Below are 106704 nucleotides of genomic sequence, written 5' to 3' on the forward strand. Positions count from 1 at the left end.
CGGGAGAGTAGGACACCACCGAGCACACACCTCAACTGGCCCGGAACCGCCACCAGCGGCTCCGGGCCAGTTACTCATGTTCTCGCACCAACAAGACGCTCAACACCACCCCCACCACACCCCACACTCCCGTATCTGAAACCGAGAGATACCCGGACCGGACTGACAGCGGGATACGAAACGGTGCACCATTGTCTCTGTGACTCATAGCGACCTCCCTGCCACTCCATCGGACAACGGCCACGAACCGAGTCTTGATGCCGATCGGCTCATGCAACAGTCTGACGTCGTGCTGCACCTGGGACGGCTCATGCTCGCCGCCGGTGCCGGCTCCTACCGCATCAAGTCCTCCATGGCCAGAGCCGCTTCGGCTGTTGGGCTCGACCGCCACGAGGCGACCGTGACGATGACCGAGATCGTCACCTCCTCCTACGTCGGCAACCGTTTCCGTACCGAGGCCTGCGAAGTGCGTCGGGTCGGCGTCAACGTTGGTCGCTTAGAAGCGCTGCGCCGCATCGTCCACGACCTGCGAGCCCACGAAACCGTCGAGCACCTCGAGGCCAAGCTTCAACAGGTCGAGAAGATGCATGCGCGCTACAACGCCTTCACCAACGCGGCAGCCTCGGGCGTGGCCTGTGCCGGATTCTGCTTCCTCAACAAGGGTGGTTGGGTGGAGTGCTTGACGGTCCTCGTCGCGGCATTCCTCGGACAGTTCGTTCGCCGGCAGATGCTGGAGCGCCACTATCAGCATTTCTTCACCTGGCTCGTCTGCGGAGTTGCGGCCTCCGGCACCTACATGGGCATCGTGACAGTCCTGAACGCCACTGGCGCGGTGGCGGGAAACCACCAGGGCGGCATCATCTCGGCGATCCTCTTCCTCATTCCTGGTTTCCCCATGGTCACCGCCATGCTCGACCTGTTCCGACAGGACTTCTCCTCGGCCCTCTCACGCAGTGCCTACGTGCTCATGGTCATGGCTGCGGCCGGCGTCGCTGTGTGGACCGTGACCTTCATCTTCCGCTGGGATGTTGCTGCGGCCAGCGGCAGCACGCTCGACGGTCCTCTCCTCTACGTTCTGCGTTGTTTCTGCTCCTTCATCGCCGCCTACGGATTCGCCATGCTGTTCAACGCAGGCGTGAAGGCCAGCATGCTGGCTGCAGTGGTCGGGGCTCTGGCTAATACCGGCAGACTGCTTCTCATTGACGTCTTCCACGTGCCATGGCAGCTCGCAGTGGGCCTGGCCGCGGTCACGATCGGTCTGCTCGCCCAGCTCTTCGTCTCCCGCGCCTCCCTGTCCCGGGTGGCTCTTTCTGTTCCCGCCGTCGTCATCATGATCCCCGGGGTCCCCTTCTACCGGGCCATCTCCGCGCTCAACACGCTCTCCGTGGACAAGCTCGGCGTCGACGTCGGCGAAGCCGCCACGAACCTGGCTGAAGTCTTCTTCGTCATCACCGCCATCGGTGTGGGGCTGGCCCTGGCGCGCATCATCACCGACCACAACTGGCGTCACGACGTCGCCACCTCCGGGCGTATCACGCTGCCCCGCACACACGTTGAGGCGGTGGAGCAGCCTCTGGAGGACTGACTCTCGGCCCGTACTCGCCTGAGACGGACGATGGTGGCCCGCCGCTGACCTACAGCGACGGGCCACCATCGATGATGCGAGACCGGCGAGCCTGCGGTGCGCGGGTCACAGCCCGCCGAGGACCTGCGCAATGAAGATCTTGACGATCATTGCCACGGGGTAGACCATCGCGTACCCCAGCGCCACCCGCGGGTCGGCGCCGGTGCGCTCGTTGGCGAAGGCCAGAATCGCGGGCTGGGTCTGTGCGCCACCGATGAGGCCGGACAGGCGAGTGCCACCCATCTTGACGATCCAGCGCATGGAGGCGTAGATCCCCAGTCCGACGATGGTGGTGACGATGAAACCGGTGACGAAGATCCTCCACCAGTCACCACCGGTGAAGGCATGCGCGATCTCCCCACCGGCCTTGGTGCCCGCCTGGGCCAGGAAGACCAGGAGCCCGAACTCCGAGAGCACCGCCGTGGCGGTGAAGGGCATGGCGGTCACGAACTTCCCGATGCGGCCGATGCGCCCGAAGATGAGGCCGATCAGGAGCGTTCCGGCAGCCGATCCGATGGAGAAGGTCGCTCCGGTGGGCGTGAGGAACTTCCACTCACCGATGAAGATGCCCAGTGCCATCCCCAGGCCCAGTGCCACCGGGTTGATGGAGGACAGCCCCCGCGAGGAGTCGCCGAAGTACGTGGAGATCTCCTTCATGCGTCCGGTCGGGCCGACGACGCGCACCCGGTCTCCCTGCTGAAGCACCAGATCCGGGGTGCCCACCATGTCGACGTCGCCGCGGCGTACCCGCGAGATCGTCGCCCCGAAACGGCTGTCGATATCCAGCTCACTGATGGTACGGCCGGCCAGCTTCGGGTCCGAGACCGTGATCCTGCGGAAGTCGAGGTACTTGCGGTCCTCGATGAGTGAGTGCGAGGAGCCGTGGCCCACCGCCTTGATCGCCTGGTTGACGGCGTCCTGGGTGCCGACGACGGTGATGAGGTCGTCCTTGTACAGCCGGTCGTCATTCTTAGGCCGGGTGATCGGACCCTTCTCACCCCGGCGCAGACGAGAGAAGCGCAGCTGTCCCGAGATGGTCTCGACGATGTTGCCCAGGAGCGGGCCGTCCTCGCGCTCCACCCGGATAGTGCGGTTGATGAGAGGGGAGGGAGTGTCCTTGTCGCTGCGCCGGTAGCGCAGCGCCAGCAGACAGAAGAACAGCATGCCGATGACACCGTAGAGGTAGGTGACGGCATAGGCCACGGTGGCGTCACCCGGTCCCGCCTTGTCTCCAGCCATGGCGGCGGCGTTGCCGGCAGCGGCCAGGGCGGGTGTGTTCGTGACGGCACCGGCGAAGGCCCCCGCGATCATCGCCGCCTTGAGCCCGAGGAGACGTCCCACGCCCACGGCGGCCAGGGTCGCCACACCCAGAATGCCCAGGAGGAGGGCCAGCGGCCCGCCGGCGGTTCGGATGACGTGGAAGAAGTTCGGCCCGGACTGGATCCCGATGGCGAAGGTGAAGATCGCCAGCCCCAGGGTTCCCAGCTCCTTGGGAACCTCAATGGGGGTGGCGGCTGCCGCCCCCCAGGCCGCCAGCGCAATGCCGCAGAACAGCACCGCCGCTGCTCCGAGGCTGACTCCCTTGATCTTGACGTGCCCGAGCAGCATCCCGGTGCCGACCAGGACGAACAGGACGAGCACCACGTTCCCGGCCAGGTGGTGGAGGATGTTGGCGTGAGCCACCTTCCAGATCAGCAGGGCGGTACTGCCGATCAGGAGGGCCGCTGCCGGGACGCGTATGCTCCCGCGCCTGGCGCGCCAGAGCAGCATTCCGGAGCCAACCATGAGCAGGACGATGACAACCGGGTTGTCCAACAGGTAGTCCAGGACCGTAGCCACGTCGCTAGTTCCGCCTTCCGAATCGCTGCTGAAAGTGACGCAGCGGATGTTTTGTCAGGAGTAACAGCAGCATTGTGTCATCTCCGCAGGCGCTGATGACCTACCAAGGTCCGTGATTCACCGGGAGAGCGGATCGCGCCTCGCACGTGGGGATCCTCCATGCCGCCGACATGCCACCGGGTCCGTGATTCCACGATGTGAGATTGCCGCCGTCTCATTATGACTCTGTGCGGAGACTGATCTAACGTTCATTACCCGGCAGGTCGCCGGACAGTAGGCACGGAGAAGGAGAGCGAGCGATGACACGCGAAGACGCTCCCGCACGTCAGGACCAGCAGGTCATGACAGGCGCCCAGGCTCTGGTGCGCGCGCTGGAGGAGCTAGGCGTCACAGACATCTTCGGGATGCCGGGCGGTGCCATCCTGCCCTTCTATGACCCTCTGCTCGCCTCGACGAAGATCCGCCACGTCTTGGTGCGCCACGAGCAGGGCGCCGGTCATGCCGCCGAGGGGTACGCCATGGTCACTGGTCGCCCCGGGGTGTGCGTTGCCACCTCCGGCCCCGGAGCCACCAACCTCATCACACCCATCGGTGACGCCCACATGGACTCCGTGCCCATGCTGGCCATCACCGGGCAGGTCGGGAGCCGCGGAATCGGGACGGACGCCTTCCAGGAGGCCGACATCGTCGGGGCCACGATGCCCTTCGTCAAGCACTCCTTCCTCATCACCCGTGCCGAGGACATCGTCCCGTGCGTGGCTGAGGCCTTCCACATCGCCTCCACCGGACGCCCCGGTCCGGTCCTCATCGACATCTCCAAGGATGCCCAGGAGGGGCTCACCGAGTTCGTGTGGCCCCCGGCCCGTGACCTGCCCGGCTACCGCCTGCCGGGCAAGCCCAACCAGCGGCGCCTGGCTCAGGCCGCCGAGGTGATCTCCGCTGCCGAGCGACCCGTCCTCTATCTGGGCGGTGGCCTGAACCGGGCGCAGGTTCCCACTGAGGACCTCACCGAGCTCATCGAGCTCATCGGAGCGCCCTTCGTCACCACTCTGACCGCCCTGGACGTCATGCCCAGTGAGCACCCGCTCAACCTGGGGATGCCCGGAATGCACGGTACGGTGGCCGCCGTCGGGGCGCTGCAGCGGGCCGACGTCGTCGTCTGTCTGGGAGCCCGCTTCGATGACCGGGTCACCGGCAAGCCGGACACCTTCGCCACCAAGGCCTCGGTGATCCACGTCGATGTCGACCCCGCCGAGATCTCCAAGATCCGCACCGCCGACGTCCCGATCGTCGGGGACCTGGCCGACGTCGTTCCCGCGCTGAGCGCTGAGTTCCGCGACCACGTCGCCGCTGAGGGGCGGGTGGATATCGCCCCGTGGCGCCGTGAGATCGAGCGCATCCAGGCCACCTACCCCACGGGCTGGACCGACACCGACGACGGACTGCTTCAGCCCCAGGAGGTCATCACCCATCTTGATCGGGCGGCCTCCGAGGACACCATCTGGGTCACAGGCGTGGGACAGCACCAGATGTGGGCGGCGCACTACCTCACCTTCCGCCGTCCGCACACCTGGCTCAACTCGGCCGGCGCCGGCACCATGGGATACGGCCTGCCCGCCGCCATGGGTGCCAAGGAGGCCTGCCCCGACCGGCCAGTGTGGCTCATCGACGGGGACGGATGCTTCCAGATGACCAACCAGGAGCTGGCCACCTGCACCCTCAACAACATCCCCATCAAGGTCGCCATCATCAACAACTCCTCGCTGGGGATGGTGCGGCAGTGGCAGACGCTGTTCTACGGGCAGCGCTACTCCAACACCGACCTGCACACCGGGGCCGGAACGAAGCGGATTCCCGACTTCGTCAAGATGGCCGAGGCCTACGGGGCCGTCGGGCTGCGGTGTGAGCGCCTGGAGGACCTGGACGACGTCATCGCCCAGGCCAATGCCATCAACGACCGCCCCGTCGTCGTCGACTTCATCGTCTCCGCGGACGCCCAGGTGTGGCCCATGGTCGCGGCCGGGGTGTCCAACGACGAGATCCAGCACGCCCGCGGCATGAGCCCGGTGTGGGAAGAGGAGTGAGCGCCGTGAGCGAGAAGCACACGCTGTCCGTCCTGGTGGAGAACAAGCCCGGCGTCCTGACCCGGGTCTCGGCGCTGTTCACGCGCCGGGGCTTCAACATCCACTCCCTGGCGGTGGGGCCCACCGAGCACGAGGACATCTCGCGCATCACGGTGATCGCCGACGCCGAGGGACTGGCCATGGAGCAGGTCACCAAGCAGCTCAACAAGCTGGTCAACGTCCTCAAGATCGTCGAGCTCGACCCCGACACCTCGGTCGAGCGCGAGCTCTACCTCATCAAGGTGCATGCCGATGACGCCAATCGCACGGCGGTGCTCCAGGTCGTCGACCTGTTCCGGGCCCACGTCGTGGACGTCGCCCCCACGTCGGTGGTCATTGAGACCATCGGCTCAGAATCCAAGGTCAAGGCTCTACTGACGGCTCTCCAGCCGTACGGTGTCAAAGAGATTGTCCAGTCCGGTGCCGTGGCGATCACGCGCGGCCCACGATCCATCACCGATCAACTCAAGGAGAAGTGAGAAGCAATCATGGCAGCTGAGAAGTTCTACGACGACGACGCCGACCTGTCCGTCATCCAGTCCAAGAAGGTCGCCGTCATCGGCTACGGTTCCCAGGGGCACGCTCACGCTCTGAACCTGCGCGACTCCGGCGTGGAGGTCGTTGTCGGCCTGCGCGAGGGCTCGGCCTCTGTGGCTAAGGCTGAGGAGGCGGGCCTGCCCGTCAAGCCGATCGCCGAGGCCGTGGCCTGGGCCGACGTCGTCACCGTCCTGGCCCCCGACCAGGTGCAGGCCACCCTCTACCGCGAGGAGATCGAGCCGAACATCAAGGCCGGCTCCGCCCTGCTGTTCTCCCACGGCTTCAACATCCACTTCGGCTACATCAAGCCGTCGGCGGACATTGACGTCGTCATGGTGGCCCCCAAGGGGCCCGGCCACACCGTGCGCCGCGAGTTCGAGTCCGGCCGAGGCGTGCCCGTGCTCGTCTGCGTGGAGCAGGACGCCTCCGGCACCGCCTGGGATCTCGTCCTGTCCTACGCCAAGGCCATCGGCGGTACCCGCGCCGGCGCCATCAAGACCACCTTCCGCGAGGAGACCGAGACCGACCTCTTCGGTGAGCAGTCGGTCCTGTGCGGCGGCGTCTCCAAGCTCATCCAGTACGGCTTCGAGACCCTGGTCGAGGCCGGTTACCAGCCCGAGATGGCCTACTTCGAGGTCTGCCACGAGATGAAGCTCATCGTGGACCTCATCAACGAGGGCGGTATCTCCAAGCAGCGCTGGTCCTGCTCCGACACCGCTGAGTACGGCGACTACGTCTCCGGCCCGCGCGTCATCACCCCTGAGGTCAAAGAGCACATGAAGGAGGTCCTGTCCGATATCCAGGACGGCACCTTCGCCAAGCGCTTCATGGACGACCAGGCCGCCGGCGCTCCGGAGTTCAAGAAGCTCCGGGCCGAGGGTGAGGCGCACCCCATCGAGGCCACCGGCCGCGAGGTGCGTTCCATGTTCGCCTGGCGCGCCGACGTCGACAAGGACTACACCGAGGGCTCCGTGGCCCGCTGAGGACTTGTGATCCGTTGACAACGGGCGGTGCCCCGATGACCTGACGTCATCGGGGCACCGCCCATGTCGTGCGACGGCACTACTGGGGTGAGGCGAGCCGGCGTCGCTGGAGGCGAACGGTGAGAGCCACCAGGGCCATGACCGCGCCCATGAGGCCCACGAGCAGGGCGGCGCCGCGTCCCGGGCCGATGCCGACAACGGCTCCCACGCTGGTGGACAGTGACCGTCCTGGCTCCAGCAGGGGCTGGAGCACATGGTCCACCAGGACTCCGGAGCACAGGTAGGCCACCAGGTAACCCATCTGGGTGACCAGGCTGATCGTGCCCCAGGTGCGTGCCTGCCGAGTGTTGTCGACCTGCGTGCGCACCAGGACCTCCGCACCCGCCTGGGACAGGGGCAGACAGGCGAAGGTGAGGAAGCCGCAGGCGGCCACCCACCAGGCGCCCGGCCCCAGCGGGACCAGCGCCATGGCGGCGCCGGTTCCGGCCAGCCCTGCGGCAAGCAGCGTCGTGGGCTGAGCGCTCTTCCAAGCCGTGACCAGGGCTGCGCCCACGAGCATGCCGGTGGCGGCCACCGTCTCGACCACCCCCATCTCGGCGGTGCTCACGGTGGGCAGGAGAATCGGCTTGATAAGAACCTGGATGACTCCGATGGCGAGGGTCGCCAGCGTCATGAGGACCACGAGGGCGCGCAGACCGGGGGAGGCGGTGATGGTCCTCCAGCCCGCCATGACGTCGCGGTCGTCACCGGGCTGGGACGCTGCGCGTTGCGAGGCACCTGCTGCCAGAGCCTGGCGCACTGTCATGGTGCACGCCACGGTGACCAGGCAGGTGCTGGCGTCCAGCAGCACGAGACCCCGGGGGCCGACAAGAGGCATGAGGAACCCCGCTGCGGCCGGCGCCAGCAGGTACTTGGCAGCAGAGGCGAGCTGGAGCAGACCGGAGGAGCGCACGTAGTCCTCCTCGGTCACCAGGTCGGTGACGCTGGCCCGCAGCGCCGGCTCGGTCAGGGCCGCCAGGCAGGAGGAGGTGACGGCTCCTGCGCAGATCCAGCCCAAGGAGGGCCGGGGCGAGGACAGGGCCGTCAGGATGACGCCCAGCCCGAGAATCGAGCCGGCGTCACCGATCATCATCATCAGGCGGCGGTCGTAGCGGTCTGCGAGGACCCCGGCCAGGGGTGCCAGAAGAACAATGGGGGCGAAGGCGCTCATCTGGACGGCTGCCACTGAGGATGCCGTCCCGTAGGTGCGCAGAATGACGACGGCCAGGCCGAAGGCGCTCAGGCCCGTTCCCAGCGAGTTGATGAAGGAACCCAGGACCAGCAGTCCGACGTGCTTCATGGCTCCGCCTTCGTCAGGAAGCCGAGGCTGCCGGGCGCGGCACCCAGGAGGGTCTCACTGGCCCAGATGAGGGTCTCTCGGCGGCGGGCGAGCTCAGCGGGGCTGGGCTTCATGATGTCCTGGTCCAGGAGGATGCCCGAGGCGCTCAGCAGCAGTTCGATGACGTCATGGGGACGCTCGGTGGTGAAGGCCCCCTCGGCCACCCCCTGGGTGATGACCTCGGCCAGGACCGGGGTGAGGTGCTCGATCATTGCCGTGATGGACAGCAGGTGGAACTCCGCGTTGCCCGGCGCGTGGAACTGGTCGACGAGCTCGGTCTCGGTGTCCACCAGCCTCATCGCGCTCATGATCGCTGCGAGCTTGTCGGCCGCCGGGGCCGATGAGGCGGCGATCTCGCGGGCCTGCTGCTCGACCTGGTGGACGATGCGCAGGACCAGGGCCTTGAGGATCTGCTCCTTGCTGGGGAAGTGGTAGTAGAGCGTCCCCTTGGCGATGCCCACGATCCTCAGGATGTCCTCCATGGTCGTGGGTTGAAAGCCCTTGGTGGTGAACAGGGTGTGGGCGGCGTCGAGAATCTCCTCGCGACGTTGCGCGGTGGGGCGGTGGATGCGCGGCATGGCTCCTCCTTGGTGTGTCGGAAACAGACTAACCGACCGGCGGTCGAGACGCGAGTGTGCACTTCCGTCATGCGGACTCTTTGTCTCGCATCCTGATCCTGCCCTAAGGTGGCCCCATGACGCAGACCATCAAGCTGGCAGTAATCCCGGGTGACGGCATCGGTAAGGAGGTCGTCCCCGAAGGGCTCAAGGTCCTCGAGCGAGCGCTGGAGGGAACCGGGATCACGGTCCGTCCCACCACCTTCGACCTGGGGGCCGAGCGCTGGCACCGCACCGGCCAGACCCTCACCGACGAGGATCTCGAGGCCATCAAGACCCATGACGCCATTCTGCTGGGAGCTGTCGGCGATCCCTCCGTCCCCTCCGGTGTGCTCGAGCGCGGTCTGCTCCTGCGTCTGCGCTTCGCCCTGGACCACTACGTCAACCTGCGTCCCTCGGTGTACTACCCGGGCGTGCCGACGCCGTTGGCCGATCCCGGCGACATCGACTTCGTCGTGGTGCGCGAGGGCACCGAGGGCCTCTACTGCGGTAACGGCGGCGTCGTGCGCCAGGGCACGGCGCACGAGATCGCCACCGAGGTCAGCGTCAACACGGCCTACGGGGTGGAGCGCCTGGTCCGCTACGCCTTCGCCAAGGCCCAGGCCAGGGCGGCCAAGCACCTCACCCTCGTCCACAAGCACAACGTGCTCGTCCACGCCGGCGACCTGTGGCGGCGCACCGTGGAGGCCGTCGGCACCGAGTACCCCGAGGTCACCGTCGACTACTGCCACGTGGACGCCGCCACCATCTACATGGTGACTGACCCCGGCCGCTTCGACGTCATCGTCACCGACAACCTCTTCGGCGACATCCTCACCGACGAGGCCGGCGCCGTGACCGGCGGCATCGGCCTGTCGGCCTCGGGCAACATCAATCCCGAGAGGGCCTTCCCCTCCATGTTCGAGCCCGTCCACGGCTCGGCCCCGGACATCGCCGGTCAGGGCAAGGCGGACCCGACCGCCACGATCAGTGCGGTGGCCCTCATGCTCGACCACCTCGGGCTGCCCGAGGTCGCGGCGAAGGTCGAGGCCGGAGTCACTGCGGACATGGCCACTCGGCGCGGCGGCGCCCAGCGCTCCACCAGCCAGATCGGTGACGCCATCGCCGAGGCGGTGACGGCCGGGGCGGATACGTCATCGCTTTGAGACCCTACGGCCCTCTTCGTGTCCGCAGCGTGATCGCAGTACGCGAGCGGGCCGTTACATTCCGAGTATGTCGCTACTCGGTCCCCCACGTCGGACAGCCGTTTGCCTCCTGCTCGCCGGCCTCACCGGCCTGTGCGGCTGCGACGTCCTGACCGACGCCCCACTGACCGACTCCGAGATGTCCGCCTTCCTGGCTGAGGCGGACTCGCACGCCACCCGATCGCGGGGACGGGCCTTCCAAGCGACCGCGGTGGCGGCAGCGGATCAACGCTCCGCCATTACGGATGCCCTGTCGCTCTCCCGGGTCCGGAGCGATGCCGCCGCGGAGGCCGCGACGCTGGCCATCAGGGTCGGAGCTGTGGCTAGCGACCTGAGTCAGGCCGAGTCCACCGGCCTTGAGGCCGCGAGGTCGGTGCTCGACCAGGCGATGCAGGGCGAGGACGTCGAGGCGATCACGACGGCGCTCACGAACCTCCGTCACGCCGTGGCTGCGGCCGAGTCCGTGGTCTCGGCCCGGCGCTCCTCAACCGGGCAGGACCAGGTGGCTGCGCCCGGGGAGGAGAGCCCGCCAGGAGGTCCTGGCAGGGGAGGGGACGGCGAGTCCGTAGGGGCGGACCGGCCGGGGGAGGGGGAGCCCGAGTCCTCCGCTCAGGTCGGCGCCCCGTCCGATAGCGAGCCATCGGGCCCCCAGGACTCCGCCGAACCGGCCCAGGGGCCGCCTTCTTGAGAGGAGCAGTCTCAGGGGCCGTGATGAGACGGGGTCATCCGGTGGCGGAGGCGGCCGGCGTCTCAGACCCGGGTGCCGCCTTCGTGGGCCAGCGGGACTGACCCGACAGGCCGTCCACGGCGACGCCGCGAAGGACGGCGTCCCACGCCGCCTCGTCGAAGACCCCCTGCTGACAGACCTGGGTCACTGAGACGGCTGCGCCGTCGGCCGACCACACCCGCACGAAGGCCCTCCCCGCGACCCGGGAACCACGGAGGCTGGCGCTGAAGGTGGTGGCGATACCGGCATAGGGTGCGGAGCGGTTCATCGCCGTGAGCTCCTCTCGGCCGGTTTGCCGGTAGTCCGGGTAGGTCCCCGCCAAGGAGGCGGACCAGTGCTCGGACAGGGCGCGGTCATCGCCGCCGGAGACGAGCAGCGCCGCTGCGCTGGTCACCTCGGCGCTCACCTGGCATCCGGAGGAGGTCGAGGCGTAGGAGCGCGACCAGGATGCCTCCGGGGTTGACGCCGTCGCGGGCCCGGTAGGGGTGGTGCTCCCGTGCGGGGCGCTCGTGGCGGTCGGGGACGCGGTGGAGGCGGTGTAGCCGGGAAGGTCCGGGAAGCTGACCGTGAGCGCGGCTGCCGCCGTGGCTTGGGCGGTCGGCAGCGCGGTGGGCATCACCATCCGGGACGGAGCCGTCGAGGACTGCGAAGCCGTAGAAGGGGAGGCGGGCCCCGACACCGACCCGGCGAGCTGATCCAGGTCCACCTGTGCGCATCCGCTCACCCCGGTCAGGAGGACTGTGCCGGCCACCGCCGCCCGGGCGAACCGGGCTCGTGCACCCATTCGGCGAGTACTGACCGAGGGACGACGAACGGAAGTCATGGCCGGAACCTAGCTCTGAGCCCGCCCGCCTGCCAGCATATGGGAAGGTCGTGTCCGAGTTGTGGCCTCGGCGGTAGGGTGGACCTATGCCCGAGACAGACGCCACCTCAACCGACTTCGCATCCACCTCCTTGGCCCGCGCCGCCGAGGTCCCCGTCCCGCAGGCCGATGCGCTCGCCGGCCGATTCCCCCTGACCGCCAACCCCTCACCCCTCGCCGAGGACGAACGGGCAGCGGTCCTGAGGAATCTCCACTTCGGTAACGCCTTCACCGACCACATGGCTCACGCCCGCTGGAGGCAGGGCGAGGGGTGGGGCGACTACGGCGTCATTCCCTACGGCAGCCTCAGCCTGTCCCCGGCCGCCGCTGTGCTCCACTACGGCCAGGAGGTCTTCGAGGGCATCAAGGCCTACCGGCACGAGGACGGATCGGTGTGGACCTTCCGCCCCCGCTACAACGCGGCGCGCCTCAACGCCTCCGCCCGGCGCATGGCTCTGCCCGAGCTGGCGGAGGAGGACTTCGTGGCCTCCCTGGTGGATCTGGTGCGCGCCGACGCCGCCTGGGTGCCCTCAGGTGAGGGCGAGTCCCTCTACCTGCGCCCCTTCGCCTTCGCCTCCGAGGCCTTCCTGGGAGTGCGCCCCGCCGCTGTGGTGGACTACTACGTCATCGCCTCTCCCGCCGGCTCCTACTTCCCTCACGGCTTGGAGCCCGTCTCCATCTGGGTGACCACCGAGTACCACCGCGCCGGACGCGGAGGGACCGGGGCGGCCAAGACCGGAGGCAACTACGCCTCCTCCCTGCTTCCTCAGCAGGAGGCCTACGCGCAGGGCTGCGACCAGGTCTGCTTCCTCGACGACGTCTCGCAGAAGAACATCGAGGAGCTCGGCGGCATGAACCTCATGGTCGTCGACGCCGACGGGACCGTGCGCACACCGCGCCTGACCGGGACGATCCTCGAGGGCTGCACCCGCAGCGCCATCATCCGCCTACTGCGCGACTCCGGGCGGAATGTCGTGGAGGAGACCATCAGCCTTCAGGGACTGCTCGCAGACATCGAGTCGGGCCGGGTCAGTGAGGTCTTCGCCTGTGGAACCGCCGCCGTCGTCGTGCCTCTGGGGCATCTCAAGGGCGAGGGCTTCGACGCCCGCATCGAGGGCAGCGAGGTCACCCGGCAGATTCACGACCGGCTCACCGCCATTCAGACCGGCCGCGCCGAGGATCCCTACGGGTGGATGTATCAGCTCGTGCCTCCTCGTTCATAAAACCACCGACGATATTCCTTCTGAACGTCCAGAAAGATATTGTTTATGTGACATGAAATGGTGACAGTGAGATTGCGGCGATCTCAGTTGCATCTCATTTCATGAGCATTTTGCCCGGAATTCCTAAAACAAGGGGATTCCGGGCAAAACGCTCGAGAAATATGTGGTGCCATTGGTCCATGACTCAGTCCCTCCTACCAGAACCCGAAAGCAGTCCGATCGAAAAGGGCGATGCTGAAGCCGCCTCGTCAGGGGCCGACACGACCTCGGCGCGCAGTGCAGGCAGCGCCCTGCGCCGTCCCGGACGAGGATGGAGGATCGCCCTTCTCAGTGTCCTGGCGATCTTCCTGGTTCTGACCCTGGCCACAGGAGGCCTGGCCCTGTGGGTGCGACACTCCATCGCCTCCGGCATCGAGTTCATCGCCGATCCCTTCGTGGGCATTCCCGCACGGGCCCCGCAGCAGAAGGTGGCCGCGGGCGAGGAACCGGCTGTCAACATCCTGGTCCTGGGGACCGACTCGCGCACCTCCGCCTCCGACCCCTCCCAGTGGAAGGAGGGGGCCCAGCGCACGGACGCGATCATGATCGTTCAGGTCAGCGGAGACCGGAAGACGGTCTCAGTCATGTCGATCCCCCGTGACTCATGGGTGGAGATCCCCGGTCACGGTCAGGGGAAGATCAACGCCGCCTACTCCTACGGGGGGCCCTCGCTGACGATCCACACCGTGGAGAACCTCACCGGCATCCACATCGACCACTTCGCGGTGGCGAACTTCGAGTCCTTCGTCGCCCTGACCGACGAGATCGGTGGAGTGCGAGTCAACCTCAAGACGCCTCAGACACTCGCCGGCAAGGAACTCGGCGCAGGGGCCCAGGTACTCGACGGGCAGCAGGCCCTGGCCTACACCCGCGAGCGCTCCTCCCTGCCCAACGGGGACTTCGACCGCGTCAAGCGCCAGCAGACCTGGATGCGCTCCATCGTGAGCAGGGTCCTGACCAACGGCACCCTGAGCAGTCCCACGGCGCTGTACTCCTTCCTCAAGACCGCCTCGCGGACAGTCGCCGTGGACGAGTCCTTCACGCTCAACCAGATGCAGTCCCTGGCCCTGGAGACGCGCCACCTCCACAGCAACGACATCAGGTTCATGACCGTGCCGACCGCCGGTACGGGAACCGCCACGGACGGGCAGTCCATCGTCACGCTCGACGCCGACGCGGACACCCCCTTGTTCAAGGCCTTCGCCGAGGACCGGGTGAGCGCCTACCTCACCGAGCACCCCGACGCCGTCGAGCTGCTCCCCGCCACGGTGAACTAGAGGTACGGACACGTGGCTCACGGAGCAGCGTCCCCGGGGAGCTCCCCGGGGACGCGAACGAATGCATGGAGACTCATGACTGACACTACTGACGTAGCCGACGTCGCGGTCATCGGGCTGGGGTACATCGGCCTGCCCACGGCAGCGGTCCTGGCCCGCGCCGGGCTCGACGTCGTCGGGGTGGACCGGATCCGGGAACGTGTCGAGGCCGTCAACCGCGGAGAGCTTCCCTTCCTCGAGGAGGGGCTGGCCACCGTGCTGGCCGAACAGGTCGAGGCCGGCCGCCTGCGCGCCCAGATGGAGACGCCCTCGGCACGGACCTACATCATCGCGGTGCCGACCCCGTCGACGGGCTCGGACCACGCGGCCGATCTGTCCCTGGTGGAGGCCGCCACCAGGCAGATCGCCCCTCGTCTCACAGGGGGAGAGCTCATCGTCCTGGAGTCGACCTGCCCGCCCGGCACCACTCGCGCCCTGGCTGAGGCGATCGGCTCGATGCGCCCGGACCTGTCCACGGACGGCAGCGGCGCACAGCCCCAGGTGCATCTGTCCTACTGCCCCGAACGCGTGCTGCCCGGGCGCATCATGACGGAGATGGTGACCAACTCCCGGGTCATCGGCGGCCTGACCCCCGAGGCCTCGCACCTGGCCAGAGACCTGTACGCCACCTTCTGCGCCGGCGAGCTGGTCCTGACCGACGCCACCACCGCCGAGATGACCAAGCTGACGGAGAACTCCTTCCGTGACCTCAACATCGCCTTCGCCAACGAGCTGGCCCTTGTCTGTGAGCGGGTCGGGGTGGATGTCTGGGAGCTCGTCGATCTGGCCAACCGCCATCCGCGGGTGAGCATTCTGCAGCCGGGCCCCGGCGTGGGCGGCCACTGCATCGCCGTGGACCCCTGGTTCCTGGTGTCCAGCGCTCCGGAGGAGACCCGGCTCATCCGCACGGCCCGCCAGGTCAATGACTCCCGGCCGGCCCACTACGTCGGGCGCATCCTTGAGGCGATGGAGCCCTTCTCCTCGCCGATCGTGGCGGTACTCGGCCTGACCTTCAAGGCCGATGTCGATGACCTGCGCCAGTCGCCGGCGCTTGCGATCACTGAGCAGGTGGCCGCCGCTGCGCCCCATGCCCAGGTCCTGGTGGCCGAGCCGCACGCCAAGGAGCTCCCGGCGTCTTTGGCGCGGTGGGACAACGTGCGGCTGACCGGGTGGCGGCAGGCCGTCGAACAGGCTGATGTCGTGGCGGTGCTGGTTGGCCACCAGGAGTTCGCCGACCTTGATCCGCACCTGCTCGAGGGGCGCAGCGTCATCGACGCCACGGGGTTCTGGCGCGCCCGAGAGCCCCAGCTGACGGGTAGAAGGACATGGGCGGCAGGCGTCTGAGACGTCTCATCGGTGCGGCTGTGCGCGGCGTGCACCGGCCCCGACTCAGCGTCATCGTCCGAGCAGCGGGGGCCGGTCCTCACCTGGAAGGGGCCATCCGCTCCGTACTCAACCAGACCTTCAGAGACCTGGAGGTCCTGGTCGTCGTCGGTCCGGGGGCCGATGCGCTGAGCTCCGGTGAGCAGGTGGCCACCGGCCTGTCCGCCAGGGACCGGCGCGTCCGGGTCGTGTCCTGCGACCGGGACGATAGCCGGGGCGCCGGCCCGGATGGCTGGCTGGATGCCGCCCTGAAACGAGCCAGGGGAGGCCTAGTCACCGTTGTTGACGGTGGGGACGGACTTGTCGGCGGTGCCTGCCAGTCGATGATTGAGTGCCTGGAGCGGTCGGGCTCCGATGTCGTCGTCGCGCGCTCGCGGTCCTTGACACCGGTAACCGGGGCCGGGCCGGGGGCGGGACCTCCCCGCGCGCCTCGTCTCGCGCAGCCGCTGGCTCGGGTGCCGGAGGTGGTTGAGGAGCTGGTGGCCAGCGCGGTCATGGCGCGCCGAAGGCTGTGGGCACCGCCGAGACGGCCTCGAGTACTCCGCGCCCCCGCCGTGTCACTGCCCGCCAGGGCCCTCGTGGTGCTTCTGGCCGCGACCCGGATGGACGTCCTGGATGAGGAGGTCTACACCTGGCGCGCAGGCTCTGCGGCCGGTGGCCTCAGTGCGGACACGGATCCCGTCGGCCTCCTGGCGGAGGTGGACGCTTTGGCGCAGCTGGCCGCCGACGCCCCGGAGGCCGTGCGTCGGCGCCTGGTCGCCGGACGCCTGAGTCGGGACCTGGTTCGTCTGGCCGAGGCCGCTCACCGGGAGGGGCCCGACTTCTCCAGCAGGCTGCGCCGCATTGCGAGAAGGGCGCTCGCCGACGCCGACGACCTCGTGTGGGAGGCGGTCGGGCTGCTCGACCGACTCGTGCTGTGGCTCCTCATCCAGGACGAGCCGGCCGGCGCCGTGGAGCTCGAGGAGCTGATCGGCAGACGCTGCGAGGACCTGGGCCACCTTCCCCTGACCATCGAGGCGGGCACCGTGCGCCCCGAGCCTGCTCTCCTGGAAGGGGCCCCGGTGCCCCGCCGACTCACCGAGATCCGGGACGCCGACTTAAGACTGCACGTCGGTGTCGACGCGGTGCGCTGGCTGGGCCCCAGGACCCTGGAGGTACGCGGATGCGCCTGGGTCTGGGGGCTCGACCCAGGCCTGATCGACCGCCCGACCGTCGAGGTGGTCGATGAGACCGGACGAGTTCGAGGCCGCGCCCAGGCTGATCGCTGTGAGGCGCCCCGAGCCGACCTGGAGGCCGGCGACCCGTGCCGCTCCTACCTCGCCTCGGGGATCGTGGTGCGTCTGCAGGTCGAAGCGGGCCGCCCCTCCTGGTTCCGGGTGGTGACCCGCGTTGCCGGGCGAGAGGTGCGGGCATGGATGCCACAACCGGCCGGCTCCAGCAGGAGGTGCCCGGCGCCGCCGGAGACCGGGCAACATCTGGAGGCGCGCGGTCAGCGGGGGCTGCTCCAGGTCGCCCCGGCGCCGAGCGGGATCCGGGGGAGCGAGGCGCGGCCCGGCGGGGAGATCGACGTCGTGCTCCTCTGCGCGCGTCTGGACACTGACGCAACGCTGGAGCTGAGCGGAACGGTGGTGCCGGCCCCGGATGGGCTGGATATCGTCCTGGGCGGCAGGGCCGCCGAGGCTCGGGCGATGACGGTGCCGGCCGTCCTGGCCCCTGGTGGCGGCTGGTCGGCGCACATCGATTTGGCTGATCCCGACGTCGAGCTGGCGACCTACCCGCTGAGCTGGAGCACCGTATCGCAGGACGAGCCCGGCAACAGGATCAAGGGAGCCTGCCTGGCCGGAGAGGGGATCGACGGTCCGGCCACCGAGGTTCCCATTGCCGCGGCGCCCACTAGCTGCGCGGCGGCACCCGATAGCGACGTCACCGGGGCGGATGCCGGGCGCCCGGCGCGCCGCGCGCGGATCCTCACCCGCACGGACGGCTCCGTGGCCGTCGCTGTCATCCCTCCGCTGACTCCTGGCGAGCGCTCACGACGGGGCCACCGGCTCCTCATCGAGCGCGAGGCGGGCCCCCTGAGACCGGGAGTGTTCCTGGAGTCCTTCGGTGGACGCAGCGCGGGAGACAACCCGGCCGCCATCTGCGAGGACCTGGCGGCCCACGGCGTGGGAGCGCCCCTGTGGTGGTCGGTTGTTGACGGGACGGTTCGCGTGCCGGCGGGCGCGCGCCCCGTCGTCGTCGGATCCCCGCAGTGGGTGGAGGCGCTGCGCACCTCATGTGTCATCGTCACCAACGACCACCTCCCCTCCTGGTTCTCCAAGCGTGAGGGCCAGCACCTGCTCCAGACCTGGCACGGCACTCCGATCAAGAAGTTGTTGCTCGACGCGCCGAGAGCCGTCACCCTGAGATACCGGCGACTCATGGACCGTCAGGTCCCCCAGTGGGACCTGCTGCTGGCCCAGAGCCCGCAGGCCGGTCGGCGCCTTCAACAGGCACTGGGATACCGCGGGCCGGTTCGGGTGGGGGAGTACCCCCGCAACGTGAGGCTGCTCGGAGGCGCTGAAGTACGGCGACGGGTGCGCCACGAGCTCGGTATCGCTCCGGGACAGCCCGTCATTCTCTACGCCCCGACCTGGCGCGAGAGCCTGCGGCCCTCGACGGGTGCAGCCGGCTGCGCCGCCGCGCACGGGCCGGGACCTGTGGGGGCGCTGGACGGGCCGCGTCTGGCTGAGCTCCTCGATGCGGTGGTCCTCATGCGCAGCCACCACATGAACCGGGCCGGATGTGTCCCAGGGATGATCGATGTCAGTGGGTACCCGAGTGTCGAGGAGCTCATGCTGGCGGCCGACATCCTGGTCTCGGACTACTCGAGCATCTTCTTCGACTTCGCTCTGACCGGGAAACCGGCAGTGGTCTACGCACCCGACCTGGCCTCCTACCGAGATGTCGAAAGAGGCCTGTACGGTGACTGGCCCCTGGGCTCGGGGCTGCCGGTCGCTGCCGACCACGATGAGCTCGCATCCCACCTGCAGCGGCTCCTCGGCGACATCGACGTCGCTGAGGGGCGCTACTCCCCACTGGAGGTGGAACCCGCGCCGATCCTGGACAACCTCACGTGGATCCGGGGATGGATCGCTCGTTTCCTGAGCTGATAAGCGACCGGAAGGGCGGATGAACATCGCCTCTCAAAAGAACTGGAAAGAAAAATTGTGACGAGAGTGTGAGAGTGAGGGAAAGGTGAGGCGGAACTCTCTGTGATATTCGACGGCGAACGTCGGGTATTTCGGCGGAATATCGGTATCGCATCGATTCTATGACATCTTCGATTTTGGTTCTCGGGGTGGGGAATACTCACGGTGGTTTGTCTGGAGTGTTGTTGAGGACGAACCTCGAACGTCCAAACAGGAAGTGACCCCATGAAGCGCGTGATTACCTATGGCACATATGACCTGCTCCACTATGGTCATATTGCGTTGCTGAAGCGTGCGCGAGCACTGGGGGACTTCCTGATGGTGGCGCTGTCCAGTGACGAGTTCAATGCCGGAAAGGGCAAGCAGTCCTACTTCTCCTACGAGGAGCGCAAGGTGATGCTCGAAGCCATCCGGTATGTCGATCTCGTGGTGCCCGAGCTGACCTGGGGGCAGAAGACCGAGGACATCGCCAAATACGGTATTGATGTCTTCGTCATGGGGGACGACTGGAACGGCGAGTTCGACGACCAGCTCAAGGGGCTGTGTGAGGTCGTCTACCTCCCGCGGACTCCCGAGGTATCAACGACTCGGATCAAGAGTGATATGCGCCTGGGCTGAGTGGTGCGCTGAGCGGCGGCTCGCTGTGCGGGCTGTATCGAGGGGTGGGCGGAGGCCTGGATCGAGGCTCGCTGCATGCTGCGTCAACAGGCGCAGGATTAAATACGCGTAATGTTCATACTGAAATTAGGGCGACCATCATGAGTAAGGATGCTGTTCTCAGAAAAATGGGGCGGGCCGTTTCCGGCCGCCTGCAGCTGCCGGCCACCACCCGGCTGGTGCGCTATGCCGCCGCTAGGGAGTACGAGGACGGTAACCTGGCTGAGGCCAAGCGCCTGTATGAAAAGCTCTCTGAGAGCGGCCACGACACGGCCAGCCGGCTGCGGTTGGGAGTCATCGCTGAGCGTCAGGAACGGTTCGAGGCGGCCTTGAGGACCTACACCGAGGTGGCCGACCGCGACCCCTCCTGCGGAGAGGCCTTCTACCGTGCTGGCTGCCTCCTCAAGCGTCAGGACGATCCGGAGGGGGCCTCCGTCTTCTTCTCGCGGGCCCTCTCCTCGGGGGTGCGGGACCGGCGCTACTCGGAGAATCTGCTCGCCTGCCTGCCCGCGAGCACCCCGCAGTGGCAGCGCCTGGAGGTTCTGCTCTCCGGACTGCCGGAGCACGAGAACGACGCCGCCTGGCTGCGCAAGCTCCTTCAGGCTCAGCTTCACCTGGGGCTCAACGGGCCGGCCAGGTGCACCCTGGACGCCCTGGCCGACATTGATGAGCTCAGCGCGCAGGAGCTCTTCGAGCAGGGGGTCATCGCCCACCGTGAGGGTGATCGGGCCTCCGCCGCCGCCAGCTTCGCCGCCGCCTGCAAGGCCGCCGGAGGAAAGGCCTGCAGCAAGGGACCGGCCCAGTTCGCGTGCTCCCGGGGAGACTGGAGGCTGGCGGCCGAGCTCTTCGAGATCTACCCGGGCGAGGGGATGACGAGGGTGGAGCGGGCCTACGAGCTGGCCTACTGCCTGGACCGTCTGCGCGAGCACGAGCGGGCACAAGGACAGTACGCCCTGGCCGCCTCACTGGACACCGGCAACGGGAACACTCTTTACAAGCTGGGACTCGCCTCGGAACGTGTCGGCGACCTCGCCACCGCGGAGCGCTCGTACCAGGAGGCCTTGCGGACGCTCAAGAAGCCCGCACGCAGCTGGTGGAACTATCGCCGTGGGGTCTGCCTGGCGAGGCTGGGACGCCACGACGAGGCGCTGGCCTCCTTCTGGGCCTACCTGGGGCCGGCCCCGCGCGGGCTGGCATCGGTGTCCAAGCAGCTGGCCAGCACGGGCTTCCTCGACCTGGTTCGCGCGAAGAGCACACCTCCGCCTCGGCAGCGGCCGGAGGATCTGGTCGAGTCCACCATCGGCGATGTCATGCTCGGCCTTCACGAGGCTCTCAGCTCCCACAACTCTACGGACGATCCCGGTGCCGGTAAGGCGATCCCGTCCGCCGCAGCGGGTCAGGCCGCTCAGTCCATCCGGCATGTCCTCCCGCTGGTTCTCAAGGGGGACCGGAATCACCGCCTGGTCCTGGCCCAGCTGGCCCAGGACGCCGGGCAGGTGGAGCTCGCCTGCGAGATCCTCGAGCAGGCCGAGGAGTTCGGCTGCAAGGACGGGCTGGACCCACGGGCCTATGGGCGCACCGCGACAGCCGCCCGCAACATCCGCTACGCCGAGGCCCTGGAGGTCCTTCCCGTCAGCCCCCACCTGGTGCTGTGGGAGTCCAACCACGGCGCCTCGATCGGCTGCCATCCCCTGGCCATCTTCCGCTGGATGGTGGACCGGCCGGAGTACTCCCACCTGTTGCACGTGTGGGCCGTCAATGACCTGGGCGCCATCCCCGCGGATCTGCTGGGGCGTCGCAACGTCGTCTTCGTCCCCCTGCACAGCACCGAGTACATGCAGTACCTCGCCACCGCCGGGTACCTCGTCAACAACGTCTCCTTCGCTCCCTACTTCGTGCGCCGCCGCGAGCAGCGCTACCTCAACACCTGGCACGGCACCCCCTTCAAGACCCTGGGGCGGTCCATGCGGGGAGGTCTGCTCGACTACGAGAACCTGCAGCGCAACTTCCAGCTGAGCACCACGCTCATGGCGCCCAATGAGCTCACCCGATGGGCGCTGGTGGAGGACCATGATCTGCTCGACGTCTACCGGGGCCGCACCATCGTCGCCGGCTCCCCCCGACTGGACACCTCGCTGACGATGAGCGCCCAGGAGCGCACGGCGCTGCGAGGTCGCCTGGGACTTGCTGAGGACGATGAGCGCCGTCTGGTCCTGTTCGCCCCCACCTGGCGCGGCGGGGTCAGCAAGCGAGAGCTGGACCGCGAGGCCCTGGTCGCCGACCTGACCGCCATGGCCTCCCGTGACGACGTGCTCGTGGTCTACCGCGCCCACCGTCTGTCCGAGAAGCTGCTGGCCGGCGTCGATCTGCCGGTGAGCGTCGTCCCCAAGGACATCGACACCAATGAGCTGCTGGCCGCCGTCGACGTCCTGGTGACCGACTACTCCTCGATCCTCTTCGACTTCCTGCCCCAGAAGCGCCCCATCGTGCTCTACATGCACGACGTCGAGGAGTACCGGGCCGAGCGGGGCCTGTACCTTGATCCTGGGGAGGTCCCCGGGCTGGCCTGTTATGACCGCGCTGAGCTGGCCTCAGCCATCGGGCGTGCCCTGGCCGGAGAGGGGGTCGCGCCCCAGAAGGCCCTCGACCGGTACTGCCCCTACGAGGACGGACAGGCCTCGTCACGCCTGGCCCGAGCCTTCTTCGACGACGACCTCGACTACGGACGGCAGGCGATCATCAGGGACCACGCCCTCGAGCCCGCGTCTGGCGACGGTTCCCGTAGACGCCGCACCCTCCTGTTTCACGCCTCCATGATCCCCAACGGGATCGCCTCCGCCCTCCTGGCTCTCCTGGAGGCGCTCGATCCGGACCTCTACTCGGTCAACCTCATTGTCGAGCCCTCCGTCCTGCGCAACAACGAGGACCGTCAGGAGATCTTCCGACGCCTGCCCCGCCACGTCCATGTCATCTGCAAGCCCGGGGCCGCTCCCTGGCGGATCCACGAACGGGCCTGCGTCAACGACTTCGCCCGGCACCCCGAGGCCTTCACCTCGCAGAGCTTCTGGGACTGCTACTGGGCCTACTACGAGCGCGAGACGCGCCGCATCCTGGGCGACTTCGTGCCCGACGCCGCCATCGAGTACGACGGCTACGCCGAGACCTGGGTCTCGCTCATCGCGGCCTGGGGTCGCCGCGGATCGCGCACCTCCTGCTACCAGCACAACCAGATGGACAACGAGTACCGGGACAAGTACCCGGGCCTCAAGCGCGTCTTCACCCTCTACAGCGCTGTCGACGCCGTCGTCGCCGTCAGCCCGGGACTGGCCCGCCACAACCGCAGCGGGCTGGCCGGCCTGGGTGTCGACCTCACCCAGCACCAGCTCTCGGCCCGCAACCTCCTGAACGTCGAGCGGGTCCGCCGCGGGGCGCAGGCACCCGCCCCGGAGGCCTTCACCACGCTGAAGAACGAGCACGACATCGTCCTTGCCACCATGGGGCGGATGTCGATGGAGAAGAACCAGGCGGCTCTCATCGAGGCGCTCGCCCTTCTGCGTAAGCAGGACGGCACCGAGGGCGGCGGCGCTCAGGGACTGAACGTCGGCCTGGCGATCGTCGGCTCCGGGGTGCTCGAGGCGACGCTGCGGGCCAGGATCGACTCCCTGGGCCTGTCCGGGCACGTCGTGCTGCTGGGGCAGATGGACAATCCGTTCCCGGTCCTGGGCGGAGCCGACCTGTTCGTCCTGCCCTCCCTGCACGAGGGACAGCCGGTCACCCTGCTGGAGGCGATGACGCTGGGAACCGGGGTCGTGGCCTCCGACCTTCCGGGCAACCGGGAGCTGATCGACCTCGGATACGGGGTTCTGAGCGGCACCTCGCCCCAGGACATCGCCCAGGCGATCCGCTCGGCACTGGCTGATCCCCGCCTCGCCCACGGAGACTTCGACGTCACCGAGCACAACGCGCGCTCACTGCGGGACACCCTGGAGGCAGTGCTCGGCCCCGAGGCACTCCACCAGCAGCCCCAGGGGAAGACGGCTTCCAAGAGGCGGCGGCGCAAGCGGGCGGCCTCGCGAGGGAAGCCCGCATGACGGGCCCCCATGGGTCACAGCCCACAGCGGCTCGCCAGGGTGCGGTCTGCGCCCCGATGCCGGCTGGCAAGCCCTCGGCGGAGCTGGGGGAGATCCTCCAGCAGGTCCTCCAAGGGCTGTCCCGCGGGGAGGAGTCCGGAGCAGCGCCCCGTGTCGCCGTGCTCCTGGACCGCCCTCAGCCCCACCTGAGTAACTGGCTCGGGGCGGCGCTGGGAGCGCGCGAGCTGATCGTCTGCTCAATGCGGGACGAGCAGGACGAGCAGGACGGGTGCCCGGAGGCGGAACCAGTGGAGTACTCCGGTCTCATCGGTCTGGCCCGAGTGGTTGGCTTCACGAACCAGGTCGACCTGCACCAGGCCCTGGCCACTCACGGCCGGTTCGACGTCCTCGTGGACGCACTCACCCACAGCCCGGGCATGCGCGCCACGTCCGCCCAGCTGTTCATCGGTATTGTCCGCGACGGCGGGTACTACGTCGCCATCGATGGTGCGGCGCTGGGCGAGAGCCTCAACACCGCTGGGCTCATCACCCGGGCCTCGCGCAGCCTCGCCGGTCTGCACGGAGCCGCGGGGGATCTGAGTGGGGACGAACGGTCCTACGGTGAGCAGGTGGCCGCACTGACCGTCCTCGACGGCGGTGTCGTGCTGCGTAAACGAGGAGACGGATTCGTCAAGCTCCGATACGCCGAGACCCCGCCGATCCTGTCCGCCCGCTACGGCGAGTCCTGGGGGCGGTCACTGGAGACCCTCCCCGCCCGGGTCACCCCGCTGGAGGTCATTGGCGTCACCAACAACCCGGGATTGTGCGCCAAGAGGTTTCCGCGCGAGAACCGCATCCCCGAGACCTCCGTCCTGGAGTACCGGGACGTGTGCGTCGCCCCCCGTCAGGTGCTTGTCAAGGATCATCTCCTGCTGCCCAACACCTTCCGCCTGGCCACGACCAAGCGGCTGGTCAACACGGCGCTGAAGGAACTCAACCACTACTACGCCGCGCCCACGGTCGATACGCAGTCGGCTCCCAGACGTGAAGGAACCTTCTTCTACCTGGACATCGAGTACAACCGGCACTTCGGCCACTTCATGACCGAGGTCGTTCCCAGGCTCTACGCCTGGGAGCTGGCGCGGGCGACGCACCCCGACATCCGGATCCTCACCAACAGCAGGGCCGACCGCGGCCGTCCCCCTGCCTACCAGCGCATCCTCCTGGAGGCCTACGGCATCGGCGACGACCTGGTCGAGGTCATCACCTCCCCGGTGAAGGTCGACACCCTCGTGTGCGCCATGCCCCTCATGCAGAACGGGCGATTCGCCGACCCGGCTCTGGCCTCAACCTGCCACCGGCTGCGTGACGGCCTGCTGGAGCGATCAACCCCCAACGACAAGCCCCAGCGCAGGCTCTTCATCTCCCGCAAACCCGACATGTGGCGCGAGTGCCTCAACGGCAGTCAGGTCGAGGAGTGCTTCGCCCGCAGGGGCTTCACCATCATCCGGCCCGAGGGCCATTCCATTGTGGAGCAGGCCCGCATGTTCTACGAGGCCGACGTCGTGGCCGGGTACATCGGCTCGGCCCTGTACAACATCATGTTCGCGCGCCGCCCGATCGACGTCATCGGTTTCATCAACCAGTCCTACCTGGCCACCAATGAGTACCTCATCTGCTCGGTCCTCGGCCACCGCCTGCACCTGTTCTACGGTGATGAGATCACCGATGGCAGGGGAAAGGACTGCGAGGGCCGGGACCTGGGAGTCACCAACCGGGACTACGTCTTCAACATCGAGCGCGATGGCGACCAGCTCGACGAGCTGCTCGACTCCCTGGAGGAGACATGGGGGGAGTCATGAGCTCGTCGGAGACCCGCACCTCGCCTCGGACGGCCCCCGAGCTGCGGCGAGCCCTGTGGCACCTGCGTCACTCAGGGCTGTCGGGGCTGCGTGAGCATCTGCGCCGTCGTCGGGCCACCGCCTGGGCCCGCCCCCGCCGGTGGGCCTCCAAGAGACGGGGCCGGACGCTCCTGCCGGACTGGCCGCTGCCCACACCCCAGGAGACCGGGCCCCGTCACGACGTGACCGTCGGGGTGATCGCCGACGAGTTCACGGCGCTCGCCCTGGGCTACGAGTGGCGCTCGGTGCCCCTGACCCCCACCGGTTGGCGCGAGCAGGTCGAGCAGACCCCCATCGACCTGCTCTTCGTGGAGTCCGCCTGGCACGGCAACGACGACGCCTGGCGCTTCCAGGTCATCGGCTCTCAGGGACCCTCGGGCCACCTGAGGGACATGGTTACCGTGCTGCGGGACCGAGGAGTGCCGACGGTCTTCTGGAACAAGGAGGATCCCGCCCACTACGACGAGGCCATCGAGACCGCACGCCTCTTCGACTGGGTCTTCACCACCGATGAGGCGATGGTGGAGCACTACCGGCGCGACCTGGGACATGACCGCATCGGGATCCTGCCCTTCGCCGCCCAGCCCGCGATCCACAACCCGATCCGCCTGCTGGACGAGGCGGGGCGTCCCGCGCCCCTGAGGGATGTCGCCTTCGCCGGCACCTATTTCGCTCACAAGTACCCCGAGCGGCGCGAGCAGATGGAGATCGTCCTGGGCGGCGCCCACGACGTCGCGGCACGCCTGCCCCACGGGCTGGACATCTTCTCCCGGTACCTCGGCGGCGACGACACCTACCAGTTCCCGGCTCCCTGGGACTCGCACGTGCGCGGCAGTCTCACCTACACCCAGATGCTCAGCGCCTACCGCGCCTACGCCGTCTTCCTCAACGTCAGCTCCGTGGTGGACAGCCCCTCCATGCTTCCGCGCCGCGTCATTGAGGTCCTGGCCTGCGGCACTCCCGTGGTGAGCACCCCGACGCTGGCCACCGACCGCCTGCTGCCCTCAGGCGCCCTGGCCAAGGTCACCGACCGCGCCCAGGCCGGTCACACCGTGCGAGCGCTCGTGACGAACCCGGCCCTCGGGGAGTACATGACGCATCTGGCGCAACGGGAGATCTGGAGCCGGCACACCTACAGCCACCGCGTGGAGACCGTGCTGCGAGCCGTCGGCATGGGGGAGCGGGCCACGCGCCGCCCCACCATCGCACCGCTGGTGTCCACCATCCGGCCCGAGCAGATCGACCACGTCCTTGAGACCCTGGCCGGTCAGCAGCGGGTGACGATGGCCCCGGTCATCCTCACCCATGGCTTCACCGCCCCGGCCCGCAGCAGGGCCCGGGCCCGCGAGCTGGGCCTGGAGATCGACTGGGTCGGCGCCGAGACCAGCACTCCCTTGGGGGGCTGCTACAACCTCATGCTCTCGCGGGTCGAGGCCGACTACATCGCCAAGATGGACGACGACGACCTCTACGGCGATCACTACCTCTTCGAGTCCCTCGCGGCGGCCGACTACGCCCGTGCCGAGGTCGTGGGCAAGCACGCCCACTACCTGCACCTGACGGGCCCGGACCTGACGGTGCTGCGCTTCGCCGACTGGGAGCACCGCTATACGACTTTCGTCTCCGGGCCGACCCTGGTGGCTCGGGCGGACCTGGCGCGCGAGGTGACTTTTCCCGAGACGACCACTGGTGAGGACACCGGTTTCCTCAATGACTGCGCACGTGCTGGGGCCCGTATCTATTCGGCCTCCCGATTCGGGTTCGTCCAACGGAGAGGGACGACTTTCGGACACACCTGGGACATCTCCAACGCGGAGGTGCTGGCTACGTCCACCATTAGTCATTGGGGACCGCCCCACGAAATGGAGATGCCCACCTCATGAATGCCCGCAGCACCGAGACCTTGCACGTCATCATCATCGGTTCCGCAGATGGGCAGGACACACTCGGCTCTCTTGACCAGGACTCGCCCGAAGGCGGGATCGTCCCCATTGGCTGCCCCGATCCGGCGGGGCTGGGCCAGGTCCTGCGCCCTCTGGCCGCAGGGACCCGGGTCCTGCTCCTCCATGCGGGAGACCGCCTTGAGCCGGGCTATCTCACCTCAGTGGCCCAGCACGGCACCGGCGAGGCGGTCGTCCTCACCCCGACCGTGACCATCCGCCCCGACGGCACCCGTGACGAGCGGTTGCAGTGGCGCTTCAAGCACGGCAACCGCACCGCTGACCTGACCGTCGAGCCCCACATCTTCCCCGACACCGTCAGCGGAGCGGTGCTCACCATCCCCCGCCACGGCCTGCAGGACTGGGACGGACCGGGGGCCCTCCACGGCGGGGACGACGCCGCCGGCGCGCAGACCGCGACCGATGACGAGCACACCGCCCTGAGCGGGCTCATTGCCCACATCATGGCCACCGGCAACCGGGTGGGGCTGCATGACGGCCCGGCCGTCATCCGCCACGCCCCCCAGCCCCCCGGCCCCTGGGGCAGGATCGACCACTACCGCCACCTGCTGGGCACGGTGCTGCCGGCGTGGCTGCAGGCCGGCAGCCCCCCACCGGCCTGGGTCCACCAGCTCATCATCCACCGCCTCATCCAGGTCACCGACGCCGACCGCGGACTGCGCTACCCCTCGGTGGGGCTCACGGCCGCCGAGCGCGCCGAGGTGGCCCAGCTTCTGCGTGCCGTCACCCGGCGCGTCCCCGCCCCCCAGATCGAGGCGTACTGCTCCACGCTGCTGGCCGTGGGCCGTCGCACTGCACTGGTCGCCATGGCCGCCGGCCCCATGCCCGCCCCGATCCTGCCCTCGGCGCGCAGGTTCCGCAGCGACCAGAAGGCCACCTACTTCTACGCCGGCGACATGCCCCAGGAGCAGTGGAAGGTCGATGGCACCTGGGCCCGGCCGACCAGCGCCAAGACGGTCGACCACCGCTACTTCGACGACGTGGTGCTCCACGAGCGCATCGTCTGGCTGCCCAAGGGGCGGATCACCGCCGTCATCGACGGCCAGGAGCTCCCGGTCGCCCCCTACCGGGGCAATCCCAGACCGCCTGAGACGCCTCCAGGGCGAGGCCGCCCGGGAGCGGCCTCATCCGGGCTGCGCCGGCGCCTGGCCCGGCTCCTGAGTCCCACCGCCACGCAGGAGACCCAGACGCCCGACGGCACGTCCCCTGCCCCGGAGGCCTCCTCCGCGGCGTCCTCCACGACTTCCGTGGCCTCCTCCTCAGCGCTCACGCCGTACACCGCCTCATCCCCCTCCGACTGGCCCCGCACCTGGCTCTACATGGACCGCCACGACAGCGCCGGTGACAACGCCGAGCCGCTGTACCGCTACGCCCGCACCCACGCACCCAGCGTTCGGCACATCTTCGTCATCGAGCGCAGCAGCCCGGACTGGGAGCGCCTCGCACAGGACGGCTTCGTCCTGCTGGACCCGACCGGCCCCGGATTCGACGCCGCCTGGAGCGGCGCCGAGACCATCCTCCTGTCCGATATCGGCGATCCGCTCATCGCGGGCCGCCTCACCGGCACGGGCGTCGGCCCCGACCAGCGCCTCGTCTTCCTCCAGCACGGCGTGACCATGCGCGACATGTGGCGCTGGTTCAACGGCGCCCGCATGGACGTCGTCGTGTGCGCCACCGCCGCCGAGCAGGCCGGGCTGACGGCCGACCACACCTCCTACACCCTCACCGACCGAGAGGTCTGGCGTACCGGCTTCCCCCGCCACGACCACCTCCACAGCCTGCTGGGACGCGAGCGCGACAGCATCCTGCTGGCCCCCACCTGGGACCCCGAGGTCTCACGCGCCCTGGAGTGCGACCCCGACGCCGTCGGACTCCTCAGCGCGCTCTACCGGCCCTGGCTCGAGCTGGCCGCGGGCCTGACCCAGGCCGGTCACCGCACCGTCCTGTTCGCCCACCCCAAGCTGGTGCTGCACGCACCCGAGTGGTTCAGGGCCCTGGGCGTGCCCGCGGTCACCGGTCGCGACCTGCCCGAGACCCTGGTCCGCTCCTGGGCGGTGGTCTCGGACCGCTCATCCGTCCTCGACGAGGGCATGATCGCCGGCTGCGTCGGCATCGTCTGGGATCCTCGAGGGCGGCCGGACACGGACCGCTACCGCGCCCGTCACGAGGCCATCGGAGCTATCGGCGCCGACACCAGCGCGCAGGTGCATCAGGCGGTGGGGGACGTCGTCGCCGGCCGAGTCACCGCCCCTGAGGACCTCCTCCTGCTCGACGCCGGAGCCTGCGCCCGCCTGACCGCGCTGCTCCGACGCGACATGATCTGATGCGGGCCCCGCCGGCGGGGACCCCGCGGATGCGCCGCCGCCCGCCCCTGGTCAGCCTCGTCATCCCCGTCTACGGGGTGGCCCCTTACCTGGCCCGCTTCCTGAGCTCGCTCGACGCCCAGGACCACCCGCACGACCGTCTCCAGGTCGTGCTCGTCCTGGACGGGGCCTGCGACGACTCACCGCGGGCCTGCCGGAGCTGGGCGCGGCGAACCGACCTCGACGTTGAGATCATCGAGACGGACAACGGCGGACAGGGACGCGCCCGAAACCTCGGGATGGGGCGGGCCCGAGGACAGTGGATCGGCTTCCCCGATCCCGACGACTGGCTCGCCCCCGACTTCCTCACCCGGCTCCTGGCCGCCAGACGCCGCGGCGACGTCCTCCTGGCCGGCCGTACCCTCATCCATCAGGACGGCGCTGAGATGCCCCACCCCCTCGACTTCCGCTTCCAGAGCGGGACCGTCCGGGCCGACGCCGTCCGGCAGCCGCAGGCCATCCAGCTCTCCGTCCACGAGTGCCTCATCCGGGCCGACCTGGCGCTCGCGGCCCGGTTCCCGGAGGACCGTGAGGCCCCCACCTTCGAGGACGCCCTCTACCTGGGGCGTATCCGCAGCCGCTGGGGCCGGATCGCCTACGTGCCCGAGGCCGTCTACCACTATGACAAGCGGGTCGCAGGCGACTCCGCGGTTCAGACCGCCTGGTCGCGGCCGGGCCGCTACATCGCTCAGATGCGCACGCGCTACCACGCCCTTCTCGATGCCGCCGGTGGGGCGCCCTGGGCTCAGCAGACGATCCTGTACGACCTGGGCTGGTACTTCGGGGTCGTCGACGCCGGCCGGATGCCCACTGATCCGCCCGGACTGGGGCAGATGCACGCGGCCGAGATGCGTGGGCTGGCGCAGCGCCTCGACTCCGAGCAGATCCTCCGCAGCCCCTGGGGCAACCTCGGTGCCCGGGACCGGGCCCGCCTCCTGCTGTGGAAAGGCCGACCCGAGGCGGCGGTGGTGCGTGACGGCGAGGTCATCGAGCTGTGCACCGTCGAACCTGCCGGCCGGCAGGCGGAGCCCCTGGGCTACGCCGGCACCGACGTCGGCTGGGTCCTCACCGGAGCCGAGGCGGCGCAGCGCTACTCCGGTGCAGACGTCCCCCGCATCCCCCTGTGGTCCCGCCGGCCACGGCTGGTTGAACCGCGCCCGGCCAGGACGGTGCGCCTTCGCAGGCTGCTGCGGCGTCGTCGCTGAAGTGCGTCGATCCCCACCGGCCCGACGCCGCCCTGCCTCACGGGGTGGGGCTCACAGCGCCGGGGCGAGGCTGCGCGGTGCCAGGGCGATCTCCAGCTCGTCGGCGACCCAGGAGTACAGGGAGGCGGCGTAGTGGAAGGGGGCGGCCCCCCAGCGGTGCGCGTCGTCGGCCACCACGAGCTCGTCGGGCACCTGCAGAATCCGCAGGTCGGTCTCCTGGTAGACGAGCTCGATGTAGCGGGTCATGACCCAGTTGGCCTCCATGGCCGTCTGCCCCCAGCTCGGGACGGTGGACATCCCCGATGTGGTCCGCGTCGCCCAGGGAACGTTGATGAGGATCGTCCGCCTCGCCAGGTCGAGCCGCTCCAGGAGGGCGTGGAAACGCAGCAGGGCGGGCCGCCACAGGTGCAGGTGCTCGGCCGTCCCCAGCTCGAGGAACCTGGCGGGAAGCCCCTCGTAGAGGCCGGCCGTCAGCGCCTCGGTCGAACGCGTCAGGAAGGTCCCGGGGGAGGTCTCCAGGACGCCGAGGCGCTCATCGGTCAGGTCCCACAGCAGGAGGTCGGTGTAGGAGGCGACGGCCGTGAGCTGCGCCTCCAGGTTGCCCACCATGTCGGACAGGAAGGACCGACGGGCGAAGGACGACCTGAGCAGGGACAGATCGACGTCGCCGACGTCGGCCGGGCACCCCGCACTGATGAGGGACTGGCGGGCGATGTAACGCTCCCCGCTCCAGCCCCGCCGCTCCATCTCACCGGCCACGTCCCTGGCCACGCAAGAGCCGTAGACCGTGATTCGTCCTGCTGTCATCGTGCTTTCCTCACTGCGCATGGTCATACTCCTCGAGCGTGTCGGTAGGGCAGGGTGCGGCTCTCCGAGCGTTGGATCCGCACCCCCGCCGGTTTCCACTTCTCCCGGCACTCGGCCAGGATCGTGGCGGCCTTGTCCGGCTTGTTCTTGGCGATGTTCCAGGACCACCACCGGTAGTCGTGGGCGATCTGGGGGCCCGGGCCGTCACCGATGAGCTCGCCATCCATGAGCCACAGCGCCCGGGTACACATCTCCTCGATGACCTGTGCGGCATGGTTGACGATGAACACCGTCCCGGCGGCGCGCCGCAGCTCGGTCATCTTGATCTCGCTGCGCTCCTTGAACGCGGCGTCACCGGTGGACAGGGCTTCGTCGATGAGGAGGATGTCCGGGTTCGCCGCGGCGGCGATCGCGAACCGTAGACGTGAGGCCATTCCCGAGGAATAGGTCTTCATCGGGCGGTAGATGGCCTTCCCGATCCCGGCCAGCTCGATGACCTCCGGGATGATCGCCTCGATCTGCTGGGGAGTCAGTCCCATGGCCAGGCAGCCCAGGCGCACATTGCGCTCGCCGGACAGGTCCGGGACGAGGGCTGCGTTGACGCCCAGGAGTACCGGGGTGGAACGGGCGCTCACCGTTCCCGAGGTCGGCGTCTCCAAGCCGCCCATGACGCGCAGCAGCGTGGACTTCCCCGCCCCGTTGCGCCCCAGGATCCCGATCGACTCCCCGGCGCGAGCCACGAAGGAGATGTTCTTGAGGGCCTCGACCCTCACTTTCGGCCTGTGCCCAGTCATCCCCATGACGATCTTCTGCGCCACGGAGGCGGCGCGCAGATCCTCGGCGTCCGTGGAGGGCGCCCGGTAGCTCACCCCGATCTCGTCGACGACGACGGTGGCGGTGCCGATGCCGGCCTCGTGACCCTCGGCCGCGGTCATGACAGCGGCCGACGAGTCGCCGTCCGATGTCATCGTGACGATGGGGGAGGGAGATGTCACCTCTCCCGGCCCGTCCGCCTGGAGGGCCGCTGAATCCTTCCCTGCTCCGGTCTCAGCGCTCGACACCGTAGGCCTCCTCCTTCTCCCAGAAGAACACGAAGGACACGGCGGTCAGCCCCAGCGACCAGGCACTGAGGATGAGCCACATGCGCGGCTGCGGAACACGCTGGTACAGGATCACGTCCCGGTACATCGTGATGATGAGGTAACCGGGATTGAGGTCCATGGCCCGCAGCATCACCGGGTGATTGATGAACCGTTCGTAGGAGAAGAAGACTCCCGAGGCGTAGAACCAGAACTGAGTCAGGAAGGGCCAGATGTTGCGCATGTCCGGGATCGTCGTCGTGATACGGGAGGCCGCCAGCGTCAGTCCCAGGCTCAGGAGCACCTGAAGCGCCAGGACCGGGACGATGAGGACCCAGTGCCAGCTCGGCCAGGCGTGAGGGGGGAGGACCACCACGAGGACGAGGAGCGCGATCATCGGCGGGATCAGGTCGATCGCGCTGCGAATCGTGTACGACGCGGGCAGGGCGGCCCGAGGGAAGGAGAAGCCTCGAATGAGGTTCCTGCCGGTGACGATCACCTGGCTGCCACCGGTGACCGCCCGCTGCAGCGGCGGGAAGAACGTGACGCCGATGATGAGGTAGCCGATGAAGTTGTCAATGCCGCGGCTCGTCTGCAGAAGCAGCCCGAAGACCAGGAAGTAGACGATCGCGTCGAGCATCGGCTTGGCGATGAGCCAGGCGTTGCCCAGGAAGGTGCCCCGTTGAGAGCCCAGGGCCTTGGCCCGGGCGTCGGCCCAGATGAAGTGCCGTCGCTGCCAGAGCTGGCGTATGTAGGCCACCAGCGGCGGGCGCCGGCCCACCGGGTAGAGCTCGCTGAGCTCGACGACGCTGACACTGACCTCCGAGCTGCCGCCCCAGAACGGCTGCCCATCGGACCACGGGGCCCAGGACGCCCTGCTCATACCAGCTCCTTGTAGATCTCGGCCTGACGGACTGCGTTGCCGCTCCAGGTGGGCAGCGGCTGATGCGTTGAGGACGTTGAGGGCAGGGGATCTCCAGACGCCATACCGGTCAGCACTCGGCTGAGCGCCTCCACGTCCCCGGCCGGGAAGGACCGATTCGTCGCTGCGGCGGTGAGCTCGCTGAGCGCGGGAAGGTCGGAGACCACCACCGGCCGTCCCAGCGCCATCGCCGTCATCGGCTTGAGCGGTGTCACCAGCCGGCATACCGGCGTATCCAGCCTCGGCACGCAGAAGACGTCCAGGGCCTGGTACCAGTCCAGGGCCGTGGCGCGCTCCACCCGTCCGGGAAGGACGCACACCGAGGCCTCCAGCCCCAGCTCTCCGGCCAGGGCCACCAGCCCGGGTCGGCTGACCCCGTCACCCACGACGGCGCACCGCACGTCGACCCCCCGAGCGCGGCAGAGCGCCACGGCCCGCAGGAGCACGTCGAAGCCCTCGTAGCCCACCAGGGAGGAGACGCTACCCACCCACAGGCCGTCGCGGGGCAGGCCCAGCCGTTGGCGGGCATTCGCTGGCGAGTACCTGGTGGCTTCCAGGACCTCCTGTTCCACGGCGTTGGGGACGACCGTGATCCGGCCGGGCTCGACACCCCGGGCCGCGAGGTCCTCGGCCTGGACCCGAGAGAGGACGACGACGGCATCGGCCCGCCGGGCCATCTCGGCCTCCTTGGCCCGCAGCAGCGCGAAGCGCTCGGAGCTCAGTGCCTCGGCCTGCTGACTCACCGGCCTGGAGGCCACCCAGGTGCACTCCAGTACCCCTCGCATCTCGTAGACCCAGGGCAGGCCGTAGGAGCGCGCCACCGCCTGGGTGACCAGGGCGTTGACGTAGTTGGTGGTCGTGTGCAGCACGTGGGGGTGGAATGCCTCCACCTCCCGCGCCAGCAGACGGCTCATCTGAGCCAACCGGGCTATCGGGGCGGCCTGGGTCCGCGCGGGCAGAAGCCGCCGGTAGGTGACTGCGTCGACGACGTCGGTGGCCTGAGCGGCGGGCCTGCCGATGATGACGGGGTAGCCGATGCGGGTCACCGCCCGCACGTCGATGCCGGCGTCGCACTGTGCCTGAAGGAGTGCGTGCGAGCGCACGGTGTAGCCGGACTGGGTGTGGGGCAGTGAGCTTGTCAGCAGGTGAAGGACTCGCAGCGGCTCGCCGGGGTCAGGAACGGTCCAGCCCGGTGAGGGGGACAAGCGGGGCAGGTGGAAGCCCGGGCTCATCATGGCGAGCTGGGAACGCAGACGGGCCCGCAGCGCCCCGGAGACGGGCACTGCCTCCAGTGTGCTGAGCGCGGCGCTCAGGTGCCCCCGGGACCACAGGTCCCGCGCGCGCACCGCGGGGCTCAGGCCCTCGGCGTCAAGATGCCTACGCTCGGCGGAACCGAGGTGGATCGCCATCTCGGCGGCGAGCCGGCGGCCGAGGGCCGATCGCGGCACCGCCCGGCTCAGCGTGTCACTAGCCGAGTCCGGTCGGTCGGCGATGAACGCCGACAGCGCCCGGCGCAGCTCGTGCTCGCCCGCGCCGATGTCGAGAGCCCGAGCGCTGCGACCGCGCCAGGGCTCAGAGAGCCGACGCGCCCCCTGCAGGGCCAGCAGCACCGGATCCTCGACCAGCTGCCGGGTGGCGGAGGTACTCAGCAGTGCCAGGTTCCTCAGGATCTGGAGGTCAGCCACCGGCCACCTGCCTCAGGAGGGACTCATAGCGGTCGGTCATGGCCTCGGCGTCGGCGTGAACCGCCAGCCAGCGCCGTCCGCCCGTCACGTCCAGACGACTGCGGTTGGCAGCCAGGGCGCTCCACAGGGAGGCCAGGGCCTGCGGGTCCTGCGGGGCGGTGACGTCACCGCAGCCGGCGTCCTCCACGATGCGCCGGGCCTCCCCATCTACCGAGGCGCACACGTGCACTCCGGCGGACATGATCTCGTAGAGCTTGGAGGGGACCGTCACGGACATGGCCGGCCAGTCCTGCAGGCTCACCAGCGCCGTATCGGCCCAGGCGTAGTGCTGATCCACCTCGCTCCAGGGCACAGGGGGGAGGAACTCCACGGGGGCGGCGAGCCTGTGGGCCAGGGCCGCCACCTCCTGGAGCTGTGCGCCGTCGCCGACGATCCGCAGCACCACCGGGGTGCCGTTGCGCTGAGCGATGTGTGCGGCCCGCACCGCGAAGCCCAGTCCCTGAGCGCGCCCCACGGTTCCCAGGTACAGCACGTGCAGGGTGCCGTCCCAGCGGCGTCGGTCGGCACCCGTGCGGCCTGTTTGCACCGCGGCGCCGGTATTGCGCACCGTCACCACGCGGCGTATCCCGCGCGAGCGCAGGACCTGGGCGAAGGAGTCCGTCGTCGTCACCACGGCCGCGGCCTCCCGCTCCAGGCGGGTGATGAGGGGCGGCAGGAGGCTGTGCGTACCGTGGTCGACGACGTGAAGCCGGCGGGCTCGGTGGGCCCATGCCAGGGCCGATGGGCAGGCGGCCGGCTCGGACCACTGCGCGGCTGACAGGAGCAGATCCGGCCAGGCGTCGCGCAGCTCCACCACGACCGGGCGGCGCAGGGCCCTGCCGACGGCGAGCGCGGCCGGGAGGGTGGGGAGCCCGGGAACCGAGCCGAGGATGACGTCGGGACGGTTGGCTCCCCGGAAGCGCGCCACCCCCAGGCGCACGGAGTCGGCCGCCGCGACCATCTGATCGGTGCCTCGTCCGCACACTCCGCTGCTGTAGGGGCGGAAGATCGTGCGGTGCACCATCGCCCCGGTGACGTCCCGCCTGATCGAACCAGCCACGTGGGCCGCGCCGCCTGGCAGGAGACGACCGCCCGGGTAGTGGGGGGCCGGAGCCAGCACCGCCAGCTCGTGGCCCCGTGAGATCAGCGCTTCGGCCAGTCGGTTCCAGCGGCGTTGGGGGGCGCCGACCTCCGGTGCCCAGTAGTGGGTGAGCAGAAGGATGCGCATGTCCTCACCTCGCCCTTCGAAGGGTGGGGAAGGGGTTGGGGGCTCCGATGATGGAGGGCATCTTCAGGTAGACGATCAGGACTGCTGCCATGGCGACCTGGGGCATCCAGAGTCGGTTGCTGGTCAGGAGGCTGCTGGCCGCCAGGGCGGAGCACGCCGCCGCCGCCAGGGTCACCAGGAGGGCCGAGGCCCAGTGCGGCCATCCGGCGCAGACCAGGCGCTGGTAGACGTGCAGTCGATGCGGCGCGTACCAGCACTGGCCCGCTCTCAGCCGCATCCACAGGGTGTAGCCGGTGTCGGCCAGGAGCACGAGGACGGGGGCGAGAGCCGCCTCCACGGCCACACCCCGGGACAGGCAGGCCGTCACAGCGAAGGCCCAGGCGCTGCCCAGGGCGTAGGAGCCGGAGTCACCCAGGAACACCTTGGCGCGAGGCGTGTTGAATGGAAGGAAGCCGAGGCAGGCTCCGGCCACCGAGACCATGACGAGCCCCAGCCCGGCGACCGGGGCGACGGCTGCCACCTGGACGTACCACAGGGAGGTCAGCAGGGCGTGGCCGCAGGCCAGACCATTGGCGCCGTCCATGAAGTTCGTGGCGTTGACCAGTGCGGCGGTGCCCACGCAGATCGCCGGGGTCCACCACAGTGAGACCTCGAAGGCGCTGTGCGCCACCAGACCGAGCCCTGCGCCCAGGACGAGCTGGAGAACCAGACGGGTCCTGACGGACACCGAGAACAGGTCCTCGATCAGCCCGAGCAGCGCGAAGGCGAGCACGGTCGCCAGCCCCATGAGCGCGACGTCGACCCCGGACATCGCGTGAACAGCGCCTTGCAGGTGCACCGCAGCGAGGACCGCTGTCCAGGTGGCCAGTGAGGCAGCCAGGACGATGGCGAGTCCACCACCGCGGGGGACAGGCGTCCGGTGCAGGGATCTGTCCCCGGGGACGTCGACGACGCGGGCTCTCCTCAGAAGCGGGATCACGGCCGCGGTCAAGGAGGCGCAGACGGCTGCTGTCACGGCGAGTCCGCTCAGGAGCAGGGTGGTCATGAGGCCGCCTCCAGGGCCCGCCGGGCGTGAGCCCGCCATCTCAGGCGGAGCCGCCACTGATCCGCCACCGCGACGGCCGACCCTGCCAGGCCCGCGGTCCACGGAAGCAGATGGACCTGCGTGGCGAGGTCGAGGAAGCAGGAACCGACTGCGAACCCGGCCCCGGCCACGATGATGAAGGGCATGACCCGCGTCGAGGCCCACGGCCAGTAATGCCATGTCACGCACCAGGCGGTCACCTGAATGAGAACCGCGGCCGCGACCCCTATCAGGAGCAGACGCGGATAAAGAATTCGATGCGTTGATAAGAGCGTCCTGATAAGGGTCGCCAGGAAGAGCCACAGCGCCCAGGAGGCGATGTCTCGGATCACTGCCGAGAAATCAGACGGGAGGCCGGGCGCTGAAGCGGCCACGGAGGGGACACTGGAGGAGGCGCGGGAGGGGGTGGCAAGGGGTCGGGCAGGAACTACTGCGACCACTGGTGACCTCCGGTCTTCTGGGACGGTAAAGGCCTGGGGTGCGGCCTTCTTTACTCGCTTTCTTATAACGGTAGTTGTGTCGTCCAGTAGGAAAAGCGGTAGTCGTCATGATTGGCTCGTCTGCAATCAGACTGTGATGTTCGGGGCTTATCGTGACGGCGCCGAAACCGCTCGTAATCGGTGCTATACCGCGGAATACTGGGGTTCTGTCACATGATGGCCTCAGCTTGTGGTGTCTCGGGTCGAGGGGTGGGGTGGCAGTTTCGCGCATTCATTGGGTTACGCGATAGTGGGTGACGGCCGACATAGTTGAAAGCCTGCTTCAGAGGGGTAACAAAGGATTCTTGGGGGGTGTCTCGTGCCTAGACTTAGTGGCGAGCGCGTTCAACCGCCATACGTGCAACCAACGACAACACCATCGATTCTTGTGTGATTCATACAAAGATCGACGGGTTCAACCCGCGAGGACAATCCTTATGAAACGCATCATCACCTACGGCTCCTTCGACCTGCTCCACTACGGGCACATTGAGCTGCTACGCCGGGCCAAGGCCATGGGTGACTATCTCATTGTTGCGCTGTCGACCGATGAGTTCAGCGCCTCCAAGGGGAAGCGCGCCTACTTCACCTATGAGCAGCGCAAGGCGATGCTTGAGGCCGTCCGCTATGTCGACATGGTCGTTCCCGAGCAGACCTGGGGGCAGAAGAGTCGGGACATCGACGAGTACGGCATCGATGTCTTCGTCATCGGCGATGACTGGGTCGGCACCTTCGACGAGCAGCTCGAGGGCCGCTGCGAGATCGCCTACCTTCCGCGGACCCCGGAGATCGGCTCCTTCGATCGGACGCGACCGTGCGGCGAGGGACAGGAGGAGGCCCGGGAGACTCTCGTGCGGTGAGCGCCCTCAGGCGTGACGATTGTGTCCGGAGCCGAAGTAGACGTCGTCGAGCGTGGCCGTCTGCAAAGAGCGCTGACGCAGAATGTCGATGATCTGACCGTAGACGGAAGTGACGGTGGGGAAGTTCGCGTGACCGATGACGATGTGCTGAGCGAGCAGCCATTTCTGTGCCTCACCGAGAAGGACTTCCGGCGTGAGCTGCCCTGAGTCTCCGAAGGAGCCGTACCACATGGTCGTGGTCGTGTAGCCGATCTTGGCGCAGACCGAGTCGGTGTAGGAGCTGCGGCCGCCGTAGGGGGGCCGGATGAAGGGCGCGCCTGTGACACCGTAGGTGTTGCGCAGTAGGTTCTCGCACTGGGTGAGCTCGTCGATGATCCCGCCCTCCGACAGCGTCGTCAGGTCAGGATGAGTCCAGGTGTGGTTCGCCAGCTGAATCTGCCCGGATTCCACCAGGGGCCTCATCTTGTCCCGGTTGTCGGTCCAGCTCGGATAGCAGCCGGTGACGAAGAAGGTCAGACGGACTCCGGAGTCCTTGGCGAAGTCCAGGTAGGCGTCCACAACTGAGGAGTCGACGCCGTCGTCGATGGTGATGGCCACGACGTTGCCGACGTTCTCCGGCAGGCCGGTGATGAGCGAGTCCGCAGGAGTGGGTGCGGGAAGTGGCGGTGGGCCGTCCTGAAGGTGAAGTGGGTTGAGGGATGGGGTCGGTGAGGGTGTGGGGGAGGGTGACGTGGAGGCCAGGGGTGAGCTCTGCGTAGGGGACGAGGCCGGTGAGGTGGAATGGGCCGCCGTCCGTGCGGTGCTGCAAGCGCTGAGGCAGCCTGCGGTTCCGGCGGCCAGGGCGAGTAGGAAGTCGCGGCGTTGCATGGGAGGGACTTTCTCGAAGGGTGGTTGTCAGAGTATCGAGCACCTGCTCCGCCGGCAGGGGCGTCGCAGTGAGCGCGCTGCTCATTTGTCGGGGCGCAGGACAGAGGCTGAAGCCATCGCTGTCCGCAGCAAGCCTGCGCCGCTAATATGGCAGCGTCGTTTGCTGCCGCGGGAGGGGGAGAAGGGGCGGATGATCCGCCATCGTGGGGTGGCTGACGGGGTTTGAACCCGCGACCTCCTGGACCACAACCAGGCGCTCTGCCGACTGAGCTACAGCCACCATGTACGGTATCACCGCAACGAGTCGGTACTGTATCCGCTCCTCTCCCCGCACACCAAACTGGAGTCGGTGCACTACGTCACGTTCGAGGGGTGCGCCGAGGATGCTGTCGTCCCGCTCACCTGGTAGGCGTGTTGAGGATTCGCTCAGCCACGTCCTTGCACTCCTGAGAGCTCGGGCCCTCCCCGGCGGGGAACAGGACCTCGCGGTAGTAGCGCAGCTCGTCGATGGATTCCAGGATGTCCGCCAGCGCACGATGGCCGCCGGCCTTCTTCGGCGCGTGGAAGAAGGTCCTGGGGTACCAGCGCTTGGCCAGCTCCTTGAGGGAGGAGACGTCCACGATCCGGTAGTGGAGGTGCTCGATGAGCTCGGGCATGTCGCGGGCCAGGAACGCCTTGTCCGTGCCCACGGAGTTGCCCGCGAGCTGGGCGGTGCGGGGCTCGGGAACCAGGGAGGTCACGTAGTCCAGGACCGTGGAGCGGGCGGTTTCCATGGTCACCCCGTCCTCCAGGGCGGCCAGGAGGCCCGAGGAGGTGTGCATGGTGCGCACGTAGTCGTCCATCTGCTCCAGCGCGGCGGCGGGAGGCTTGATGAGCACATCGATTCCCTCCGCCAAGGGCTTGAGCTCATAGTCGGTGACGACGACGGCGACCTCGATGAGCGCGTCGGCGCTCTGGTCCAGCCCCGTCATCTCACAGTCGATCCACACCAGCGGGTCAGAGGTAGTCATCTGCTTGCTCACGGGAACCACTGTAGTCACCTCGGCGAGCTTCAGAACCGTGGACCCTCCCATGGGGTGGTGAGATTCGAGGCGGATGGGCGACCGCGTCCTGGCATAGCGGTCCGGCGGCGCAAAGATCGCGATAAGGTCTCTATGAAGTCTGACCGCCCTTGAGCAACACGGAGCACTCATGTCCCAAAGCCCCGACCCCCGTCACCTCGGAAGCTCCTACATCATGGAGACCCGGATCGGTGCGGGCGCCCAGGGAGAGGTCTGGCGCGGTCGGCGTACGGACGCCCGGGAGACCTTGGCCTTCAAGGTTCTGCGTGCGGAGCTGGTGGAGAACCCCGACGTCGTGGAGCGCTTCATCAAGGAACGCTCCACTCTGCTGCGGGTGCGCAGCCCCTATGTCGTCGCCATTCGTGACGTCGTCATCGAGGGCTCCACCTTCGCGATCGTCATGGACTACGTCAACGGCGGTGACCTGCGAGATCTGCTGAGGTCTCACGGCAGTCTGCCGCCTGCGCAGGTGGCGTCCCTGGGGACGCGTATCGCTCAGGGACTGTCCGCGGTTCATCGCGCCGGCGTGATCCACCGGGACATCAAACCCGCCAATGTCCTGCTCAGCTCCCGTCCCAGCCGGGGCGGCGACCCCGCTGAGACAGTCGTCGTCGGTGTCGCCCCGGGAGGGGAGGTGCCCGAGACCGTTGTACCCCGACTCGCGGACTTCGGGGTGGCGCGCATCTGCGACACCTTCTCCGCCTCCCACCTCACCGGGGCCATCGGCACACCGCTGTACATGGCGCCGGAGATCCTGTCGCTGCAGGCCCCGACCTCCGCCGCCGACATCTACTCACTGGGCATCATGCTCTACGAGATGACGTGCGGGACGACGCCGTTCGTGGGGGAGCCCGCCCAGCTGCTGAGCCAGCACGCCCGACGCGATGCGGGCCGGCCTCTGGGAGTGCCCGACCCGCTGTGGGAGCTCATCGCCGCGATGATCTCCAAGCAGCCCGACATGCGTCCCTCCATTGAGGACGTCGCCCAGCGCCTGGACGTCATGCAGTCCGCTCTGGCCGGTCTTCCCGCAGCGCCGCGACTGGCCTCACCCCCGCAGTCGACGGCCTCGCTCGTTCCCTACGACTGGGACGCCCTCCCTCCTGCCGAGCCCGCGGCTCCGCCGGCGACGCTGCCGAGTCCGGCGGCGACCTCGGCCACGATGGCCTTCGCCCCGGATGCGCCGACCCTGGTGGGTGGGCAGCAGTACGTCCCCGGCCCCGGACAGGTTCCCCTCAGCCCGGGAACGGCGGGGACCGCGGGCTTCGCCGCTCCTGCGATGCCGGACGGCCCCGGTATCTCCAGTCCCTCTGCGCCCGCCTTCTACAGTCAGCCGGGCTCGCAGCACCCGCAGGCTACGGCGGGGGGGCCGCAGACCGGGGCGCGTCGGCGGTGGTGGCGCCGTCGGTGGGTGGCTGTGGCCGCCGTGGTCACCGTCCTGGCAGTGGTGGGGGCGAGCGCGACCTGGTGGTACTTCTTCTCCGGAGCGGAGATCGACAACCGGTGGGCGGCGGCTCTGCCCGCCGGCAACGGTGTCCGGGAGGAGCTGCGCTACGCGGAGGTCTCCGAGCCCGTCGCATCCGCAGACGGAACCACGATGGCCTTCCAACGAGATGGCAAGAAGCACCTCGTGGATCTTACGAAGAGCACGACGACGCCGGTGTGGAGCGGTGAGTGCTTCAAGGTCCGCCCCTGGGTCGGTGGCTCGATGCTCTGCACCCAGACCAGTGACGAGTCCACGGTGATCGGGGCTGCGGGCAAGACCTCCAAGGTGCCTTTCTCCAAGGGCTCCTTCTACATCGGCGCGACACCTGACCTCGGCATCGTGTCCGACAAGGGGGAGTCCACTGACGGAGGCCCCATGAAGGCCTACGACGCATCCGGCAAGGAGAAGTGGACCGCTTCCGGACAGTACAAGGGAGGCCGGGTCGACAACGGTTTCATCCTCACCTACGAGATCAAGTCGCGACAGTTCCAGGTGCTGTCGGCCAAGAACGGTGAGGTGCTCGTCTCCGAGCCCGGAAAGCAGCCGGATTCGGACTTCGATGAGGACACTCGATTCCCCGGCGGGTTCAATATCGCATCCGGGCCAGAGGCCTTCTCGAGAGTGACGTCCTCGGGTGCCACGATCTACAAGGCCAACGGCAGCGAGGCGGCAACCGTCTCAGGCAAGTTCTCGGAGAAGCACTGGTGGGCGGCGTCAGCACCCCTGAATGTCTCGGCGCTGAAGGACGCCTACTCCTCCTTGGCCAAGGCATCGTCTTCGACCACTCCGGTCATCGGCCCCAGCGGCACGGTCAACGTCGCCATTGATACGAGCGCCTGCACGGCCAAGGTCGGCAGCAAGAAGCTCGCGCTGCCTGAGTTCTCGCAGCGCGAGGGCTGCCACATCAGGCCCATCGGGCTACTCAGTGACGGACAGGTGCTGGTCGAGGTCGGAAGGCAGAGCATCTGGGACAGTGAACCGGGCAACCTCGTCGTCGCCGTGTCGCCCGATACGGGCAAGGTCGGTTGGAAGACCCCCGGCGCCTACGGCGGCACGGTCCCTCCCGCCAAGGGCCAGAGCGACGCCCGTCTTCTGGTCGCCCAAGGCGCCTCCTTCTACTTCGATCTGGTGGTCTCCCGGATCACCAGCAAGTAGGAGCACTTGCGATACACGGCCGATACGTGGCGCCGGGGTGCCGACCAGCTCAGTGGTCGGCACCCCGGCGCTCGTATCGGGAGGGCTTGAGACGGGGATCAGCGACGCCCGCGGCGGGCCAGAGCGGCGTAGCACACCACCATGCAGACCAGGCCGATGGCTGAGAGCATGCCGTAGTCCGTCAGCCACTGCGCGGTCTCGTGCTTCCACAACGCGTCGTCACGGTTGGGCAGGATGGCGAGCATCTCCAACGTGGAGGAGGCCATGGCATAACCCCACCGCGATGGCATGAACCAGGCGAGCTGCTCGAAGACCGCCCGTCCCGAGATCGGGATGATGCCACCGGACAGGACCAGCTGGGCCATGATGGAGACCACCAGGACCGGCATGACCTGCTCGGAGGATGAGACCATCGCGGAGACGGCCAGCCCCAGGAGCCCGGAGACGAAGGCGACGGCCCAGCAGCAGAAGGCCAGCTCCAGCCCGGGCCACCCCTCCAGGATGACGGCATCTGAGGGGCCCTTGTTGAGGGCCAGGGCGATGCCCAGCATCAGTGCGGTCTGAATGGTGGTGATGAGCGCCAGGATGGTCGCCTTGGAGAACAGGTAGGCGCCGGATCTCAGGCCGACGGCCTTCTCCCGCAGGAAGACGTCCCGCTCCCCGATGAGGTCGCGGATGGTCGCTGACATCCCGGAGAACGCCGCCCCGGTGATGAGGATGACCAACAGCTGCAGGGCCTGGCTGGAGTACCTGATGATCGGGGGAGTGGGGTTCTCCGGCGTCGGGGGAGTGGGCTCCGGGTAGTGGGGGACCGCAAAACCGTCGCTGCCCTCAATCGCCTTGGTCAGCAGTCCCATGATGATGGGGAGCAGCAGCATGAAGGCGAGGTAGGACGGGTCCGCCGCCACGATCCGCAGCTGGCGCCGCACGAGGGTCGAGACCTGCCTGAGCACGGACTGCTGCTTGGGCGGCTTCTCCTGCGTCGCCGGCCCCGCGGCCGCTGCGGGAGCCCCTCCGCGCCGCGTCGAGGGCACCGTGGCCTCCATGTACTGACGCAGTTCCGCGGTGTGGTTGCGGATGAGGGCGTAGACATCGGCGTAGCCGTCCACGGCGGGCGGGTCGGGCAGGGTGCCCTTCGGCGTGTTGAGCAGCAGGCGGCCCTGGGAGGCGATCTCGTTGAGCCTCTGGCGGAAGTAGGGGAGTACCTCGCGGGGGGAGCCGTAGTAGACGGGCTTGCCTCCCGCAGCCAGGATGAGGACCTTGTCCGCGCGGTCGATGTGGTTCTCATTGTGGGTGACGACGACGACCGTGCGGCCGGTGTCACCAGGACGTGTGCCGTGAGCCAGGGACGCCAGCAGGTCCATGACGTCACGGTCCAGCTGGGGGTCCAGGCCGGAGGTGGGCTCGTCGAGGAACAGGAGGCTGGGGCGTGTCAGCAGCTCGATGGCGGTGGAGACCCGCTTGCGCTGGCCTCCGGAGAGCTTCTTGACCCGCTTGTCCACGTGCGCGGTCAGGTCAAGATCCTCCAGGACCTCGGCGATGCGTTGGCGCCGCTCGGCCTTGGACACGTCCTTGGCGAAGCGCAGCTCAGCGGCGTACTCGAGGGTCTTGCGGACAGTGAGGGCCGAGTGGATGACGTCGCTCTGGGGGACCACGCCGATCTTGTTGCGCATGACCGGGTAGTGCTCGTACACGTCCAGCCCGTTGAAGAGCACCTGGCCCTCCTGGGCCTTCTGCTCGCCGGTGAGGGCCTTGAGCAGCGTCGACTTCCCGGCTCCCGACGGGCCGACGACGGCCAGCAGCTCGTTGCCCGGCAGCGAGAAGGAGATGCCGTCGAGCAGCGTCATGCTGCCGTTGTTGACCCGGAAGGTCAGGTCCTTACCCACCAGCTCGCCGCCGGCTCCGCCGGCGACCTGGACCTCGCACAGACCGTCCGGGCTCAGGGCGATGAAGGTCGATCCCAGACCCATCAGCACGGGCTGGGTGACCTGGACCTGTGACACGCGCTGCCCGGCGACGTACAGACCGTTGGTGGATCCCAGGTCGGTGACGACCATGCCGTTGGGGGAGACGTCGATACGGGCGTGGTGCTTGGAGATGAGCGGGTCATCCAGGACCAGGGTGTTGTCGGGCGCGCGCCCGATGGTGCCCGAGGAGGTGACGCGGAAGGACTTGAGCGTGTGGCGTGAGGTGGGGAAGGCTCCCGAGCCCGCTGAGCTCGATGAGGGAGGCGCCTGGCGCCCCGGGGGTGCCACGTAGGTGGCTGCAGAGGACGCCGATGCCATGGCCTGGGGCATGGGCGCGGCCTGCGCCGGGAGGGCCGCGGCCGGGGTCGGGCCTGCCGGGCGCTGGAGGGGTGCGGCTTGCGGGGCGGAGGCCGCACTCGGCTGCGATGGGATGAAAGGGGCGCTCGGCGCGGATGGCGCGGGCCGGCCCATCTGCCGGGGCTGGTTGGGGGCGCCGGCCTGAGGCGCGCTGCCGGAGACGACCGGAGTGAGCCCCAGCGCTGGCCCGGAGGCGTCGCCCAGCTGGATTCGAGTCCCCTGAGTCACGAGCGCCTCGCGCGTCACGGCCCCGTTGACGAGCATGCCGTTACGGCCCTGGCACCTCACCGCCCACCCGGTCGGGGTGGGGGTCACCTGGAGGTGAGTGCGGGAGACGAGGGGGTGGACGATCTGAACGTCGCTGTCCGGTGAGCGTCCCACGGTGAAAGGAGCGGTGAAGGTGTGGGGCTCCAGTGATGACTGGGCAGAGAGGGAGCGCACGATGAGTGCGGGAGTGGGCAAGGCGCAGTCCTTCCGGAGGTGTGGGATGGGGCTGCGGCCACGATACTGGTGTTTCGCCGTCGTCGCTAAGAGTGAGGACTCCCCGGCGTGAGGTTGGATACACGCGGACGACGCCGTCGGGGCAGGTGCGGGCCCTCCCCGGTGTCGATCGAATCGGTCACAGGGTTGTTGCAGTGCGATCACGGTCGTATTGCGGTGATTGTGCTCAGCAGCGTGAGGCGTGAACGTCGCGGCTGCGCAGAACCATTCGCTCGTTCAGATCGATGCGTTCTCGTCATGGCGATGTGATCTTCTCGAGATCGCTTTCTGGTGCTGACGACCGCCTCGGGACGTCCCCCTCGTCGGGGGTGGGGCCGCCGGGTTGATGGCGTAGGCTGGTGAGGCGCTTCGCGCACGCCTCCGTAGCTCAATGGATAGAGCATCGGCCTTCTAATCCGCAGGTTGCCGGTTCGAGTCCGGCCGGGGGCACTGGCGGTCGAGGCCGAGAAGGTTGATATTCCGCGGACTATCGACCGTTCGGGTCGCCGATTCGCCGGGGCTGTGACGATGGTGTCGCACTCATCGCCCCGTGAGCTCCCCGCTTCTGAGGACGTGGCCGGCGGCTGCGTTCCCGGCCCGCCTGAGAGTGTCATCCGCCTTCTCGAGGGGGACTCGGCGCGCGCTCGCGGTGGTCACAGCGGAGTGACAGGAGATTCTCACTGAGCTTGCGACACATGTGGTGTGAACTGTCGAGATCAATCGTCGACTCTGCTGCGCTGTGCTCATAGTGTTGGCACATGCCCGCTCCTGTCCCCTCGCGCCACTCCAAGGACGATGCCCCCGTCTCCGCCCTGAGTCGCGCTCAGCTCCTCGATGTCCTGTCCGACCTGGTCCGGGACCTCGAGCGCCTCGACCTGGCCCTGAGTGCCGACGGCATCGAGGCTGCGCGCACGTTGCGCGACGGTCTCATCGGGCAGGTCCGTGACCAGGTCGTTCCCCGCCTCCAGGATGCTGATGTTCCCTCCATCGTGGTGGTTGGGGGATCCACGGGAGCCGGGAAGTCCACGCTCGTCAACTCCGTGCTCGGCCAGGAGGTCTCAGTCGCCGGAGTACTCCGGCCCACCACTCGAACCCCGGTCCTGGTGGCCAATCCTGAGGATATGGACTCGCTGTCCGAGCACCCTCTGACCCAGGTCTGCCGCCAGGAGGTCTCCGCTGCCATTCCGGCCGGCCTGGCCCTGATCGATGCCTCGGACCTGGACTCCGTGCACGAGGCCAACCGGGCTCTGGCCGGCAGGCTGCTGGAGGCCGCCGACCTGTGGCTCTTCGTCACCACCGCGGCGCGTTACGGCGACCAGACGCCGTGGACGACGCTGGAGGAGGCCGCGCGCCGCGAGACCCCCATCGGCGTGGTTCTCAACCGGGTACCGGCGAAGATCCTGCCCGAGGTGCGTCGGGATCTCATTACCCGCCTGCAGGGGCTGGGGCTGTCGGAGGCACCCTTCTTCGTCGTCCCGGATGCCGGGCCGCACGAGGGGCTCCTGTCGGATGACGGCGTCAGCGAGCTGCGTGACTGGCTGCAGCTCCTCGCCGGGCGTCACCGTGCAGCCGGTCTCGTGCGGCGCACCGGCAGGGGGGTGTGGAGCACTCTGCGCGCCGACCTGGAGCGCCTGGCCGACGACGTCGACGCCCAGGACGCGGTGGCCCAGGAGCTGGAGAGGACGTGCCAGGAGCTGAGGGAGACCGCCATTGAGGCGCTGAGCGCTGACATCAGGGCCGGTTCTGCAGGCCAGGGCGCCACCGCCACCCGGTGGATCACCCTGGCCTCCTCCGGAGGCCCCCTGGCCTCGCTGGCCCAGGGAGGCAGGCTGCGCAGAGGATTCCTGGGGCGGGCGGACAAGGCCCGGGCCGAGGGGCTCTCCCAGCTGGCCACCGATGCCCGCGAGGCCCTGGCCAACCAGCTCCAGGCCGCCATGATCGCCTTGAGCGCCGAGGCTCGTAGGGCCTGGGCCGAAGCGGGGGCCGAGGAGCATGCCCGTAGGCTCCTGGGGCAGGGTGATGACGCAGCCGCGACCATTGAGGCCTGGGTCGGCTACCTGGAGGCCAACATCGAGAACCCGCAGGACATCCGTAGACTGAGCCCCGGTAGTGTCATCGACCTCCTCATCTCCGCGGCAGCCGGTGTCGACGGGGCTGTTGCAGCCGCCAGACGCCTGGGACTGGAGGAGCAGACCGCTCAGGCCAGTGCTCTCCTGGTGGAAGCGGTCACCGAAGCGCTGACTGCCACAGTCCCCAAGGGGGCGGCCACCTCGCTGGCCCCCGCCCCTGGGTTCGCCGCTGCGCTGCGTCTGCGCTCGGGCGAGCTCAAGCCCTTTACCCGTCCCGGAGCCACAGCATGAGCCATTCCGAATCCGTCCCCTCCACCTCCTCGGCGCACAGAGGGTTCGAGGTGCTCGACGCCGAGCACCTCGATGCCCGTCTCAGCGCGATTCGGGAGGCGCTGCGCCTGTGCCCCACGGAGGTTCCGGCCTCCCTGTCGATCCCTGCTCACAAGGCACTTGATGCCGTGGCCCAGCGTCTGGCGCTGGGAGTGGATCACACCGTCGTCGCGCTCTTCGGGGGCACCGGCTCGGGCAAGTCGTCGCTGTTCAACGCCTTGACTCAGCTGAACTTCGCGGATGTCGGCGCGCGTCGCCCCACGACGTCGCGGGCCGCCGCCTGCTCCTGGGGTGACGACGCCGGCCCGCTCCTGGACTTCCTCGGGGTCTCCTCGGAACGGCGAATCCGGAGGGACTCGATCCTCGACGGCGAGGACCAGGGCTCCATGGCCGGTCTGGTCCTGCTCGACGTCCCCGACTACGACTCGGTGACGACGGAGCATTCCCTGCAGGTGGATCGCCTCGTTCCGCTGGCGGACATCCTCGTGTGGGTGGTCGATCCTCAGAAGTACGCCGACGCGGCCCTGCACGACGGCTACCTGCGCGGACTGGGTGCCCGCCAGGAGGACATGCTTGTCCTGGTCAACCAGGTGGATACCCTCCCGGAGAGCGGCTTGGCGAGTCTGCTCGACGACGTCGGGTCTCTTCTCAAGGACGACGGGCTCAGTCAGGTTCAGGTGCTCCCTGTCTCGGCCGTGCGCGGCGACAACCTCGACGTCGTGCGCAGCATGCTGCGCCAGCGCGTCGCCCGGGAGTCCAACGCGGCACGCACGGCCTCGGCCGAGCTCGACGCGATCACCCGTCGTCTGCGTCCCACGGTGGCTCGCAACAAGGTGGAGCTCGATGCCGAGCTCACCGAGGAGACCACCAAGGTGCTGCTGCAGGCTTCCGGCGCCCAGGCGGTGGAGGACTCGGTGAGGGCCGGGCTGTCCAGGGTGCTGCCCAGGGCGCTGGCCCGTCCCGAACCGCCCTCGCGCACCGCGGTGTCCTCGGCCCACTCCACCTGGGTCCACCGCACCTCGCAGGGGCTGCCGCCCACGTGGGCCCGGAGTCTGGAGGCCTCCGTCGCCTCCCCGGAGACCTTGGCGGGGCAGACCGCCGAGGCGGTCGGTTCAGTGGCGCTGCCGGGGCACCGCCAGCCACTGATCGACCTGCTGTGGTGGGGAGGCCTGCTCATGGTGCTCGGCGGGGTGTCGTGGCTGACCGCCTCCGTGGTGCGAGAGGGACTCGAGGTCCTGCACCGCAGCATCGAGATCGCCCCGGTCTGCCTCGTCGCCGTCGGACTCCTGGCGCTCCTGATCGCCACGGTGCGCCGGCGCAGCAGAGCGCGCCGTGAGGCGCAGCGCTATGGACAACGGGTGCGTGACCGCCTGGAGTCAGTGGTTGAGCGAGGACTGAGCCGGCCGGCTGGCAAGATTCTGGACAAGCACCGGGTGCTGCAATCGGCTTTGGGGCTCTAACCCGTCTGTGCAAGGCAGCCGTGTGGCCACAGCCCTGAGCCTGCCCTTCGGCGAGACAGAGGTGGGGACTGAGCGCGCGGCCGGCTGGGCACTTGAGGGACGGTCCGAGCACCGTTGTGGTGAAGGGGCGGCAGAGGGCCGCCCGCCCACAACTAAGGAGCCCCTCATGACTCGTCAGCTCGACCTCACCGTTCAGGGCGTCGTCGGAACCAATCCGGCCCTGTCCCGTGTCGGGGACAATGCCCGTCCCTACTGCCGTTTCCGCGTCGCCGTCACCCCCACCTACCGCACTGAGCAGGGCTGGAACAATGCCGAGACGATCTGGTTCACCGCCAAGGCGTGGGGCCAGCTCGCCGCCAATCTGAGCCACTCCCTGCGCAAAGGGGACGCAGTCCTGCTCACCGGACGCTTCTCCCAGGAGTCCTGGGAGAGCAACGGCAGGAAGCACGAGACCAACGTCATCACGCTTCAGGCCGCCGGTCATGACCTGACCAGAGGGGAGTCCCGCTTCGCGCGCGTCAGAGCCGCGGAGTCGGCGCCGTCGGCCTCCTCCGGGGCGGGAACCGGTGATGCCGAGCTCGAGCCTGGTGGCGAGGAGCGCGTCCCGTCGGATCACTGGGAGGTTGAGGCGGCGGCCTCAGGCGCCTCGGCTTCACCGGCCCCGGGGCCTGGAGACCCCCGAGAGTCCGCAGAGTCCACCGAGCTCAGTGAGTCCGCCGAGTCCACTGAGCCCACCGGGCTTGGTCAGTCCAGCGCGACGCACGCGCAGAGCCCTGAGCCCTTCGTCATCGATCCGGCCTGTGCGCGCACTGAGGATCAGACCGGGGAGCCGTGGCCCGTCTATGAGCTCGCCGATGATCTCGTCGAGCAGGCCCTCGGGGTCAGCTGATGTCGGAGTGCGCGCGCAGGAGGTAGTCCAGGTCCGCGGGATGGGCGACCTCGAGCACCTCGATGAGGATGCGGGTCACCAGGTCGGCGGTCTCGTCTGCGTCGGACAGCAGTCTGGCGAAGACGTGATGGTTCTCCTGCCAGCCGATCGCCCCCAGGATCCTGCGCTCGGTGGGGCCCAGTAGCACCCGTCCCTGCGCATCGAGCTCGGGCAGCGATACCTCGACGCCGTCGGAGCGGCCGACGAGGACCACGCCCGGCAGGTCCGGGGAGGGGGCCGGGGGAGTGACGAGGGACAGCCTCGTCAGCAGCTGCGACCAGCGCCCCTGGGGAACCAGCTCCTCGGGCTTGACCATGGGGAGCGGGGCAGTCAGCAGCAGGGTGCCGCCGGAGGGATCAATGGCGGCCTCGGCGGATTCTCCCCGCTGCGCGGGCGGCCTGCACACCTCGTCGAGGAACCGGGCCAGTGACGAGGTGAAGCCCGCCCAGGAACCCAGGTCGACGCGATCCTCGAAGGCACGTGTCAGCGCGGGCGATAGGGAGGTCTCACTCATGCTCCCAAGCCTAGGGTGCGTTGCCGGTCAGTGGTTGGAGCTTGGGGCTGTCGAGGTCTGGGATCACAGGAGGATCACGCCGCGTCCCGGCCATCACAAGCCACATCGACGCTGGGCGTGTCACGGCGGAAAAATGGCGTGTCGGCGCATACGGTGGCCACAACGCCATGAACCCGAGTGCCGTGCTCGGGGCGCAGCAGGGGAGCAACGAGCAGATGATCCGCTTCAACCACGTCTCGAAGGTCTATGACCGGGGGATGCGTCCGGCGCTCGACGACGTCGACATCAAGATCAATCGTGACGAGTTCGTGTTCCTTGTCGGCGCCTCGGGATCGGGCAAGTCGACCTTCCTGAGGCTGGTCATCCGGGAGGAGCGCCCCACCAAGGGACGCATCCACGTCCTGGGACGTGACCTGTCGAAGATCTCCTCGTGGAAGGTGCCCCAGCTGCGGCAGGAGATCGGCTTCGTCTTCCAGGACTTCCGGCTCCTGGAGAACAAGACCGTTCTGGAGAACGTGGCGCTGGCCTCCCAGGTCATCGGGAAGCCGCGCCACTACATCCTCTCCGCTGTGCCCGAGGCCCTCGATCTGGTGGGGCTGGCCGGTAAGGAGAGGCGCCTGCCGCACGAGCTCTCCGGGGGTGAGCAGCAGCGCGTGGCGATCGCCCGCGCCATGGTCAACCGGCCCAAGCTCCTCCTGGCTGATGAGCCCACCGGGAACCTGGACCCCTCGACGTCGGTCGGGATCATGCGTCTGCTCGACCGCATCAACCGGCAGGGGACCACGGTCGTCATGGCGACTCACGACGACGAGATCGTCGACCAGATGCGTAAACGCGTCATCGAGCTCAAGGGCGGCGAGGTCGTGCGCGACCAGGACCGCGGCGTCTACGGCTCGGACCGCTGAAGGAGAAGAACTGTGAGACTGCGTTTCGTCCTGTCGGAGACCGCCAAGGGCATGTACCGGAACCTGGCGATGACGGTGTCCGTGATTCTCGTTGCCTTCGTGTCACTGCTCTTCGTCGGGGCCTCGTCGCTGCTGCAGAGCCAGATCTCGACCATGAAGGGCGACTGGTACGACAAGGTCGAGGTCTCGGTCTACATGTGCCCCAAGTCCTCGGCCTCCTCCAACTGCGCCAACGGCGAGGCCACCGCCGCTCAGATCAGCGAGGTCGAGAACCTCATCACCAGCGGCGCCCCCTCCGGCTACGTCAAGTCCTACCAGATGGAGACCAAGGCCCAGGCCTATCAGAACTTCATGAAGGCCTACGCCAAGTCCGCCGTCGGGAGGAACGCGACGGAGGACATGATGCCCGTGTCCTTCCGCATCAAGCTCAAGGACGCCGAGAACTACAAGCTGGTGGCCGAGCAGTTCGAGGGGCACAGCGGCGTGGAGCGGGTGGTCGACCAGCGCTCCACCCTCGAGCCGCTCTTCCTCGTGATGAACCGGGCCTCCTGGATCACGGGAGGGCTGGCAACCATCATGGCGGTGGCCGCGGTGCTGCTCATCTCGACGACCATCAGGCTGTCGGCCATGTCCCGCTCCCGACAGACCGGGATCATGCGTCTGGTGGGGGCCTCGAACCTCTTCATCCAGCTGCCCTTCATCCTCGAAGGGGTCATCGCCGCCCTCACCGGGGCGATTCTTGCCGTGGCCACGTTGTGGCTGGGAGTCCGCTACGTCGTGGAGGGGTGGCTCGCCTCATCCATCTCCTTCACGAGCGCCTTCATCAGCACCAGGGATGTCCTCTTCCTGTCGCCCTGGCTGATCCTGGCCGCCATCGCCCTGGCCGCGGTCTCCTCCGCCCTATCGCTGTCCAAGTACACGAGGATCTGATCTCACATGCTGTCTTGTCTGTTCCTGCGCCGCTCACGCCGGCGTGCCGCAGTCTGCGCCCTGGCGGCCGCCAGCCTCGTCTTCTTCTACTCCGGGGACATCTCCCTGGCCGATGAGCGAGACGACGCCGTTGCCAAGCAGAACGAGGCGCAGCGCAAGCAGCAGCAGGTGATGTCCTCGCTGGAGGGGGTCAGCGCCGATCTGGGACAGGCATACATCTCGCTTCAGAATGCCCAGGCCTCCTTGAGTACCGCGGAGACCCAGTTGACCACCGCTGAGACGAATCTGGCCGCCAAGGAGAGGGAGCAGCAGATCGCCAGTGACCGCCTGACCACGGCGCAGAACAGCCTGGAGACGGTCAAGAAGGAGTCCGAGGCGTCCAAGAAGACGGCCGAGGAGACCTCCGACTCGGTGGCGGAGATCGTGGTGTCCACCTATCAGGGGGACAACTCGGTGACCTCCTGGAGCTATGTCCTCGCCTCGCAGGACGTCGAGGAGCTCAGCCAGCGCGCCTCAGCGGTTGAGATCGGCTCGGGAGTCCAGGAGGCGGTACTGTCCGCCGCCGAGGTCGAGCGTGCTCAGAACGCCAACCGTGAGGCCAGGCAGAATGCTGCCACCACGCGAGTCAGCACGCTCAAGACCGAGGCCGACACCGCCGAGGCGAACGCCAAGGCTGCCCGGGACGCGGCCAAGACCAAGCGGGACGAGGTCGCCAAGCTGGCTGCCCAGAAGAAGTCGGCCGCCGAGGCGCTGGAGAGCCGTAAGAGCGATCTGCAGTCCCAGCTCAACCAGGCCAACGCCGATGCGGCGGCAGCGGCCGCACGAGTCGCCCAGATCGACGCCGCCAACCGGGCCGCGGCCAGCGCCGGAACGATGCCCTCGGTCCCCGCCAGCTCGATCGGCGCCGACTCCCTGGGAAGCGGGTACATCGGGCACCCGATCACCGGCCCGCTCGAGGTGACCTCACCCTTCGGGTACCGCGTCCACCCGGTCACCGGTGTTGCCACAGGACACCAGGGGGTCGACTTCGCCGCGAGTGAGGGGACGCCCCAGTACGCGGCGGTCTCCGGAGTGGCCACCTACTGGGACTCCGAGTCTTGCGGCATCGGCATTGACATCAACGGTGGCATCATTGACGGGCACTCCTACGTCATCACCCTGTGCCACCTCTCCTCGCGCAGCATCGCCGACGGCCAGCAGGTCAAGCGCGGCGATGTCGTCGGCGCGACCGGCTCAACCGGCTACGCCACCGGTGCGCACGTCCACTTCCAGGTGGCCCAGGACGGGGCGTACATCGACCCGATGTCCCTGCCCGGCTTCTAGTCGGGTCGTTCTTGACGGGGCCCGTAGACTCCTGTCCCTGCGCGTCGTCGTGTCGCGCCACGATGCCCCGGTCGGGCTCGGCCCGCTCGGAGGGAACTCCGGGTCGTCCTGACATGGGAGCGCCAGCCATCCCGTACTCGTGAAAGGACAGGCCGATGACCCCTGCCTCCAAGTCCGCTCGGGCGCCCAAGCCAACGGCCGGGCAGAAGGCGAAGGCCGCCTCCGACGCCCACAAGACGGTGGCCCGCAACCGCAAGGCGACCCACGACTACTTCATCGAGGACCGCTACGAGGCGGGGCTGGTCCTCACCGGCACCGAGGTCAAGGCGCTGCGCATGGGGCGGGCCTCGCTGACCGAGGCCTGGATCGAGATCGACCGCCGTGGCGAGGCCTGGCTTCAGGGGGCGCATATCCCCGAGTACCTGCAGGGGACGTGGAACAACCACTCCCCGCGTCGCAAGCGCAAGCTGCTCCTGCACCGCAGCGAGCTGGAACGCCTCGCGACCAGGGTCCAGGCCAAGGGCTACACGGTGGTCCCGCTGGAGCTGTACTTCATCGGGGGACGCGCCAAGCTGGAGATCGCCCTGGCTCGGGGTAAGCAGGACTGGGACAAGCGTCAGGCGCTGCGTGAGGCGCAGGACAAGCGGGAGGCGGCCCGGGCCATGGCAGCCGCCAACCGGCGTCGGGGCTGAGGCAGGAGGGAGCAGGGCTCCGTGAGCGTTTCTACCTGCTGACCGGCCGCGTGAGGTATGGAGCAGTAGCCCTCAGTGCTCTCGTCTCCTGGTTCTGCTAGAGTGGCCTGGCTCTGCTGAGAGCGCGTTCCAGGTCTCCTGCGGGAGCCCGGTGACATGTCCATAGGGGATGATCGGTTTCGACGACGGTCGTAGGTTCAGGAGAAGCGGGTCGAGGATGCGCAGTCATCTCGTCAACGCTCTGCGCGAACCAATAGGTGCCGATAACACTCGCACCGCCTTCGCCCTCGCCGCCTGAGCGAGCCTCGAAGTCCGTCAGCCCGGGGAGCGCTTCCGCCCCGGTTCCTGGCGTCATCTAGGAAGCCACTGCTGAGAGCCCGTGTCGGTAGGGCTCTCGGGACTTTTCATCGACTGAGCCCGTCGGCGTCCTTGCTCGCGTGAGACGCCGGGGCCGAGAAAAACGCTAGCGAGCTGCACCCGGAGAAGTCCTGTTGTGCGGCCGTCGGACGGGGGTTCGATTCCCCCCATCTCCACCAGTACATGAGTTTCCAACGAATAATGCCCGCGGTTACCCGGTGAGGGTACAGGGCGGGTATCACGTTCGGGAACGCAGCACGGAGCCCCTACCACCCATTGCGGGTGGTAGGGGCTCCATTGTGTTGGGGTGGAAAGCGCCGCAGGGGGCCTTTGTTGGTTGTCTTAGGTGAGGACGGCGAGGAGTGGGGCGTAGTGGTCGGTGATGGCTTTGCGGTAGGCGGGGGTGTCTCCGGCGTGGGCGGCTTGGAGCATGGCTCGGTGGGCTTTGGCGGTGCTGGTGAGGTCTTCGAGCTTGGGGGCGTCCAGGAGGGGGACGGTGAGGGTGTGGATGGCCCAGAAGGCTTCGGTGAGGTGGAGGTAGAGGTGGTTGTCGAGGGGTTGGAGTAGGCGGGTGTGGAAGCAGCGGTCCTGGTCGGTGAAGAGCTTGCCTTGGGAGGCGAGGTGCTCGATGTTGTCGACGAGGGTGTTGAGCTCGGGGTCGTGGCGGTTGTGCCAGGCGTGGGTGACGGGTTCGGCCAGGGCGTTGTCGAGGGTGATGCGTACTTCGACGATGTCGCGTAGTCCGCGGTGGTCGTCTCCGGGGTTGAGGAGGCCTTTGAAGATGAGGGACTCGACCATGGGGCGCATGGAGACTTGGCCGACGAACATTCCGTGTCCGTGGCGTACTTCGACGATGTCGAGGGCGACGAGGGTGCGGACGGCCTCTCGGACGGAGGAGCGGGATACTCCCAGGTCAGTGCACAGCTGGGACTCCGTGGGCAACGCATCGCCCATCTGCAGACCGGAGCGCAGGATGTAGTTCTTGATCTCCGTCATCGTGGCCTCCGCCTGGGTAGTGGGCGACGCCATCAGCGTGGAGTAGGGGCCATGAGGGATGATTGGCTCATCGACTGCGGGCGTGAGGTTCATCTCTTTTCCTGCGGTGGTGGGTGCTTGCGGTGCGGAGGCTCTGTTCATGGTGCTGCTCTTCTTGGTGTTGGCCACGGTTCTTGCTCTGTCAATCATTGTTGGTCACTACGATGTGATTCCGCTCGTCGAACGACTCGCCCCAGCGGTGGGGCGGCAGTTCGCGAACGCCTTGCCTGCGAGGTCGTGAGTGGTCTGGACGCCCTGACTTCTGCTACAGTCATCCTACCAACGTCAGACATAAGACGTCAGACATCAGGAGAGAATCAATGGCGATCACGACTCCGGCCGGCTCCAGCCGCCGGGACTTCATCAGGCTGACCGGCACCCTCGGAATGGCTGCTGGTCTGGCTGTCAGCCTTGCGGCCTGCGGCGGTAAGGGCAAGACCGCGGGTGGCGCAAAGGCCAGTGGTATGGCTACCGATCAGGAGGTCACTCATAAGGACGGTGTCATCACCGCAGGTATTTCCTACGAGCTGGGCACCAACGGCTACGACCCGATGACGACGTCGTCGGCTCTGACGGTCGCTGCCAACTGGCACACCCTGGAGGGGCTCACCGAGCTTCACCCGGCCACCCGCGAGGTGTACGCGGCTCTGGCGGCGGAGATGCCCAAGAAGGTGGACGACACCACCTATGAGGTCGCGCTGCGTAAGGACGCGAAGTTCTCTGACGGCTCGGCCGTGACTGCCGACGACGTCGTCTTCTCCTTCACGCGCGTGCTCGACCCGGCCAACAAGTCGCTGTACTCGCAGTTCCTTCCCTTCATCGACAAGGTGGAGGCCAAGGACGCAGGCACGGTGACCATCAAGCTCAAGTACGCCTTCTCCCTGGTGGCCGAGCGTCTGAGCGTCGTCAAGATCGTCCCCAAGGCGGTTGTCGAGGCGGACGCCAAGAAGTTCGACATGAACCCCGTCGGAAGCGGTCCGTACAAGATGACCGACAACGGTGCCGCCAGCCAGAAGCTCGTCTTCGAGCGTAACGACAAGTACAACGGTCCTCGCCCGGCGCTGGCCAAGTCCATGACCTGGCAGGTCCTGCCTGACGACACCACTCGCACCAACGCGATGACCTCTGGCTCCGTGCAGGCCATCGACGCCGTCCCGGCGGCCAACCTCAAGACGCTCAAGGGCCCGGTCAAGGTGGCAGCGCAGCAGGGCTTCGGACTGCTCTTCGCCATGTTCAACAACACCACCTTCTCCAACGTCAAGGCGCGCCAGGCGGTGCTCTACGCGCTGGACTACGCCAAGATCTGCGACACCGGCATGGCCGGTCTGGCGACGCCGGCTACCTGCTTCGTTCAGGACGGGCACCCCGCGTACAAGAAGGCCAAGACGGTCTACTCCAAGGACGCGGCCAAGGCCAAGTCGCTCCTGTCGGAGGCCGGCATCACAACCATCAACCTGCTGTGCACGGACCACGGCTGGTTCTCCGCCGTCAGGCCCATCATCCGTGAGAACCTCGAGGCCCTGGGCGTGACGGTCAAGTACGACGAGAAGAAGTCTGCGGACACCTACTCCTTCATCGACTCCGGGCAGGGGGCGTGGGACGTGCTCATCGCTCCTGGGGACCCCTCGGTCTTCGGCAATGACGCGGACCTGCTCATGCGCTGGTGGTACAGCGGTGACGTGTGGACCGAGAGTCGGATGCACTGGAAGGGCTCGGAGAGCCAGGTCGCGGTCCAGAAGCTGCTCGATGAGGCGGTCAAGCTGGAGGGTGACAAGCAGGTCGCCAAGTGGCAGGAGATCTTCGACAAGCTCTCTGAGGACGTTCCGCTCTACCCGATCTTCCACCGCAAGGCTCCGACGGCCTACGACTCGACAACGTTGGAGAACTTCAAGCCGATCGCGCTGACCGGCCTGTCCTTCGTGGGGACGGGTTCGACCAAGTCCTGAGACTCGCGTGCGGGCGGTGTGGCAGTCGCTGGAGGTTGCTGCACCGCCCGTGTCGTGCTCGGGGTGTCAGTGTGTCCGAGGCGAAAGCAACGGACTTGCAATCTGACGTCAGACGTCAGACAATCGGAATGGCGGCTGGCTCTGCGGCTGCCACGTGACCCAGCCGCCCTCAAAAGGCGGCAGGACGCTAACGCAAAGGAGCATTTCAGTGTCCAACCTCATCCGCCTGATCGGACGGCGCTTGGTCGCGCTGCCGGTCATGGTGCTGGGCGTGACGCTGCTCGTCTTCATCGTCATGTCGTTCTCCTCGGCAGACCCGGCGCGTCTTGCGCTGGGTGAGTCGGCCACGCCAGACGCCCTCGAGCAGTACCGAGCCGCCCATCATCTCAACGACCCTCTTCTCAAGCGGTTCTGGGAGTACCTCCTGGGCCTCATCCATGGTGATCTCGGCACCTCCTTCACCGGAGCCAAGATTTCCGACATGGTGGCCGCGGCCTTCCCGATCACGCTCCAGCTGACCTTCATTGGAATCTTCGTGGCCGTCATCCTGGCCACGATCCTGGGAATCATCGCGGCCCTCTACCGCGACAAGTGGCAGGACCAGGTCATCCGCGTCATCTCCATCGCCTGCCTGGCCACCCCGTCCTTCTGGCTCGCCCTGCTGCTCATCCAGTGGTTCTCCGACATTCCGGGCGGAACGGGGACCTTCCCCGCGCTGGTGTCCGAGTGGGTTCCCTTCAGTGAGGATCCCGGAACGTACCTCAACCAGATCTTCCTGCCGGCACTGGCCATCGCAGTTCCCAACACCGGCTCGCTCACCCGCGTGGTGCGTACTGCCATGGTCGAGGAGCTCGACCGCGACTACGTGCGCACCGCTATCGGCGGCGGTGTTCCCAAGAACGTCGTCGTGGCCCGCAACGTGCTGCGCAACGCGCTCATCACTCCGCTGACCGTGCTGGGCCTGCGCATCGGCTACGCCATGGGAGGCGCCGTCGTCATCGAGATGATCTTCAACATCAAGGGGATGGGACAGCTCATCTTCCAGGGCATCACCCGTAACGATGTGAACATCGTCCAGGGCGTCTCCATCACGGTGGCACTGGCCTTCATCATCATCAACATCGTCGTTGACATGCTCTACGTCCTCGTCAACCCACGAATCAGGAGCATCTGATGCTGCACCGCTCCACACTGGATAAGGCCTCGCGGCCCGGGCTGCGCTTCCAGGGCTGGAAGGCGCTGCCTGTCGGCTCAAAGATCGCCATCATCGTGCTGGGCCTCATCGCCCTGATCGCCATCCTGGCTCCCGTCATCGCCCCCTACTCTCCCGGTGCTACCGGGCTGGCGGAGACGAAGACGACCTCCTACATCGAGGGCGTCGGTGAGGTGACCTCCTCCGATCCGGTCGTCGCCCCCTCCGCGTCCCACCTGTTCGGGACGGACGGCACCGGTCGTGACATCTTCTCCCGCGCTGTCTACGGCGCCAGGGTCTCGCTGGTCGTGGGCCTGACGGCCACGGGGCTGGCCCTGGTGGTGGCCGCGGTCCTCGGGGCCGTCGCCGCCACGTCGCGCAAGTGGATCGCTGAGACCCTCATGCGCGTGCTCGACGTCGTCATGTCCTTCCCCGGCATCGCTCTGGCGGCCGTCCTCGTCTCGGCGATGTCGACCCGCCTGCCGATGCTGCCGGTCATCATCGTCTCCATCGGCATCCTCTACATCCCCCAGCTCACCCGCGTGGTGCGCGCCAACATCATCTCCCAGTTCGGGGAGGACTATGTGGCCGCCTCCAAGGTGATGGGGGCGCCGGTGCCGTGGATCCTGCTCAAGCACGTGGCCCGCAACTGCATCGCCCCGATCATGGTCTTCGCAACCGTCCTGGTGGCCGACGCGATCGTCTTCGAGGCCTCGCTGTCCTTCATCGGTGCGGGCATCAAGTCCGTCAACACCCCGACCTGGGGCAACATGCTCTCCGAGGGCAAGGAGCTGCTCCTGTCGGGCCACTGGTGGCCGACCTTCTTCCCCGGCCTGCTCATTCTCATCACCACCCTGTGCCTCAACGTCCTGTCCGAGGGACTGACCGATGCGATGGCCTCGCCGCGCATCAAGGCCAAGCCCGATGTTCAGGCCGATGAGGAGGCCATGGAGGCTCAGGAGACCCTGAACGCCTGGGACGACGCCGCTGAGGCGGTGGTCGCCAACGCCTCCGTCGCCGACGGGGACGACGCCACGAATGGGTTCAGCTCACTGACCGGCGTCGCCGCCCCGGCAACCGAGGATGTTCCTCTGTCCGAGCGGCTCAGCTCCCTGCGGGTGGCCGAGCTCGCCCGGCGAGACCGCCTGGTTTACGAGGACACTGGCGAGGACCCGGTTCTGGAGGTCAAGAACCTCACGATCGCCTTCCCCGAGCAGCACGGTGAGGTCAACATCGTCGATGGCGTCTCCTTCTCCGTGCGTCCGGGCGAGACCATGGGCCTGGTGGGGGAGTCCGGCTGCGGTAAGTCCATCAGCTCGATGGCCGTCATGGGGCTGCTGCCTCCCTCGGCCCGTATCTCCGGTGAGATCCTCTTCAAGGGACGCAACATCCTTGAGATGACGCCGGCCGAGCACAACGCGCTGCGTGGTCACGAGATGAGCATGGTCTACCAGGATGCTCTGTCCTCACTGAACCCCTCCATGCTCATCCGCACCCAGATGGCCCAGCTCAGTGCGCGCGGAGGCACTCGCAGTGCCGAGGAGCTGCTCGAGCTGGTGGGACTCGACCCCAAGCGCACGCTGCGCAGCTACCCGCACGAGCTCTCCGGCGGCCAGCGTCAGCGTGTCCTCATCGCCATGGCGCTGACCCGAGACCCCTCCCTGGTCCTGGCCGACGAGCCGACGACCGCGCTGGACGTGACCGTTCAGAAGCAGGTCATCGACCTGCTCAACGAGCTGCGTGAGAAGCTCGGCTTCGCGATGGTCTTCGTCTCGCACGACCTGGCCCTCGTGGCCAAGCTGGCGCACCGGATCACCGTGATGTACGCGGGCCAGGTGGTTGAGCAGGCGCCCACCAGCGAGCTGCTGGCCAACCCGGTTCACGAGTACACCCGGGGCCTCCTCGGCGCGGTGCTCTCCATCGAGTCCGGCTCCAAGCGACTCCACCAGGTGCGAGGGGTCGTCCCCTCACCCAGCGAGTTCGTCAAGGGCGACCGGTTCGCTCCGCGATCGTCCCACCCGACGGTTGGACTTGAGACCCGTCCGGTGCTCAAGCCCGTGCCGGGCACGACGGAGCACAGCTACGCCATCACCCCCGAGCTCGAGGCTCTGCTCGCGAAGGAGAAGCACTGATGTCCCCCAACACGTCTGCATCGTCCTCATGGAGCGAGGACCAGCCGGTCGTCGAGCTCAGGAACGTCAATGTCATCCACAAGTCCCGCACCGGTGGCCTGTTCCACCCGGACACGGTTCACGCGGTCAACGACGTCTCGCTGAGCGTCAAGCGCGGAGAGACGCTGGGACTCGTGGGGGAGTCGGGTTGCGGCAAGTCCACCACGGCCCGAGTCATGGTGGGGCTGCAGCCGGTCACCTCCGGTGAGGTCATCTTCAAGGGTCGTCCCTTGGGGCGCTCGGCCTCGGACCGTCGCGATCTGGGACGCAGCATCTCGGTGGTCTTCCAGGACCCGGCCACGGCCCTCAACCCGCGCATGATCGTGCACGACGCGCTCATCGACCCGCTCAACGTCCACGGAATCGGGTCGCCCAAGGAGCGTGAGGCCAAGGTGCGCGACCTGCTCCACCTGGTCGGGCTGCCCCCCAGTGCACTCAACGTGCTGCCTCGGCAGATCTCCGGTGGTCAGCGCCAGCGCGTCGCCATCGCCCGAGCGCTCGCCCTGGACCCCGACATCATCGTGGCCGACGAGCCCACCTCCGCACTGGACGTCTCGGTGCGTGCCCAGGTGCTCAACCTCCTCCAGGACCTCAAGGCCTCCTTGGGACTGGGGCTGGTGTTCATCAGTCACGACATCAACACGGTGCGCTACGTCTCGGACCGGATCGCCGTCATGTACTTCGGCAAGATCCTCGAGCTCAACACCACTGAGGAGATCTTCAACAACCCTCAGGAGGAGTACACGCGCACTCTGCTGTCGGCAGTGCCCTCGCTGCTCGATGTCTGAGTAGACGGCCCCCGGTCGCAGCCGGCGGCGTCAGCGCCTTCAGGTGAGGGGTGGGCCCACTGGGGTCCGCCCCTCACCGGTACATCAGGTCGCAGGCAAACCCAGACATCGGGGTGGCGCCAACCGGGAGCATCTGCAACAATACCTCGTGACGTCAGATGTCAGACGTCCGATATCCTTTCAATGAAGAGAGTCACCACAATGGACAACCGTTTCACCGGCGTCATCCCGCCGGTCGTCACCCCTTTCACCGCCGCGGGCGAGGTTGACTTCGACAGCCTGGACAAGGTCGTCGAGCACCTCATCGCCGGTGGTGTCAACGGCCTGTTCGCCCTGGGGTCCTCCGGAGAGGTCGCTTACCTCACTGACGCCCAGCGCGACGCCGTCATCGAGCGGGTCGTCAAGACCGCGGCAGGACGCGTCCCGGTGCTCGCCGGTGCCATCGACACCACTGCCCACCGGGTCATTGACCAGGCTCGTCGGGCAGCCGCCCTGGGCGCCGAGGCGATCGTGGCCACCTGCCCGTTCTACGCGCTCAACGACGCGGAGGAGATCAAGGCCCACTTCCGCGCCATCGCCGCGGCCATCGACGTCCCCGTCTTCGCCTACGACGTCCCCGTGCGCCTCGGCGGCGCGAAGCTCGGTTGCGACCTGCTCGTCGAGCTGGGCAAGGAGGGCGTCCTGGCCGGTGTCAAGGACTCCTCCGGCAACGACGTCGCCTTCCGCAGGCTGGTGGCCGCCAACGAGGCCGCGGGCCACCCCCTGGCCCTTCTGACCGGCCACGAGTGCGTCGTCGACGGCATGCTGCTGCTGGGTGCCGACGGCCTCGTCCCCGGGTACGGCAACGTGGACCCGGTCCGCTACGCCGAGATGTGGAAGGCCTCCCGCCAGGGGGCGTGGGACGAGGTGCGCCGCCTCCAGGACGAGGTCTGCGCCGGCTTCGAGATCGTCTTCGTACCCCAGGGCCGTTCGGCCGACGCGACCGGTATCGGCGCCTTCAAGACCGCCATGGAGGCGATTGGGATTATCGCGACCAACGAGATGGCCTTCCCCGTCAAGGCTCTCGAGGGGGAGACCAAGGAGCGGGTCCTGGAGATCGTCAAGGCCCAGGGCCTCATCTGACGTCCCGGCGGCTGCATGGCCGGTGGTCGCGGCACCGACCGATCCGGGCATGCAGCCGCTGTGGCAGCGGCGAGGCCTAGAGCCTCGCACCAGGCGGCCTCCTGCGGCTGCCCCTCATTCATTCTTCACCCCGGTGCGCCAGCGCCCAGCATCCCGTCGGAGAGCGTCATGAGTCAGGATGTCCTCCCATCCACCCCCCTTGCCCCATCATCATCGTCGTCCGGTCAGGCCCCGCTCGTCGTCGGACTCGACCTGGGCGGCACCAAGATGGCCGCCGCACTGGTCGACTCCGGAGGGACCCTGCAAGGACCGGTGAGCTCCTGCCCGACCCCGGCTCACGAGGGCCCCACCGCCATGCTCAATGCCATCAGCGGCCTGATCGCGACGGTCGTCGAGACCGGAACGCACCAGGAGCCCGGCAAGGCCGCGGCGATCACGGCGGTCGGGATCGGTACCGCCGGCGTCGTCGACGTCGAGCGGGGGACCATCCTGTCGGCCACTGACGCCATCACCGGATGGGCCGGCACGCAGGTCGCTGCCGGCGTTCGCGAGCGGCTCGCCGCCCAGGGGCTGGGTGAGCTGCCGATCCACGTCGAGAACGACGTCGACGCCTACGCCGCCGGAGAGGCCTGGCTCGGTGCCGGCACCGGGGCCGAGGTCGTCCTCATGGTGGCGGTGGGTACCGGGGTCGGCGGCGCCCTCGTCCTCGATGGGCGAACCCGCAGGGGCGCCCATCATGTGGCCGGCGAGATCGGCCACGTCCCCGTCCCCGGGGCCCAGGGCGAACCCTGCACCTGCGGCAGGACGGGGCACCTGGAGGGCATCACCGCCGGACCCCAGATCCACCGCCGCTACCTGGACAAGGGCGGAGACCTCGACGTTCCCGACGCCCGCGGGGTTGAGGAGCGCGCCGCTGCCGGGGACGACATCGCCGCGGAGGTCTACCGCGACTCGGCCACCTGCCTGGGCAGAGCCCTGGCAGGACTGGTCACCGTGATCGACCCCGACGTCGTCGTCGTCTCCGGTGGCCTGGCCCGCGCCGGTGACCTGTGGTGGGAGCCCCTGCGGCAGACCTTCGCCGCAGAGATCATCGACCCCCTGGCTCCCATCAAGATCCTTCCCGCCACCCTGGGGACCACCGCGCCGATCGTCGGCGCGGCTCGCGGTGCCCTCGCCCTGGTTACCAGCAACGACAACCACCGCCCCTAGCCGCCGGGCTTGGGCGCCATCAGACAGGACACACCTATGACCGAGCAGTCATCTTCAGAGCCGTCAACGCAGGCGCAGGGCGCCACGGCGGGGGGACACCCCATCCTGGAACGCCTCAGGGGAGGGCTCATCGCCTCCGCCCAGGCCTACCCGGGCGAGCCCATGCGCGACCCCCGCACCATGGACCAGGTGGCCCAGGCATGCGTCGCCGGCGGCGCCGTCGGTATCCGTGCACAAGGACTGGCGGACCTGGCCCTCATCTGCCAGCACGTCGACGTCCCCGTCATCGGCCTGTGGAAGGACGGGCACGACGGCGTCTTCATCACCCCGACCCTCACCCACGCCATCGCCGTGGCCGCCACCGGAAGCCAGATCGTGGCACTGGACGGCACCCGGCGCCCCCGCCCCGACGGGCTGAGCCTGGCCCAGACCGTCGAGGGGCTGCGAGCGGCCCGCCCCGAGGTCCTCATCATGGCCGACTGCGGCTCCCTGGATGACGCCAAGGCCGCACAGGACGCGGGAGTGGACATCCTGGGGACCACCCTGGCCGGCTACACCGGGGAGCGTCCCAAGACCGACGGGCCCGACCTCGAGCTCGTCGACCAGGTCGCCGGCATCGCGGAGGTCCCGCTGGTGGTGGAGGGCAGGGTCCACACGCCCGCGCAGGCGGCCGCCGCCATGGAGCACGGCGCCTTCGCCGTCGTCGTCGGAACCGCCATCACCCACCCGACGACCATCACCTCGTGGTTCGCCAGCGCGCTGCCCGGTGCCCTGTGGAAGGAATGAGCGGAAGGGCGCAAGGAAACGGCGCCGTTCCGCGACTCGCTCCGTGTGTGACGGATGTGACTGCTGTGGCGCAAATGTGCGAATTGTTACTCGCTACCCAGCGCGACACTCCGGTCTGACCTGACAAACCCAAGGTTTTATGCGTAGCGTTGCCAGAAGTGGCACCACACAAGGGTGTCCGTCCACGATCGAGAGGGAAGACATGTCCGTCAACCGCACCGAGCTCATCGCCGCCATCGCCGAGAAGGCCGGCCTGACCAAGACCGACGCCGACGCCTTCCTGGGAGCCTTCCAGGATGTCCTCGTTGAGAACGTCGCCAAGGGTGAGGCCGTGAAGATCACCGGCCTCATGGGTATCGAGCGCGTCGAGCGTGCCGCACGCACTGGCCGCAACCCCCGCACCGGTGAGGAGATTCAGATCCCCGCCGGCTACGGTGTCAAGGTCACCGTCGGCTCCTCGCTGAAGAAGGCTGTCGCCGAGTGATACGTGGGGCCGCGCCCCTGATGTCCTGATTCCGGCCCGTTGCCGCCCAGTCGAGGCGTGGCAACGGGCCGAATCGTGTTCTCCAGCGGTTCCCTCCTCATCGGGCTGATGAAGCTCAGGGCGGTTCTCCGGGAGGATGTCGGGATCAGTGATCTCCTCCCTGCGGCGGAGGGCTGAATAGGATAAGGCTTTTACAGTGGAAACATGTCTGCTTCCACATTCGCGGTGAGCTCGCCCGACGGCACAGACGCGGTTGGCGCACTGGCCGGGGCCTCGCCCGCTCCTGCCTCCGTTCCGGCACTTCAGATGAGGGGGCTGGTCAAGGCCTTCGATCGCAAAGTCGCGGTGGATCGGTTGAGCCTCGACATTCCCGTGTCCAGCTTCTACGGCATCGTCGGGCCCAACGGAGCGGGCAAGACGACCAGCCTGTCGATGGCCACCGGCCTGCTGCGACCCGACGCCGGTCAGGTCCTCGTTCATGGCGTCGACGTGTGGACGCAGCCTCAGCGGGCCAAGACCCTTCTGGGGGTCCTGCCCGACGGGCTGCGCACCTTCGACCGTCTCAACGGTCTTGAGCTCGTCACCTACTCCGGACTCCTGCGTGGGCTCGAGCGCGACGTCGTCGTGCCCCGGGCGACCGAGCTGGTCAAGGTACTGGGGCTGTGGGATGCCGGAACCACCCTGGTCGCCGACTACTCGGCGGGTATGCGCAAGAAGATCCACCTGGCCTGCGCCATGGTGCACTCGCCCTCCATCCTGGTCCTGGATGAGCCCTTCGAGGCTGTCGACCCGATCTCCGCCCAGACGATCCAGGCGATCCTGCGGGACTACGCCGCCGCCGGCGGCACGGTGGTCATCTCCAGCCACGTCATGGCCACGGTGCAGCGCCTGTGCGACCACGTGGCCATCATCAATGCCGGCAGGGTCGTCGCCGCAGGCACGACGGAGCAGGTCGCCGCCGGCGCGGACCTTGAGCAGCGCTTCACCGAGCTGGTGGGGGGCCACGTGCGAACGGAGGGGCTGTCATGGTTGCGACCCTCGTCAAGCTGAAGTGGCGTCTGACCCTCAACGCGCTGACCAAGAACGTCTGGGCCATCATCGGGACCGTGTTCGGGGCCCTCTACGGTATCGGGGCGCTCGTCATGGTGCTGGCCGGCGCCGTCGGGCTGGGGCTCAAGGCCGCCCCTGACGTCATCGGGCTGGTTCTCGGGGCTCTCGGGGCGCTGCTGGTGGCCGGTTGGGCCGTGGTGCCACTGCTCGTCACCGGGGTCGACTCCACCCTGGATCCCCGCGCCATGGCGGCCTGGGCCGCTCCGTCCAGAGGGCTGGCGCTCGGCCTGCTGGCCGCTGGTGCCCTGGGGATTCCCGGTTGCATCACGGCTGCCGTCTGCCTCATCCCAGTTCTCACCTGGCTGCTGGCGGGCCAGCTCGCGGCGGCGCTCCTGGCGCTGCTGTGCGCTCCGGCCGCCCTGGCCGCCTGCGTCCTGCTGTCCCGGATCATCGTGACGGCCGCGGGCATCTCCTCCTCGCGCCGGGGGCGTGAGACGACGGCGATCATCGCCTTCGTCTTCTTCTTGGTGGTGACGCAGGCACCGAATCTCATCCCCCGGATTCTCGGGGACGATCCCACCGGCTTTCTTCAACAGCTCCGGACCCTGGCCAAGGTCATGGGGCTGAGCCCCTTCGGGTGGGCCTTCGCGGCCCCTGGTCTCATGGCCACCGGTTCCGTGCCGGCGGCACTGGCGCTGGCGGTCGGAGCATGGATGCTCCCTGTGATCCTGCTGCCCCTGTGGCAGCGTGTGGTGGGCAAGGTGATGACCTCTCCGGGGACATCGCACACCCGGACGCGGGCCTACGCAGCCGACGGCGCGGGTTCCGACGTACAGCATCAGGGCCTGCCCGACGTGCTGCCATGGGCCCGCAGGTTCGCCGCCGCCCTGCCCGCGCCCGCCGCCGCCGTGGCGGCCCGCAGCCTGCGCTACTGGCGCACCGATCCCAGGTACCTGGTTCAGTTCCTGTCCGCCCTGCTCCTTCCCGTTGTGATCGTTCTGGGGCCTGCTCTCAACTCCAGCCGATTCTCCGCCGGCGTCAACGGCCAGCCGGTCGACACCAGCTTCGCCCTCGGGCACGCGCCGGCCCCGCTGCTGTTCATGGCTCCCGCCCTGGCCGTCTTCATGGGATGGGCGATCCACGATGACCTCGGCCTGGACTCCACCGCCCTGTGGAGTCATATCAGCGCCGGGATCCGTGGGGCCCACGACCGTCTGGGGCGGGTGGTCGGGGCGGCCGTGTGGCAGGTTCCCGCGCTGGTCGTCATCGACCTGCTCATGGTCGCGTGGACAGGACGATGGGAGGCGCTGCCCGCCGTCACCGGTGCCTGCCTGGCGCTCTACGGCTGTGCGCTGGCCTGGTCCTGCCTCGCCAGCGTCCTGCTGCCCTACGAGACACTCGCCCCCGGGGACAGCCCCATGCGCTCGCGGACCTCGGGGACGGCCTTCCTGGCCGCGCTCATTCAGATGGCGGCGATCCTGCTTCTGCTGGCCGTGTGCTCCCCTGTCCTGGGTGTGGCGGTCTACGGCGTCGTCCAAGGCGCGCCGGTGTGGGGTTGGGTGGCGCTCGTCGCGGGGGTCGTGTGGTGCGGTCTGCTGCTGTGGGGCGGAGTCGTCTTCGGCGGGCGGGTGCTGGATCGGCGAGGACCTCAGGTTCTTGCCACGATCCGCACCTGGCCGGGACACTCCCAGCCGGTGTGATCGCCCTGGTCACACCACAACGGTGTGATTGATTCTGATGACTCGGGGTAGGATTGCTTTAAACTCGCTCACTCAGTGAGCGGCTCTCAGAGATCCGTACACCCCATACCACTAGTTGTTGTGTCAGAGAGGACATCACCGTGCAGCTTGTCATTCTGGATTCCGCGCAGGCGATCGCGCAGCGGGCGGCCGACGAGATCGAGGCGCTGCTCAAGGACAAACCGGCAGCCGTGCTGGGGACCGCCACAGGCTCCTCGCCCCTGCCCCTGTACGACGAGCTCACCGCTCGCTGCGCCGCCGGACGCCTCAGCTTCGCCGAGGTCACCGGATTCATGCTCGACGAGTACGTCGGCCTGCCCGCAGGCCACCCGGAGCGCTACGCCACCTTCATGGAGACCAATCTGCGCTCCCGCGTCGACATGCGCCCCGGCGCCCTCCACGGCCCGGACGCGCTGAGCGAGGACCTTGAGGCCGCCTGCCGGGAATACGAGGCGCAGATGGCTGCGGCCGGGTACTGCGACCTGCAGATCCTCGGCATCGGCTCCGACGGGCACATCGGGTTCAACGAACCCGGTGGCGCCCTCGACTCGCGCACGCACCTGGGCGAGCTCCACGAGCAGACCCGCCGGGACAACGCCCGCTTCTTCGGCGGCGACGTCGAGGCCGTGCCCACCCAGTGCATCACCCAGGGGCTGGCCACCATCATGGAGGCCCGCAAGCTGGTCCTCATCGCCACCGGTGAGGGCAAGGCCGAGGCCATCGCCCAGCTCGTCGAAGGGGAGGTCAGCGCCCAGTGGCCTGCGACCGTCATGCAGCGCCACGACGACGCCCTCGTGCTGGTCGATCCCGCCGCCGCCAGCCGGCTCACCTCGACGCACTGACGACGGCGCAGGCTCTCCTCAAGGGAGAGCCTGCCCACAGGGGCGGGGCGGGCGACTGCCGGTGCGCGCTGTCCGACCTACACTGGGCGGCATGACAGATGTCCTCGCCAGTGCCGATCCCGGATCGCCCGGAGCCCCGACAGACCCGGCCGCCGAGCCCACCCAGGGCGTCGGTACGGCTGTCCTGGAGCGCGAGGAGCTCCAGTCGACCGACGACGGCGACGCCGACCGCTTCGCCCACTACGTCCGCAAGGACAAGATCGCCGCGGCCGCTGTCACCGGGCGTCCCGTCGTCGCCCTGTGCGGCAAGGTGTGGACGCCCGGGCGCGACCCGTCGAAGTACCCGGTGTGCCCCACCTGCAAGTCCATCTACGAGGAGATGCGCAACGGGGAGGGCTCCGGCGACGGCAAGGGGCCTCGCTTCCCCCGCTTCCCGTTCGGGCGAGGCGGTCGGTGAACGCCGCCCGCGGCGGCCAGGCGACCCATACCACCCCGACGCGAGCCTCGACGTCGGCGGCCCAGAACCTCTCCCCGGCCTACCCGCGCCGCGCCGCCTGGGGAACAGCAGGTTCACTGCGCGCCTGGCAGGCCGCTGCGCTCGGGCAGTACCTGGAGACGATGCCCCAGGACTTCCTGGCGGTGGCCACCCCTGGGGCCGGCAAGACGACCTTCGCGCTGCGGGTGGCCACCGAGCTGCTCAGCTCCGGAGACGTCCACAAGGTGACGATCGTCTGCCCCACTGAGCACCTCAAGTACCAGTGGGCCGAGGCCGCCGCCCGTGTCGGCATCCATATCGACCCCTCCTACTCCAACTCCCAAGGAGCGCTCGGCTCGCGCTTCGACGGCGTCGCCCTGACCTACGCCCAGGTGGCAGCCAACGCCAACCTGCACCGCGCCCGCACCGACCAGGCCCGCACCCTGGTCATCCTCGACGAGATCCACCACGGGGGAGACGCCCTGAGCTGGGGAGACGCGATCCGGGAGGCCTTCACCCCGGCACGGAGGCGACTGGCCCTGACCGGAACGCCCTTCCGCTCCGACACCTCCCCGATCCCCTTCGTGCGGTACAAGGAGGACGCCTCCGGGGCGAAACGCTCCCAGGCGGACTACTCCTACGGCTACTCCGACGCCCTGCGCGACGGAGTCGTGCGCCCGGTGATGTTCATGTCCTACTCGGGGCAGATGCGGTGGCGCACCAAGGCCGGCGACGAGGTCGCGGCGCGCCTGGGCGAGCCCCTCACCAAGGACCTGGAGTCCCAGGCCTGGCGCACCGCGCTCGACCCGGCGGGGGAGTGGATCCCCGCGGTCCTGGCCGCCGCCGACCAGCGCCTGACCGAGGTGCGCCGCCAGGTCCCCGACGCCGGAGCCCTCGTCATCGCCTCCGACCAGGCCAAGGCCCGCGCCTACGCCAAGCAGCTGCGCGCCATCACCGGCGAGGCCCCCACCGTGGTCCTCTCCGACGACAACGGTGCCTCCAGCCGCATCGAGGCCTTCTCCGCCTCCACCGACCGCTGGCTGGTGGCCGTGCGTATGGTCTCCGAGGGAGTGGACGTGCCCCGCCTGGCCGTGGGCGTCTACGCCACCTCCACCTCCACCCCGCTCTTCTTCGCCCAGGCCGTGGGGCGCTTCGTGCGCTCGCGGGCGAGGGGCGAGACTGCCTCGGTGTTCCTCCCCTCGGTCACGCCGCTGCTGGCCCTGGCCGGCGAGATGGAGGTGGCCCGCGACCATGTCCTGAGCCGCCCCGACTCGGCGGCGCAGGAGGACGCCCTGTTCAGCCCCGAGGACCGGCTCCTCGCCGAGGCCAACAAGACTGAGAACGCCTCGGCCGAGCTGCTGCCGGGCTTCGAGGCCATGGATAGCCAGGCCGAGTTCGACCGCGTGCTCTTCGACGGCGGCGAGTTCGGCACCGGCGCCATGGTGGGCAGTATCGAGGAGCAGGAGTACCTGGGGCTGCCCGGTCTGCTGGAGCCCGAGCAGGTGACCGCCCTGCTGCGCCAGCGCCAGGACAAGCAGATCGCCTCCCAGAAGAAGCAGGCCGCCGCCGAGGCGCAGAGGCGGAAGAACTCAGGCGTCGACGACGCCCGGCGGCGGGCAGCGGCCCGTAAGGAGCTCTCCCAGCTGGTGGCCGCCTGGGCCCGCCGCTCGAGCCAGCCCCACGGCGTCGTCCACAACGAGCTCAGGCGCGTGTGCGGGGGGCCGGAGGTCGCGGCGGCCTCCACCGAGGAGATCGAGAAGCGCATCCAGACCCTGCGGCGCTGGTTCGTCGGCAAGCGCTGACAACGCTGATAAGGCTGAGGACACAACGCCGACAACGCTGATAAGGCCGATAACGCTGACAAGGAGCGCTGGCCAGGGGCGGGATGCGCCCCTGGCCGGCGGTCAGCGTCGGGTGGCGCCTCGCCCGTCGAGGTCGACGTGACGGGTCGGCAGCGCCGACTCGCCGTCGCTCAGACGCCAGGCGTCGTAGGGGAGCTCGGCGCGCGACGCCCGGTGCCGCTCCGCCGCGGCGCTCAAGGCCTCCTTGCCGCGGTGCTCCTCGATAATCCGGCCCTCATCGACCAGAAGCACCTGAAGCGGCCGGGCACCGGCCTGGCTCAAAGCCGACATCCCCTCGTCCTGCGAGCTCGAGGCGACCACCAGCTCCTCGGCGGCCGTGCCCTCGGAGGTCAGGATGCGGCCGGCCCACTTGCGGCCGCCCACGGTGGACTTGCCGCCCGAGGAGAACTTGGCGACCTCCTCCATGGTGCCGTTGGCGCCCTCGCGCTCCACCAGCTTGTAGACGAGCGCCGCAGTCGGGCGCCCCGAGCCCGTCACGAGCTTGGTGCCCACACCGTAGGAGTCCACGGGGGCCGCCCCCAGTGCCGCGATGGCGTGCTCATCGAGGTCGTTGGTGACGGTGATTTTCGTCGAGGTCGCCCCCAGGGCGTCGAGCTGGGCGCGCACCTTGAAGGCCTCAGCCACCAGGTCGCCGGAGTCCAGGCGCACCGCCCCGAGCTCACCGCCCGCGGCACGGGCCGCCTTGACCGCCCGCTCCACGCCGGTGGCGATGTCGTAGGTGTCCACCAGGATCGTGGTGCTCGGTCCGAGGCTGGCCACCTGCGCCGCGAAGGCCTCCTCCTCGGTGTCGTGCAGGAGGGTGAAGGAGTGGGCCGAGGTCCCCACGGTGGGAATGCCGTAGAGGAGCCCCGCCTCCAGGTTGCTCGTTCCCACGAAACCGCCGACGACCGAGGCCCTGGCCGCGGCGACGGCTGCCTGCTCGTGGGCCCGGCGTGCCCCGAAGTCCACGCAGGGGCGCCCGTGGGCGGCGATGGTCATACGGGAGGCGGCTGCGGCGACGGCGCAGTCGTAGTTGTAGATCGACAGGGCCAGGGTCTCCAGGATGCAGGCCTCGGCGAAGGTGCCCTCCACGGTCAGCAGCGGAGAGCCGGCGAAGTAGCACTCGCCCTCGGCGTAGCCGCGGATCGTCCCGGAGAAGCGGTAGTCGCGCAGGAAGTCCAGGGTCTCGTCGTTGACGACCCCGGTGCGGTGCAGGAAGTCGATCTGGGCGGGGGTGAAGGTGAAGGCCTCGATGGCGTCCAGCAGCCGACCGGTGCCCGCCACCACACCGAAGCGGCGTGACCCGGGGAGCCTGCGGCCGAAGAGCTCGAAGACGCTGCGCCGTGAGGCGGCCCCCGATGCCAGTGCTCCTTGCAGCATCGTGAGCTCGTACATGTCGGTCAGCAGGGAGGTTGAGGCCGTGGACACGTCCACGGAGGCGGCGGTGGAATCGGCAGAGGGCGCGTAGCTGTTCACGGGAACAACCTATCGCGGCTCACCGCTACCCTGGTGGTATGAGCACCTCGTTGCCCGTTGCGGAACCGGAGATCCTGGAGGAGTCGCGCGTCCGTGCCCAGCGCCTGTGGTGCACCGTGGTTCACGACGACCCGGTGAACACGATGAGCTATGTGACCTGGGTGTTCCACTCCTACTTCGGTTTCTCGCTGCCTGTGGCCGAGGCCCGGATGATGCAGGTGCACACCACCGGCCGCGCCGTGGTCTCCCAGGGAGCCCGCGAGCGCATGGAGGTCGATGTCACGGCGATGCACGGATACGGCCTGCGCGCCACCATCGAGCCCGTGGGTGACGACGCCGGTGCTGGCGACTCTTCAGGAGGGCGCTGATGCGAGCCTTCCGCCGCGTCCCCGAGGGGCTGGCCTGCGGCCTTGACGACTGGGAGCGCGAGCTCCTGGCCAGGCTGGCCCTGGAGGTGAGGGCCCTTCTCCAAGCGGATGCTCCCCAGGGGGCCGGCCAGTCCGAGACCTCCTCGCCGTCGCGTCCCGACCCGGTCCGCCCGGGGGAGAGCGAGCGGGATCGTAAGGTCCTGGAGGCCCTGGACTTCGACCTCGATGCGCCGACCAACCACGTTCACCCCGGCCGCCCGAGCGCGGACCCCGTTATCGCCGTCCTGCTCCCGCAGGCCTCGGAGGATCCCATCACCTCGATGGAGGTCAGCAGCCTGACTCGTGCGCGCCTGCGGGGTGACAAGGTCGACCGCCTGGCGCGCCTGGCCGCCGAGCTGCGGGCGCCGTCGGGCCCTGAGGGAACGGTGCTCGTGGCCCCGGGCCAGGAGTCCGACTGGCTGGGGGCGAGCAATGACATCCGGCTCGTGCTGGCCCAGCGTCTGGGCATCGAGTCGGCTCAGGACGCCGAGCGCGTTCACGCAGCCGCCTTCCAGGAGGCCCCCGAGGAGGAGACCTCTCGCGAGCAGTGGTACCGGGGGACGGCGCTCGTCTACGACATGGTCACCTGGTGGCAGGAATCACTGGTATCCGCGCTGTTCGGGGGCACAGGGCCCGCATAGTCTCGCGGTGTGAATGATGCTCCGATCGGGATGTTCGACTCTGGGGTCGGTGGCCTCACCGTCGCCCGTTCTGTCCTCGACCAGCTGCCCCATGAGCAGGTGCTCTACATCGGGGACACCGCCAACAGTCCCTACGGTCCCAGGGACATCGCCGAGGTCCGGTCGCTGGCTCTGGGCATCATGGACGAGCTCGTGGACCGAGGGGTCAAGCTGCTCGTCATCGCCTGCAACACCGCCTCGGCGGCCGTCCTGCACGATGCGCGGGAGCGCTACACCCTGGGACGGGGAGTTCCGGTCATCGAGGTCATCCACCCGGCGGCACGTACCGCGGCCCGAGTGACCCGCAACGGCAAGGTAGGGCTGATCGCCACCCGCGGGACGGTCGACTCGCGCGCCTACGACGACGCCCTCCAGGCCGTCCCCGGCGTCGAGCTCGTCTCTCAGGCCTGCCCGCGCTTCGTCGAGCTGGCCGAGCGGGGGGTGACCACCGGCCCGGAGGTGCTCGACGTCGCCGAGGAGTACCTGGCCCCCATCAAGGCCGCCGGTGTGGACACCCTCATCCTCGGCTGCACCCACTACCCGTTGCTGGTGGGGCCGATCTCCTATGTCATGGGGCGGGACGTGACCCTGGTGACCTCTTCGGACGAGACCGCCAAGGACGTCTACCGGGCACTGGCCGGCAAGAACCTTCTGCGCGGGCCGGAGGCCCCTGAACCGCGCCATGACTTCGCCTCCACCGGCGACCCGGAGGCCTTCTCCGTCCTGGCCCGGCGCTTCCTGGGCCCCGAGGTCACCGCCGTTGAGCATGTCGCCTTCGCCCCTGGGGCAGCCGGCGCCCCTGCCGGGCTGCCCCACCCTCCCTCACCTCCCACCTCCCACCAAGGATCTGCATGAGACTCACGATTATCGGCTGCTCCGGCTCCATGTCGGGCCCCCAGTCCTCGGCCTCCTCCTACCTGGTGCAGGCCGAAGGAGTCGACGCCGACGGCGCGGTGCGCACCTACTCGATCGTGCTGGACCTCGGGCCCGGGTCGATGGGGCAGCTGCTGCGCCACCTCGATCCCGCCGAGCTCGACGCCATTGCGATCTCCCACTGCCACGCCGATCACATGGTGGACCTGGTGGGCATGCACGTCTACCGGCGCTGGCTGCCCACCGGGGCGCTCGGGCCGGTGGCCTGCCTGGGGCCCTCGGAGCTGCTGGAGCGTCTCCAGGGGGTCGACGGCGTCCCGCCCAGTGAGCGCTACGCCACGGAGTTCGGCTTCGTCACCGCCGTGCCCGGCAGGTCCTACAGCGTGGGCCCCCTGGTGATCTCCCCCTTCGAGGCGCTCCACCCCGTGGAGGCCTACGGCTACCGGATCGAGGGCCCCAGCGACGAGGATCCCTCCCGTCGGGTCAGCCTGGCCTTCACCGGGGACACGGACATCTGCCAGACGATGAGCGACATGGCTCAGGGAGTGGACCTCCTCCTGGCCGAGGCGGCCTTCGTCGAGGGCCGCGACACCGTGGGCGGCATGCACATGACGGGGCGTCGCGCCGGCGAGCTCGCCGCCCAGGCCGGTGCGGGGCACCTGGTCCTCACCCACATCCAGCCCTGGACGGATCCGGCTGTGCCCCTCAAGGAGGCCGCAGCCGTCTACTCCGGCCCGTTGGAGGCGGCGACGGCGGATGCCGTCTGGGAGCTGTGAGCGCTGACGGGCACGATCGCCCCGCCCCGCGCAGAACGGTCTCCTTCACCCCGGCTCTTCCCGACGGGGTGGACTGCCCCTGGACCCGGGGGAGACGGACTCGCTGGTGGCTGGTGGTTCCCGCCGACCTGGCGGCGGCGGCCCTCGTGGCCCTGTTCGGTGCCGCCTCCACCCGCAGCCTGGGGGAGGTTCCCGCCTCCCTGTGGCAGGCGGGGGCGGCCCTCCTCGTCGCCTGGGGCGTGACCTGGCTTGTGCGACGCTCCCGCCCCGATCACCTGGAGATGGCGCTGCCCGAGGGGCTCATCGTCGTGGGGGTCAGCTGGGTGGTCTGGACCGTGCTGCGCCAGGTGGTATCCGCATTCGACGACGTGTCCGCCATGGTTTCCTGGGCGGTGATGACCGGTGCCTTCCTCCTGGTGTTCCTGGGCGGATGGAGGTGGCTCTACGGCTATGTTCGCGCCCACGACTCCTTGACTCCCAAGCCCGTGGCGCGGCGCCTCGCCGAGCAGGAGAGGGAGGGTACCTAGCCCCGCGGTGGTCGGCCCGGACTCGTTCCGGTAACAGGGCGCTTGTCTTCAGTTGTCTTTATGGAATGACAACCCCACCATTCGTACTTTGGCGCCATGCACCACTGCGCCAGCCGACGTCGACCGCACCGGTGGGTCGGCGTCCTGATCGCCGTCTTCCTCATCCTGGGAGGAACGGTGGGCGGATCGGTCGTCTACCTCCACAGGCACGAGGGGCGGGCCCCGCGCGGAACCATCCTCATGGGCCAGGACGTGACCGGAATGGACCGGTCGACCCTGACCGCGCTCGTGCTTCAGCGGGCCGCATCGGCGTCACTGACGCTGACCGTCGACGGAACCCCCACCACGGTTCCGCTCACCCAGATCGCCCAGGTCGATGCCCGAGCCACCGTGGAGGCCGCCGTGTCCGGGGCGGGGTCACTGGTGACCCACATGCACGGCATCGTGGGGACACGGCAGGTGGCGGTGCGGTATGTGGTCAACCAGGAGGCCCGCGCCGCGCTGGTGTCGCAGTTGAGTAGCACGCTGCGCGACCACGTCGTCGAGCCGGCCGTGACCTGGAATGAGGGCAGCGGCGGCTTCACCGCCTCATCGGGACGAGCCGGCAACGCCATCGACCCCGCTGATCTTGATGCGGCGCTCGACGTCGCCGCACGCGAGCTGGCGAAGAACCATACGGCGCCGGTGTCGATCCGCCGGACCGAGCCCACGGTGAGCGCGCAGGAGGCGAGCTCGGTCGCACAGTCGGCAACGGCACTGCTGGACGCCGAGCTCCAGCTGATGGTCGACGGCGCCGCGCACACCGCCTCCAAGGCTCAGAAGGCCTCATGGATCGACTTCCCCATCAAGGAGGGCCGCATCGTGCCGACGGTCTCCCAGGAGAGGGTCAGGGCCTGGGTGACCTCACTGAGCACGCCGGAGGAGCGCACACCGGTCAACGCCATCAACGACGTCGACTCAGCCGGCACGGTGCTCCAGCTCGCCCGCCCGGGCAAGGCCGGGAGGAAGGCAGGCAACATCGAGCCGGCCACGACGGCGCTGGTCCAGGGACTCGGCCAGGGCCGGAGCGTCAGCCAACAGATCAGCTGGAACGAGGTGCCCCACTCCAGCGAGAACCGGGTAGTGCCCAACGGGCCGGAGCGCTTCGCCTACCAGGCCAAGGCGGGGGAGAAGTGGGTCGATGTCAACCTCACCGACTCAACGCTGACCGCCTACGAGGGCCAGAAGGTCGTCTACGGGCCGATTCTCATCAACCACGGTGGTGTCGGGCACGAGACCGTCACCGGCACCTACAAGATCTATCTGCGCTACCAGGCGCAGGACATGGGCTGCACCCCCGAGTGGCCCTACTGCGAACGAGGGGTCCCGTGGGTGAGCTACTGGCACGACAGCTACGCCCTCCACGGCGCCCCCTGGGTCAAGGAGCTCGGTATCGGCACGGATGAGTCCTCGCACGGCTGCATCAACATCCCGGTGCCGGACGCTCAGGCGATCTGGCAGTGGTCCGAGATCGGTACCACCGTGGTGACACACTACTGACGGCGCTTCACTGACGGCTCCCTCGTGGGCTCAGTCGGCCAGGACGTCGGCCAGGACCGGTGCCAGGGCGCGGAAGGCCTGTCCCCGGTGGGAGACGGCGTGCTTCTCCTCAGGAGTCATCTGGGCGGTGGTCCGGCCCTGACCGCCCGGTGCATCCTCCTGGACGGGCACGAAGATCGGGTCGTAGCCGAAGCCTCCTTCACCCTGAGGAGCGTGGACCAGGCGCCCCTCCATGGAGCGCTCGATGGTCGTGACCTGCTCCGCCTGCCCGCCGGAGGCCGGCTGGACCAGGACCGCGGCGCAGGTGAAGCGGGCGCCGCGGTGCGGATCGGCGACGTCGGCCAGCTGGTTCAGGAGCAGTTGAAGGTTTGCGGTGTCGTCCCCGTGCCGGCCGCTCCAGCGCGCCGAGAAGATCCCCGGAGCCCCACCCAGGACGTCGACGCACAGGCCCGAGTCATCGGCGACCGCGGGCAGACCCGTGGCCCGAGCCAGCGCCCGGGCCTTGAGCAGAGCGTTGTCGGTGAAGGTCAGGCCATCCTCCACCGGCTCAGGCGCCTGGAGGGAGGCGGCCGAGATGACGGATTCGGGCACCAGCCCGGGCACGAGCGGCGTCAGGATCTGTCGCAGCTCGGCCAGCTTGCCGGCGTTGTGGGTGGCCAGGACGAGGCGGGCCCCGGCGGGCACCTGGACCCGGCCTGTGAGCGGGGCGGCGCCGTCGGCGTCTGATGAGGCACTCACGGCTCAGGCCTGCGTGGACTGGGGCGAGGAGTCCGCCGAGGACACGGTGAAGGGCTCACCGCTGGGGCCGGCCAGGGCCTGGCGCTGGAGCGCCGCCAGGCGGCTGTTGCCGGTGGCGGCCAGGTCGAGCAGCTCTCCGAGCTCGGAGCGGTCGAAGGGGGCGTGCTCGGCGGTGCCCTGAACCTCGATGAAGCGTCCGTCCCCGGTCTGGACGACGTTCATGTCGGTCTGGGCGCGCACGTCCTCCTCATAGGGCAGGTCGAGGCAGGGGACGCCGTCGATGATCCCCACCGAGATGGCCGACAGGGAGTCGGAGAGTACCGGCTTGCCGGGGCGGGCCTTGACGAGGCCGCGCTGAGTGCCCCAGGCGACGGCGTCGGCCAGGGCCACGTAGGCGCCGGTGATCGCCGCGGTGCGGGTACCGCCGTCGGCCTGCAGCACGTCACAGTCCAGGGCGATCGTGTTCTCACCCAGTGCGGCGACGTCGATGATGCCGCGCAGGCTGCGGCCGATGAGGCGAGAGATCTCGTGGGTGCGGCCACCGACCTTGCCCCGCACGGACTCCCGGCCGGAGCGCTCCGAGCCGGCCCGGGGGAGCATGGCGTACTCGGCGGTCACCCAGCCCTCGCCACTGCCCTTGCGCCAGCGCGGGACGCCCTCGGTGAAGGAGGCGGCGCACAGGACCCGGGTGCGTCCGAAGGTCACCAGGACCGATCCCTCGGCGTGGTCGAGCCAGTGGCGGGTCATGGTCACGGGGCGCAGCTCGTCGACGGCGCGGCCGTCCTTGCGGGTGAAGGGGACAGTTGTCATGGGCTCAGGCTACCCGGCGGCCATCCGGTCTCGGGGCGCCTCAGCACCGCGGGATGCCCAATGTCTGTAGTCCGCGACGGCGGTCAGGCGGTAGCGTTCTTCGCGATGCCTGCTTCCGGCCGGGAGCTGACGGAGACACAGAGGAGAACACCTATGACCTATGTCAACATCACCGCACTGACCTTCCCCGAGGGCGCCCAGGCCGAGATCGAGAAGCGCTTCGCCGCACGGAAGCGAGGCGTTGACGCCTCGCAGGGCTTCCAGGGCTTCGAGCTGCTGCGCCCGCTGGTCGGGGAGGACCGCTACTTCGTGGTGACGCGGTGGGACAGGCGCGAGGACTACGAGCGCTGGAGTGCGGCGCGGCCCGCCGGTGGGCACGAGGACGACAAGCGCCGGGGCATGAGCGTGGAGGTCCTCGGCTTCGAGGTCGTCCAGCACGAGGAGTGACTCAGGACGTCGCCGGGCGTAAGTGCGGTAATGGGGAGGGAACCGATCACTGCACTTACGCCCGGCGACTCCGCCTCCCGAGACGCAAGGCGGGAATCAGCTCTTCGGGTGAATTCCTGGTCGGATATGGCCCCTCACCATCGTGAGGTCACTAGGGTGGGGTGCGTATCCGTCGTACCGATGAGGAGTAAGGAGACGAGCCACGTGGGAGTCGATACCGGACGAGTTCGTCAGATGAGCGAGCAGCTGCGCAGCACCGGGATGCTCGTTATTCCGGAGTCCCCGATGCGTCTCTGGGGAAGCCTTCTGGGCTGCGTCGGCTTCACCGCGCTGGGGGTCTGGATCATTCTGATCGCGAATCAGTCGAGCTCCCCGCTCCTCTACATGCTCGCTGGCATCGCCTGTATCGGTTTCTTCGGTGTCATCGGTATCCCCGGCATGATGAGGAAGATCATCCTCCGCAGTCGGCTGGTGGTGACGCCTGAGGGGCTGCGTCTGGAACGGCGCAACATCGTCAATGAGTCGGCACGCTGGGCGGATATCGCCGAGTTCTTCGGGCAGGAAGTCACTCCCGACAGTGGCACACAAGCACAGCTGGTGATCGGCTACACCCTGACGCCGTTGGGACAGCAGATGCGCCGTCAGGACCCGACCACAGCCCAGCTGAGCCAGCAGATCAATGAGGTTGCCGACCGTGGGATGGGCAAGGAGGAGCGCGTCTACCTTCCTGGCACCTTGGAGGGCAGTAAGGAGGACCTGCTGGTCTTGCTTCAACAGGCGCACCAGTTCTACGGCGCACCGGGTGGCGTCTAGTCCCCTCGGTGACTCAGGGAGCCGGGGAGGGGGCCGTGACGAAGACCGACGCCGGTACCCCGCACCGGGAGTAGACGAGCTGGCAGGCGTGGCAGGGGCCGAAGGCCTTGGTCGGGGTCTGGATCTTCACCCGGGTGACAGTCTCGGGGAGGCGATCGACGCCGAACTCGGCGGCGCTCTGCTCGAGCATCTTGTAGGCGGTATCGACCTGGTAGGACCACCGCCCGAAGGAGCCGCCGCCGCGGATGGCGTGGTCGAGCCAGGCCTCGTACCAGGAGATGAAGCTCGGGGCCACGCGGGTGAAACCGTCGTCGCAGGCCCGTGAGTCCAGCCAGACGCTGCCGTCGTAGGGGCTCATGCGCCACTCGGCGCCGCAACCGGCGTCGGCCAGGTGGATGCCTCCGTCATCGGCCGGGTAGATGTCCAGCCCATAGCCGGGGCCGGCGCCCGATCCCGCGATGGTGCTGAGGAACCAGCGCAGGTCCTCCGGCAGCGAGAGTCCCGCAGGCAGGTTCGGCGGCCCCAGCCTCATGCCGTGGTGGCGGCTGCCGAGCCAGCCGGCTTCGCTGCCGGGATCATAGGAGGTCGCGGCGATGAGGTTGAGGGTGTGCTGGAGCCCGTCCCTGGTCAGGGGTGGTGCAGGTTCCAAGGGCGTGAGTACCGACCACTCCCGGAGCATACGGTGGCCACCGGGCTCGGGCGGGATCGCGTCCAGGACGCTGCGTCCCGCGGGCCAGTCGGCGCCGGCGAGCTTGAGTTCGGTAATCGAGTGGGGGCCGATGCCCGCATAGCAGCCCAGTGCCACCACCTCATCGGAGCGAGTGGCGGGAATCAAGGGGCTGGCAAGTACCCGGTCGGTCAGGGCACGGGGGCCACCCAGCCGCCGGCGGTAGGCCTCCACCTCCTCAATCGGCATGTTCATGCTGCGGTCGAGATGCCCGGTGGCCACCCGGTAGCGTCTGCCTCCCACCGTGGCCTCGAACTGCTCGATGTCGGGATTGTCAGAATCAATGAGGTCCGGGCGGCCGATTCCGGTCAGCAGGGCAGGGCCGAAGGCACAGGCCCAGTTGCAGCCGGCAGTGACCACCGACGCCAGCTGGCTGGAGCCGTAGCCGCTGGCCGTGACCAGGACCGGTCTGCCCCCGAAGGCGCCTCCGCTGATCTGAAGGAAGAGGAACGCGCCGTATGGCTCGCGGTCCTGAATCTCGTCAATGAAGCAGTCGATGGTGGGCAGGCCCTCGCCCAGCCGGACCGTCTGGGTACCGTCGATGGTCTCGGTCGTGGCGCCTCGGAAGTGCCTGGCGATCGTCTGCGCCAGCACGACGTCGAATGCGGGGGTGCCTGAATCGAAGGAGTTCTCTTTCATCGATGCCTCGGAACAAGTCGATGGAAACGGCAGGTGTCGGAGCATGCGAAAGAGTTAGGGCCTCCTGTCAGAATTTGGGGACCCTCTTGGTGCTGGAAACTGAAATCTGTACGCGAGAAGGGACTCGAACCCTCACGCCCGAAGGCACCAGGACCTAAACCTGGGGCGTCTACCAATTCCGCCACTCGCGCTGTGCGGCGCCTACTCTACCGACCCGGGTCCCGGATAGCAGAATGCGGCGACCGCTGTTGTGCTCGTATCAGTCCGCTCAGTCCATGCCCAGTGCGGCGCGCAGCCGCTTGACGTGACCGGTGGCTCGCACGTTGTACTGGGCCAGCGTCACGGTCCCGTCGGGGGCCACCACCACGGTCGAGCGGATGACGCCGGTGTAGACCCTGCCGTAGTTCTTTTTCTCGCCCCACACGCCCCAGGCCTCCATGACGGCGTGGTCAGCGTCCGACAGCAAGGGGAAGGTCAGGTCGTGGCGGTCGGAGAACTTGGCTTGCGCGCTTTCCGGGTCGGGGGAGACGCCGACGACGGCATAGCCGGCCGCCTCGAGTGCTTCCAAGGAGTCCCTGAAGTCGCACGCCTCCTTGGTGCATCCCGGAGTGCTGGCCTTGGGGTAGAAGTAGACGATGACGCCTTTGTCCGTGCTGGCGCAAAGGTCGCCAAGGGTCACGGTGCGGCCGTTCTGGTCGGGCAGGGCGAACTCCGGGGCTCGGTCACCGGCGGCGAGCTGGGTCATGGGTCCTCCTCGGGCTCCTGGGCGGATGCGTTTATCCTCGCATCGCCTCCGGTGCCTGTGGCAGTGGATTCGGGGACTTACTTTCGTGATCTGGCAAACGTTCAGGACGTCAGTCGCCCGGGACCCGTGACCCGGCTCCGGGTGGAGCCGGCCGGTCAGGCGGCCTGGGCGAGCGTTCGCCGCGAGGCCTGCTGCGCCGCCTCCAGGCGCTCCAGCGCCCGCTCGAGGCGCGAGGGGGAGGCGGTTGCCCCCAGAGAGGCGAGCTCCGCGCGGGCGGCGAAGAGCTCCCTGATGGCGGCCTCGTCGGCCAGGGCGTCAGTGGCTTCCGGCCCGGTGGCCGGAGTCGTCATGCTGGTCATGGTGTGGATGTTGCGTGTCATACGTATCTCCTCATCTTCCTTCAACGTCGTCGGCCCAATGGGGCCTGGGGTCGCAGCACGTGCCGAAGCGGGGACGTACCTGCCGAGCCGGCGTGCGCGGGTCAAGACTCCTGGCGCAGCGGCCGGTTGCGCCGCTGCAGACAGTGGTCACGAGGGCGTAGGAACCGATGAAACGGTGGCGTCCTGAGAATTTCTCAGTGCGGAGGCGGTTGTCTACGACCGCCGTCATGCGCCTCTGCTGTGCCTTCGGGATCATCCCGGGCGAAGCGCGTGCCCTTCGTGGTACACCGCCAGGGACTTGAACCCTGAACCCGCTGATTAAGAGTCAGCTGCTCTGCCAATTGAGCTAGCGGTGCTCGGTCAGTTGTGACCAGCTCTTCCGGCCCCGAGGGCTGGAAGGCTCGTACACCGCCAGGGACTTGAACCCTGAACCCGCTGATTAAGAGTCAGCTGCTCTGCCAATTGAGCTAGCGGTGCTTTCACCACAGCGATGTCATTCGACGTGGCTCGCTGGGCGACGGAGGAATACTTTACGGATGGAGGAGGGCTTCGTCCAGTCAGGATCCGTGAAACCAGGCGATTGTGCGGCAAGTCTCAAGGATGCGGTGGGGTTGGGGGCCGCCTTGCCGCTGCGTGCTGCCCGGTGTCCCCGTTCAGTGCGATGAATGGCCCTCGCGGCCTTGCCTGCGACGGCGCACGTCGGCGGCACGGGCGCGGTCGCGTTTCGACATCGCACTGGTCGAGGAGGACCCCCTCGACGGCGCTGCCTTCGATGCGCCAGCGCCAGTCCGCCCGCTGCGGCGATGGCCGCTCCGCCCGGCGGAAGTGCGCTTGGCGTCGTCGTCCTGCTCGATGCGGCCGGTGCGAGACCACTGGTGGTACTGCTTCAGCGTGGCCGCCTGCTCCTCGGTGAGACGGTGCCACAGGGGCAGGTCGAGCTTCTTTCGGTCGCGCACCCGGGTGCCGAGGGTCCAGCCCGCCAACATGACCAGTGCGACCACCATGCCGCCCCACATGCTGCTGCGGCCAGCGCGGGCGCCGGTGAGTATCGAGACGGTTCCCCCGAGCAGGCCCGCGGCAAGAATGGTCACGACGACGATGGCGGCCATGGATGCCCAGTAGCGCTGCGCGGCGGTGATGCGCGGCTTGCGGGATTGAGAAGTCACCTCGGCATTGTGACACCCTCGCACACGCGGGCTGAGCAGTGTGCGGGTGTCGAAAGGTTGCGGAACGGAGACCTGCTGGTCGCCCCAACCGGTAGGTAGTCATGTTCGCTGGTGCGGGCGCGGTTCAGTGTCACATGTCGGTGGCTCTCGCCGCGGTGCTGCGCGCGGTAGCGTGGGCCGCATGAGCGACCCGATCGTGACGCTGGCGACCTGCGCCGACTTCCCTCACCTTGATGACGATGACCGTGGCCTGCCGGATGCCCTGCGTGCGCGTGGCATCGAGCCGCGGGTTGCCGTATGGGACGACCCCGACGTCGACTGGAGCCAGTCCGGCACGGTCGTGCTGCGCAGCGTGCGCGACTACGCCACCAAGGGCAACTACTCCCGGTTCCTCCAGTGGGCCCGGTCAGTGCCCAGGCTCGCCAACCACCCCGACGTCGTCACCTGGAACTCGGACAAGCACTACCTCACCCGGCTCAGCGAGTGGGGGGTCCCCATGATCCCGACGATGTGGTTGGAGCCCGAGGCTGGATACTCCAAGCACCAGGTTCACACCCGCTTCCCGGCCCATGGTGACTTCGTCGTCAAGCCGGCCGTCTCCTCGGGTGGGCGCGGCACCGGGCGATACACCGCCACCGACGCCGCCTCCCGGTCTGCGGCAATCAATGACGCCATGCACCACCTGCGCCGCGGGCGCACCGTCATGGTCCAGCGCTACCTCGAGGAGGTTGACCGTAAGGGCGAGGTCTCCCTGGTCTACTTCAACGGCGTGCTGTCCCACGCGGTGGAGAAGGCCCCGATGCTTCACCCCTCCTTCAAGTCCACCGACGAGATCCACGAGGAGATCGTCACGGCGCGCGAGCCCAGTGAGCAGGAGTGGCTCTGGGGTGAGCGGGTGCGCAAGGCCATCCACACGCTGATTAAGGAGGTCTCCGGTCGCGACATCCAGCTCCTGTTCAACCGTGTCGACGTCGTCGGGGACGGTCAGGGCGGTTTCTACCTCATGGAGGTCTCGCTGATCGATGCGGGCCTCTACCTCGGGGCGGCACCGGAGGCGCTGGACAACTTCGCCGACGCCATCGCTCAGCGCATCTTCTGGTGACCTCGTGGGCGCGGGCGTCCCGAGGTCCCCGGATGTGGTAGATAGGTGCCATGCGCACGCTGCTCAACATCATCTGGGTCGTCTTCGGCGGGTTCTGGCTCTTCCTCAGCTACCTCTTCTTCGGAGTGATCGCCTGCCTGCTCATCGTCACGATTCCAGCGGGCGTCGCCTCCTTCCGTATCGCCGCCTACGTCCTGTGGCCCTTCGGGCGTGAGGTGGTTCCGGCCCCCGGGGCCGGCGCCATGAGCGGGATCAGCAACATCATCTGGTTCCTCGTCGCCGGGCTCTGGCTGGCCATCGGCCACCTCACCACCGCCGTAGCGCAGGCCATCACCATCATCGGGATCCCGCTGGCCGTGGCCAACATCAAGCTCATCCCCGTCACCTGCTTCCCCTTCGGCAAGCAGATCATCGAGACCCGTTAAGGGTCTTCGGGCGACAGTCCCGTCGGCGGGGGCTCGGTGATGTGCAACCGGGTCCATGCCTGAGACGCTACCGGTACCGTCTCTAGCCATTCGATACCGTGTCGCAATGCGAACGTCCTCGGTACCCGCCACGTCCTTCGAGCGAGAGCCGGTCCGGCTGTCTGATCTGCTGGCCCGAGGTCCGGTCGTCGTCGACGGAGCGATGGGGACCGAGCTCGACGCCCGCGGGGTCGACACCCGCAACGCGCTGTGGTCGGCGCGTGCGCTCACCATGGCGCCCGACGTCGTGCGCGAGGTGCACTCCGACTACCTTGATGCGGGGGCTCGCGTCATCACCACCAACACCTACCAGGCCACGCTCCCGGCGCTGGTCCGTTCCGGGGAGGATGCTGCCGGCGCCAGGCGGGTCATCGCAGCCGGTGCCCGCCTGGCCAAGGAGGCGGCCCGCCAGTTCAGCAAGGAGCACCCCGAGGAGCCGGTGCTCGTCGCCGGAGGGCTCGGGCCGTATGGGGCCTATCTGGCTGATGGCAGCGAGTACACCGGTGCCTACGGCATCGACATCCTTGAGGACCCCGGTTTCCAGGAGGTTCACCTGCCGCGCATCGAGGTGCTGGCGGGGGAGGGGATCGACCTGTTTGCCCTGGAGACGCTTCCGCGTCTGGATGAGGCTCGGGCGCTCGCCTCCATGGTCAAGGGCCTCGCCCCTCAGGCCGAGTGCTGGGTCTCCTTCCAGGTGCGCACCGACGGCGCCACTCTTGCCGACGGTACGCCGCTGGCCGAGGCGGCGGCATGGGCGGCGCAGGAGGAGATAGTCGTCGCGGTCGGCATCAACTGTGTGGCCCCGGGCGTCGTCGCCCGCGCGCTTCCGGTACTGCGTGCGGCGACTGGCAAGCCGCTGGTGGCCTACCCCAATGCGGGCGATCTCTACGACCCGGCGACCAAGACCTGGCAGTCCACAGGTGACGGGGCTGGAATCCCGGAGCTGGCGACGTCGTGGATCGACGCCGGGGTCCGGCTCGTCGGCGGCTGTTGCCGCACCCGGCCGGCCCAGATCCGCCAGCTCGCCCGCGCGGTCTGCCCGTAACCGAGAGTCCTTCGACCTCGCCGCTCCGGTGAATCAGCCCGGTAACCGACTTGCCCGCCATTACTCTAGTGCTAGAGTAATGGCATGTCCTCCGACGCCGACATCGTTCTCCTCTCGCTCCTTGCCGAGCAACCGCGCCATGGCTACGACCTCGATCGGGTCATTGAGCAGCGCGGCTACCGTCAGTGGACCTCCTTGGCCTTCTCCTCCGTCTACTACCTCCTCAAGCGACTGTCGGAGCGGGGGCTCCTCGAGCCCGACCAGAGCTCTCAGGGACGGCGCACCGTCTTCCGCGTGACCGAGGCCGGGCGCCGCGAGCTGAGACAGGCCGCCGGTGAACGTGTCCTCGCCCCGGCCCCGCCCAGTGCCGGTGTGCTCCCGGCGCTCAACGCCTACCCCCGGCTCGACGATCCTGCGCTCGCGGCCCTCCTCGCGCGTCGCGCCGAGGCGCTCCTCGGCAGGCTCGATGAGCTGCGCGCCCTGCGTGCCCAGGTCGACGAGGAGCACGCCCTGGCCATCTTCGACTATGAGATCCTGCGCCAGGAAGCGGATCTCGCCTGGACCCGATCCCTTCTCAAGAAAGCAGACAGTGATGAGGACTGACATCAAGAAGGACCGCAAGGACCTGTACCTGCCGGGGCGAGCCGACTTCACGGAGGTGGACGTACCGGCCATGACCTACCTGGCCATCGACGGCCACGGCGACCCCAACACCTCACCGGCCTACGCCACCGCGATCCAGGCGCTCTACGCGGGCGCCTACGCGATCCGCGCCGTGCTGAAGAAACGAACCGGCGATGACTTCGTCGTCGGCCCCCTGGAGGGACTGTGGACGAGCGCCGACAATGCGGCCTTCGTCGCCGGTGACAAGGGGGAGTGGGACTGGACCATGATGATCCCCCTGCCCGAGGCGGTCTCCTCGCAGGACATCGCCGAGGGGCTGGCGCAGGCGGCGCGCAAGAAGCCGGAGCTGCCCGTCTCCGCTCTCAAGGAGCGCTCCCTGAACGAGGGCAGGTCGCTGCAGATCCTCCACGTGGGCACCTACGACGACGAGGCCCCCACTCTGGCGCGTCTGCACGACGAGATCATGCCACGCCTCGGCCTCACCTGGAACGGGCCCCACCACGAGATCTACCTCAGCGACCCCAGGCGCGTGGCACCGGAGAGGATGAAAACCGTCCTGCGCCAGCCGGTGAGGCCCGTCGCGGAGGCCAGCGAGGCGGGCTAACCCTGCTGCGGGCCCACGGACAGAAGGTGGACGACCGCGCGTCCCTCCCGGTCGCACTCAGCCAGATCCACCAGGGCTGTCAGCCGCCAGTCGTGATCGCCGTCGGGGTCCTCCAGGACCTGCGTGGCCAGCCACACCTGCTTGCCGGAGGCCTCCAGGGCCTCGCGCAGGCGCTCACTGACCCCGGCGGCCGCCAGGGCCGTCTCATCGGGGGCCTCGTCGAGCGGCGCCAGTGAGATCGCCCGAGCCGAGGTGTCGGTGCCGATCCAGTCGTACTCGTCCCAGTAACGGCCCAGCACCTCGTCCCAGCGGTCCTCGCCCCAGCCGGAGGAGGCGTCCAGACGGCCCAGGGCCTCGACGTCGTCGCGCGCCATGAGCTCCACGCGCCGGAACATCTCCCGGCGCACCGCCACCCGGAAGGCGTGACGGTTGCGAGTGAAGGCCACCGTCCCGTCCTCGTCCGCGCCGAAGGCCCGCTCCACCCCGGATGAGTCGTCCGCGCCGGGACGGTCGCCCTCCAGCAGGCCGGCGGCCTCGCCGGCCTTGCCTGCCTGCGCCTGACCGAGCGCCTCCCACTCATCGAGCAGGGAGGAGTCGACGGCGCGCACGAGCGCCCCCAGCCAGTCGATGAGCTCGACCACCTCAGGAGTGCGGTGCTCCTCGGGCACGACCTGGCGCAGCGCCCGGTAGGCGTCGGTCAGGTAGCGCAGCACCACGCCCTCGCTGCGGCCCAGCTCGTAGCGGGAGATGAGGTCGGAGAAGGTCATCGCGTTCTCCACCATCTCGCGCACCACCGACTTGGGTGCCAGCTCGTGCTCGGCGATCCACGGGTTGGCCTGCTTGTACATCTCCAGGGCGGGGGAGAGCAGCTCGGCCAGCGGCTGGGGCCAGGTGACCTCCTCCAGGGCGGCCATGCGCTCCTCGTAGTCCATGCCCTCGGCCTTCATCGCGGCGATCGCCTCGCCGCGGGCGGCGCGCTGCTGGGCGTAGAGCAGCGGTCGCGGATCGTCCAGGGTGGCCTCGACGACGCTGACGACGTCGACCGTGTGCTCCGGGGCCTCCACGTTCAGCAGGTCCATGGCCGCTAGGGCGAAGGGCGCCAGGGGCTGGTTGAGGGCGAAGTCGGCCGGCAGGTCCACGGCCAGACGCAACCGGGGGAGCCCATCGGCGGCGGCCTGGGCGCTGGAGACATGCGTGAGGACCCCCGCCGTGCGCAGGGACAGGTAGATCTCCAGGGCGCGTCGCACGTGGCGACGCCGCTGGGCCTCGGGCTCGTGGGCGCGCTCCAGCAGTTCCGCCATCGCCGCCACCGGGTCGCCGGCGCGCTCCATGAGGTTGAGCACCATGGTGGTGGTGACCTGGAACTGGCTGGTCAGTGTCTCCGGGGCTGCGTCGCGCAGCCGCTCGAAGGTCTTGTCCGTCCAGTTGACGCGCCCCTCAGGGGCCTTCTTACGCACGATCTTGCGGCGCTTGCGCTCGTCGTCGCCGGCCTTGGCCAGCGCCTTGGCGTTCTCGATGACGTGCTCGGGGGCCTGGACGGAGACGTAGCCGCGGGTGTCGAAGCCGGCGCGCCCCGCCCTTCCGGCGATCTGGTGGAACTCGCGGGCGGTGAGGTGGCGTTCCTTGGAGCCGTCGAACTTCACCAGGGAGGTCATGACCACTGAGCGGATCGGCACGTTGATCCCCACCCCGAGCGTGTCCGTGCCGCAGATGACGGACAGCAGGCCCTCGCGGGCCAGGCGCTCCACCAGCCGCCGGTAGCGCGGCAGCATGCCCGCATGGTGTACGCCGATCCCGGCGCGCAGCAGCCGCGAGAGCGTGGCCCCGAAACCGCCCCCGAAGCGGAAGTCGCCGAGCGCCTTCACGATTTCGGCCTTACGCGACTTGGACGCCAGATCCACGCTCAGCAGGGAGGTCGCCCGCTCCACCGCCTCCTTCTGGGAGAAGTGGACGACATAGACCGGCGCCTTGTCCTGCCCCACCAGGCGCTGAAGCAGCTCACCGATCGGCTCGACGACGTACTCCATCTCCAACGGAACCGGCCGCACGGCGTCGTCGATGACGGCGACCTCGCGGCCCGTGCGCTCGCGCAGGTCCCGCACGAAGAAGGAGACGTCGCCCAGCGTGGCCGACAGCAGCACCATCTGCGCTTGGGGCAGCTCCAGGAGGGGCACCTGCCAGGCCCAGCCGCGCTGCGGGTCGGCGTAGTAGTGGAACTCGTCCATGATGACGCAGTCCACGTCCATGTCCTCGCCCTCGCGCAGGGACTGGTTGGCCAGGATCTCCGCGGTGCAGCAGATGATCGGGGCGGCGGCGTTGATGGAGGTGTCCCCGGTGACCATGCCGACGTTGTCCGCCCCGAATAGGCGCACCAGCTCGAAGAACTTCTCACTGACCAGGGCCTTGAGGGGGGCCGTGTAGTAGGAGCGGCCCCCACGGGCCAGGGAGGCGGTGTGCGCGGCCAGCGCGATCATCGACTTGCCCGAACCGGTCGGGGTGGCGGCGATGACGTGGCGGTCCTCCAGGATCTCCGACAGCGCCTCATCCTGGTGCGGGTAGAGGGGACGGCCGGTCGTCTCCGCCCAGTTCGAAAAGGCCAGATAGACCTCCTCGGGCTCGGGGACGTGCTCGGGATCGTCAGCCGGAATGAGGGCGTCGAGCATCGCGTTCAGTGCAGGGGCCGTCATGGCGACATGCTCTCATGGAGGTGCCGCGATGGCGGGGCAAGACCCCAGGAGGCAGGCATACAGTGTGAGTGCCCCACACCGGCCGACCGTCGCCGCGCCGGCGTTCACGAACATACCAACAAGTGACATCCGGCTGCTCCCAGGAGGAGACTATGACGCGAACCGTGCCCACCTACCAGCGGACCTACCCCGTCTCACCGGACGGGAACCCGTTCGTCCACAACGACCTCGGCCTCTACACCCAGAACCACCCCGTGCCGCCGGCCGATATTGCCGATCGCAGGGCCTACCTCGTGGGCTCGGGCATCGGTGCCCTGCTGGCCGCGGCCTTCCTCATCCGTGACGGGCGCATGCCGGGGTGCAACATCACCGTCCTGGAGCAGCTCGCCGTCCCCGGAGGCTCATTCGACGGCGCCGGGGACACTGACAAGGGCTTCATTGCCCGCGGGGGCAGGGAGATGGGCCAGCACTTCGAATGCTTCTGGGACATCATGCGTGAGATCCCGGCGCTGGAGATGCCCGAGCCCTACACCGTCCTCGACGAGTTCCGCACGGTTAACGAGAACGACCCCAACATCGACCCCTGCCGGGTGATCCACCACCGCGGGCGTCGTCGGGACACCTACAAGATGGGGCTGAACAAGAAGGGCCAGCGTGCAGTCATCAAGCTGCTGATGGCCAAGGAGGAGGCGACCTACGGCAAGACCATTGAGGACTGGTTCGACGCCGATTTCCTCGCCTCGAACTTCTACACGCTGTTCAAGACCATGTTCGCCTTCCAGCAGTATGAGTCCCTCACCGAGATGAAGCGGTACATGCACCGCTTCCTTCAGTACTTCCCCGGGTTCTCCGATCTGTCCTGCCTGCGCTTCTCCCGTTACAACCAGTTCGAGTCCTTCGTCCTGCCGCTGACCCGGTGGCTGAAGGACAAGGGCGTGGTCTTCCAGTACGACACCTGTGTCGACGACCTGGAGATGATCATCACCTCCGGGCGCAAGGTGGTCACCGGTATTCGTTTCCATCGAACCGACGGGCAGGAGGGAACCATCGACGTCGCCGAGAAGGATCTTGTCCTGGCCACCATCGGCTCGTGCACCGAGTCCACCGGCTACGGCGATATGGACACCGTTCCTCCCTTCCTCACCGACCAGCCCGGAGGCGCCTGGACACTGTGGCGTAACCTCGCGAAGAAGTCAGCGGTCTTCGGCCGCCCTGACGTGTTCTGCTCCGACCCCCACAAGACCGTGTGGGAATCCGCCTCCTTCAGCTTCATCGGGGCCGACCACCCCTTCCTGAAGAGGATCCATGAGCTCACCGGCAACGATCCCCTGTCGGGCCGCACGGTCACCGGAGGCATCATCACCGCGGAGGACTCAGGCTGGTGCCTGTCACTGACCATGAATCGTCAGCCCCAGTTCCGGGCTCAACCGAAGGACTGGGGCGTGGCCTGGGCCTACGGTCTCTATCCGCACGCCCTGGGAAACTGCGTGCGTAAGCCGATGATCGAGTGCACCGGTGAGGAGGTCCTGAAGGAGTACTGCTACCACTTCGGCCTGATCGGTCAGTTCGAGGAGATCAAGAGGCGCACCAAGGTTCGCCTGGCGACGATGCCCTACATCACCTCCTTCTTCATGCCTCGACGTGCTGGGGACAGGCCCGAGGTGATTCCGGATGGCTGTGTCAATCTCGGTCTTCTCGGGCAGTTCGTTGAGACGCCCGATGACTGCGTCTTCACAACCGAGGGATCGGCACGCACGGCGATGATGGCCGTCTACGGGCTGCTCGACCTCGACCGAGACGTTCCTCCGATCTGGCCCGCTCAGTACGACGTCCGTGCACTGCTGGCGGCTGCGAAAACGATGAATGACGGCAAGCTCCCCGGCGAGAAGGTCCTGAACCGGTTCCTGCGAGGCACGTACTACGAAGACATCCTTCCCTGATCGGGCCGGGCGGGGACGGCTCGGCAGGACGGCGGTCAAGGGCTCGCTATGACGACGAGGGCGATTCATGAGAGCATGCGGGCCGTCCCCACCTGTCGCGACACCGTGAAAGGCTGAATCTCCCATGGATGCCCTCGCCGCTCAGCTCGAGGCCGTCTCGGACTGGATCACGCTCCACATCACCATGTGGGTGCTCGTCGGTACCGGGATCCTGCTGACCATCCGCACCGGCTTCGTGCAGCTCCGCCGTCTGCCGGACATGTTCCGCCAGGTGGCCGGGTCGCGTTCCGGGGCTCAGGGAGGCATCTCCTCCTTCCAGGCCTTCACGATCTCCCTGGCCGCCCGCGTGGGCATCGGCAATGTCTTCGGAGTGGCCGCCGCCCTCATCCTGGGAGGCCCCGGTGCGATCTTCTGGATGTGGGTGGTCGCCCTGGTCGGGATGGCCACCGCCTTCTTCGAGGCGACCCTGGCCCAGATGTTCAAGGTCCGCCACACCGACGGCTCCTTCCGCGGCGGGCCCGCCTACTACATGGCGCGCGGGATGCGCAGCCGCCCCCTGGGAATCGCCTTCGCGGGACTGACGATCTTCACCTGCGGCTTCTCCATCATCATGGTCCAGTCCAACGCCGTCGCCGGGGTCATCGGCCCGGACTCCCCGCTGCACCTGCCCCCGAGCGCCGCCGCCGCGGTGCTGGTGGGGCTGTCCGCCCTGGTCATCCTGGGCGGAGTGCGCCGGGTCGCCCGCGTCACCGAGTGGATGGCGCCCATCATGGCCCTGGTCTACGTGGTCATGGCCGTTGTCATCGTCGCCCTCCACATCACCCAGCTCCCGGGGATTATGGTCACGATCATCTCCTCGGCCTTCGGTCCGGTGCCCTTCGCCGGAGGGGTGACCGGCGGCATCATCGCCGCCCTGACCAACGGGACCCGCCGCGGCCTGTTCTCCAATGAGGCCGGACAGGGCACCGCCCCCTTCGCCGCCGCCACCGCCACCGTGGCCCACCCCGTCCAGCAGGGGCTCATCCAGTCCCTCGGAGTGTTCGTCGACACCATCATCGTGTGCACCGCGACCGCCTTCATCATCCTGGTCTCCGGCGTCTACAGCCCCGCCCTCGTCCAGGCCGGCACGCTGACCCCCAAGGCTGCGGGCACCTTGACCTCCGACGCCGTCGCCGCCACCCTCGGCAGCTGGACGGCCGTCCCCATGGCCATCGTCATCTTCGTCCTGGCCTTCTCCTCCATCATCGCCGCGGCCACCTACTCCGAGGTCTCCATGACCTTCATCTCCGAGCGGCCCGAGTGGCGGTGGCTGCCCCGGCTCGTCTCGGTGGTCTCCACCGGGCTGGGGGCGCTCGCCTCTCTGACCGTCGTGTGGAACACCGTCGACATCACCATGGCCGTCATGACCCTGACCAACCTGGTTGCCCTCATCTGGCTCGCCCGCTGGGGAGTGGGGGCGCTCAGGGACTGGGACGCCCAGCGCGCGGCGGGACGAGTCGCGCCCCTGTTCAGCGGCGTGGGCAACCCCTACCTGCCCGGTGACCTCCCCGGTGACGTCTGGACCGGCGAGAGGACCCACCTGGCCGAGGCGGACAGCACCGCCGACGACGGCGTTCCCGCAGCCACCCCGGCCAGCAGCCAGCCCGCCGCCTCGACAGGAGCCGACGCATGAACCTCACCAGTATCGAGAACCTGCTCAACTCCGTCGACGACTTCTTCTACACCTATCTTCTGACCGCCCTGCTCATCCTGGCCGGCATCTACCTGACCGCACGTAGCCGTCTGGTTCAGCTGCGCCACTTCGGCACCATGGTCAACTCGCTGTCCGGGTCCCGATCCGGTGCGCAGGGCGGCATCTCCTCCTTCCAGGCCTTCGCCGTGGGCCTGGCCGCGCGCGTCGGCATCGGCAACATCGCCGGAGTCGCCCTGGCCATTGTGGCCGGCGGCCCCGGTGCTCTGCTCTGGATGTGGGTCGTCGCCCTCATCGGCATGGCCACCAGCTTCGTGGAGTCCACGCTCGCCCAGATCTTCAAGGAGCGCGGCCGGGACTTCACCTTCCGCGGGGGCCCGGCCTACTACATCAAGAACGGTCTGGGCTCGCCCCTGTGGGGCAAGATCTTCGCCGCCATCTGCATCGTCTCAGTCGGCGTGACGGTGGTCATGGTGCAGACGAACTCACTGGCCCAGGTCATCACCGCCACCGTTCCCAGCGTCTCGGCCTGGATGGTCGGGGTCTTCCTCGTCCTGCTGACTGCCCCCGTGGTCCTGGGCGGGGTCCGGCTCGTGGCCCGCGTCGCGGAGTGGCTGGCCCCCATCATGGCGCTGGCCTATGTGCTCATGGCCTTGGTGGTCATCATCCTCAACATTGGCAGGCTCCCGGAGGTCCTGGGGAGCGTCTTCGAAGGGGCCTTCGGTCTCAACCAGGCCCTATTCGGCACCGCCGGAGGAGTCCTCGCGGCGCTGCTCAACGGCGTGCGCCGCGGGCTGTTCTCCAACGAGGCCGGGCTCGGCACCGTCCCCAATGCCGCCGGCACCGCGACCGTCGCCCACCCTGTGCGACAGGGCCTCATCCAGTCCTTCGGCGTCTTCGTCGACACGATCCTCGTGTGCACGGCCACCGGCCTGCTCATCCTCCTGACCACCGAGACCTATCACCCCGGCGACGGCTCCCTGGTCGGAGCGATCCTCACCCAGCAGGCCGTTGCCGAGCACCTGGGTGCCTGGACCACCTGGCCCATGGTGGTGCTCATCTTCGTCCTGGTCTTCTCCACGGTGCTCGGCTGTTACTCCTACGCCCAGGTCAACGTCAACTTCCTGGGCGGAGAGCGCCGGTCCGAGCAGATCTTCGGGATCGTCCTGACCGCTGCGGCCTTCGGCGGCACCGTCCTGACCCTGCCCGTCGTCTGGGCCCTGTCCGACATCGCCCTGGGGCTCCTGGGCGTGCTCAACCTCGTCGTCATCATCCGGCTGGCCCCCTGGGTCATTGGAGCTCTGCGGGACTTCGAGTCCCAGCGTGCCCGGGGCATCACCGAGCCCGCCTTCGTGGGCCACGGCAACTCCCTCCTGCCCGGAGACGTGGTCCCCGGCATCTGGGAGCCCGACGACGTGGTGAAGCGGGGCTGATTCTCATGGCACCTCTGGGGCGCATCTCATGGATGGGCCAGGTCGATGCCGTCCTGGCCTCCGTCTCCGACATGCTCTACTCCTGGGGCCTCATGTGGCTCCTCATCGGGGCGGGCGTCTTCTTCACCGTCAGGACTCGGGGCGTCCAGGTGCGGCACACCGACGCGATCGCCGCCTCAGTGATCGGCTCCCGCGACGGCAGCCACGGCGGCATCACCTCCTTCCAGGCCTTCGCCGTCGGACTGGCCTGCCGGGTGGGGACCGGCAATATCGTCGGGGTCGCCTTGGCGCTCATCCTGGGCGGGCCCGGAGCCGTGCTGTGGATGTGGCTCGTGGCGATTCTTGGAACCGCCACCGCCTTCAGCGAGGCCACGCTCGCCCAGCTGTTCAAGGTGCGTCGCCCCGACGGCACCTTCCGCGGTGGTCCCGCCTACTACATCTCGCGAGGACTGGGGCTGCCGATCCTGGGCGGGGTGTTCGCCGTCGTCTTCCTCATCGCCAACGGCCTGGTCATGCCCATGGTGCAGGCCAACGCCATCACCGCCTCCCTGCAGGGGGCCGGAGGGCTCTCACCGAGTCTGGGAGCCGTCCTCGTCGTGGCCCTGACCGCGCCGGTCCTCCTGGGAGGCCTGCGCGCCATGGCCCGCGTGGCGGAGTACCTGGCCCCGTTCATGGCGCTGGCCTACCTGGTGCTGGTTCTGGCCATCCTCCTGACCCACCCCGTCCAGGCCCTCGAGGCGGTGCGCTCCATCATCGAGGGCGCCTTCGGCCTGCGCCAGGGGCTGGGCGGCCTGGCCGGCGGGGTGACCGCCGCGCTGCTCAACGGCGTGCGCCGCGGCCTGTTCTCCAATGAGGCGGGACTCGGAGGGGCCGCCTGCGCCGCGGGCTCGGCCACCGTGAGCCACCCCGTCCAGCAGGGATTCATCCAGGCCTTCGGGGTCGTGGTGGACACCCTGTTCGTCTGCACCGCGACGGCGCTGGCGATCCTGGTCGCCGGTGCGGACGTCCTCCAGCCCGGGGCGAGCGCCAAGGAGAGTGCGGGAACCCTGACCCAGGACGCCATCGCCCACCTCGTGGGGGAGTGGAGCCGCTGGCCCATGGCGCTGCTCGTCGTCGTCCTGGCCTACACCACCATCATCGGGGCCTTCTCCTACGCCCAGGTCTGCCTCGACTACCTCACCGATCGTCCCTGGGTCGCGCGTGCGCTGCAGATCGGCGCCGTCATCTGCGCCGGCATCGGCAGCGTGCAGCAGCTGACCACCGTGTGGACCCTCGCGGACGTGCTCCTGGGGCTGGGCGCCATCATCAACCTCGTGGCGCTGGTGCTCCTGAGCCGATGGGTCGTCGGAGCGCTCAGGGACTGGGAGGCCAGGCGGGGCACGTCAACGGCGGAGGGTGACAAGTCGGTCTTCCGCAGGGACTCCGAGTACCTTCCGGCGCCTCTGCCGGAAGGCGCCTGGGAGGGGGCAGGTGACTGGTAGATGGGCGGTGTCGCGCACAACGCACCACGCGCCTCGCGCACGTGCGGCAGCGATGCCACAGGGCCGTCACCGAATCGAAACACTGTATCCGTAGCCTTCGCGAATACGGTGCCCTCCCTTCCGAAGGAGGGGGACGTGGGCAGGACGTGTATCCCGGACCGCTCCCGTGCTGGTTCGCGCGCCCGACGCCCACCTCGCCCGCGCCGTCGTCCCACCCCTACGGAGGATCTCACGTGCAACCGGTTCTGGCTTCCCTGACCAGTGCGGCATCCAGCGCAGGCAACAGCTGGACCGCATCCTTGGAACGCTTCTTCAACGATGGCGCCAAGATCCTCGATGACGCCGCCGGGTACCTGTTCCTCTACCTGCTCGCCTGGCTGCTCGTGCTGGGAGGCCTGTACTTCACCGTGCGGACCGGATTCGTGCAGCTGCGGCTCTTCCCCTACATGGTGCGGGCCATCACCTCCTCCCGTGACAGCAAGGAGGGCGGGATCTCCTCCTTCCAGGCCTTCGCCGTCGGGCTGGCCTCCCGCGTGGGCACCGGCAACATCGTGGGTGTGGCCATCGCCATCACCATGGGTGGCCCCGGTGCCGTGTTCTGGATGTGGATCGTGGCGCTGGTGGGTATGGCCACCGGATTCATCGAGGCCACCCTCGCCCAGCTCTACAAGGTCACCCACCCCGACGGCACCTTCCGCGGCGGCCCGGCCTACTACATCCAGCGCGGCCTGAGCTCCAAGCCCGCCGCCAAGCTCTTCGCCGTCGTCATCACCTTCGTCTTCGGCTTCGCCTACGAGGCCACCCAGGCCAACACCATCGCCGCCACGATGGAGAGCACCTTCCACGTCGAGCCGTGGATGACCGCCGTTGCTCTGGTCGTCATCACCACGCCGATCATCTTCAAGGGCATCAAGTCGGTCGCTGCCGTCTCGGAGTGGCTCGTGCCGATCATGACGGTGGTCTACGCCCTCATCGCCGTGGCCATCCTGGTGCTGCACGTCACCGCGATCCCGGGAGCGATCTTCTCCATCTTCGAGGGCGCCTTCGGAGTCGACCAGGCCTTCGCCGGGACCGCCGGGGGATTCACCGCCGCACTTCTCAACGGCACCCGCCGAGGCCTGTTCTCCAACGAGGCCGGTGAGGGATCGGTCCCCAACATCGCAGCCACCGCCACCGTCCCCCACCCTGTCCAGCAGGGATTCGTGCAGTCCCTGGGCGTCTTCGTCGACACGATCGTGGTCTGCACTGTCACCGCCCTCATCGTCCTGCTCTCCGGGGTCTACGACCCGGTGGCCGCTCAATCCGCCCCAGAGGTTGCCAATGGCGCCGCCAACACCCTGACCTCGGCATCGGTCACCAACGTCCTCGGTGGCTGGGCGCAGTACCTCATGGCCGTCATCATCTTCGTCTTCGCCTACTCCTCGCTCCTGGGTAACTACACCTACGCACAGGTCAACATGGACTACCTCCAGGGCAAGCAGCACAAGCACTACGCCCTGCGGGCCATGATTATCGTGGCCACCGCCGTCGGCTCCCTGTCCACCCTCACCTTCGTGTGGAGCCTGTCCGACCTCGTCATGGGGGCCATGACCGTCATCAACATGGTCTCCATCCTCGCCCTGGGAGGCTGGGCCTTCGGGGCCCTGCGCGACTGGGAGGCCCAGCGCCGCGCCGTCGAGGCCGGTGAGAAGGACGAGATCCGCTTCATCGCCACCGACAACCCCTACCTGCCCGGCACGCTTCCCGGGGACATCTGGGCCGTTGACGGTGCCGCCCACGCCGCCATCACGGAGCGCCGCGCCGCGCTCGAGGAGGCCTCGGGCAGCTGAGCCCAACAGCGCTAGGCTGAGGCCCATGAAGATCGCGCGCTTCTCCACCGGTGACGAGCCCCGCTACGGCATCGTCCAGGGCCTGCCCGAGCATGAGGTCGCCTCGGGCGAGTCCGAGGGGCACCTCCTGGTCCTCAAGGGAGACCCCCTCTACTCCCTGCCCGAGGCCACCGGGGAGGTCGTCGAGCTGGGCGAGGTCCGGCTCCTGTCGCCGGTCATCCCGCGCTCCAAGGTCGTGGGGATCGGGAAGAACTACGGGGGCCACATCGCCGAGATGGGGGAGGACGAGCCGCCGCGCGAACCGGTGGTCTTCCTCAAGCCCAACACCTCCGTCATCGGACCGGACGCTCCCATCGTCCTGCCCGCCTGGAGCGAGGAGGTTCACTACGAGGCCGAGCTCGCCGTCGTCATCAAGACCCTCGCCAAGGACGTCCCCGTGGAGCACGCCGACGACGTCATCCTGGGGTACACGGTCGCCAACGACGTTTCGGCCCGCGACCGCCAGCGCGCCGAGCCGCAGTGGGTGCGGGCCAAGGCCTTCGACACCTCCTGCCCCCTGGGGCCGTGGATCGAGGTCCCCGAGCCCGGCCGCGAGCCGCTCTTCTCACCCGGAGACGCGGTGGTGCGCGCCCGGGTCGACGGCCGCCTCGTCCAGGAGGGGTGCACCGCTGACATGATCCGCTCGATTCCCGAGCTGGTTGCTTACGTATCGACGATCTTCACTCTTCTTCCCGGTGACGTCATTCTCACCGGCACGCCGGCGGGAGTCGGCGAGATCCGAGCCGGTCAGCGCGTCGAGGTCGAGGTCGAGGGCATCGGCTCCTTCTCCAACCCGGTGGTTCGCCGCTGAGTCGACGCGGCCGGCCCCACGGAGCTTAAGTCCTTGTCCCGACGACGACGGGCGGGACTCCCGGGGCGTGCCCTGAGAATCCCGCCCATCGGCGAGTGCTGGTGCTGCTCCTCGGCTGTTGCTGCTCGGTCGTGGGGAGCCGAGGCAGGCTCAGGTGTCCTTGGGTGAGCCGCCTGAGCCCTTCTCGTCGCTCTTCTTGTCGCCGCTCTTGGAGTCCTTGCCCGCACCATCGCCGGATGCGCCCTCATCCATGTCGGCCGGGCCCGGGTCGGTGACGGTCGTGTCCTTCATGAGATCGTCAAGAACAGCGGTGGAGTACTTGTCCTTGGGGCATATGAGAGTCGCGGTGAGCATGGTCGGCCTCTTGATGGTCGAGAATGCCCTGATGAACTCAGTGGCTTGGTATTCCTTGCCGTCCTTGCCGGTGTAGGTCCAGTCCAGCCTCTTGGTCTCAATGGCGTTTCCAGAGGCGTCTTTGACGGAGGTCGAATCATCCTGTGCGGGTTTGAAGCTCACGTGGGTGACACCCTGAGAGAACTTCTGCTGCTCGTTCGCCGCGTGGGTATCTGTGTCCTCGCGGTCAGTGGAGAGCTGTCCGTTGAGGAGGTTCTGCGTTGTCACGAACTGGCATCCGTCGTCGCTGACCAGCTCATTGACTCCTCCGGTATCGCGCTTCGTGTTGGTCCAGCCCGGTGCTGACACGATGATGTGCCAACCGGCTGCTCCTCCATTGACCTCCGTACCCTTCGTACTGCCGGAGTCGGAGGGCTTGTCCGAGGGCTGCGACGAGCTCTTGCCTGATGAGGTGCTGGAGCGTGCGGGGCCGGACTCGTCCTGACATGCAGCGAGAACCGGGATCGCCAGGGCGAGGCTGAGACCGGCGACAAGGGGAAGCCTGAGAGCCGATCGGCGGCGGCTGGTGGAACGTGCCGCGGGATGTGGGGACGGGGACATGAGGCCTCCAAGGAACGATGAGTCGGGAGTCTTCCCGAACGGATTGGAGATGTCATCACCTCTGGTGGGAGCCGCGAGAACTTCCTGGCGGCGACATCATGATCTCACGGGTGCCACGTTAATTCGCCTGTGTGCGCAGAGCGATGGGGCAAGTTCCCCATCCCTCGTAGTCGAGGTCGAATACTCCAGGTGAGGGACCCCCTCATAGTGTCCCCGTGTCCGATGATGAATTCGGGCAGCACATGATCGTCAGCACATATTGACGCAAGAAAAGGAAGTCGTGACCATGAGGACACTGCCTGCTCGGCATAGTGCCGCAGGGGCCTCAGTGCTGGTCATGGCCGCTGGAGCGTTCACGGTGCCGGCGGCGGCCGGCGTGGCCGGGGGACCCCGCCCGAGGGGCCCGACCTGTTCCCTGGGTGGCGTCAGAGGGGACTATCCTGGCCTCATCATGCCTGAACTCAGTGATCACTCATCCGCTTTCCGTCCTGAGCCCACCAGCGCCTCCGGTATCCCGGAGCAAGGCTCATCGTCCGTGCGTGTACGTTTCTGCCCCTCACCCACGGGAACCCCTCACGTGGGCATGGTGCGCACCTGCCTGTTCAACTGGGCATACGCCCGCCACACCGGCGGAACCTTCGTCTTCAGGATCGAGGACACCGACGCCGCCCGTGACTCCGAGGAGTCCTTCGACGCCATCCTGGACTCCCTGACCTGGTTGGGTCTGGACTGGGATGAGGGCGTGGGTAAAGGGGGCCCTCATGAGCCCTACCGCCAGTCCCAGCGCATGGACCTGTACAAGGAGGTGGCCGCCGAGCTGCTGTCGGCGGGCTACCTGTACGAGTCCTTCTCCACCCCCGAGGAGATCGAGGCGCGCCACCGTGAGCGCGGCGAGGACCCCAAGCTCGGTTACGACGGCTTCGATCGTGATCTGACCCAGGAGCAGAAGGACGCCTTCCGTGCCGAGGGTCGCCTGCCCGTCCTGCGGATGCGGATGCCGGACGAGGACATCACCTTCACCGACCTGGTCCGCGGCCCCATCACCTTCAAGGCCGGCAGCGTGCCGGACTACGTCGTCGTGCGCGCGGGCGGTGAGCCGCTCTACACCCTGGTCAACCCCGTTGACGACGCCGCGATGGGCATCACCCACGTTCTGCGTGGTGAGGACCTGCTGTCCTCCACCCCGCGGCAGGTGGTCCTCTACCGGGCCCTCATGGACATCGGTCGGGCTCAGGTCATTCCCGAGTTCGGGCACCTGCCTTACGTCATGGGGGAGGGCAACCGGAAGCTGTCCAAGCGGGACCCCCAGTCCAACCTCCTCATCCACCGCTACCGCGGCATGATCCCCGAGGGTCTCCTCAACTACCTGGCCCTCCTGGGGTGGTCACTGAGCGCGGACCGCGACGTCTTCTCAGCCGCAGAGATGATCGAGGCCTTCGACGTCCATGACGTCAACCCCAACCCGGCCCGCTTCGACCCCAAGAAGTGCGAGGCCATCAACGCCGAGCAGGTGCGTGCGCTGGGGGAGACCGACTTCCGGGACCGGCTGGTGCCCTACCTCGCCGACGCCTACCCCGACCCGACCGGTGAGACCGCTCAGGTGCCACTGGTCTCAGCGGAGGCCTTCGACAAGCTCACGGCGCGCGAGCAGGAGATCCTCAACGCGGCGGCCCCCCTTATTCAGACGCGGATCCAGCTGCTGCGAGAGAGCCGCGACATGCTCGGCTTCCTCTTCGTGTCCGACGACGATCTCGTCGTCGACGACAAGGCTCTGTCCAAGCTCAAGGCATCGGCCGGAGACGTGCTGGATGCGGGCATCAGCGCCCTGGAGGGGCTCAACCCTGAGCAGTGGGACAAGGACCATCTGGAGGAGGCCCTCAAGACCGCCATCGTCGAGGGGCGGGGCATGCCCGACGGCGAGGGGATCAAACCGCGTCTGGCTTACGGCCCGTTGCGTGTCGCGGTGACCGGGCGACAGGTCTCTCCGCCCCTGTTCGAGTCCATGGAGATCCTCGGAAGCAGCTCCACTCTGGCCAGGCTGAAGGTTCTTCGGGCCCGGCTCGGGTGAGACTGCACGACGAACTGAGCCGGTGGGGCCGGGACGCGGCGCTGAGCGTGCGCGTCCCGGCCCCACCGGCCAGTGAGTGCGGAGCTGAGTACAGGACCGCACCAGTCGTCCCGCTCTTCTGCGGGCCGCGCCGGCCGATTACATGGCTCCGGCGTCGATTCCCTGGAGCCGGATGCCTCCCAGAATCGTGTGCCACTGATCCAGCCCGATGAGGGAGCCCTGGGGGCACAGCAGCATGACCTCGACAGCGAACCCCTTCTCTCCCACTCGCCTGTCGAAGCGATATCCATCCATGGGAGTGTTGGGGGCGTCCGAGAAGTTGACCGTCACGGAGAAGGTCTCCTCATAGCCCGGGAGGGTCCCACTGTCGTCCCGGACGGCCTCCACCGGGTTCGGGCCCTGTGTCGTCTGATATCCGGAAAAGATCGTCTGCTGACTCTTGAGAGCCGCCTTGGACTGAATGTCGTCCCCGACTCCTCGGAGGCTGTAGTACCTCTCCTCGGCGCTCGTGGAAACATAGCCGAAGCAGGCGGGGTTGGCGTTAACCGTGTATCCGTCAATAGTCCCGTTAGGGCCGGCCGAGTCCTTCTTGATGCGCTCGTCGTCGTGCGTCCAGACCGACGAGTCCTCACTGGAAACCGTGACACTCGGTGCCGTCCATGTCGTTGCCGAGGGGGAGGGCGTCGACGCCGAGGCGGTTGGGCTCGGTGACTTGGACGGTGTGGGTGAGCTGGATTCGCTGGCCTCGGCACTGGCCTCGGCGGAGGCGTCTGCTGGCTCGACCTTCAGCTGTCCCTTGTGGGCCGGGCCGCAGGCGCTCAGCGCCAGACTGGCTGCGAGGCACATCCCCAGGGCCAGGCGACGAGCTCTGGAGGGGGTGCGGGCGAGGAACATCTGGTGGTGGTGCGGTGCTGGATGAGGCAATGCGGCTCTCCTGGTGGTGAGGAAGGAGGAAGGGTGGTGGTGTGGCTCGGTACTGAAACTCATTTATCCCATGACCCCAGCATCGAGTCCCGCCACTTGTGTCGAGGACAGGAACTGATGCCATGCATCGGTGGAGGCGAGCTCGTCCGGTATGGCTTCGACGGGAGTCGGCCCTGAGGTCACCACGAAAGAAGTGTGGTTGGACATCGTCTGCCGTACCTTGATGGAAGAGATTGTGTTGTCTCCACCCCGTTTTCTTTCGCTGTCGATCGACGGATCTGCGTTGTAGAAAATAATGGCTGGACATCCTCCTGCGTCGAAGTCGTAGGCCTGGCCGATTTCTGTCGACGTCGTGACCGGTTGCTTGAGTATGTCGTCCTGCCGGAGCCACGTGCCGGCCCGGTCGTGGAAGATCGTGACGTTCGGGGCCGTCCGGGCTGTCGCGGAAGGTGTTGCCGACGGCGTCGGGGGCGGTGTTGTGGACGGCGCTGGTGAGCCGGAGGGGACGGTCTTGGTAGAGGCGCCGGTGGGTTCGACGCTCGGCTGTCCCTTGTGGGCGGGGCCGCAGGCGCCCAGGGGGAGGGCGGCGATCCGGGTCGGTCCAAGGGCGCGGAGGCGAGTGCTGCAGGGGCCGTGACCTGGGCGGTGACGGTGCCGCAGGTGGGTGGGCATATTGCCTCCCAGAAGGGTGGGGTGGGCAGGAACTAGATGGGAGTGTAGGGGATGCCTCTGGAGCTCCGCTTGGTTGTGAGCGCTCAGGAGGGGCTGCGGTGCCGGCTGCCAGGGTCCTGTGAGGCGGCGAGTGGGAGGATGGAGGGGGACGATCCCGAGACGTCCGTTGTGTGTCGGTCTTCACCTCCCGGCGATTTGATGGGCTGAGGGTGGGCGTGTAGATTACTGCCCGCTGCCTCGGACGTGATCCGTTCCGGGGTGAAGCCCTTTGGGGTATGGTGTAATTGGCAACACGACTGATTCTGGTTCAGTTATTCTAGGTTCGAGTCCTGGTACCCCAGCGGATCTCATGATCTGTGGCCCCCATCGTTTAGTGGCCTAGGACACCGCCCTCTCACGGCGGCGGCGCCGGTTCGAATCCGGCTGGGGGTACGAATCAAGCAGCCCGATCAGGTCTGCTGGTTCACAACTCCATAGCCTGCCCCCATCGTTTAGTGGCCTAGGACACCGCCCTCTCACGGCGGCGGCGCCGGTTCGAATCCGGCTGGGGGTACGAGGGTCCGGTTGCCGATCACGGTATTCGGACTGTCATATGCCCCCATCGTTTAGTGGCCTAGGACACCGCCCTCTCACGGCGGCGGCGCCGGTTCGAATCCGGCTGGGGGTACGA

General features: G+C 68.2%; 84 protein-coding genes, 9 tRNA genes and 1 other RNA gene. 64 read left to right on the forward strand and 30 right to left on the reverse strand.

Annotated features, from left to right (window positions below):
• Positions 1-271: 271 nt before the first annotated feature.
• Positions 272-1585 (forward strand): threonine/serine exporter family protein, encoded by a 1314-nt coding sequence (locus HMPREF3165_RS00070; RefSeq protein ID WP_020991622.1) that lies wholly within the window; start codon positions 272-274, stop codon positions 1583-1585.
• A gap of 105 nt (positions 1586-1690) precedes the next feature.
• On the opposite strand, the gene HMPREF3165_RS00075 is transcribed toward HMPREF3165_RS00070, so the two are convergent.
• The gene (locus tag HMPREF3165_RS00075) at positions 1691-3463 is read right to left on the reverse strand and encodes an aspartate:alanine exchanger family transporter (RefSeq protein WP_176746973.1); all 1773 of its coding nucleotides are present in this window, start codon (positions 3461-3463) and stop codon (positions 1691-1693) included.
• Positions 3464-3762: 299 nt separating this feature from the next.
• On the opposite strand from HMPREF3165_RS00075, the gene HMPREF3165_RS00080 reads away from it, so the two are divergent.
• From HMPREF3165_RS00080 to ilvC, 3 genes are read left to right on the forward strand one after another with little or no spacing between them, the layout of a single operon-like run.
• Positions 3763-5547, forward strand: coding sequence for an acetolactate synthase large subunit (locus HMPREF3165_RS00080; protein WP_070509802.1), 1785 nt, complete (start codon positions 3763-3765; stop codon positions 5545-5547).
• Between the two features lie 5 nt (positions 5548-5552).
• Positions 5553-6065, forward strand: a complete 513-nt coding sequence (gene ilvN, locus HMPREF3165_RS00085; protein ID WP_003784785.1) for an acetolactate synthase small subunit — start codon at positions 5553-5555, stop codon at positions 6063-6065.
• Between the two features lie 9 nt (positions 6066-6074).
• Entirely contained in the window at positions 6075-7106 is a 1032-nt protein-coding gene (ilvC, locus tag HMPREF3165_RS00090) for a ketol-acid reductoisomerase (protein WP_004565332.1), read from the forward strand.
• 79 nt (positions 7107-7185) lie between these two features.
• Here ilvC and HMPREF3165_RS00095 read toward each other — a convergent pair whose 3' ends face one another.
• Entirely contained in the window at positions 7186-8445 is a 1260-nt protein-coding gene (locus HMPREF3165_RS00095; RefSeq protein ID WP_070509804.1) for an MFS transporter, read from the reverse strand.
• Positions 8442-9062, reverse strand: a complete 621-nt coding sequence (locus HMPREF3165_RS00100) for a TetR/AcrR family transcriptional regulator (protein ID WP_070509807.1) — start codon at positions 9060-9062, stop codon at positions 8442-8444. Before HMPREF3165_RS00100 ends, HMPREF3165_RS00095 begins: the two co-directional genes overlap by 4 nt.
• Positions 9063-9178: 116 nt before the next feature.
• On the opposite strand from HMPREF3165_RS00100, the gene HMPREF3165_RS00105 reads away from it, so the two are divergent.
• Together HMPREF3165_RS00105 and HMPREF3165_RS00110 are read left to right on the forward strand one after the other, a co-directional pair.
• On the forward strand, positions 9179-10246 hold the full coding sequence (locus tag HMPREF3165_RS00105) for a 3-isopropylmalate dehydrogenase (protein WP_070509809.1): 1068 nt from the start codon (positions 9179-9181) through the stop codon (positions 10244-10246).
• A 67-nt stretch (positions 10247-10313) separates the two neighbouring features.
• The gene (locus HMPREF3165_RS00110; protein WP_070509811.1) at positions 10314-10973 is read left to right on the forward strand and encodes a hypothetical protein; all 660 of its coding nucleotides are present in this window, start codon (positions 10314-10316) and stop codon (positions 10971-10973) included.
• Positions 10974-11007: 34 nt separating this feature from the next.
• On the opposite strand, the gene HMPREF3165_RS00115 is transcribed toward HMPREF3165_RS00110, so the two are convergent.
• Positions 11008-11835 carry a gametogenetin gene (locus HMPREF3165_RS00115; protein WP_070509814.1) on the reverse strand — a complete coding sequence of 276 codons (828 nt, stop codon included), beginning with the start codon at positions 11833-11835 and terminating at the stop codon, positions 11008-11010.
• Positions 11836-11921: 86 nt separating this feature from the next.
• Here HMPREF3165_RS00115 and HMPREF3165_RS00120 point away from each other — a divergent pair, with 86 nt between their 5' ends.
• The 10 genes from HMPREF3165_RS00120 to HMPREF3165_RS00165 all read left to right on the forward strand — a co-directional run bounded on the left by HMPREF3165_RS00120 (position 11922) and on the right by HMPREF3165_RS00165 (position 31183).
• A complete protein-coding gene (locus tag HMPREF3165_RS00120; RefSeq protein WP_070509816.1) occupies positions 11922-13097 on the forward strand; it encodes a branched-chain amino acid aminotransferase in 1176 nt (391 codons plus the stop codon).
• Positions 13098-13276: 179 nt separating this feature from the next.
• Positions 13277-14413 (forward strand): LCP family protein, encoded by a 1137-nt coding sequence (locus HMPREF3165_RS00125; protein ID WP_070509819.1) that lies wholly within the window; start codon positions 13277-13279, stop codon positions 14411-14413.
• Between the two features lie 75 nt (positions 14414-14488).
• Entirely contained in the window at positions 14489-15796 is a 1308-nt protein-coding gene (gene wecC / locus HMPREF3165_RS00130; protein WP_070509822.1) for a UDP-N-acetyl-D-mannosamine dehydrogenase, read from the forward strand.
• Positions 15778-18987, forward strand: coding sequence for a CDP-glycerol glycerophosphotransferase family protein (locus HMPREF3165_RS00135; RefSeq protein ID WP_070509825.1), 3210 nt, complete (start codon positions 15778-15780; stop codon positions 18985-18987). The genes wecC and HMPREF3165_RS00135 overlap by 19 nt, the downstream gene beginning before the upstream one ends.
• Before the next feature lie 264 nt (positions 18988-19251).
• Positions 19252-19644, forward strand: a complete 393-nt coding sequence (gene tagD / locus HMPREF3165_RS00140; RefSeq protein ID WP_004565322.1) for a glycerol-3-phosphate cytidylyltransferase — start codon at positions 19252-19254, stop codon at positions 19642-19644.
• 140 nt (positions 19645-19784) lie between these two features.
• Positions 19785-23774, forward strand: a complete 3990-nt coding sequence (locus HMPREF3165_RS00145; protein WP_070509826.1) for a CDP-glycerol glycerophosphotransferase family protein — start codon at positions 19785-19787, stop codon at positions 23772-23774.
• Positions 23771-25615, forward strand: coding sequence for a glycosyltransferase family 61 protein (locus HMPREF3165_RS00150; RefSeq protein ID WP_141744975.1), 1845 nt, complete (start codon positions 23771-23773; stop codon positions 25613-25615). The genes HMPREF3165_RS00145 and HMPREF3165_RS00150 overlap by 4 nt, the downstream gene beginning before the upstream one ends.
• Complete coding sequence (locus HMPREF3165_RS00155) at positions 25612-27537, forward strand: glycosyltransferase (protein ID WP_070509972.1); 1926 nt, start codon at positions 25612-25614, stop codon at positions 27535-27537. The genes HMPREF3165_RS00150 and HMPREF3165_RS00155 overlap by 4 nt, the downstream gene beginning before the upstream one ends.
• Positions 27534-29939: a hypothetical protein gene (locus HMPREF3165_RS00160; protein ID WP_070509832.1), complete on the forward strand. Its 2406-nt coding sequence runs from the start codon at positions 27534-27536 to the stop codon at positions 29937-29939. The genes HMPREF3165_RS00155 and HMPREF3165_RS00160 overlap by 4 nt, the downstream gene beginning before the upstream one ends.
• 29 nt (positions 29940-29968) lie before the next feature.
• The gene (locus HMPREF3165_RS00165) at positions 29969-31183 is read left to right on the forward strand and encodes a glycosyltransferase family 2 protein (protein ID WP_256274583.1); all 1215 of its coding nucleotides are present in this window, start codon (positions 29969-29971) and stop codon (positions 31181-31183) included.
• Positions 31184-31234: 51 nt separating this feature from the next.
• Here the strand turns inward: HMPREF3165_RS00165 and HMPREF3165_RS00170 are convergent, their stop codons facing one another.
• From HMPREF3165_RS00170 to HMPREF3165_RS00200, 7 genes are read right to left on the reverse strand one after another with little or no spacing between them, the layout of a single operon-like run.
• A complete protein-coding gene (locus HMPREF3165_RS00170; RefSeq protein WP_070509845.1) occupies positions 31235-32011 on the reverse strand; it encodes a DUF6270 domain-containing protein in 777 nt (258 codons plus the stop codon).
• 2 nt (positions 32012-32013) lie between these two features.
• Positions 32014-33051, reverse strand: a complete 1038-nt coding sequence (locus HMPREF3165_RS00175; protein WP_070509847.1) for an ABC transporter ATP-binding protein — start codon at positions 33049-33051, stop codon at positions 32014-32016.
• Positions 33038-33952, reverse strand: a complete 915-nt coding sequence (locus tag HMPREF3165_RS00180) for an ABC transporter permease (protein WP_009747375.1) — start codon at positions 33950-33952, stop codon at positions 33038-33040. Before HMPREF3165_RS00180 ends, HMPREF3165_RS00175 begins: the two co-directional genes overlap by 14 nt.
• Positions 33949-35676, reverse strand: a complete 1728-nt coding sequence (locus HMPREF3165_RS00185) for a glycosyltransferase family 4 protein (RefSeq protein ID WP_070509850.1) — start codon at positions 35674-35676, stop codon at positions 33949-33951. The genes HMPREF3165_RS00180 and HMPREF3165_RS00185 overlap by 4 nt, the downstream gene beginning before the upstream one ends.
• Positions 35669-36943 (reverse strand): glycosyltransferase family 4 protein, encoded by a 1275-nt coding sequence (locus HMPREF3165_RS00190; protein ID WP_070509853.1) that lies wholly within the window; start codon positions 36941-36943, stop codon positions 35669-35671. Before HMPREF3165_RS00190 ends, HMPREF3165_RS00185 begins: the two co-directional genes overlap by 8 nt.
• 4 nt (positions 36944-36947) lie before the next feature.
• Entirely contained in the window at positions 36948-37988 is a 1041-nt protein-coding gene (locus HMPREF3165_RS00195) for an MraY family glycosyltransferase (RefSeq protein ID WP_004565311.1), read from the reverse strand.
• Positions 37985-38359: a dolichyl-phosphate beta-D-mannosyltransferase gene (locus tag HMPREF3165_RS00200; RefSeq protein WP_232211283.1), complete on the reverse strand. Its 375-nt coding sequence runs from the start codon at positions 38357-38359 to the stop codon at positions 37985-37987. Before HMPREF3165_RS00200 ends, HMPREF3165_RS00195 begins: the two co-directional genes overlap by 4 nt.
• Positions 38360-38943: 584 nt before the next feature.
• Between HMPREF3165_RS00200 and tagD (HMPREF3165_RS00205) the strand changes: the two genes are divergently transcribed.
• Entirely contained in the window at positions 38944-39366 is a 423-nt protein-coding gene (gene tagD / locus HMPREF3165_RS00205; protein ID WP_004565309.1) for a glycerol-3-phosphate cytidylyltransferase, read from the forward strand.
• Positions 39367-39372: 6 nt separating this feature from the next.
• Here the strand turns inward: tagD (HMPREF3165_RS00205) and HMPREF3165_RS00210 are convergent, their stop codons facing one another.
• From HMPREF3165_RS00210 to orn, 3 genes are all read right to left on the reverse strand, one after another.
• Entirely contained in the window at positions 39373-40233 is an 861-nt protein-coding gene (locus tag HMPREF3165_RS00210) for a polysaccharide deacetylase family protein (protein WP_070509856.1), read from the reverse strand.
• A gap of 204 nt (positions 40234-40437) precedes the next feature.
• Positions 40438-40513, reverse strand: a tRNA-His gene (locus HMPREF3165_RS00215).
• Positions 40514-40631: 118 nt separating this feature from the next.
• The gene (gene orn / locus HMPREF3165_RS00220; RefSeq protein WP_040321314.1) at positions 40632-41243 is read right to left on the reverse strand and encodes an oligoribonuclease; all 612 of its coding nucleotides are present in this window, start codon (positions 41241-41243) and stop codon (positions 40632-40634) included.
• A gap of 181 nt (positions 41244-41424) precedes the next feature.
• Between orn and HMPREF3165_RS00225 the strand changes: the two genes are divergently transcribed.
• Entirely contained in the window at positions 41425-43932 is a 2508-nt protein-coding gene (locus HMPREF3165_RS00225; protein WP_070509859.1) for a serine/threonine-protein kinase, read from the forward strand.
• 98 nt (positions 43933-44030) lie between these two features.
• Here HMPREF3165_RS00225 and HMPREF3165_RS00230 read toward each other — a convergent pair whose 3' ends face one another.
• Positions 44031-46718 carry an ATP-binding cassette domain-containing protein gene (locus HMPREF3165_RS00230; protein ID WP_070509862.1) on the reverse strand — a complete coding sequence of 896 codons (2688 nt, stop codon included), beginning with the start codon at positions 46716-46718 and terminating at the stop codon, positions 44031-44033.
• A 395-nt stretch (positions 46719-47113) separates the two neighbouring features.
• On the opposite strand from HMPREF3165_RS00230, the gene HMPREF3165_RS00235 reads away from it, so the two are divergent.
• The 4 genes from HMPREF3165_RS00235 (at position 47114) to HMPREF3165_RS00250 (ending at position 51484) form a co-directional block, all read left to right on the forward strand.
• Positions 47114-47186: transfer RNA gene (locus tag HMPREF3165_RS00235), tRNA-Arg, on the forward strand.
• A 308-nt stretch (positions 47187-47494) separates the two neighbouring features.
• On the forward strand, positions 47495-49096 hold the full coding sequence (locus HMPREF3165_RS00240) for a GTPase domain-containing protein (protein WP_009747438.1): 1602 nt from the start codon (positions 47495-47497) through the stop codon (positions 49094-49096).
• On the forward strand, positions 49093-50595 hold the full coding sequence (locus HMPREF3165_RS00245) for a GTPase (protein WP_070509865.1): 1503 nt from the start codon (positions 49093-49095) through the stop codon (positions 50593-50595). The genes HMPREF3165_RS00240 and HMPREF3165_RS00245 overlap by 4 nt, the downstream gene beginning before the upstream one ends.
• Before the next feature lie 166 nt (positions 50596-50761).
• A complete protein-coding gene (locus HMPREF3165_RS00250; protein ID WP_070509866.1) occupies positions 50762-51484 on the forward strand; it encodes a single-stranded DNA-binding protein in 723 nt (240 codons plus the stop codon).
• On the opposite strand, the gene HMPREF3165_RS00255 is transcribed toward HMPREF3165_RS00250, so the two are convergent.
• Positions 51477-52037 (reverse strand): TY-Chap domain-containing protein, encoded by a 561-nt coding sequence (locus HMPREF3165_RS00255; protein ID WP_070509869.1) that lies wholly within the window; start codon positions 52035-52037, stop codon positions 51477-51479. The two genes, HMPREF3165_RS00250 and HMPREF3165_RS00255, sit on opposite strands and share 8 nt — an antisense overlap.
• A 215-nt stretch (positions 52038-52252) precedes the next feature.
• Here HMPREF3165_RS00255 and ftsE point away from each other — a divergent pair, with 215 nt between their 5' ends.
• The 5 genes from ftsE (at position 52253) to ssrA (ending at position 56423) form a co-directional block, all read left to right on the forward strand.
• On the forward strand, positions 52253-52942 hold the full coding sequence (ftsE, locus tag HMPREF3165_RS00260) for a cell division ATP-binding protein FtsE (RefSeq protein ID WP_004565300.1): 690 nt from the start codon (positions 52253-52255) through the stop codon (positions 52940-52942).
• 12 nt (positions 52943-52954) lie between these two features.
• Entirely contained in the window at positions 52955-53872 is a 918-nt protein-coding gene (ftsX, locus tag HMPREF3165_RS00265; protein WP_004565299.1) for a permease-like cell division protein FtsX, read from the forward strand.
• A 6-nt stretch (positions 53873-53878) separates the two neighbouring features.
• Entirely contained in the window at positions 53879-55195 is a 1317-nt protein-coding gene (locus HMPREF3165_RS00270; protein ID WP_070509872.1) for a peptidoglycan DD-metalloendopeptidase family protein, read from the forward strand.
• Between the two features lie 155 nt (positions 55196-55350).
• Complete coding sequence (smpB, locus tag HMPREF3165_RS00275; protein WP_070509874.1) at positions 55351-55887, forward strand: SsrA-binding protein SmpB; 537 nt, start codon at positions 55351-55353, stop codon at positions 55885-55887.
• Positions 55888-56052: 165 nt separating this feature from the next.
• Positions 56053-56423, forward strand: a transfer-messenger RNA (tmRNA) gene (ssrA, locus tag HMPREF3165_RS00280).
• Positions 56424-56586: 163 nt separating this feature from the next.
• On the opposite strand, the gene HMPREF3165_RS00285 is transcribed toward ssrA, so the two are convergent.
• Positions 56587-57273: a FadR/GntR family transcriptional regulator gene (locus tag HMPREF3165_RS00285; RefSeq protein ID WP_370991883.1), complete on the reverse strand. Its 687-nt coding sequence runs from the start codon at positions 57271-57273 to the stop codon at positions 56587-56589.
• A gap of 326 nt (positions 57274-57599) precedes the next feature.
• Between HMPREF3165_RS00285 and HMPREF3165_RS00290 the strand changes: the two genes are divergently transcribed.
• The 13 genes from HMPREF3165_RS00290 (at position 57600) to HMPREF3165_RS00350 (ending at position 72885) form a co-directional block, all read left to right on the forward strand.
• Positions 57600-59225 carry an ABC transporter substrate-binding protein gene (locus HMPREF3165_RS00290; RefSeq protein WP_070509880.1) on the forward strand — a complete coding sequence of 542 codons (1626 nt, stop codon included), beginning with the start codon at positions 57600-57602 and terminating at the stop codon, positions 59223-59225.
• 208 nt (positions 59226-59433) lie between these two features.
• A complete protein-coding gene (locus HMPREF3165_RS00295; RefSeq protein ID WP_070509883.1) occupies positions 59434-60399 on the forward strand; it encodes an ABC transporter permease in 966 nt (321 codons plus the stop codon).
• Complete coding sequence (locus HMPREF3165_RS00300; RefSeq protein WP_070509887.1) at positions 60399-62549, forward strand: dipeptide/oligopeptide/nickel ABC transporter permease/ATP-binding protein; 2151 nt, start codon at positions 60399-60401, stop codon at positions 62547-62549. Before HMPREF3165_RS00295 ends, HMPREF3165_RS00300 begins: the two co-directional genes overlap by 1 nt.
• The gene (locus HMPREF3165_RS00305) at positions 62549-63376 is read left to right on the forward strand and encodes an ATP-binding cassette domain-containing protein (protein ID WP_004565287.1); all 828 of its coding nucleotides are present in this window, start codon (positions 62549-62551) and stop codon (positions 63374-63376) included. The genes HMPREF3165_RS00300 and HMPREF3165_RS00305 overlap by 1 nt, the downstream gene beginning before the upstream one ends.
• A gap of 201 nt (positions 63377-63577) precedes the next feature.
• Complete coding sequence (locus tag HMPREF3165_RS00310; protein WP_070509890.1) at positions 63578-64498, forward strand: dihydrodipicolinate synthase family protein; 921 nt, start codon at positions 63578-63580, stop codon at positions 64496-64498.
• Positions 64499-64666: 168 nt separating this feature from the next.
• Positions 64667-65707: an ROK family protein gene (locus HMPREF3165_RS00315; protein ID WP_070509893.1), complete on the forward strand. Its 1041-nt coding sequence runs from the start codon at positions 64667-64669 to the stop codon at positions 65705-65707.
• Positions 65708-65743: 36 nt separating this feature from the next.
• The gene (locus HMPREF3165_RS00320) at positions 65744-66493 is read left to right on the forward strand and encodes an N-acetylmannosamine-6-phosphate 2-epimerase (RefSeq protein WP_070509896.1); all 750 of its coding nucleotides are present in this window, start codon (positions 65744-65746) and stop codon (positions 66491-66493) included.
• Positions 66494-66695: 202 nt separating this feature from the next.
• Complete coding sequence (locus HMPREF3165_RS00325) at positions 66696-66977, forward strand: HU family DNA-binding protein (RefSeq protein ID WP_003783064.1); 282 nt, start codon at positions 66696-66698, stop codon at positions 66975-66977.
• A gap of 204 nt (positions 66978-67181) precedes the next feature.
• Positions 67182-68027 carry an ABC transporter ATP-binding protein gene (locus tag HMPREF3165_RS00330; protein WP_029316630.1) on the forward strand — a complete coding sequence of 282 codons (846 nt, stop codon included), beginning with the start codon at positions 67182-67184 and terminating at the stop codon, positions 68025-68027.
• Positions 68003-69727 (forward strand): transporter, encoded by a 1725-nt coding sequence (locus HMPREF3165_RS00335; RefSeq protein ID WP_070509899.1) that lies wholly within the window; start codon positions 68003-68005, stop codon positions 69725-69727. Before HMPREF3165_RS00330 ends, HMPREF3165_RS00335 begins: the two co-directional genes overlap by 25 nt.
• Positions 69728-69867: 140 nt before the next feature.
• Positions 69868-70608: a glucosamine-6-phosphate deaminase gene (nagB, locus tag HMPREF3165_RS00340; RefSeq protein WP_070509902.1), complete on the forward strand. Its 741-nt coding sequence runs from the start codon at positions 69868-69870 to the stop codon at positions 70606-70608.
• Positions 70609-70699: 91 nt separating this feature from the next.
• On the forward strand, positions 70700-71065 hold the full coding sequence (locus HMPREF3165_RS00345; RefSeq protein ID WP_004565276.1) for a DUF3039 domain-containing protein: 366 nt from the start codon (positions 70700-70702) through the stop codon (positions 71063-71065).
• Positions 71062-72885, forward strand: a complete 1824-nt coding sequence (locus HMPREF3165_RS00350; protein WP_070509905.1) for a DEAD/DEAH box helicase — start codon at positions 71062-71064, stop codon at positions 72883-72885. The genes HMPREF3165_RS00345 and HMPREF3165_RS00350 overlap by 4 nt, the downstream gene beginning before the upstream one ends.
• Before the next feature lie 102 nt (positions 72886-72987).
• Here the strand turns inward: HMPREF3165_RS00350 and HMPREF3165_RS00355 are convergent, their stop codons facing one another.
• A complete protein-coding gene (locus HMPREF3165_RS00355; protein ID WP_083303125.1) occupies positions 72988-74400 on the reverse strand; it encodes a nicotinate phosphoribosyltransferase in 1413 nt (470 codons plus the stop codon).
• 38 nt (positions 74401-74438) lie between these two features.
• Between HMPREF3165_RS00355 and clpS the strand changes: the two genes are divergently transcribed.
• The 6 genes from clpS to HMPREF3165_RS00385 all read left to right on the forward strand — a co-directional run bounded on the left by clpS (position 74439) and on the right by HMPREF3165_RS00385 (position 79202).
• A complete protein-coding gene (clpS, locus tag HMPREF3165_RS00360) occupies positions 74439-74768 on the forward strand; it encodes an ATP-dependent Clp protease adapter ClpS (RefSeq protein WP_020991611.1) in 330 nt (109 codons plus the stop codon).
• Positions 74768-75448, forward strand: a complete 681-nt coding sequence (locus HMPREF3165_RS00365; RefSeq protein ID WP_020991610.1) for a DUF2017 family protein — start codon at positions 74768-74770, stop codon at positions 75446-75448. The genes clpS and HMPREF3165_RS00365 overlap by 1 nt, the downstream gene beginning before the upstream one ends.
• A gap of 30 nt (positions 75449-75478) precedes the next feature.
• Positions 75479-76342: a glutamate racemase gene (murI, locus tag HMPREF3165_RS00370; RefSeq protein WP_020991609.1), complete on the forward strand. Its 864-nt coding sequence runs from the start codon at positions 75479-75481 to the stop codon at positions 76340-76342.
• A complete protein-coding gene (locus HMPREF3165_RS00375) occupies positions 76339-77136 on the forward strand; it encodes an MBL fold metallo-hydrolase (RefSeq protein WP_070509908.1) in 798 nt (265 codons plus the stop codon). Before murI ends, HMPREF3165_RS00375 begins: the two co-directional genes overlap by 4 nt.
• Positions 77133-77663, forward strand: coding sequence for a DUF3054 domain-containing protein (locus HMPREF3165_RS00380; RefSeq protein ID WP_256274612.1), 531 nt, complete (start codon positions 77133-77135; stop codon positions 77661-77663). The genes HMPREF3165_RS00375 and HMPREF3165_RS00380 overlap by 4 nt, the downstream gene beginning before the upstream one ends.
• A 96-nt stretch (positions 77664-77759) precedes the next feature.
• On the forward strand, positions 77760-79202 hold the full coding sequence (locus HMPREF3165_RS00385) for a L,D-transpeptidase (protein WP_070509913.1): 1443 nt from the start codon (positions 77760-77762) through the stop codon (positions 79200-79202).
• A 30-nt stretch (positions 79203-79232) separates the two neighbouring features.
• Here HMPREF3165_RS00385 and rdgB read toward each other — a convergent pair whose 3' ends face one another.
• Positions 79233-79940: an RdgB/HAM1 family non-canonical purine NTP pyrophosphatase gene (rdgB, locus tag HMPREF3165_RS00390; RefSeq protein ID WP_070509915.1), complete on the reverse strand. Its 708-nt coding sequence runs from the start codon at positions 79938-79940 to the stop codon at positions 79233-79235.
• A 3-nt stretch (positions 79941-79943) separates the two neighbouring features.
• Entirely contained in the window at positions 79944-80750 is an 807-nt protein-coding gene (gene rph, locus HMPREF3165_RS00395) for a ribonuclease PH (RefSeq protein WP_070509918.1), read from the reverse strand.
• Between the two features lie 153 nt (positions 80751-80903).
• Between rph and HMPREF3165_RS00400 the strand changes: the two genes are divergently transcribed.
• Entirely contained in the window at positions 80904-81197 is a 294-nt protein-coding gene (locus tag HMPREF3165_RS00400) for an antibiotic biosynthesis monooxygenase family protein (protein WP_070509922.1), read from the forward strand.
• A 234-nt stretch (positions 81198-81431) separates the two neighbouring features.
• The gene (locus tag HMPREF3165_RS00405; RefSeq protein WP_256274618.1) at positions 81432-82010 is read left to right on the forward strand and encodes an STM3941 family protein; all 579 of its coding nucleotides are present in this window, start codon (positions 81432-81434) and stop codon (positions 82008-82010) included.
• A 13-nt stretch (positions 82011-82023) separates the two neighbouring features.
• Here the strand turns inward: HMPREF3165_RS00405 and HMPREF3165_RS00410 are convergent, their stop codons facing one another.
• The 7 genes from HMPREF3165_RS00410 to HMPREF3165_RS00440 form a co-directional block, all read right to left on the reverse strand.
• Entirely contained in the window at positions 82024-83376 is a 1353-nt protein-coding gene (locus tag HMPREF3165_RS00410; RefSeq protein WP_070509928.1) for an SMI1/KNR4 family protein, read from the reverse strand.
• Between the two features lie 109 nt (positions 83377-83485).
• A tRNA-Leu gene (locus tag HMPREF3165_RS00415) sits at positions 83486-83567 on the reverse strand.
• Between the two features lie 77 nt (positions 83568-83644).
• A complete protein-coding gene (gene bcp, locus HMPREF3165_RS00420) occupies positions 83645-84121 on the reverse strand; it encodes a thioredoxin-dependent thiol peroxidase (protein ID WP_070509931.1) in 477 nt (158 codons plus the stop codon).
• Between the two features lie 155 nt (positions 84122-84276).
• Entirely contained in the window at positions 84277-84501 is a 225-nt protein-coding gene (locus tag HMPREF3165_RS00425) for a hypothetical protein (RefSeq protein WP_176746975.1), read from the reverse strand.
• A 280-nt stretch (positions 84502-84781) separates the two neighbouring features.
• A tRNA-Lys gene (locus tag HMPREF3165_RS00430) sits at positions 84782-84857 on the reverse strand.
• A 48-nt stretch (positions 84858-84905) separates the two neighbouring features.
• Positions 84906-84978: transfer RNA gene (locus HMPREF3165_RS00435), tRNA-Lys, on the reverse strand.
• 176 nt (positions 84979-85154) lie between these two features.
• Entirely contained in the window at positions 85155-85667 is a 513-nt protein-coding gene (locus HMPREF3165_RS00440) for a hypothetical protein (RefSeq protein ID WP_070509934.1), read from the reverse strand.
• A gap of 181 nt (positions 85668-85848) precedes the next feature.
• On the opposite strand from HMPREF3165_RS00440, the gene HMPREF3165_RS00445 reads away from it, so the two are divergent.
• From HMPREF3165_RS00445 to HMPREF3165_RS00465, 5 genes are all read left to right on the forward strand, one after another.
• Complete coding sequence (locus HMPREF3165_RS00445) at positions 85849-86769, forward strand: ATP-grasp domain-containing protein (protein WP_004565259.1); 921 nt, start codon at positions 85849-85851, stop codon at positions 86767-86769.
• Positions 86770-86819: 50 nt separating this feature from the next.
• Positions 86820-87194 (forward strand): YccF domain-containing protein, encoded by a 375-nt coding sequence (locus tag HMPREF3165_RS00450; protein ID WP_070509936.1) that lies wholly within the window; start codon positions 86820-86822, stop codon positions 87192-87194.
• A 106-nt stretch (positions 87195-87300) separates the two neighbouring features.
• Complete coding sequence (gene mmuM, locus HMPREF3165_RS00455) at positions 87301-88278, forward strand: homocysteine S-methyltransferase (RefSeq protein WP_070509939.1); 978 nt, start codon at positions 87301-87303, stop codon at positions 88276-88278.
• Positions 88279-88362: 84 nt separating this feature from the next.
• The gene (locus tag HMPREF3165_RS00460) at positions 88363-88881 is read left to right on the forward strand and encodes a PadR family transcriptional regulator (RefSeq protein ID WP_070509942.1); all 519 of its coding nucleotides are present in this window, start codon (positions 88363-88365) and stop codon (positions 88879-88881) included.
• On the forward strand, positions 88871-89506 hold the full coding sequence (locus HMPREF3165_RS00465) for a GyrI-like domain-containing protein (protein ID WP_070509945.1): 636 nt from the start codon (positions 88871-88873) through the stop codon (positions 89504-89506). Before HMPREF3165_RS00460 ends, HMPREF3165_RS00465 begins: the two co-directional genes overlap by 11 nt.
• Here HMPREF3165_RS00465 and HMPREF3165_RS00470 read toward each other — a convergent pair.
• A complete protein-coding gene (locus HMPREF3165_RS00470; RefSeq protein WP_070509948.1) occupies positions 89503-92193 on the reverse strand; it encodes a DEAD/DEAH box helicase in 2691 nt (896 codons plus the stop codon). The two genes, HMPREF3165_RS00465 and HMPREF3165_RS00470, sit on opposite strands and share 4 nt — an antisense overlap.
• A 152-nt stretch (positions 92194-92345) precedes the next feature.
• Between HMPREF3165_RS00470 and HMPREF3165_RS00475 the strand changes: the two genes are divergently transcribed.
• From HMPREF3165_RS00475 to HMPREF3165_RS00500, 6 genes are all read left to right on the forward strand, one after another.
• Complete coding sequence (locus HMPREF3165_RS00475) at positions 92346-94133, forward strand: oleate hydratase (RefSeq protein ID WP_070509951.1); 1788 nt, start codon at positions 92346-92348, stop codon at positions 94131-94133.
• 124 nt (positions 94134-94257) lie between these two features.
• Positions 94258-95805: an alanine/glycine:cation symporter family protein gene (locus HMPREF3165_RS00480; RefSeq protein WP_070509954.1), complete on the forward strand. Its 1548-nt coding sequence runs from the start codon at positions 94258-94260 to the stop codon at positions 95803-95805.
• On the forward strand, positions 95802-97256 hold the full coding sequence (locus HMPREF3165_RS00485; protein WP_070509957.1) for an alanine/glycine:cation symporter family protein: 1455 nt from the start codon (positions 95802-95804) through the stop codon (positions 97254-97256). Before HMPREF3165_RS00480 ends, HMPREF3165_RS00485 begins: the two co-directional genes overlap by 4 nt.
• A 5-nt stretch (positions 97257-97261) precedes the next feature.
• Positions 97262-98737 (forward strand): alanine/glycine:cation symporter family protein, encoded by a 1476-nt coding sequence (locus HMPREF3165_RS00490; RefSeq protein WP_083303126.1) that lies wholly within the window; start codon positions 97262-97264, stop codon positions 98735-98737.
• Positions 98738-98970: 233 nt separating this feature from the next.
• Entirely contained in the window at positions 98971-100566 is a 1596-nt protein-coding gene (locus HMPREF3165_RS00495; RefSeq protein ID WP_070509959.1) for an alanine/glycine:cation symporter family protein, read from the forward strand.
• A 25-nt stretch (positions 100567-100591) separates the two neighbouring features.
• Positions 100592-101416, forward strand: coding sequence for a fumarylacetoacetate hydrolase family protein (locus HMPREF3165_RS00500; protein ID WP_070509962.1), 825 nt, complete (start codon positions 100592-100594; stop codon positions 101414-101416).
• A gap of 150 nt (positions 101417-101566) precedes the next feature.
• Here the strand turns inward: HMPREF3165_RS00500 and HMPREF3165_RS00505 are convergent, their stop codons facing one another.
• Positions 101567-102370 (reverse strand): hypothetical protein, encoded by an 804-nt coding sequence (locus HMPREF3165_RS00505; RefSeq protein WP_070509964.1) that lies wholly within the window; start codon positions 102368-102370, stop codon positions 101567-101569.
• A 583-nt stretch (positions 102371-102953) separates the two neighbouring features.
• On the opposite strand from HMPREF3165_RS00505, the gene gltX reads away from it, so the two are divergent.
• Positions 102954-104438 carry a glutamate--tRNA ligase gene (gene gltX / locus HMPREF3165_RS00510; RefSeq protein ID WP_370991884.1) on the forward strand — a complete coding sequence of 495 codons (1485 nt, stop codon included), beginning with the start codon at positions 102954-102956 and terminating at the stop codon, positions 104436-104438.
• 138 nt (positions 104439-104576) lie between these two features.
• On the opposite strand, the gene HMPREF3165_RS00515 is transcribed toward gltX, so the two are convergent.
• A complete protein-coding gene (locus tag HMPREF3165_RS00515) occupies positions 104577-105362 on the reverse strand; it encodes a serine/arginine repetitive matrix protein 1 (protein ID WP_256274629.1) in 786 nt (261 codons plus the stop codon).
• 941 nt (positions 105363-106303) lie between these two features.
• Here HMPREF3165_RS00515 and HMPREF3165_RS00525 point away from each other — a divergent pair.
• From HMPREF3165_RS00525 to HMPREF3165_RS00540, 4 genes are all read left to right on the forward strand, one after another.
• A tRNA-Gln gene (locus tag HMPREF3165_RS00525) sits at positions 106304-106375 on the forward strand.
• An 18-nt stretch (positions 106376-106393) separates the two neighbouring features.
• Positions 106394-106466, forward strand: a tRNA-Glu gene (locus HMPREF3165_RS00530).
• Between the two features lie 48 nt (positions 106467-106514).
• A tRNA-Glu gene (locus tag HMPREF3165_RS00535) sits at positions 106515-106587 on the forward strand.
• A 41-nt stretch (positions 106588-106628) separates the two neighbouring features.
• A tRNA-Glu gene (locus tag HMPREF3165_RS00540) sits at positions 106629-106701 on the forward strand.
• The last annotated feature ends 3 nt before the right edge of the window (positions 106702-106704 follow it).

The sequence above is a fragment of the Actinomyces sp. HMSC08A09 genome, assembly GCF_001807465.1.
In the GTDB taxonomy this organism is placed as follows: Bacteria; Actinomycetota; Actinomycetes; order Actinomycetales; family Actinomycetaceae; genus Actinomyces; species Actinomyces oris.

Excerpts from the sequence above, each read along its gene's own strand:
- HMPREF3165_RS00070 (WP_020991622.1), top strand. The coding sequence starts at position 272 with ATGCAACAGTCTGACGTCGTGCTGCACCTGGGACGGCTCATGCTCGCC.
- HMPREF3165_RS00080 (WP_070509802.1), top strand. The coding sequence starts at position 3,763 with ATGACACGCGAAGACGCTCCCGCACGTCAGGACCAGCAGGTCATGACA.
- ilvC (WP_004565332.1), top strand. The coding sequence starts at position 6,075 with ATGGCAGCTGAGAAGTTCTACGACGACGACGCCGACCTGTCCGTCATC.
- HMPREF3165_RS00095 (WP_070509804.1), bottom strand. The coding sequence starts at position 8,445 with ATGAAGCACGTCGGACTGCTGGTCCTGGGTTCCTTCATCAACTCGCTG.
- HMPREF3165_RS00100 (WP_070509807.1), bottom strand. The coding sequence starts at position 9,062 with ATGCCGCGCATCCACCGCCCCACCGCGCAACGTCGCGAGGAGATTCTC.
- HMPREF3165_RS00105 (WP_070509809.1), top strand. The coding sequence starts at position 9,179 with ATGACGCAGACCATCAAGCTGGCAGTAATCCCGGGTGACGGCATCGGT.
- HMPREF3165_RS00110 (WP_070509811.1), top strand. The coding sequence starts at position 10,314 with ATGTCGCTACTCGGTCCCCCACGTCGGACAGCCGTTTGCCTCCTGCTC.
- HMPREF3165_RS00115 (WP_070509814.1), bottom strand. The coding sequence starts at position 11,835 with ATGACTTCCGTTCGTCGTCCCTCGGTCAGTACTCGCCGAATGGGTGCA.
- HMPREF3165_RS00120 (WP_070509816.1), top strand. The coding sequence starts at position 11,922 with ATGCCCGAGACAGACGCCACCTCAACCGACTTCGCATCCACCTCCTTG.
- HMPREF3165_RS00125 (WP_070509819.1), top strand. The coding sequence starts at position 13,277 with ATGACTCAGTCCCTCCTACCAGAACCCGAAAGCAGTCCGATCGAAAAG.
- wecC (WP_070509822.1), top strand. The coding sequence starts at position 14,489 with ATGACTGACACTACTGACGTAGCCGACGTCGCGGTCATCGGGCTGGGG.
- HMPREF3165_RS00135 (WP_070509825.1), top strand. The coding sequence starts at position 15,778 with ATGGGCGGCAGGCGTCTGAGACGTCTCATCGGTGCGGCTGTGCGCGGC.
- tagD (WP_004565322.1), top strand. The coding sequence starts at position 19,252 with ATGAAGCGCGTGATTACCTATGGCACATATGACCTGCTCCACTATGGT.
- HMPREF3165_RS00145 (WP_070509826.1), top strand. The coding sequence starts at position 19,785 with ATGAGTAAGGATGCTGTTCTCAGAAAAATGGGGCGGGCCGTTTCCGGC.
- HMPREF3165_RS00150 (WP_141744975.1), top strand. The coding sequence starts at position 23,771 with ATGACGGGCCCCCATGGGTCACAGCCCACAGCGGCTCGCCAGGGTGCG.
- HMPREF3165_RS00155 (WP_070509972.1), top strand. The coding sequence starts at position 25,612 with ATGAGCTCGTCGGAGACCCGCACCTCGCCTCGGACGGCCCCCGAGCTG.
- HMPREF3165_RS00160 (WP_070509832.1), top strand. The coding sequence starts at position 27,534 with ATGAATGCCCGCAGCACCGAGACCTTGCACGTCATCATCATCGGTTCC.
- HMPREF3165_RS00165 (WP_256274583.1), top strand. The coding sequence starts at position 29,969 with ATGCGCCGCCGCCCGCCCCTGGTCAGCCTCGTCATCCCCGTCTACGGG.
- HMPREF3165_RS00170 (WP_070509845.1), bottom strand. The coding sequence starts at position 32,011 with ATGCGCAGTGAGGAAAGCACGATGACAGCAGGACGAATCACGGTCTAC.
- HMPREF3165_RS00180 (WP_009747375.1), bottom strand. The coding sequence starts at position 33,952 with ATGAGCAGGGCGTCCTGGGCCCCGTGGTCCGATGGGCAGCCGTTCTGG.
- HMPREF3165_RS00190 (WP_070509853.1), bottom strand. The coding sequence starts at position 36,943 with ATGCGCATCCTTCTGCTCACCCACTACTGGGCACCGGAGGTCGGCGCC.
- HMPREF3165_RS00195 (WP_004565311.1), bottom strand. The coding sequence starts at position 37,988 with ATGACCACCCTGCTCCTGAGCGGACTCGCCGTGACAGCAGCCGTCTGC.
- tagD (WP_004565309.1), top strand. The coding sequence starts at position 38,944 with ATGAAACGCATCATCACCTACGGCTCCTTCGACCTGCTCCACTACGGG.
- HMPREF3165_RS00210 (WP_070509856.1), bottom strand. The coding sequence starts at position 40,233 with ATGCAACGCCGCGACTTCCTACTCGCCCTGGCCGCCGGAACCGCAGGC.
- orn (WP_040321314.1), bottom strand. The coding sequence starts at position 41,243 with ATGACTACCTCTGACCCGCTGGTGTGGATCGACTGTGAGATGACGGGG.
- HMPREF3165_RS00225 (WP_070509859.1), top strand. The coding sequence starts at position 41,425 with ATGTCCCAAAGCCCCGACCCCCGTCACCTCGGAAGCTCCTACATCATG.
- HMPREF3165_RS00240 (WP_009747438.1), top strand. The coding sequence starts at position 47,495 with ATGCCCGCTCCTGTCCCCTCGCGCCACTCCAAGGACGATGCCCCCGTC.
- HMPREF3165_RS00245 (WP_070509865.1), top strand. The coding sequence starts at position 49,093 with ATGAGCCATTCCGAATCCGTCCCCTCCACCTCCTCGGCGCACAGAGGG.
- HMPREF3165_RS00250 (WP_070509866.1), top strand. The coding sequence starts at position 50,762 with ATGACTCGTCAGCTCGACCTCACCGTTCAGGGCGTCGTCGGAACCAAT.
- HMPREF3165_RS00255 (WP_070509869.1), bottom strand. The coding sequence starts at position 52,037 with ATGAGTGAGACCTCCCTATCGCCCGCGCTGACACGTGCCTTCGAGGAT.
- ftsE (WP_004565300.1), top strand. The coding sequence starts at position 52,253 with ATGATCCGCTTCAACCACGTCTCGAAGGTCTATGACCGGGGGATGCGT.
- HMPREF3165_RS00270 (WP_070509872.1), top strand. The coding sequence starts at position 53,879 with ATGCTGTCTTGTCTGTTCCTGCGCCGCTCACGCCGGCGTGCCGCAGTC.
- smpB (WP_070509874.1), top strand. The coding sequence starts at position 55,351 with ATGACCCCTGCCTCCAAGTCCGCTCGGGCGCCCAAGCCAACGGCCGGG.
- HMPREF3165_RS00285 (WP_370991883.1), bottom strand. The coding sequence starts at position 57,273 with ATGGCGTCGCCCACTACCCAGGCGGAGGCCACGATGACGGAGATCAAG.
- HMPREF3165_RS00290 (WP_070509880.1), top strand. The coding sequence starts at position 57,600 with ATGGCGATCACGACTCCGGCCGGCTCCAGCCGCCGGGACTTCATCAGG.
- HMPREF3165_RS00300 (WP_070509887.1), top strand. The coding sequence starts at position 60,399 with ATGCTGCACCGCTCCACACTGGATAAGGCCTCGCGGCCCGGGCTGCGC.
- HMPREF3165_RS00305 (WP_004565287.1), top strand. The coding sequence starts at position 62,549 with ATGTCCCCCAACACGTCTGCATCGTCCTCATGGAGCGAGGACCAGCCG.
- HMPREF3165_RS00310 (WP_070509890.1), top strand. The coding sequence starts at position 63,578 with ATGGACAACCGTTTCACCGGCGTCATCCCGCCGGTCGTCACCCCTTTC.
- HMPREF3165_RS00315 (WP_070509893.1), top strand. The coding sequence starts at position 64,667 with ATGAGTCAGGATGTCCTCCCATCCACCCCCCTTGCCCCATCATCATCG.
- HMPREF3165_RS00320 (WP_070509896.1), top strand. The coding sequence starts at position 65,744 with ATGACCGAGCAGTCATCTTCAGAGCCGTCAACGCAGGCGCAGGGCGCC.
- HMPREF3165_RS00325 (WP_003783064.1), top strand. The coding sequence starts at position 66,696 with ATGTCCGTCAACCGCACCGAGCTCATCGCCGCCATCGCCGAGAAGGCC.
- HMPREF3165_RS00330 (WP_029316630.1), top strand. The coding sequence starts at position 67,182 with ATGTCTGCTTCCACATTCGCGGTGAGCTCGCCCGACGGCACAGACGCG.
- HMPREF3165_RS00335 (WP_070509899.1), top strand. The coding sequence starts at position 68,003 with ATGGTTGCGACCCTCGTCAAGCTGAAGTGGCGTCTGACCCTCAACGCG.
- HMPREF3165_RS00345 (WP_004565276.1), top strand. The coding sequence starts at position 70,700 with ATGACAGATGTCCTCGCCAGTGCCGATCCCGGATCGCCCGGAGCCCCG.
- clpS (WP_020991611.1), top strand. The coding sequence starts at position 74,439 with ATGAGCACCTCGTTGCCCGTTGCGGAACCGGAGATCCTGGAGGAGTCG.
- HMPREF3165_RS00365 (WP_020991610.1), top strand. The coding sequence starts at position 74,768 with ATGCGAGCCTTCCGCCGCGTCCCCGAGGGGCTGGCCTGCGGCCTTGAC.
- murI (WP_020991609.1), top strand. The coding sequence starts at position 75,479 with ATGTTCGACTCTGGGGTCGGTGGCCTCACCGTCGCCCGTTCTGTCCTC.
- HMPREF3165_RS00375 (WP_070509908.1), top strand. The coding sequence starts at position 76,339 with ATGAGACTCACGATTATCGGCTGCTCCGGCTCCATGTCGGGCCCCCAG.
- HMPREF3165_RS00385 (WP_070509913.1), top strand. The coding sequence starts at position 77,760 with ATGCACCACTGCGCCAGCCGACGTCGACCGCACCGGTGGGTCGGCGTC.
- rph (WP_070509918.1), bottom strand. The coding sequence starts at position 80,750 with ATGACAACTGTCCCCTTCACCCGCAAGGACGGCCGCGCCGTCGACGAG.
- HMPREF3165_RS00400 (WP_070509922.1), top strand. The coding sequence starts at position 80,904 with ATGACCTATGTCAACATCACCGCACTGACCTTCCCCGAGGGCGCCCAG.
- HMPREF3165_RS00405 (WP_256274618.1), top strand. The coding sequence starts at position 81,432 with ATGAGCGAGCAGCTGCGCAGCACCGGGATGCTCGTTATTCCGGAGTCC.
- HMPREF3165_RS00410 (WP_070509928.1), bottom strand. The coding sequence starts at position 83,376 with ATGAAAGAGAACTCCTTCGATTCAGGCACCCCCGCATTCGACGTCGTG.
- bcp (WP_070509931.1), bottom strand. The coding sequence starts at position 84,121 with ATGACCCAGCTCGCCGCCGGTGACCGAGCCCCGGAGTTCGCCCTGCCC.
- HMPREF3165_RS00425 (WP_176746975.1), bottom strand. The coding sequence starts at position 84,501 with ATGACACGCAACATCCACACCATGACCAGCATGACGACTCCGGCCACC.
- HMPREF3165_RS00445 (WP_004565259.1), top strand. The coding sequence starts at position 85,849 with ATGAGCGACCCGATCGTGACGCTGGCGACCTGCGCCGACTTCCCTCAC.
- HMPREF3165_RS00450 (WP_070509936.1), top strand. The coding sequence starts at position 86,820 with ATGCGCACGCTGCTCAACATCATCTGGGTCGTCTTCGGCGGGTTCTGG.
- mmuM (WP_070509939.1), top strand. The coding sequence starts at position 87,301 with ATGCGAACGTCCTCGGTACCCGCCACGTCCTTCGAGCGAGAGCCGGTC.
- HMPREF3165_RS00460 (WP_070509942.1), top strand. The coding sequence starts at position 88,363 with ATGTCCTCCGACGCCGACATCGTTCTCCTCTCGCTCCTTGCCGAGCAA.
- HMPREF3165_RS00465 (WP_070509945.1), top strand. The coding sequence starts at position 88,871 with ATGAGGACTGACATCAAGAAGGACCGCAAGGACCTGTACCTGCCGGGG.
- HMPREF3165_RS00470 (WP_070509948.1), bottom strand. The coding sequence starts at position 92,193 with ATGACGGCCCCTGCACTGAACGCGATGCTCGACGCCCTCATTCCGGCT.
- HMPREF3165_RS00475 (WP_070509951.1), top strand. The coding sequence starts at position 92,346 with ATGACGCGAACCGTGCCCACCTACCAGCGGACCTACCCCGTCTCACCG.
- HMPREF3165_RS00480 (WP_070509954.1), top strand. The coding sequence starts at position 94,258 with ATGGATGCCCTCGCCGCTCAGCTCGAGGCCGTCTCGGACTGGATCACG.
- HMPREF3165_RS00485 (WP_070509957.1), top strand. The coding sequence starts at position 95,802 with ATGAACCTCACCAGTATCGAGAACCTGCTCAACTCCGTCGACGACTTC.
- HMPREF3165_RS00490 (WP_083303126.1), top strand. The coding sequence starts at position 97,262 with ATGGCACCTCTGGGGCGCATCTCATGGATGGGCCAGGTCGATGCCGTC.
- HMPREF3165_RS00500 (WP_070509962.1), top strand. The coding sequence starts at position 100,592 with ATGAAGATCGCGCGCTTCTCCACCGGTGACGAGCCCCGCTACGGCATC.
- HMPREF3165_RS00505 (WP_070509964.1), bottom strand. The coding sequence starts at position 102,370 with ATGTCCCCGTCCCCACATCCCGCGGCACGTTCCACCAGCCGCCGCCGA.
- gltX (WP_370991884.1), top strand. The coding sequence starts at position 102,954 with ATGGTGCGCACCTGCCTGTTCAACTGGGCATACGCCCGCCACACCGGC.